Raw genomic sequence first — 113425 nt, forward strand, 5'->3', positions numbered from 1 at the left:
GTCGCCCGGTTAAATGGAGACTTCGCATAATCCTTGCCGCCAACCATCGCCACAACTTCGCCCGAGTGGCGCATCGCCACCAAGGCAACCTGCGCCTCGCCAAGCCTCGCCCGGCCAACCACCCGGCTCGCGAGCGCTTGAAGGCGCGCATCCAGGGTCGTCGTGAGCGCCTGCTTGGCATAGCTCGCCTCTGCATTCTTGCGCGCAATCGGCAGCGCCCAATCGGCAAAATATGTGCCCGTTGGCAGGTTATTACGAGCCCGCACATCCAGCTTTGGTGAAGGAAGGCTCGCGGCATCCTCCGCCGTCAAATAGCCCTCTTCCACCATGGAGGAGATCACCAAGCCCATGCGCTCTTTCGCAAGGTCATAGTTCTTTGTCGGTGCGAGCCTGCTCGGGGCCTTCAACAAACCCGCGAGCATGGCTGCCTGCTCAGGCTTCAGGTTTTCGGGATGGCGATAGAAGTAATGCAGGCTGGCCGCGCGAAGCCCGTACTGATTGTCACCGAAATAGGCGTTGGACAAATACCGCTCCAAGATTTCGTCCTTGGTCAGCCACGTCTCCAGCCACAGAGCGATCAACGCCTCGCGAGCCTTGCGTGTCATGCTCTGCTCAGGCGTTAGGAACGTGAATTTCGCCAGCTGCTGAGTGATAGTGCTGCCGCCCTGCCGGGGGCCGCCGGACAGGTTTGACCACGCCGCCCGCGCAATGCCGCGCGGATCGATCCCCCAGTGCGAATAAAACCGCCGATCCTCGATCGATAGGAACGCACCGACCACATGTTCGGGCAGCTCCTCGATCTCCACCGGCGCATCCACCACTGCTCCGCTGCGGGCTATCGGCGTGCCATCGCTAGCAAGCAGAGTGATCTGAGGCGGCGCAATTGGCTCAAGCGATTTTGACAGTGGCGCGGTGAACGCAAGCCAGCCAACGATCAGAATGAAACCGAGCAGGCAAAGTGCAATGCCACGCACAAACCATTTGCGGCGTTTCTGCCACTTGGTCGCTGGTATAGCCGCACGGGGGTAATTGCCGGGTTCAATATCGGGCGCAACACCGCCGCCGCCATCACGCTTTGACCTGCGTCTCCAGCTTGGCAGGCTGGGCCATTTCAGCCATCTGCGCTTCGGCTTCTGCCCGTGTTGCCCCCAGTCAAACTTATTATCGAATTCATCCAGCGCGCTGCCATAGGGATCTTGCAGCGAGTAGTAGCCCGCCTCTCGGCGGTTTCCCGGCCTATGGCTTATGCCATCGTCATCGTCTGGTCGTTGCCGCCGAAACATACCCGCTGTGTTACACCATTAATACAGCGCTTGCGAGCATTTTTTGTGAACCAGGCAAGCCCGAAGCTATCGAGCCAACCAACTACAAATGTCTCTAACCGGTCTTCGCGATACCCTCTGGCAGATCTTCGTTGAACACCCGCTGGTAATATTCGCTCACCAGCACCCGCTCTGCCTCGTCACATTTGTTGAGGAATGAGAGGCGGAACGCAAAGCCGAGATTCTTAAAAATCTCGGCATTTTGCGCCCAAGTTATGACCGTGCGCGGGCTCATGACGGTCGAGATATCGCCGTTCATAAAACCTTGGCGGGTCAGATCTGCAACCTTCACCATATCCGCGATCACCGCGTCATCGGTTTCTGGCGTTTTCGATTTGACGATCTTCTGCTCAGTTTCAGCGGGCAGGTAATTGAGCGCAACCACGATGTTCCACCGGTCCATCTGCGCTTGGTTGATCGCCTGCGTCCCATGATACAGCCCGCTGGTATCACCGAGGCCAACCGTGTTGGTTGTCGCGAATAGACGGAAATAGGGGTTCGGCGTGATCACCCGGTTTTGATCAAGCAGGGTCAGGCGGCCATCAAATTCCAGAATACGCTGGATTACGAACATCACGTCCGGGCGGCCCGCATCATATTCATCAAATGTCAGCGCAACCGGGTGTTGCAGCGCCCAAGGCAGGATGCCTTCTTTGAATTCTGTAACTTGCAGGCCGTCTTTAAGCACGATGGCATCGCGCCCAATCAAATCGATCCGGCTGATATGCGCGTCCAAGTTCACACGGATGCTGGGCCAATTGAGCCGCGCGGCCACTTGCTCAATGTGCGTCGACTTGCCCGTGCCGTGATAGCCCTGAACCATCACGCGGCGGTTGTGCTCAAATCCGGCAAGAATCGCTATCGTCGTATCAGGATCGAAAACATAGCTTTCGTCGATCTCTGGCACATGCGCCTCTGCCACGCTGAAGGCGGGAACTTGCCAATCGACATCAATGCCGAATGCGTCGCGCACGTCGACCGTCGTGTCGGGCTGAGGGGGAAGCGCGCTGCTGCAGCGCTGTCGAAGCTGGTGTCTGCAGGAGAATTCATCGTGCCGAACGGTTAGAGCGCGATTGGCGCGGCTGCAAGAAGCTGCACACTGCTAATTTCACTAGGTCACAGGAATTTGCGCAGATTATTGGCTCGGAATGGTGATTTTGCTCAAATGCCCGCACTTCATCCAGAACCGTGCGCCCTCTGCGCCTGCTGTGAATTCGGCGGTTTTACCTGCTGGCAGCCTGATCCAATCATGACGCTGATAGCTTTCGCCCGCATGGATCAGTTTACCTTCCAAGATCAGAATCTCCGCGCCCCCGGCATCGGACAATTCAGCCGCAATGCCCGGCTCCCAAGCCTCTAAGAATACCGCCTCTTGCGGTCGATCGACGATCTGCGCGCGGCTGACGCCTTGAATATTGTCATCTGATGACAGCTCCAAGGCATTTAAATTCAGCGAGAATTGATCCGCATCGTCCTTTGCGAATTGCCACAGCTTCACAAAGATAGTGCAGCCCGGATCGGAGCGCGGGATGTGGTGCGTACCGATTGGATTGCGCACATAGGTGCCCGCAGGATAATCGCCATGCTCATCCTGAAACACGCCGTCCAAGACGATGAATTCCTCACCTCCGGAATGGGTGTGCTCAGAGAAATGACTGCTCGCAGCATAGCGTACAATGCTGGTTGCGCGCGCAACCTCATCGCCAATCCGGTCCAGCATTCTGCGATCGACCCCGGCCATGGGCGACGGCACCCATTCCATGTCGCCGGTATGGATCATCACGACTTCATCAAATTCTGCGTTAATTCTCATGGCGCTAAAATGGGCATTGGCGGCGATATTTGAAGTGCAACTTGAACTCGCAATCGGGCAACACACTGACTACATTGCCCATAATGGCTGATCCGATCGAAAAACTACGACTGAAACTGGTTCAGCAGGTTCGCGATGTCTTTAACAATGCCAGCGCCGGGCAGAAGCCAGAGCCGCCATCAGACGAGGCCTTGTTTGAGCGTGATACCCCAATCCGTATGGTCCATGCCGATCTGGTTGGAATGATGACCGGCGGTATTCGCAGCCTTCTGCTGCAAATGCTCCATCCGCACGCGCTCCAAGGCGTGCTCGATCATTCGAACTTTCGCGAGGATATGCATGGCCGCCTGCGCCGCACGGCTAAGTTCATTGCGGTGACCACCTTCGGCCACCGTGACCGCGCGATGGCGGCGATTGAGCGGGTTAATGGCATCCATGCGCAGGTGACCGGAACTCTGCCGGATGGATCATCTTACATCGCGAACGATCCGCGCACGCTCGCTTGGGTGCATGTGGCCGAGGCGCAAAGCTTCCTGGCGGGATATATGCGCCATGTGCAGCCGAATATGCCGCGCAGCGAGCAGGATGAGTATTACCGCCAGTTTGCTGTGATTGCCCGCGCTCTGGGTGCGGATCCAGTCCCGGAAACCCGGGCAGAGGCCGATGCGATTTTCCGCGAGCTGCGCGTTGATTTGCGGCCTTCGCCAGAGGCTCGCGAGATCGCAAACCTGGTGCTCAACCAGAAGCCTGAAGGCACGCCACCGGGCGTCCAAGCCATGCTGGGCGGAGATGCGGTGGCCATGTTGCCGCCATGGGGCAGAAGCATGCTGGGGCTAAACGCGCCCGGCCTCAGCGCGATCCCTGCGCGGGCCGCAACCTGGGGCATGGGCCGGACCTTGCGTTGGGCATTTCGGCAGACCTGACCCGAAATCGCCAAATTGCTGTCATATGAGATCCGACAGATTTGAGGGAGGATTGAAATGTACGTAGCAGTAGCAGCGCTCTCAGTGCCTGAGGAAAACCGTGAAAAGTACCTCGAAGCTGCCGAGTTCATGGCCAATTGGTCGATGGAACACGGCGCATTGGAAGTCATGGAAGCCTGGGAACTTGATGTTCCCGACGGCAAAACCACCGACTTTCGCAAGGCTGTGAAGGCACCTAACGGAGAAAAAATCGTCACCGGTTGGGTAATCTGGCCGGACAAGGCCACCTTCGAGAAAGCCAACCAAGCAATGATGGCAGGCGAAGGTTTTGAAGGCCACTCCGGCGAGATGCCATTTGATGGTTCGAGGATCATTTATGGCGGATTCGAGCCGATCCTAACCAGGGGTCGCTAACACAGCTCAGGCGCACGCTCTTTCGCAGCAATTGATAGGTCTCCACCACCTTGCCGAGAGGCGCAAAGCCATCACAACATGCTATTTATCAATCTCGCTTCCGAGCCGAGGATGATAGTATGCGAACAGCAATGGCCACACCAAATTGATAGACCCAAAGAAGCGCTGGAAGAGGCCCGAATACCCTTCAGGCTCAAAGCCTGTGAGCAACAACCAAAGGTATGTCACTCCGGCCAAGCTGACGAACACAGTTACGGCGTATAGTTTCGATCGCAATTCGGCCGATCGCAAATCAAGCAAAGACAGCGCAGGCGCCAAGATGTTGAAAATTCCGATCACGTAAAAGCCGTGCATTGGGGTACCCATGGGCCAAATGCCATTGCTGATCATTGCGACCCCAAAAATCATCCAGCACGCGGCACCGGCGGAGAAGACCCTACCCGAAATCGCCCACACGGCCGCTCCAAAGACGAGCAAACTAAGCCCAACAGCCAAGGCGGCGATATTCGCCAAGGTGTGCGACAAATTGTCTTCCAAGGTCATCACACTGACGTGCGAAGCAATTGGATCGTAGCCAACTGCAAGAAAGCCAGCCAATGTTGACAGTCCCAACCAGGCTGGCAGAGGGATAAAACCCGCTTTTGCCAGCAAAGCACTCGTCTTCTCACTCATCATTTCGAACAGCCCCCGGTTTGATCCCGCAAGATTGCACTCGAAATGCAATGGTTGGCAACGGCTAAGTAAGGGCGCGCGCTTTCCGCAACAATTGATAGGCCTCCACCACCTTGCCGAGGCGTGCTTCGTATTTGCGGTCCCCGCCATTGCGGTCTGGATGATAACGACGCACCAGCTCCGAATACCGCTGGCGCAGGCGCGGTCGGTCGGTATCTCGTCCCAGGCCCATAGTCTCAAGCGCGCCGATCTCTTCCGCAGAGAAACGTGATCCGCCAAAGCCGGTGGGAGCAGCCTCTGCATCCCGCCTGGCGCGCCCTTTTATCCCCGCGGCCCGCGCGGAGATCGCGTCCAAGGGATCATCGAAATCGGCCCAGCGCGGCATGCCATCGATGCCGCAGCGGTTGGCTCAAAACTCGGGCTTTCGGTCTTCCAACCGGATGCTGGCGATTGAGCGGCGAGAATTTCCTCTGCATTCATGCCTTCGAACCAATCGTAGCCCGAATTGAACTGACGCACATGTTCCAGACACATCCAGCGCCATTCCCCTGGTCCGTCAAAGCCATTGGGGCGACCGCCAGGCGCGCGAAACTCGCCAGCCTCCTCGCAGCCCGGAGCTTCGCAATCGCGTGCAGCGTCTTCGTGACGTCCATGAAACTTGGCAGAGCGCATGAAAATAGAGCATGGGGTCTGCGAACCCTAAATCCAAGAGAGAGAACGCGATGAACGGCTCAATTGCCCAAGAAATGTCACAGCTGCTGACCGAGGCTTTTTCGCCAAGCAAGCTCGATATCATCAATGACAGCGCACAGCACTCTGGGCACGCTGGCGATGATGGCAGCGGCGAATCGCACTTCACCATTGTGATTGAGGCAGCACAGTTTGCCGATATGAACCGGCTGGCCCGGCAGCGCGCTGTTATCGCTGCATTGGGTGACATTGTCGGAGAACGGGTGCATGCTGTTGCAATAAAGGCAAGCGCGCCGGAGAGTTAGAGCGAGCCAATCGCCGCGATTGCACAGGGAAGCTGGGGAGCAAAGACGATGCGAGCTTATGGTCAGGCCGACTGATGTTGCTGTCTCGCACCTATCACCCTTCGGCCGCAGTCGCGCCCTATATACGGCGGTTTTACGTGTTTCAGGCACAATTGCCCGAAGCCATGGTGATTGAGGATTTTCTGCTGGCAGAAACTGCATTTGTTCGCTGTCTTGTCGAAGGCGATTGGTCTGGCGAGGTTGCACCCGGCGAATGGTCGCGGCCAAGCGACACATTGCTGTTCGGGGCCAATTCAGGACCGTTTAAGGTCCGGGTAAAGGGCAGCTTCAACGTTGTCGGCTTTGCCATTCGGCCCAGCGCATGGCGCGCTTTATTCGCCAAGCCCCACCCTGAATATTTTGATCGGCTGCTGCCTTTGACTGAGGAGTGGGGTGATTTGGCCAATCAATTACAGCGCAGCATCAGTGCTGCGAGCGATGATGAGGCGAAGGTTGCCGCGATGGAGGCCATTGTCTTGCAGCGGGTCAAGAAGCACGGGCACCCAGAAGTCGACACGCAGCTCGCCAAGTTTGAGGTGTTTGCCCGAAGAGACAGCACGATCAGGATCGATCTGGCCGCTGAAGAAATTGGCATATCCATCCGCCAGCTTGAGCGCCGCTGCAAGGATGCATTTGGGCTGACGCCGAAGGGCGTTTTAAGGCGCAGTAAGTTCCTGGACATGGCGGCCGCAATGCGCGGATTTGGCAATGCCAGCGAGAAAGACCTGGCGGAATTGCGCTATTTCGATCAGTCGCACCTCAACCGCGAATTTCGTAAATTCACACGGATGACACCGGGGCAATTCAAAAATGCCGTCACGCCTTTGCAGACCGCAGGTCTGAAACTGCGCGAAGAAAGTCGGAACGAGGACTAGGTCGCATGCGTAATCCAGGCCAAAAGCGCATCCGGCGCGCGGCGAGGGTTATTGTTCTCAATCCGCAGGGTCGCGCCCTGATGTTTCGGTTCGACGTCGCAAAGCGACCGCCATTCTGGGTGACTGCAGGCGGCGAATGCGACGCTGGCGAGAGCTTTGAAGAGGCGGCAAAGCGCGAATTGCTGGAGGAGACCGGAATAATCGCCAACCCTGGCCCGCAAATCGCCCAGATCGAACCGGAATTCATCACCGTTGAGGGCGAACCCGTTCGGGCGGATGAGCGCTATTTCATTGTGCACAGCGAAAGCGAACTAATCGACACATCTCGCCATACGGATCTTGAGCGCAAAGTGATGACGCAGCACCGCTGGTTCACCACGGACGAGCTTGAGGGCTGGCACGAAGCGATCTACCCAGAGAATATTGCCGAGGTAATCCAGATCGGGCTCGGCAACTTCGACTAAAGCAGCTCGAACTCAACCAAGTGTAAAAAACATCGTGTAGATCAACCGGCCATTCTCGATCGAGGTGCCAAAGCCTTTGCCGGAAGTGTGGAATAACCAAGGACGCAGTAACAATAACCGATTGTAACGCATCGGTATTTCCATAGTCTTTTCCCAAGCATCATGGTTCAACGCATCGGCGTCAATCGTTTGCTTTATCGCATCTGCCTGCGAGGCAAAGCCTGCAGCATGCGCCGCAGCATCATTGAATGGCGTGCTCTCAAGTCCCGTTTTCTTGTGCCGGAAGAACTCAGTTCCTCCTTGGCAGTGTTCTGGCTTGGTTAAGTACAATATGCCCGACCATTGCGAGAGATCATTGTGAATCGCTGGCACATCATCATGCTCTGCCAGAGTGACGCGAAACTTGCCGTGGGATTGGGGCGGATCGACTGGCTTAAGCCTCTCACCGACGAGCTGCGAGACATACTGATCCAAACCCGGCAAGTCTGCGCGCTCTTTAGAGTTACGACCTACGTACGGCCCCTCCAACTCAGGATACTCGAGCCCTAGCGCTTGCTTACGCATTCCATCCGGGTTCTCCAGGAAATCATCAACCACAAGAAACGAAATGGCCATTAAACAACTTTCCGTAAAAGCGGCGCAAACCGCCATGCCTAGGGATTGCAGGTCGCTGTAAGCTGTAGGAAAATTTTTTCAATTCCGCACTTGGCGCGCGCAACTCAGCATTCGTATGGCAATCATCTGTGAGGGCTTGCCAGCCTGCTGATACTCAATCATCTTTCCCGTGAGGGAGCTTAGAATGGACTACACCGTCAAAACCGTTTGGATCACTGGCGCGTCATCGGGGATTGGCGCCGCACTGTCGCGCGAGTTGGCGCGGCGCGGTGCAAACTTGATCCTATCGGGCCGCGATGAAACGCGGTTGGCTGAGGTCGCGAGGGATTGCGGCGAGACATTACTTCTGCCCTTTGACGTGCGCGACGACGCTGCGCTTGCTGATGCCACAACCAAAGCAATCGCCTGGAAAGGCGGGGTCGACCTGGCATTTGCCAATGCTGGCGTGTCTCAGCGTAGCCGCGCGCTCAACACCGATATGCAGGTCTACCGCGATATCATAGATATAGACCTCACCGCGCAGATCGCATTCTCACAAGGGCTGATCGGCCACATGGTCGAGCGAGGCTCCGGCGGCATCGCCTTTATCTCATCCATCGCGGGCAAAGTCGGTGTGCCGATGCGCACAGCCTACAGCGCGGTGAAATTTGGCCTCGCCGACTATGGCGATGCATTGCGCGGCGAACTGTCGCAATCCGGCGTCAACGTGCACATGATCTATCCCGGCTCCGTCGCCACCAATGTCGCGCGCAACGCCCTGACGGCTGATGGCGCGAAACGCGGCCGCTCCGATGATGTGATCGACAATGGCATTTCAGCTGAAGATGCAGCGAACACCATGCTTGACGGAATTGCCGCTCGGCGAACGCGAGATCATCGTTGCGCAAGGGGCAGAGCTGGCGATGGGTGAGATGCGCCGCACGCCCGATGCTCTGTTCGACCAGATCGCTGGTATGGTCGCCAGCGGCTATATGGAAAAAATGGAAGCAGAGGATTGAGCGCGATTCCGCGCCCATCGCACAATCAAGTAGGCAATCGCCTGCTCTATCCATGCAAGCGGCAGGGCAACGGCGATCATCGTGTATGGGGCCAGCCCCATGTTGGCGACGCCGAGCCATAGTAACCCGAATACAGTTAGCGTGAACGCTGTGGCCGCCAGCAAAACCTGGCGGACAGAGTCGCCAAACCGTTCAAGCCACAGCCAGTAAAATCCAGTCGCCGCGGCAATCAGCACAAGATCCCATACACCCCAGATCACAAAGATGCCCCAATCCATAGGCGCCACCTGCGACTCGCCAGGGAAAGCTTTGTGCAGCATCGGTCTCACCACCAAGAAATAGCGCGCGATTTCCGACACATTGATCCAAACAAAGTTCAGCCCAAAGGCGATCCAGAATCTGTCTCTATCAGATCGATCACTCGTCATCTTGCAAGTCCTTTTCAAGCAGCTTCAAGATAGTCGCCGCCTGCATTCGTAGTTCATCGGCAGAAGAGGTAACGCGTGACATGGCCCAAAGGCCCTGAGCGGCGAGGACTAGAAATCGCGCCAGTTCGATGCTTCTTTCCGATGCCAGATGCTCGGAAAGCGCAGCTGCAAAGGCCTTTTCCAGCTCAGCATTGTGTCGCCAAACCCGCTCAACAACTGCTGAATCGCTGGAGGCTATTTCGGTCATTGCGTTGCCAACGAGACAGCCTGGACCTGGAAGTCCAACCTCTTCGGCAAGAGAAATTTGAATTTCGAAATAGCGCGCAATCGCCTCGACTCCATCTTTCGCCTCGGCAAACGGGGCAAGTGCTGGCGAAACGACCAGGTCTCGATAGGTATCAAAACACGCCAAATAGAGCCCGTGCTTGCTACCAAAATCACCATAGATCGATTGCCGGGTCGATCCGGTCGCGGCGACCAGTTCGGCCATTGAAGTCGCCGAATAGCCATTCGCCCAAAAGACGCGCATCGCATCGTCGAGCACTTGTTTTGGTGGGGAGGAACGCGGCCTTGGCATTTTTTCGTTTTATCAGAACGATCATTCTAATACAAGTCACGTGTAGGACTGGCATATCTGGCCGGTTCACGGCAAAAGCGGGCTATGGAACAAAAACCTGTCACGCTCGCCAATGGCATTCATCTGGATGTGGTCGATGAAGGCCCAGTCGATGCCCCAGTCCTAATTTTCCTGCATGGATTTCCAGAAAGCCACCGAACCTGGCGCAATCAGATCGCGCATTTCAAAGATCGCTTCCGCTGCATTGCACCCGATCAACGCGGCTATCGCGGCTCATCCAAACCGCAAGAGGTCGATGCCTACACGCCGGATAAACTGATCGGCGACATCTTCTTACTCGCCGATGCGCTGAGCATTCCGAAATTCACGATCGTTGGCCATGATTGGGGCGGCGCGATTGCATGGGGCGTCGCATTGGGCGGCCAACATATGCGGGTAGAGCGCGCAGTGATCGCCAATGCCCCGCACCCCTCGATCTTCCAGAAATTGCTCTACACCCATCCAGGTCAGCGCGAGGCAAGCCAGTACATTCGCGGATTTAAGGACAGCGCGAATGACGCGCTGATCAAGGATCAAGGCCTGACCGGCCTGATGCTGCAAGAGGTAAAATGGGACCGGCCAGCCGCGATGGAGCCAGAAGAACGCGAGGCTTTGCTGCGCGATTGGCAAAACCGCGATGCCGCCTTTGGGATGATCAATTATTACCGTGCCAGCCCAATAACTGTACCGACTATGGACGAACCCTTTGAGGTGCCATCGGACTACACCGGACCGGTCCTGCCGCAATTGACAATCCCGACGCTGGTGATTTGGGCAATGGACGACTTGGCTTTGCCTGCGGAAAACCTCGAAGGGCTGGACGAACTCATTGACGATCTAACCATCGAGCAAGTGCATAATTGCGGACATTTCGTGCCTTGGGAGGCGCCCAATGCCGTCAATGCGGCAATGGAAAAATTCCTGGCCAGTTAGTCCGCTCTAGCCCCCGCTCCATTCTACCCAAGCGCCATGGGGATGCGCGTGGGCGAGACACACTTCGTTCTCGCCGTCCGGCCAATACCGAACCCGAAGTTCGTGGCGAAATGTCGCGGGGTCAGTTTCGAGCGCGATCCATGCCAGCGGCTTTTCGGTGGTGGCGCACGCGCCAGCCTGCTCCATCGCTTTCGTGATCACCGACTGCGTTTCAGCAGGCATATATTGCCACATGATTGAATGGAACATCACACGGGTCGTCCCCGGTTCTTGCGGCTTAGTCAATTGCTCACGCACGAATTTGCCCGCGTCAATCTGCGTTAGATCGGGCGCGCGTTCCCCGGCGAGCTGGATAGCGGCATCAATCCGCTGCATCCGTTCCTGCGCGTCCGGCCAGACATAGCTTTTGAGCCGAAGCGCCGCGTCCGCATCGCTGAGATCAATCGGCCCGATGTCGCAGCCGCAAATCGCGGCAATCTCGATGTCTGCGGCAGGCGGCGATGCCCCGCGCCATTCAGGTATGATCTGCATTGGAGAACTTGGCGGCCCACTTTCCGTCGCGCCTAAACGGTAAAAGTAGCGATCCATCATAGTGTTGACCCCGGCACTGGCGCCGAGTTCAAACATATCGAACCTCGCCGGTACGCGCTGAGCCAGCCACAACAGGCCAGCGATAAAGCTAGCGGAACGCCCGGCCTCGTTGGTTTGCGGCGGCCCATCAAACCAAGGCACCAGAGCGGCATCATGCGCCTCCACCACCTCGCAAACCAGCGCATCAACCTCCGCCTGATCGGTGATCTCGCCATGATAAACAGGGGCCAGACGATCATCCGCCCCGCTTAGCAGTAAGTAATGCAAGCCACCTGCAATTCGGAGTGGCATCGCATCCTTCAGCGTAAGCCCCGGCCAGTTCATCATCCGCTGGGCAGTGACGGTGTCACCCGTTGCGGCAGCGGCCAAAGCGCGGACAATCCGCGCGGTGCATGGCGCTCCGTTCTGCTCGGCATGGGTCGCCTGCCAGTCCAACGCCGCGTCAAAGTCTGAGGTGTCCATAATTGCCCCGTCCCCCATTTAACGTGTCTCCTCGCTATGTTGATCACGCGATCAAAGGCAGGTTTACCTGATCGTCCGTGTTGCCCTTTGGCAGTGCAATGCCTAAGTGCGGCTCCGCAATGACTACGGACAGTTCAGGCCAGCTCACCTTTGCCATTCCCAAGGGGCGGATCCTCGATGAGGCTCTACCTGTAATGGCGCGCGCCGGTGTTGAGCCAGAGGCCGCGTTTCACGACAAGAGCAACCGCGCGCTCAGCTTTGGCACAAACCGAGCAGATATGCGACTCATCCGGGTCCGCGCATTTGATGTGGCAACCTTCGTGGCGCATGGTGCCGCTCAAGTCGGGATTGTTGGCTCTGACGTGATTGAAGAATTTGATTACGCTGATCTTTATGCACCAGTGGACCTCGATATCGGCCATTGCCGCCTGTCGGTTGCGCAGCGCGTTGATGACACGGCAGAGCAATCCAGCGCGAGCCACCTGCGGGTCGCGACCAAATATCCCAACCTGACCCGACGCCATTTCGAAGCGCAAGGCATTCAGGCCGAATGCGTGAAGCTCAATGGCGCGATGGAACTCGCCCCCTCACTTGGCCTCGCGCGCCAGATTGTTGATCTCGTGTCGACTGGACGGACGCTGAAGGACAATGGCTTGGTAGAGACATCGAAGATCATCGATATCTCTGCCCGACTGATCGTGAACCGTGCGGCGCTGAAAACCGATCCGCGCGTGGCAGAGCTTGTCGCCGCATTCCGCGCCGATATGGAAGCGCAAGCCGCCGAAAAGCAGGTTGCATAATGCAAAAGCTGTCGACCAAAGATGCCGATTTTGAGCAGCGCTTTGCCAAGATCGTCAATTCCCGGCGCGAAAGCGGGGAGAATGTCTCTGGCAAAGTCAGCGATATTCTCGCGCGCGTTAAAGCAAAGGGCGATGCGGCGCTGGTCGAATACAGCCAGCGCTTTGATGGGCACAGCCTGAGCACCGACGAAGACTGGTCGATCTCGCCCGAAAGCTGTGAGGCAGCGTATAACGCTCTTGAGCCAGAATTGCGCGATGCCTTGAACCTCGCCGCTGCCCGGATCGAGGCCTATCACCGCGATCAGATCCCGGCGAACAGGGACTTCACCGATGAAGCTGGCGTGCGCCAAGGCGCGGTATGGCGCAGCGTCGATGCCGCCGGGCTCTATGTGCCGGGCGGGCGCGCGGCCTATCCCTCTTCGTTGCTGATGAATGCGATTCCGGCCAAGGTCGCAGGCGTTGAACGGATTGTTGTGGTCACGCCGACGCCCAAGGGCAATTCCAACCCGCTGGTTCTCGCCGCCGCACATGTTGCGGGCGTTAGTGAGATTTGGCGCGTTGGCGGAGCGCAAGCAGTCGGCGCGCTGGCCTATGGCACCGAGCGGATCAGGCCGGTCGATGTGATCACCGGCCCCGGCAATGCCTATGTCGCGGAGGCCAAACGCCAGCTTTATGGCGTGGTTGGCATCGACATGGTCGCAGGGCCAAGCGAAATTCTGGTGATCGCCGACTGCGATAATGATCCAGATTGGATCGCCGCCGACCTGTTAAGCCAGGCAGAACATGACCCGACCTCTCAGTCCATTCTGATCACCAATGAGCGGACCTGCGCCGCTCAGGTTGAAGACCGCGTGACCGTCCAACTGTCGCAGCTCACCACCGGCAAAACCGCCAAGCAAAGCTGGGACGATCACGGTGTGATCATTCTGGTCGAAGATTTGGACGAAGCGCCAGCGCTCGCAGACCGACTGGCCGCTGAACACGTCGAACTCGCTGTGGCTGATCCAGAGGCGCTGTTTTCTAAGATCAATCACGCGGGCAGCGTGTTCCTCGGGCGAATGACACCAGAGGCCGTGGGCGATTACGTCGCCGGGCCCAATCACGTATTGCCAACCGGCTTGGCGCGCACGCTTTTCCAGCGGGCTGTCCGTGCTCGACTTCATGAAACGCACCAGCTTTATCGCGCTGGATGACGACGCCTTTGCCGCGATCGGTCCGGCGGCGGCCACCCTCGCCCATGCAGAGGGTTTGCCCGCGCATGCCAAATCAGTGGAACTTCGCCTCAAATGAACACGCCCGCTCGCTCTCAAGCCCGCTCAACCGCGCGGCTCGCCGCTGTCCAGGCGCTCTATCAACTGCAGATGGAGGGCACTGCGCTCGCCAAACTGCTTGATGAGTTTCATCAGCATCGCTTGGGCAAAACGATCGATGAAGACGAATTCGCCGATGCCGAAGTTGAGTTCTTCGATGATGTCGTGCGCGGGGTTGAAGCGCGCGGTGAAGAGATCGATGCTTTGCTGACCTCGAAACTGGCCGATGGCTGGACGCTGAAACGCCTCGACAAGACCATGCTGCAAATCCTGCGCGCTGGCACCTATGAGCTGCTCGCGCGCAATGATGTGCCAGCCGCAGCGGCAATCAACGAATATGTCGATGTGGCGAAAGCGTTCTTCGATGACCGCGAAGCCAAGTTTGTGAACGGCGTCCTTGATGCCGCATCAAAGGATGCACGAACTTAAAAGTTCGATCATGCTGAGCATGTCGATGCGAGAGCGCTGCCAGATCCGTTGCCCTTCGACAGGCTCAGGACGAACGGATAAGGTTGCTCAATGAACGAAGCCGATTTCGTCGCTGCATTGCGCACGCTGCCGCTCCACTCTGGTGCGCGCGGGTTGAACGATGACTGCGCTGTCTTGGAAATTGGCGACGAAACTCTGATCCTGACCCATGATATGATGGCTGAGGGTACGCATTTCCGCCCCGACGCCGAGATGGCCGATGTCGCTTGGAAACTGGTCGCCTCCAACCTGTCTGACCTAGCTGCAAAAGGCGCTGAGCCAATTGGAGTGCTGCTGGGCCATTCGCTAGGGCAAGATGACGAGCGTTTTCTTGCAGGTCTCAGCGAAGCGCTCGGCCGCTACAACGTGCCAATTCTAGGCGGGGACACCGTTTCCGCCACAGGACCGCGCACCTTTGGACTAACCGCCATTGGTCGTGCATCGCATATGCCCGTACCTTCGCGCAGCGGTGCTTCACTCGGCGATGCATTGTATGTCACGGGCATGCTCGGTGCCGCTATGCTCGGCTTTGAAGGCACGCCTGAGCACCTCGAGGCATTCAACCGCCCTCGCCCGCTGTTGCAGCAAGGTCAATCGCTAGCACCGCATGTAAGCGCAATGATGGATGTATCAGATGGTCTGCTGCTCGACGTCTTTCGATTGGCGGAGGCGAGCGAAGTCACCCTCGCACTCGAGACCAACAACGTTCCAGTCGCTGATACCGAGCGCCGCGAGGACTGCATGCGCTGGGGCGATGACTACGAGCTGCTGTTCACCGCGCCAGAGGGGCTGACCCTGCCCGTTTCAGCAACGCAGATTGGCACAGTTCAACCGCTTGGCTTCGCCCCGCTTACGCTCGACGGCGACCCAATCGTCAATGCACAAGGCCTCGGCCATCAGCACGACTGATTGTACACAGATCAAGAACAAACCGATAATTGGCACATCAGCCCACCGACAATCGGTGGAGAGCGGGCTTGTCACTTCCCCACAATCGCGATAGCCAATGGGCCAAGCGCTCCCACCACAAACGAGGAGCGCATTTCCACACGTTCAAGAGGGGATTTTTTGGTGGATCTGATTCTGATTTCAATCGGGCTGGGACTGCTCGCCGTGATTTACGGCTTTGTCACCAGTCGGCAAGTTCTCGGCGCGAGTGCCGGGAACGCCAAAATGCAAGAAATTGCTGGCGCCGTTCAAGAGGGCGCACAAGCCTATCTCAAACGGCAATACACCGCGATCGGCATAGTCGGTGTGGTTGTTGCCATTCTCGTTTTCATCTTTCTTGGAGAGGTTTCTGCGATCGGCTTCGTGATCGGTGCGCTGCTTTCCGGTGTTGCTGGCTTTATCGGGATGAATATCTCCGTACGTGCCAATGTGCGCACAGCGGCGGCGGCTGAAACGGGCCTGCAAGAAGGCCTGACCGTGGCGTTCCGTGCTGGTGCCGTCACAGGCATGTTGGTTGCAGGGCTCGCGCTACTGGCCATTGCCGGGTTCTTCTATGTGCTGGTTGGTACGATGGGCATGGACCTCACCGTTCTCGCTGAGAAGCGCGAAGTCATCGACGCGCTCGTGGGCCTCGCCTTTGGCGCTTCGCTGATTTCGATCTTTGCGCGTTTGGGCGGCGGTATCTTTACCAAAGCTGCTGACGTTGGTGCCGATTTGGTCGGTAAGGTCGAAGCTGGCATTCCAGAGGATGACCCCCGCAACCCGGCGACCATCGCCGATAACGTGGGCGACAATGTTGGCGATTGTGCTGGCATGGCCGCGGATTTGTTCGAGACCTATGTTGTCACCGTTGGCGCGACCATGGTTCTCACCGCCCTGCTGTTCACCGGCCTTGCCGCTGCTGATCTGCTCGCTCTGATGAGCCTGCCGCTGATCATTGGCGGTGTGTGCATCGTAACCTCGATCATCGGAACGTACTTTGTTCGTCTCGGTTCATCGAACAACATCATGGGTGCGCTGTATAAGGGCTTTATCGTCACCACGGTTCTGTCCGCTGTCGCGATCTATTTCGCGACTGATTATGCGGTGGGCATGGGCACGGAATACACACTGGGCGACAACACGTTTACCGGCATGTCACTGTTCCTGGCGATGATGGTCGGTTTGGTCATCACCGGCCTGATCATCTGGATCACCGAATATTACACGGGCACAGAATACCGCCCGGTCCGCTCGATTGCGAAATCGTCGGAGACCGGACACGGCACCAATGTCATTCAAGGCCTGGCAATCAGCCTTGAATCGACCGCATTGCCAACCATTGTGATCGTGATCGGTATCATCGTGACATACCAACTCGCAGGTCTGATGGGCATCGCCTTTGCGGCGACTTCGATGCTGGCTCTGGCCGGTATGGTTGTTGCTCTGGATGCGTATGGTCCCGTCACCGATAACGCAGGCGGCATCGCTGAGATGGCCGAGATGGAAGAAAGCGTTCGGGAGAAAACCGATGCGCTGGACGCTGTTGGCAACACCACGAAAGCTGTGACCAAGGGTTATGCAATCGGTTCCGCCGGTCTTGCTGCTTTGGTGCTGTTCTCGGCTTACACAGCTGACCTCAAGGAGTTCTTCCCGGATCTCGCGGTCAGCTTCAGCCTTGAAAACCCGTATGTCATCGTTGGCCTGCTGCTCGGCGCGCTGCTCCCGTACCTGTTTGGTGCGATGGGCATGACCGCCGTTGGCCGCGCGGCTGGCGATGTAGTGGTTGATGTGCGCGCGCAGTTTGCCGCTGATCCAGGCATTATGGATGGCACCAGCCGTCCAAACTATGCCCGTACGGTGGACCTGGTGACGAAGGCTGCGATCAAGGAAATGATCGTTCCCTCCATGTTGCCAGTGCTCGCACCCATCGTCGTGTACTTCGCGGTGACTGCGGCGACAGGCAGCCAGGCAGAGGGCTTTGCGGCTCTCGGTGCTTTGCTGCTCGGCGTGATCATCTCCGGCATCTTTGTGGCGCTTTCCATGACCGCTGGCGGCGGCGCATGGGACAATGCCAAGAAGTACATCGAAGATGGAAATCATGGCGGCAAAGGCTCAGAGGCTCACAAGGCTGCTGTGACCGGCGATACAGTTGGCGATCCTTACAAGGATACCGCTGGTCCAGCCGTGAACCCGATGATCAAAATCACCAATATTGTCGCGCTGCTTCTGCTCGCGGCGTTGGCTGGTGGACATTGATCCAAGGCTAATCTGCGGCTGAGTAGTCGGCCGCACAGATTTTGAAACCTCGCCAGGCTCAGGTCTGGCGGGGTTTTTTGTGATCTGGACACACCCAAGCACGCGCACTCAAAACGCGCTGCACAAACGCTTCCTTAACGTCATTCAGGCTAAACCAAGCTCCACGCGCGATTCTGCGCGCATTGAAAAGGTTAACGGATGGACATGGCAAGCGCGCCTGTACTGCCCAGCGCACCTCCTCATTCTGGCCCACTCGCGGGCTGGAGCGATGGGATGCACGCCCTGACGCCTGCTCAAATCAGCCGCTCAGCCTTCCTCGCCGCATGGGATGAGCTAACCAATCGCGCCGCTGAACCAAATCCTTTTTTTGAAGAATGGTTTCTCTCAGCCTCGCTCGCCAATTTGCCCGAAAGCGCGAAGGTCGAAGTGTTCGCCTATATCGTGGGCGGCGAATTGCTCGGCCTCATCCCGCTTGAGCAATCTCGGCAATATTACGGTTATCCCGTGCCGCATTGCGGCGCGGCGCTGCACACGAACAGCTTTTGCGGAGCACCCTTGATCGCCAAAGGGCATGAGATCGATTTCTGGCGGACCTTGTTCACTGCACTCGACCACAAGCCGCGCCGGGCGCTGTTCTTTCATCTGCCGCAATTGCACGCCGATGGCCCGGTGGCAGAGGGGCTACGCGAAGCATTGAGCGAGCATAAGCGAGCAAGCGCCATCGTGCACCGGGAAGAGCGCGCCATGCTGGATGCCGAGATTTCTCCTGAGGAATATCTTGAAGCATCCCTGACCAAGAAAAGGCGTAAAGAGCTGCGCCGTCTGCGCAAACGCCTCGCTGAAGAAGGCGCTTTGAGCGTGGAACGGATCGAAGGCGAAGACGGCATTGCCGAATGGACCCGCGAATTTCTTTCCGTTGAACGCGCGGGTTGGAAAGGAGCAGAAGGCTCTGCCCTCGCCAGCGCAGCGCATACCGAACAATTCTTCATCGACGCCATGACCGGCGCAGCGCGCTCAGGCCGACTTGAACGGCTCGCATTGAGGGTCGACGGGCGAGCCATCGCCATGCTCGCAAACTTCATCACACCGCCCGGCGCCTACAGCTTCAAGACCGCGTTTGATGAACGCTATGCCAAATACTCACCCGGCCTCTTGCTCCAGCTCGACAATCTGGAGCTGCTGGGCAACGAATTTATTGAATGGGTCGACAGCTGTGCAGCCGAAGGACACTCGATGATCGAGCGCTTGTGGCGCGAGAAGCGCAGCATGCAAAGCATCAACGTTGCGATCGGAGGGAAACTGCGCCGCACGCTATTTGAGCGATTGATGCGCCGCGAGCTGCGCAAAAGGAACCTGCAATGAATGCGCCCATCACAGATGCGACCGACTGGCAAAGCGCACGCGCTTCTGCGCCGTCGATCTTTGATACGAATGCGCGAGATCAGTTCGCAGTTCACTATCCTGAAACACCGCACACATTGCGCCATGCCCTCGATCAGCATCCACTGCTGGAGATTGAAGCACTGGCCAGCATGGCGGAGCGCCTTCCAGAAAGCTCGGTCGAATACAATCGCGGCGACTTGCCGATTGGCGTCGATGGCAAACCGGATAGCAACGGCCTGACCATCGCGGAGACAATCCGCAAAGTGCACGAAGCGAACAGTTGGGCCGTGCTCAAGAATGTTGAGCAAGTGCCATCCTATCAGGCTTTGTTGCATGATCTGCTGGGCGAATTGCAGGCGGAGATTGAGGTCAAGACCGGCGAGATGTTGACCCCGCAAGGGTTCATCTTCATCTCCAGTCCGAATGCCGTCACCCCGTATCATTTCGACCCGGAGCACAATATTCTACTGCAAGTGACGGGCAGTAAAGTGATGACCCAATTCCCCGCTGGCGATACGCGCTTTGCCAAGGATAGCGAGCATGAGGCCTATCATGCAGGCGGCGCTCGCGAGCTTAAATGGAACGATGAGTTTGCCGGACAGGGCAGCGAGTTTCCGCTTGGACCAGGTGATGCCGTTTACGTGCCAGTGATGGCCCCGCATTTTGTCCGCAACGGACCGCACAGCTCGATTTCGCTGTCGATCACCTGGCGCTCCAACTGGAGCTATGATGAGAGCGATGCGCGCTGCGCCAATGTGCTCATGCGCCGGATTGGCCTAGTGCCGAATGCACCAAGGCGCTGGCCCACCAGCAATCGCGCAAAGGCGCTGAGCTTTCGCGTGTGGCGCCGCCTATTTGGTCGTGCCGGATTGCCACCACTATCATGAATGCCCCCTTCCCTATCGACACGCAGCCCCAATCGGAGTTGGACCGGCTTGCCGAGGCCGACGATCCTCGCCGTTCCTTCCTAAGGGCGCAGTGGTTTGCATCGGGCCGCGATCCGGCAACAGCAGAGCTTGTGGCGCGCGGCAATGATGGCAAAGCGATTGCAGCCTTCCCTATTTGCAAAAAAAGCTCGGCCCCATTGCGATCAAGCAGGTCGCGGGCGCCTATTGGCCGTTTCGTGGTGCACCATTGGACAGCAAATGCACGGCGGCAGAGCTCGCAGCTGCTCTCAAGGACAAAAAACTCGCAAAGCAGCTCGGCAATGTCTGGCGCATGGGTCCGGTGGTCGACGACGACCCATCGCTCGATGTACTCAAAGCCGCCGCTCTCGACGCAGGCTGCCGCGTGCTTTCGCGCCCGATTGGCCAACTGTTCGTGCTCGATCTTGTCACGCTGACAGCTTCGGGCAATTGGCCTTCGACCAAAGGCCAGCAGAAAGACCGCTGGCGGGTTCGCCAACTAGAGAAAACCGGCCCCGTCACCATTTCGCACTTCACCGGCGAGGATTGGACCGATGAAACCCGCGACGCCATCGCCGCGATTGAGAGCAATTCCTGGGTCGGCCAGTTGGAACAGGGCGGCGACACTAAGTTCCATGATCCGGCGCTGCGCTCATTCTGGGAAGGCATAGGTCACGATCCTGTAATCGCTGCGATGATCCGGGGCAGCCTGCTGCATGTTGGCGACATCCCAGCCGCCTTCACCTTTGGCCTCGACTGCGGCGATACGCGCTACGCAATCGCCAATAATTTCGATCAACAATTCCAGAAGTTCTCGCCAGGCCGAGTGCTGCTGTATGACGATTTCACCAGCGCCGCAAAGCGCGGCCTTGCCCGCATTGACTGGGGCCTAGGCGACGGCGGATACAAGCGGCAAATGGGTGCGGAAGAGGCCTCCGGCGTCTCTGACCTGCTGTTTGTGCGCGGCGCATTGCCAGCCGCTCTGCTGCGCCGGGTGTGGGAACGCTAAGCCCGCTTGACCTTACCGCCATCGCGCCGCATTGCGAGCGGCGAAATGAGCGACACTCCAGACAATATTCCGACCAATGAGCAGCTCGTCGATGGGCTGATCAAACTGCTTACAGTCGAGCAGAATTCAGAAGAGAACTTCACGGGCCGTCCGCAAAAAGGCGGCATGGGCCGGGTGTTTGGCGGCCAGGTGCTGGCGCAGGCTATTCAGGCCGCACAAGCAACCGTGGATCATCCCAAGCAGGCGCACTCACTGCACGCCTATTTTCTGCGCGGCGGCAAAGAAGGACCGCCGATTGACTACCGGATCGCGCGCGATTTCGATGGTCGCAGCTTCTCCAACCGCCGGGTCGTCGCCAGCCAGACCATCGAAGCAGGCGAAAGCAAACCGATCCTCAATCTCACCGCGAGCTTCCAAACGCCCGAAACCGGACTGGAGCACAGCGATGCTGAGATGCCCGATGTCGAAGGACCGGATAAACTGCGCAGCGATATGGATGTGCGCCGCGAGATGGCATCAAAGCTGGGCGACAAGCTGAGCGAAGATCAGCGCCGCATCATGCTACGCCCGCGCGCCATTGAAATGCGCACCATCGACCGGCTGCATTGGATGAACTCTGAGCCGCGCGAACCGAAAGCGCACACCTGGTTTCGCACCGGCGCGCCGCTGCCCGCGATTGAGGACAACCCAGGCCTGCACCGCGCCGTGATCACCTATGCCAGCGACTTCACATTGCTTGGTACCAGCGCGCTGCCCCACGGGCTCAGCTGGATGCGCGGCGAACTGGTCGGTGCAAGCCTGGACCACACGATCTGGTTCCACCGTGAAGCGCGCGCGGATGAATGGCTGCTCTATGCCACCGACAGCCCATGGTCCGGCCATGGGCGCGGGTTCAACCGAGGCCGTGTGTTCAATCAATCAGGCGAACTGGTCGCCAGCATCGCGCAAGAAGGCATGATCCGGCGCCGCAAAGCGAAGTAGAGCAGCTTCCTTTCATTGGCGAGCCACCTGCACCCTCCAACTCAATGCGCTAGCAAGATTGGTAGATCCGGATTGGTAAGCGCGCGGCGCGTGACCCCGCCCAGTAGCATCTCCGACAAGCGTGAATGGCCATAGGCCCCCATCACGATCAGACCACATTCCCGCAATCGCGCAGCCGATGTAAGTAAGTCGGCAATCTTGCTGCCATCGGCCGGGATCTCGAAAAGTTCGCATTCAATCCCGTGACGGCTAAGATATTGCGCGCCCTTGAATGCAGGGACATCAAAGCGGTCTTTATCCAGCTTCTCCTCTACGCTGGCGAGAAAGACGTTGCTGGCCTTGGCGAGCAAAGGCACGGCGCTGCGCAATGCAACACTGGCCTCAGAAGAGCCATTCCACGCGACCAAGATCGGCGCAGAACTGTCAAAGCTCGTGGCCGTCTCTGGCACGACCATCACCGGGCATGGAGCCTTCAATGCAAGCTCCCCTGCCATGCGCGAAGGCCCTTTGCGCTCGCCAACGTCATGCGGACCAACGATGATGAGATCATGCAGGGTCGATTGCTCCAGCAGCCGCGTTTCCGGCATTCCGTGCAGGAACAGCCAATCCCAAGTGACATCCTCATTGGCCAGATCCTCCTCCAGCTTCGCGCGCTGCTCTTCCGCTGCCTCTTTGATTTTGGGCAGTGCGGCGGCCATGGCTGAGCCATAGAAGTCGCCGGGCGCAAAGACCTCAAAGCTCACCGCCTGAAGGCATGTGATGTGGGCGCCGTGTGCGCGGGCCAGATCAAGCGCGATCTGCAGGCGCGCCTCCATTCCTGGATCGGTGCTGATGTGCAGTAATATCGATTTCATCGGTATTCTCCTTCCTAAATGCGGGATGGAGGGCACCGTCGGCAGCGTCATTGATCAGGATCAAATTGACCGCAGTTTGCAGGGCAATGCGCTTGATATCACTGCCCTCGCCGCTAGGCTGAACCGTCAGGAGATTACCACGATGCAAATCACTCGCCAACCACCGGTCAAGACGACGCTTGAACCCAGCAATCACCCGTATCTCTCCGGGCCATGGACGCCGGTTCATGAAGAAGTGGATGTGGATGAGTTGGAAGTGATTGAGGGCGAAATTCCAGCCGATATCGATGGTATTTACCTTCGCAATACAGAGAACCCCGCGCACCAGCCGCTGGGCTAGCATCACCCATTTGATGGCGATGCAATGGTTCATCAGGTGAACATTTCCGGCGGCAAGGTCAGCTATCGCAACCGCTTTGTGCGCACCCAGTGCTTTGAGGCAGAACAGATCGCTGTAGCCAGGCGCTGTGGGGCGGGTTGATGGACCCTCCCGGTACTTCGCTGCGCCCAGGTTTTGGCGCGCATGGCGGGCTTAAGGACACCGCCTCGACCGACATTCTGGTCCACGCCGGGGCTGCGCTGGCGACGCTCTATCAATGCGGTGAGGCATGGCAGATGGACCCTGTTAGTTTGGAGAACCTGGGCAAAGCGCCTTGGGGGCCGATTGATGGGGTCTCTGCGCATCCCAAGGTGGATGAGAGCACCGGCGAGCTGATGTTTTTCAACTATTCCGTCCACGCGCCTTACATGCACTACGGCGTGGTCGATCGCGCGGGTAAGCTTGTCCATTACACGCCGGTCCCACTCGATGGCCCGCGTCTGCCGCATGACATGGCGATCACGCCGAACTGGTCGATCCTCAACGACATGCCTCTGTTCTGGGATGCAAAGCTGCTGGAGAGAGGCATTCACGCCGCTCGCCTGCATGAAGGCGTGCCGACCCGCTTTGCTCTCATCCCGCGCCACGGCAGTGCACAGGACATCCGCTGGTTTGAGGCCTCGCCAACCTATGTGCTGCACTGGACGAACGCTTGGGAAGAGAGCGGGCCAGACGGCGATGAGGTCGTGATGGAAGGCTATTATCAGGACGAACCCATGCCCGAACCGCTGGAGGAGCAAGGCGAGCACGGGCGGATGATGGCCTATGTTGACGAACACAGCTTCAAGAGCCGCCTGCATCGCTGGCGCTTCAACCTGACCACCGGAGAGTGCCATGAAGAGCGCCTGTCGGACCGGATCGTCGAGTTTGGCATGATCAACCCGGCCTTTGCGATGCGCAAATCGCGCTACATCTGGTCGACGACGACCCGGCCCGGTTGGTTCCTGTTCAACGGCTATGTCCGGCAAGACACCGAGACCGGCGAAGAGCAGATCTTCACCCTGCCAGACGGCGTCTATGCCAGCGAGAGCCCGATGATCCCGCGCAAAGCCGCGGACGGCGGGAAACTGGCGGAGGACGACGGCTATCTCATCACCTTCCTGATCGACGAGAACAGCGGCACATCTGAGCTCGCCATTCTGGACGCCAGCGACGTGGCGAAAGGTCCGATTTGCCGCCTCGCCTTGCCGCACAAGATCAGCAGCGGAGTGCACTCTACCTGGGTCGAGCACTCGCAGCTCGCAAGCGACCGCGCCTTCAAGCTTCGCCAGTTGCAAGAGGCCGCAGCCTGATCGCGCGTGCGTGCCACCTCCTCGCCCCCGCCCATTGAACCTGCAATTCCAATTGCGATGCAACCTTTACCCATGCCGTGCATTGTCCCTATAGCGATCCAGATTCCATAAGAGAGGGACCAAAGTGGCTTTCAAACTCATCGATTTACCTTACGCAGACACCGCACTCGCACCCGCCGTTTCGGCCGAGACACTGTCGTTTCACCATGGCAAGCACCATCAGACCTACATCGACAAGATGAACGCCGCGATTGACGGCACTGATCACGCCAATGCCTCGCTTGAGGCGATTGTTGGGGCCGCCCGCGGCAGCAACCAAGGCCTGTTCAACAACGCCGCGCAAACCTGGAACCACGGGTTCTACTGGCACTCCATGGCGGCATCCGAAACCGCTCCATCGGATGACCTCAAGGCCAAGATCGACGCCGCATTCGGCTCTGTCGATGAGCTCAAGGAACAACTGAAAGCCCGCGGCGCTGGCCACTTTGCCAGCGGCTGGGTCTGGCTGGCTGAGAAGGACGGTGCGCTCACCATCGAGGAAACCCACGATGGCGACACACTGGCTGACCAAACCGGCGTGAACCCGCTGCTGGTCGTCGACGTGTGGGAGCATGCCTATTACCTCGACCACCAGAACAAGCGTCCGGCCTATCTCGATGCAGTTGTCGGCTCGAAGCTCAACTGGGCCTTCGCCAGCGAGAACCTCGCACGCGGCACAGCCTGGGTTTACCCGGCCTAAGCCGATCACGATCACAGCAATGTGAGCGAAACAGCCCCTGCTCCGCCCCGCGCGGAGCGGGGGCTTTTCTGGAACGCAGATACGCTTTTCAAAAGTGTGACTTTTCATCATGACGCTGCCTGCTCGCGGTATTCAGCTAGCGAGACGGGACAGCGCGCAAGATGCGCCAGAACCGCAGAATTGTCCGGCTTGTGGCGGACACCTGCATATTTGCCGCCGCGCAAAATCACCCGCCAAATCCCGCTTTCAATGCGCCATTCCAGTTCGCGAAGTGTGACTTTTGGCCGCGCGCCCAAAACTCCGTGGGGAAGCACACTTGGCGCGGTGCCAATATCGCGCGGCTGCCAGTCCTTCGCGAGCGCCGCATCCCATGCCGCGCAGAAACTCTCCGACCACAATTGCGCGCGCAGCCGATAGGTACTTTCGCGCGCCATAGAGACCCTGCGCGCTGCCTCTGTTACAGAGCGTGTCTGCGCAAGCCAGCCGATAAACTCCGCCTGCCTCAGCGGCGTCCAACCATCCACACGCTGTTTGACCGGTACGGCATAGAAAGGCGGAATGCGCCTGGGCGGCTTGCGAGGCTGAGAAACGCGCGGCGGATAGAACTTCATGCGTGCCGGGATAGGCGCGTAGGTGATGTGTAGGAAAGGCGCTCAGTTAAGGAAGCTTGCAGAAAACAATTCCTGATGTATGCCCAAAGTAATACATGGAGGGAATACATGCATAACTTACCTTTTTTCGATGCTTTCGGCGAAAAATCGCGCCTATTTCCAGTTTTGTCCGAAAAATCGAAAGAGGGGAGAACTCTGTCAGCCTTCTTGTCAGTTTTCACACAGGTAAAGGAGCTCTCAAATGAAATTCTTGGAGCGGTTGGAAACCCTGTCGGCACAAGAGCAACAGTTTCGACCTTTACTGAAGTTTCGTTCCCAAAGTCTAAGCAGCCGAAAATTCGCCCAGATGGGCTAATCGTTTTACAAACAGGTAAACGAACTTGGAGCGCCCTTGTCGAAGCCAAAATTGGCAATGATGATCTTAAAGCAGATCAAATCGAGTCATATCTAAGTCTCGCGCGAGAGGTTGGAATTGACGCCGTAATTACACTCTCAAACCAGTTCACTACCACGCGCGACCAGAGCCCTGTTACAGTCAACGGCCATTTACTGAGGACTGTTAGTTTATACCACTATTCTTGGTTCTCAATCCTGACATATCTGAGCGTTCTTAGCGGGAATGATCGAGTTGAAGACCCCGATCATAACTTCTTGCTTGAAGAGTTAGAGCGATTCTTGATCCACCAAAGCGCTGGACTCAAGCGCTTCACCCAAATGACGCCGTCATGGACATCAGTGGTCGACAACGTTCGAAGTGGATTATCACTAAGTAAGTCTGGGGCTGACGAAAGAGCTGTAGTTGAAAGCTGGCAAGCAGAGATAAGAGACCTAGCCCTGTACCTCACACGGAAAACGGGTGAAACGGTTGCGGAGAAAGTCTCCAAAAAGGTAATGAATGATCCGACGGCGATCTTCGATAAACATCTCAAATCGCTGGTAGAGGAACGGCGACTGACTGTTGATTTTGCTATTCCGAATGCAGCAGCCCCATTGTCAATAGAGGTAGATCTGACGACCCGGACCATCCACTTCAGCGCTCAGCTTGCGGCTCCGAAGGATAAAAAACGACAAGCGTCGAGGCTAAACTGGCTTTTAGTGCAATTGCCTGACGACAAAGAACAGACCTCCAAAGTCAGGACATTGTGGCCGGGCCGAGCCTCGCCAATCGAGACAACAGTATTTGAGGCGAGAAGTGACGACATGCTTCATAGCCATCCCGACAGATCTCTCTTGCCTCACAAATTTGTCTTGATCGACCAAATGACTGACGGAAGGAAATTTGGTGGTCGGTCCACCTTCATCAATGAGTTAGAGTCGGGTGCTATTGGCTTTTATGAAAATGTATTGAGCCACCTCAAAGCATGGACACCGCCTGCCCCAAAGATACGTAAGGCGATCGAAGAAGAACGTGATAACGAATTGCCTGAAGAGAATAACGATCAGAGCACTCATCACGAAGACACATTATCGAACCACTAACCCTCACATTTGGTCAATCGCCGTCCATGCCGTATCCTAATACAATAGGAGCTCAGCATGATCGAATGGTTTCGTCAAGCGCTATCTGGATCTTTTGGGATCGATCTACATCTATAACGAGCATCGCGGGTACACCGCACTCGACCGCGTGCTGGAGGCTGTCCGGGCGCGCTGTGGGCCGGACGACCCACTGATCGCCAAGATTGAGAAACACCGCGCGGATGAGCGCAAGCATTACCTCATGTTCAAGCGCTGGTTCGAACTCCAAGGCAAGCATCCGATCCACCTCGACCGGACCTTTGGCCATATTGATCGTTTTATCGAGATCATGTTCGGCACCTCGATTGATAAGCTCGACACTCAGGCCGTGATTGAGCGTGATGAGCTGTTTGAGCGGCTGTGTCGGGTTATCTCGCTGACGGAGAAGCGCGGATACAAACAAATCGAAATCCTGCTGACGAACCGCTTTGTGCAATCTGACCCAGCTCTAGTGAAGATTTTTAAGGTGATCGAACGGGACGAGCCAAGCCATTGGGCACCGTATGATGGGTGGTTGCGCGACAATGCCAAGCGCGAGCCGAAATGGTGGGAGCGCACCGTTGACGGCTTCATTCATTCAGAGCTGCTGTTTCTGAAATTGCCAATCCTGTTTCTCAATCCGTTTGTGACGCGCAAAGATGTGTGGGCGGATCATGCCGAGCAAGACCCGGATCGCTATTCCGACCGGCTGTGCTCTGCGACCTAGCGGATTGCACTCATCATGAGCGCATCAGCAAAGCCCACAAGCGATATGGCTGAGGACCGAACACGTGGTAGCCTGATCACGCGCCTGCTTAAGGTCCGGGTCGGTTGGATGCTGGCGCGCAACACAGTGGTCAGCATCGGAGCGTTCCTGATCGGATTGGGTGTGCTGTGGCTGCTCGTTGAGCGCGCCGGGATGGGAGAGGTGATCGCCTCTGGCATCGGCTTCGCCGTCGCCAACACTTTGCATTATATCTTGGGCCGGAGCTGGATTTTCCGCGGGACGGACCGCGCAATGGCCAGCGGATACGCCCTGTTTCTGATCAACGGTGCGATCGGCCTGGCCGCCACCATGGCGTTGATGGCCGTTATGCTGGCGCTGACACCCATCGACTATATCGTCGCGCGCATTCTGGTATCCGTCATCGCAGGGTTATTGGTGTTCGTGCTCAACGCCGTGTGGAACTTCCGCCGGGTCTAGCATTGGCTGAAGCAGACGCGTTCAAGAGCGATTCTCTCTCAGCGTGCACGCTTGCGAGGTTAACCTTACTAAAGCCATTCCAATCGCTGATCCCACAACGGTTCGTCGCAACGGTTCGTCGCAGCAAGCGGTCAAACGACCCGTACAACTAACGAAACTGACCGATCTGTTCATCTGACAGAAAGGTTTGACTGACACTCAGACCCCACATGCCGCCCAAACACGGCATCCGAACGCACATGTTGTGCAAGAATTTTCGAGGGGGCTTCAGCGGCCAGACACGCCATCACAGGGGGCGGTCTAGCAAATGCCGAGACGACGAACGGTTGGCTGTTGTAGTTTTGAGGAGTAATTTAATGAGTGCCATTTCAAAGAAGCATACCGCTCTTTTCCTGTCGGCTGTGATCGCCCTGCCCATGGCAAGCGGCGCAATCGGCCAGGAGCCTATGCCTGTTCCTGCCCAGCAGGGCGAAGTGCTGACCACGGTTACTGGCTCACCGCCTGCGGACCTGTCCGGCATGGCTGAAGGTCCAGAAATTGATGGCTTTATTTCGGCCCGCCGCGATGGCGAGTTTCAAGTCACGGCGGTTGATGGTTCACGCACAGCGATCAAGCTGAGCGATGGCACCGAGATCCGCGCCAAAGGCGGCTTCCTCGGCCTAAACCGTGACAAGCTGGGTTCTGAGCAATTGCTAAACGGCCTGCCAGTATCGGTTAAGACGGTTGAATGGGCTGGCGGACTTGTCGCCACCCGGGTTAACCTGAAGAATAAGGACCTGCGCACCGCATCGATGATCCGCAACGGCACCGAACAGCAGTTCGGAGAGCAAGGCGCGGCGATTACGAAGAACGCCGCCGCAACTGAGGCGCTGCGCGGCCGGTTTGGTGACATCGATCAATACAACATCAAAGGCACCACCAATGTCTATTTCGACACTGGCCGGTACAACCTTTCCAGCCAGGCCCGTGCCGAGCTGTGCAGCGCGGCTGAGCAAGCCAATGCAACCGAAAACGCTCTGCTTCTGGTTGTCGGCTACACCGACTCAACCGGCAGCTATGAGATCAACCAAGAGCTGAGCGAGAAGCGCGCCAGCCGCGTTGTAAACTATCTGCAACAACAATGCGGTTGGAAGCCCTATCGCATGCTGACCCCAACCGGAATGGCAGAAGCCGATCCTGCAGCTGACAACTCAACCCCTCAGGGTAAGGCGCAAAACCGCCGTGTTGCGGTGAACGTCTTGGTCAGCAAGAGCGTCGAAGGCCTCTAACCCAGGCCACACTCTCTCCGATTGAAAATGCGGGGCGGGCTTTGGGGCCTGCCCCGTTTTTTTATGGGGTGTAGAAGGTGGGCGAACCCGGCCCCACTGGCAGTCCGAACACGAAGGTCCAGAGGTAGAAAAACACCGACCAGAACGCGATGAAGAAGATCGAATAGGGCAGCATCATCGCGATCATCGTACCCACACCCAGATCACTTTTATACCGCGTTGCCCAGGCCAGGATCAGCCCGAAATAGCTCATCATCGGAGTGATGATATTGGTGGTGCTGTCACCGATCCGATAGGCCGCCTGGATCGCCTCGGGCGAATAGCCGATTAGCATCAGCATCGGCACAAAAATCGGCGCGGTTACGGCCCATTGCGCCGAGGCAGAGCCGAGCGACAGATTGATCAGCGCGCACAGCAGGATGAACATGAAGAAGATGCTCGGCCCGGTCATCCCGGTCTCAACCAGGAAGTTCGCGCCGGTCACGGCTGTGATCGCGCCCAGATTCGTCCAACCAAAGAAGGCGACAAACTGCGCCGCAAAGAACACCAGCACGATGTACAGGCCGAGTGAGGCAAGCGCCGCGGCCATCGCGTCGATAATATCACGGTCGGTCTTCACCGTCCCAACCGCGCGGCCATAAGCATAGCCGAGAGCGACGAAGAAGATCAGGATCCACACAACGAAGCCATCGAAAAATGGGCTGTCGATCCGGTCACCATTGTCGGGATTGCGCAGCACGCCCCAATCCGGCAGCAGCGTCAACGCCATCAGCCCAAGCACACCGAGCAGCGCCAGGCCAGCCCAGCGCAGGCCCTTGCGCTCATCATCGCTCACCTGTTCCATCATCCGATCATCCAGGATCGTCGGATCGGCTGCTGAGGAATCATATTTGCCGAGCTTTGGCTCCACGATGTAGATCGTGACCAGCGAACCGATCAGCGTGATGAGGAAGGTTGAGGCCATCATGAAGTACCAATTGGCCGTGGCCACCACGGTGTAATCAGGGGCAATCAGGCGGGCGGCCTCTTGCGTGATGCCAGCCAACAGCGGATCGATCGTACCGATCAGCAGGTTCGCGCTATAGCCGCCAGACACCCCGGCAAAGGCAGCGGCCATACCGGCCAGCGGATGGCGACCCAGCGCGTAGAATATCGCGCCCGCGAGCGGGATCAGGACAACATAACCGACCTCGGATGCGGTGTTGGAAATAATGCCTGCAAACACAATGGCGACCGTCACCAGCTTCGGCGGCGCGTTCAACACCATGCTGCGCACGGCGGCGGACAGCAGGCCCGATTTCTCCGCCACCCCGACGCCCAGCATCGCGACCAACACCACACCCAGCGGGGCAAAGCCGGTGAAATTGTCGACCAGGCCGGTAAAGATGCGGCGGATACCATCGCCGTCCATCAGGCTGACCGCGCGGATCATCCCGTCCTCCGCAACACCCTTTGCGCCCGGCGGACGCGGGTCCTCCACGGCAACACCCATCCAGCCGAGCAGGCCGGAAAGCAGCACAATCCCGATCGCCAGAACCGCAAACAAAGTGACCGGATGCGGCAGCAGATTGCCGAGCCATTCGACCCCATCAAGAAAACGGGTGAAGGCGTTGCGCTTGCCTTGGGTGTATTCGTCGGTGGTCGCGGGAAGCTCGCTCATGGATTGCTCCGGTCATTTGGGATTACCCGTGATAATCAGGCGAAGATGAACGCAAGATCGATAGGGGCTTGGGTGCACATGGCAAGGGCAATGTGGGAAAGAAGCACTCCATTCGTCATTCGTGCGAAGGCGGGAATCCATAAACCACCCAGTGACGTCACCCTCACCCCCAGCGTGGTAGAAATCATAGATCGTCTGCGCCACGGCATCGCTGACGCCGGGTGCGCGTTGGAGGTCTTGCAGCGATGCCGCCCGGACCTTGCTGGCCGTGCCGAAATGCAGCAGCAGCGCGCGCTTTCTCGCGGGGCCAATGCCGGGAATTTCGTCCAAAGGGCTCGCCGTGATCGCCTTGGATCGCTTCGCCCGGTGCGCGCCGATGGCATAGCGATGAACCTCGTCGCGCAGGTTTTGCAAATGATACAGCACCGGCGAATTGGTCGGCAGCATCTTCTCGCGCCCGTCGGGGAAGTGGAACACCTCGCGCCCTTCGCGGCCGTGATGAGGGCCCTTGGCAATCGCGATCACGGCCAAGTCTTCAATGCCAAGCTCACCCAGCACCTCCTGCACGCTCGACATCTGTCCCTTACCGCCATCCAGCAGGACGAGGTCAGGCCACACGCCTTCGCGCTCACGATCCGGATCGTCCTTCATCGCGCGGGTGAAGCGTCGCTCCATCACCTCGCGCATCATCGCATAGTCATCATTGGTCTGCGCGGACTTGATGTTAAACTTGCGATATTGCGACTTTTCAAAGCCTTCTGGTCCAGCGACAACCATCGCGCCGACCGCCTTCGCGCCTTGAATATGACTGTTGTCGTAAATCTCCACCCGCTTTGGCGGGGCGTCCAGTTCAAGGAACTCGGCCATTTCGCGATTGGTCTTGGCGCGCGTGCCGGTCTCGGCCAGCCGCCGTTCCAGCGCCTCCACAGCATTGCGGCTCGCTTGCTCCATCAGCTTGCGCCGGTCGCCGCGTTGCGGGACCGAGAGTGCGACCTTCTTGTCCGCTACTTCAGACAGCGCAGCTTCGATCAGCTCGCTTTCCGGCAGTTCCCGGTCGACCAGGATCATCGGCGGCGGCGGCACTTCCTCATAGAATTGCAGGATAACGTTGGAGAGGATCTGACCCTCCTCAACGCCCTTCGTATGGGTCGGGAAGAACGCACGGTGTCCCCAATTCTGTCCGCCGCGAATGAAGAAGGCCTGGATGCCGACCTGCCCGCCCTTGGCATGCAGCGCGAAGACATCCGCATCGCCCACGCCGCTGGCGTTGATTGCCTGTGACCCTTGAATGAAGGTCGCCGCGCGCAATCGGTCGCGCAGGATCGCGGCAGTCTCAAAATCGAGCTCTTCGGCGGCCTTCGCCATTTGCCTTTCCAGGTCTTGCTGAACCTGCCCAGATTTGCCCGCAAGGAAATTCTTCGCCTGATCGACGAGCTTGTCATAATCGGGCTCGCTGATCCGGCCGACGCACGGCGCAGAGCAGCGCTTGATCTGATACAGCAGGCATGGCCGGTCGCGGTTCTTGAAGAAGCTGTCGGTGCAAGACCGCAGCAGGAACAGCTTTTGCAGCGCGTTGAGCGTGGTGTTCACACTGCCCGCGCTGGCGAACGGCCCGTAATAATTGCCCTTCGCCTTGCGCGCGCCGCGATGCTTGTGAATGCGCGGAAACTCATGATCGCTGCGCAGCAGGATAAAGGGAAAGCTCTTATCATCGCGCAGCAGCACGTTGAACGGCGGGCGAAACCGTTTGATTAGCTGCGCCTCGAGCAGCAGCGCCTCAGCCTCGGAATTGGTGGTGATAATCTCCATCGCGCGGCATTGGCTGACCATGCGTTGCAGGCGGCCGGAGAGGCCATTGACCTGCGTGTAGTTCGCGACCCGCGCCTTTAGGCTGCGCGCCTTGCCAACATACAGCACGTCACCACGCGTATCGAGCATACGGTATACGCCGGGCACCGGCTTGAGCGTCTTCACCGTCTCGCGGATCGCCGTGACGCCAGCCTCCAGATTCGGCTGCGCACTCGCAACCGTATAGGCCGCCCGTTCCTCGTTAAAGCGGTCCGCCCCATGGGGATTGTCAGAGGTGCCAGCAGGTGTCCGGGCCATGCCCATCAGATAGGGACCGTGCGCCGTGCTTGGCAATGTGTGATTGGCATTGCGTGCACACCCGCCTATCGATGCGGCCATGCAAGAATATGATGTGATCGTTCTGGGCGCGGGCGCTGCCGGGCTGATGTGCGCAGCAGAGGCTGGCAAGCGCGGCAAGCGTGTGGCCGTTCTGGAGAAGGCGAATGCGCCGGGCAAGAAGATCCTGATTAGCGGCGGCGGACGCTGCAATTTCACCAATTCACGCACGACAGCGGCGAATTACCTCTCGGCCAATCCGCATTTCGCGAAATCCGCGCTCAGCCGCTACTCGCCGCAGGACTTCATCGATCTAGTGAATAGCTATGGCATTGCCTGGCACGAGAAGACTTTGGGGCAATTGTTCTGCGATGGATCAGCCAAGCAGATCGTGGAAATGCTGCTCGATGAATGCGGCAAAGCGGCGAAGCACGGCGGACAGGTTGATGTGCTGTGCGACGCCCATGTCAGTGATGTGGTGAGAGTGTCTTTTGAAGATGCCGGAGCCGCCCGCGCCCTCCACCCTTCCACCCGGAGCATACCGGACACTAATCCGGGTGGAAGGGTGGAGGGCGCGGGCGGCCAGCCAAACGAAGAGAGTTACGAATTCGCAGTCAAGGTGAACGGTCAGGCGATGCGCGCAAAGTCGCTGGTTGTCGCGACCGGCGGGCCATCGATCCCGAAAATGGGGGCGACGGATTACGCATATGATCTGGCGCGGCAATTTGGCTTAAAAGTGGTGGAGCCGCGCCCTGCCCTCGTCCCGCTGACACTCGGCGGCGAAGACGTGTTGTTCCGCGAATTGTCGGGTGTTTCAGCGCCAGTGACCGCGCGCACTGGCGTCAAGAAGTCGAAGGTTGAATTCGAAGAAGCCGCACTGTTCACCCACCGCGGCCTGTCCGGCCCGGCGATCCTGCAAATCTCATCCTATTGGAAGCATGGCGAAGAAATCGGAATCGAATTCCTGCCAGAGACAGCGGAGAATTGGCTGATCGATCTGAAGGCCAAGAACCCGCGCGCCACCATCCGTAGCGCCCTACGCGAGCACTTACCCGCCCGCCTTGCCGATGCTTTGGCTGAACGGCTTAAGATTGAGCGTGAATTTGGCAATGTACCCGACAAGGCACTGCAAGAGGCTCAGCGCAAACTCGCCGATTGGCGCTTTACCCCCAATGGCACCGAAGGCTTTGCCAAGGCGGAGGTAACGATTGGCGGCGTGGCAACGGGTGAACTGTCCTCCAAGACGCTGGAGGCGAAAAACGTGCCCGGATTGTATTTCATCGGCGAGGCGGTGGACGTCACCGGCTGGCTCGGCGGGTATAATTTCCAATGGGCCTGGGCCAGCGGCGTGGCGGCTGCCGAAGCAATCGCAGAGTTATAATATTACAAAACCACCTTACCTAGGGGCAAGACCTACCGCGCGCGTTAGCTTGTCTCGCATCGGAAATGTCTATAGCGCTTGTTCCCAGAGCCTAAAAATGGGTCGAAGCCGCCCGGTTTTGGGTTGGCTGTCCTCAAGCAGCGAAGCGATAGGACAAGTAAAAGCGGGAGAACACCTTGCGCCAATTGCAAGGCATGGATTCATCGTTCGTAGCGCTGGAATCGCCGAACTCGCCGATGCACATCGGCAGCGTGTTGATCTACAATCCGGCAACCGCGCCGGGCGGGTTCGTCCGCTTTAAAGACATCCTCGGCTTCATCGAAGGCCGGATGCAGCTCTCCAAAACCATGCGCCAGCGGCTCGTGCGCGTGCCGTTTGACCTCGATTATCCGTATTGGATCGAGGATCCCGATTTCGATCTGGAATATCATGTGCGCCACGTCGCCTTACCCAAGCCCGGCGATTGGCGCCAACTGTGCATTCAGGCGGCGCGGATTCATGCTCGTCCGCTCGACCTCAATCGCCCACCATGGGAATTCACCGTGGTCGAGGGGCTCGACAATGTTCGCGGCTATCCGCCCGGCTGCTTCGCCTTTGTGACGAAGGTCCATCACGCCGCGATTGACGGGATGAGCGGGATTGATCTGATGGAGGCGCTCCATACGATGACGCCCGATGTCGGCCCGCCGAAAAAGCCCGACACGTGGAAACCGGAAAAGGTGCCAGGCCCGGCTGAGCTACTCGGCAAATCCTATATCAATGCGCTGCTCAACCCGCTGAAACAGGCGCAGGTCGCCGCGCAGTCCCTTCCCGGTGTAGCCAGCGCGATCAAGGGACTGATCGCGCGCGATTTCAAACTCAGCACCGACATGGTGCCCCCGCGAACGCGCTTTAACCGCTCAATATCGCCGCACCGCGTCGTTGAAGGTTGCGCATTCCCGCTCGACAAATTTAAGGCGATCCGCGCGCTCGTGCCCGATGCCAAGGTTAATGATGTGGCGATCGCGGTGATCGGCGGCGCGCTCCACAAATATCTCACATCCAAAGGCGACCTGCCCAAATCGACAATGACGGCGATGGCGCCGATCTCTGTCCGCTCCAAAGATGAAAAGGGCGACATGGGCAATCAGGTAGCAGCCATGGTTGCCCCGCTGGGTACGCACATCGCCGACCCGAAGGAACGGCTGGAATATGTCTATGGCCAGACCAGCAATTCCAAGGCCATGACGAACGCGCTGGGCGCGCGCACCATGACCGAGGTGAGCAAGGTCAATCCGGCGCTTTACATGGCGCTGGGCGCGCAATTGTTCAGCCGGGTCAGCATCGCGCATAAGCTCGCCATGCCGTTCAACACGGTGGTGACCAATGTGCCCGGGCCGCCGGTGCATATCTACTCATCAGGCGCGCGGATGGAGAGCATGGCCCTCTCTCTCATTTGCCTGACAGACGGATTGGGCCTGGCCCATGTCGTGCAAAGCTATGTCGATGAAGCCTATATCAGCTTCACCGCATGCCGCGATATCATGCCGGACCCAGAGTTTTACTCACAGTGCCTGCAAGACAGCTATGACGAACTGCTGGCGGCGGCATCTGCGGCCAGCAAACCGGCACCAAAGAAGAAAGCGACGAAACGAGCGCTTAGCCAAGAAAACGGCAACAAAAACAAAACGCAAAACACCACAAAAACGGGTTGGGAAGAAAACATAATGGCGAGCATCGCACCAAATTCAGCCATGGAAGCTGATCGATTTCTTGAGGAAACGAAGGCGAAGCCCCCACACCGCTTCTGGACGCTGACCGAAGGCCGCGCCTTCTTTGAACTTGGCGCGTTTTACGCCTCGCGTCCGATGCTGTCACAGTTACCCAAAGGCGATGGTCATGCTGTCATGGTCCTGCCGGGATTCATGGCGACCAACAGCTCAACCGTGCCGATGCGCCGCCTGCTGAGGGATTTGGGTTATGATGCGCATGGCTGGGATGCGGGCCGCAATGTCCGCGTCAATGAAGAGCTGCTGCAAGTAATCGAGGCGCAGTTGAATGAGCTGTACGAAAACACCGGTCGCAAGGTTTCCCTGATCGGCTGGAGCCTTGGCGGTGTGCTCGCGCGCGAGCTTGCGAAGCTGCATCCGGAAAAGGTGCGACTAGTGATCAGCCTGGGCAGCCCGATCTCTGATGATCGAGGCCACACCAGCGCGGCGCGCCTGTTCAAGTTCTTCAACGGAGATGAGCCCGAGCAATTACGGGACGGCCAGTTCCAGGGGTTGGACGTTGCCCCGCCTGTGCCGACGACTTCAATCCTGACCAAGACCGACGGTGTGGTCCACTGGCGCGGCTCTGTGCAGCAGAAGGGCGAATACCCGAGCGAAAATATCGAGGTCTACGCCAGCCATCTAGGGCTGGGCGTGAACCCATCGGTGATAATAGCCATAGCTGACCGGCTGGCTCAGAAAGAGGGCACTTGGAAGCCCTTCAAACCGAGCGCGATGCGTCGCTGGATGTTTCCCAAGCTCGACGTTTAGAACACTTTCCTAAGGTCGATCCCCAGGAACCTGCCTGTGGGGTCGATTAGCTGCGGCTGGAAATTAATCGGTGTATTGCCGTTGCCGTCGGTGACCCTGCGGCGCGCGTCAAAGATATTGTCTGCGCGCAGGGCGATGCGGAAGCCTTTAAGAAAGCCCTTATCCTTGCCAAGCATCCGGCCAAGATCGCCGAACACCCGCAAATCGACGGTCGCAAGATCATCGAAGAACAGGTCTGGTGATCCGAGCAGAGCCGAGCCATCAATCCGCGCGCTGCTAGGCGTAGCGGCCTGAAATGCGCATCCCCATACCATTGCGAAAAATACCCGCCTCCAGCCGGGTCGCATTGCGCGCCTGGCCAAAGGAGCCGGTGGCATCGCCATCTAGCAGATCGAGCGGCTCCAACCCCGGCGCGATCAAGATCTCGTTCGCCAGCTCAAGCGTGTGGGTGAGGTTCACAAAATAGCGCCCGCGCCCATCACGACCAAAGCCGCTGGCGAGCGGATTGCCGGGAGGTCGGCCCGCGCCTGATGGACGGCCGCCCTGCCCCGCGCCTGCTTGTTCGCCGCCGCCACCGCGCCCACGCATCATCGCCGGGTCCATGCTGCAAAAGCGCGTGCGGAACTGAGCAATCCGCTCTGGCGTAATCTCACCATTTTCATCGCGAGCGCGGGACAGCATCCGGCCAAAACGCTCTGGATTGAAGCTGGGTAAAATGCCCGAAGTATCCTCGCCAGCCTCCACCGCCGCGACCAGGCGGGTCAGCACATCCAAGCCGTCATCGGCGCAGATCCGAGTTCGGAACGCCATGAATTGCTCGCGCTGTTCAGCAGTCGGTGGGCCGCCTGCGCGCGCGCCTCTGCGTCCTGCACCATCGGGCCTTCCGCCACCTGGAGGCACACCCGCTCCTGGAGGTCCGCCGCGACCGCCTCGACCAGCGCCCGGACGGGCACCGCCCCAACTGCCTCGAGTCGATAACGAGAATTGCAGCCGCTCTGCACGGGTCTCAGCAAAGGTTACCGCGCGGCGATCCAGCGCCACCAGAGTGCCGCCTGCATCTCGCGTGACGCGGTCAGCAAATGCGTTCTCAATCTCCTCGGTCAGCACTGGAAAATTGCTTGTCACATCATCGGAGCGATTGCGGATGTATTCCACGCCCAGCCGTGTGCCGCGCCAGAATGGTAGCGACCAATTGGCCGCAAAGCGCCAGTCGCGCTGCGTCTCAGCCAGCAGATCGGGATTGCCACCCGTGGTAACACTCGCCAGCACGGTCTCACCGTTCACAAAGTCGAATACGGGCGTGTTGAGCGTGATTATCTCAGGATTGCCCAGATTGCCCAACGACGGGGCAACCTCGCGCTCAATATAGGTGGCTGTGAGGTCGAGCCTGCTGGTCGGTGCCCACGTGATGCCCGCGGTCCAATCGGTCAAAGTGCCGAAGTCTGACAGGTAATCCGCACCAATTTGAGCATTGAGGGTAAAGCTTCCGAGATTATCAGCGAAGCCTGTTCGGGTGCTGGTAAGTGGGATGACGAGATTGAGTCCGCCCTCCAGATCGCCGCGCGTCAGGCGGCTATCCACTGGCGAACGAGTGTCGCTGCTTTCAATGCGGTTCCAGCTGTATCCGGCGTCGAAGGTCGCGAGCACTTCGCCGCCGGGCAAATCCGCCAGCGGGCCGCGAGCGGTCACTTTCGATGTCGCGGCCCAATTGCGCGATCTCGCCGTTTCAAAGCCTGCCTCCGCAGAGGTGGGCAAAGCGCCATCGAGCGCCAGCGTGCCTGCCAAAGCAGCGTCCTGAAGCGCCTGTGTGTCAAAGCGCTGGTCGATCTCCGTCTCGCTATCAATGCGGCTGCCATCGAATGTCGCGGTCAGGCGGAATGCGCCAAGCGGGCGGGTCAAAGAGCCAGAGGCCGAATAGGTATCAGTCGAGTTTCGCTGTTCCAGCGGATCATCTTCACCAAGGGTTCGCAGCAAAGTGCCCCCGGCCCCATCATCCAGATCTACGATATTGAGACCAGACAGGCTGCGGTTCTGATTGCGGGTGTAGTTGATATTGGCGCTGAGCGACGTGCCACTACCCACGATGGCCTTGGCCCAGCTGAGGCTGCCCTCCAGTTGCAGGCTGTCCGCAATCAGGGAACGAAATTCGGCCTGATCAGGATCGCTCGCCAGCTCTGAGATAGAGCCCGGCGTTTGGATAATATCGCGCTCACTTTCTGTAAGTAGCGACAGATCGCGCGCTTCAAAATTGGCATTGAACCGGCCGCCATCGGCTATCTTCAGATAGCCAAACTCTTGCTCCAGAGCGATATATCCGCCGCTAGAGGGCCCTTCAAATTCCAGCTCAATCTCGCGGCTAGAGTAGTTCTCTTTCAGGATCAGATTGATGACCCGGCGATCTGGCGAAAAGCCAAATCGCTGCGCCACTTCCTCTGGGAATACCTCGACCTTTTCCAGCGCCTCTGGCGGATAGGATCGCAGCTCGCGGAAGCTGCCGATACGGATCCCATTCACCAGGATGATCGGACGCCCGCCCCCGCCGCGCCCGCGCGCAGAACCAGTCTGATTGCTAACCTGCGTTACGAGATCGGCGATTGAGGTCACGCCTTCGCCAGCGATGTCCTCCGTGTTCAGTTCCAACAGCGGGGCTTGTTCGACATCCAATTGACCGCGCAGCCGCCGCCCTTGGACCAGGATTTCACTACCAGCGGGCGTGCCACTGGTCGTGCCAAGCTCAATATCGGACTGTTCGCGCTCAGGAACATCGCGCTGCTGCTGAGCCAATGCGGGAGAGGCCGCCAAACTGGCCAGTCCGGCAAGACTAGCCCCGGACGAAAGGAATTGGGAGAATTTCACAAGGACCTCTTCAGGCATAAGGTGCTATTGAACAAGCACCTGAATTGTATCGATTTGCATCACAATGTGTCGCGTAAAAGACGCACACAGCGCGCATCCTCTTGCCGCCCCTAACGCACGAGACTTCCATTTTGTTCTCGGCGGGGTTAAAGCGCGCGCCTGAACGAGTGATTTTACTCAGAAAAGCTGTTTGCATAAGGATATACATGGCCAAAGAAGAACTCCTCGAAATGCGCGGGAAGGTCGTCGAACTGCTTCCCAATGCGATGTTCCGGGTCGAGCTTGAAAACGGTCACGAAGTGTTGGGCCACACAGCTGGCAAAATGCGTAAGAACCGTATCCGCGTGCTGGTGGGCGATGAAGTGTTGTGCGAGCTGACGCCGTATGACCTCACCAAGGCCCGCATCACCTATCGCTTTATGCCAGGACGCGGCGGCCCCGGCCAAGGCCCCGGCCCAGCATAACGCCTAGCGGGTCCCTCGCATGAGCGCGCCCAAACTCATTTTAGCTTCGGCCAGTCCGCGCAGGCGCGATCTGCTCGCGCGTCTCGGTATTGCGCCCGATGATGTGGCCCCGGCTGACATCGATGAAACACCGCATAAAGGCGAGCTTCCGCGCGAGTATGCTGCACGCATGGCCCTTGAAAAGGCACAGGCGGTCAGCGCCCATGATGATGCCCACATTCTCGCTGGCGACACCGTGGTGGCCGTTGGTCGCCGCATCCTGCCCAAGACCGAAACTGAAGACGAAGCGCGCACTTGCCTCAAGCTGATGAGCGGGCGGCGGCATGTCGTCCTTTCCGCGATTGCCCTGCGCTCGCCCGATGGCAACATCCGCACGCGGTTAAGCGAGAATGTTGTGCGTTTCAAAGTCCTGTCTGAAGAGGAAATCGCAAGCTATCTGGCCGAGCGGCGAATGGCGCGGCAAAGCAGGCGGATACGCGATCCAAGGCGCAGCCGAAGGGCTGATCCAATGGATCAAGGGCAGCCATTCCAGCGTGATGGGCCTGCCGCTTTATGATGCACGGGCGCTGCTGAAATCGGCAGGGTTTGCCATTGGCTGAGTGGCTTGTCGAAGAAGGTATTGGCGAGACCCGCGCGCTCTTGGTCGAGAACGATCAAATTCTAGCGGCTAAGCTGTTTTGGCTGAGCAAAGATTGCGCGCGAACGATTTTGTTGGCCAAAATTGTCTCTCGCAAGGCCGGATCATCGCGCGCCTTGTGCGTCAGCCCGCGCGGGGTTGAAATCAACGCAGACGGCCTTCCGCGCGATGTAAGCGAGGGCAGCGAGGTCCGCTTGATCATAACCCGCGAGGCGATGGCGGAACGGGGCCGTCTGAAACGGGCTCAGGCGCGATATTTCGCCGATGACAATCCGCATATCCCGCCACCTTCCGTGTTTGCGACGGGCAAGCATGTGCGCTGTTTCCCCTCAGGCCTTTGGGACGAGATCTGGGATACGGCCAGTTCTGGCCAAATCGATTTCGCCGGCGGCTCGCTGATCATAAGTGTTACGCCTGCTATGACCCTGATCGATATTGACGGTGAAGGCAGCCCTCTGGAGCTGTCATTGGCCGCTGTTCCTGCCATCGCGCAGGCGCTGCGCTGGTTCGATCTGGCAGGGAATATCGGGATCGATTTCCCGACCATTCAGGACAAAGCGGGCCGTAAGGCAGTGGATGCGGCCTTGGAAGAAGCACTCGACGATTGGCCGCATGAGCGCACGGCGATGAATGGCTTTGGCTTTGTGCAGATCGTTGCGCGGCTCGAAGGGCCATCGCTGCTCCACCGATTCTCGACCTCGCGGGTCGGGGCATGTGCTCGGATGGCCTTGCGCGGGGCGGAAAACGCTGAGGGATCGGGCGTTATATTGCTGCTTACCGTCCACCCGGCGCTCAAATCAAAGCTCAAGGAAGAATGGTTGGTGGAACTCGCAAGGCGCACAGGCAAAGAAGTGCGGATTGAGACCGATCCCAAGCTTGCACTTGAAGCCCCGCACGCCCAAATCATAAGCGCTTAACACTGGCATCAATCGGCCACCGTGTGGCCGCAAGCCCGACCGGGCGTCCGCAGCAGTGCGGGCTTGCCCGCAAACTGCGAGGATATCGCACACCGGATGGTGTGCGGAAAACTAAATGACCAAAACCAAAGCTTGCCCCATTTGTAAGAATACCCGCGCTGAAGACTTCACTCCGTTTTGCTCTCAGCGCTGCAAAGATCTCGACCTCGCTAAGTGGTTTGGCGATGGCTACGCCCTGCCCAGCCGTCCAGCGTCCCCAGAAGAGATTGCGCGCGAAGATTGGGAACAACACAGCTAAGCCCAAAAGAACCTGTGCCTGACGCTATTTCCCTCTTGCCAAACATCGCCGCCCGCGCCATAGGCCCGCTCTCATTTGCTCGCCGGTCAAAGCGTATTGAACGCAAACCCGTCGCCGCAGCGAATGCCCGGGTAGCTCAGGGGTAGAGCAGCGGATTGAAAATCCGCGTGTCGGTGGTTCAAATCCGCCCCCGGGCACCATTCGCTTAAGCAGCGGTTTATCCCCGCGAGCCAGGAGGCCCAGCATGACCCGTCGCCGCCAAATCTATGAAGGCAAGGCCAAGATCCTTTATGAGGGTCCAGAACCGGGCACAATTATCCAATATTTCAAGGATGATGCGACCGCATTCAATGCGGAGAAAAAGGGCAGCATCAACGGCAAAGGCGTGATCAACAATCGCATCAGCGAGCATGTTTTCACCCGGCTTGCCCATATCGGCATTCCAACGCATTTCATCCGCCGCCTGAACATGCGCGAGCAATTGGTGCGTCAGGTCGAAATCATCCCAATCGAAGTTGTGGTGCGCAATGTCGCCGCCGGTTCGATTTGTAAGCGTTTGGGCCTGGAAGAAGGCGAACCACTGCCGCACACCTTGATCGAGTATTATTACAAGGATGATGCGCTGGGCGATCCGCTGATCTCAGAGGAACACATTGCGTGCTTCAACTGGGCCAGCATCGAAGAGATGCACGACATGTCGTCCATGGCGATCCGTGTGAATGATTTCCTATGCGGGATGTTCGCTGGGATCGACATTCGCCTGGTCGATTTCAAACTGGAATTTGGCCGCCTGTTCGATGGTGATTTCAGCCGCGTCATTCTGGCCGATGAAGTCAGCCCGGATGGCTGCCGCCTGTGGGACATGAAGACAGGTGAGAAGCTGGATAAGGACCGCTTCCGCCGCGATCTGGGCGGCGAAGAGGACGCTTACCGCGAGGTTGCCCGGCGTCTGGGTCTGTTGCAGGACGAAGACAATGGCCCTGGCGAAGTTCTGGACCTGTCGAGCCATCGCAACCGGCTGCGCGGCAAAACCTCACCAAAAAAGTAAGCGTTTGGCTTTCCGCGCGCCCATCCGGGCATGCGATTTCCTCGCGGTTTACGGGCAAGCCCGAACCGCTGCGGGCGCGCACGAGGCGCCTGCGGCGCCGATTAAAATGCCACGTTCAGTTTCAATGCGCTAAGAAGCCATCATTAAATGATTACAGGGCACACCTTCAGCATATGAATCTCACCTCACGCGCGCTCATCGCAGGAGCGCTGCTTGCGCTTCCCAACCTTGTTCTGGTTCAGGCGCTTGCTGCGCAAGACACTGCATCGCAAGCAGAAATAACAGCTGACACAGCTGAGGCCCAAGACACTCATTGGGCGTTCGAAACCAGCGACGTTCCCGTCGATCCTGGATTTGTATTCGGCGTGCTGGACAACGGCATGCGCTATATCATCCGAGAAAACTCCACGCCCGAAGGCACCGCTTTGGTGCGGATGCAGATCGGCTCTGGCTCACTCGATGAGACCGACAGCGAGCGCGGCCTTGCGCACTTCATTGAGCATATGGCCTTCAACGGATCGACCAATATTCCCGAAGGCGAGATGATCAAATTGCTGGAGCGCAAGGGCCTAGCCTTTGGCGCGGACACCAATGCCTCGACCGGGTTTGAGACCACCACCTATATGCTCAATCTGCCCAAGAACGAGGAAGACCTGCTCGACACAGCATTGATGCTGATGCGCGAAACCGCGAGCGAGTTGACCATTGCGCAGGATGCCGTGGACCGCGAGCGCGGCGTTATCTTGGCGGAGCGGCGCGACCGGCGCGGCTTCCAGCAAAAGGCAACAGAAGATCAGTTGGCGTTCTTTGCCCCCGGCGCGCGATTTGTGGACCGCTTACCGATTGGGACGCTCGATGTGCTTGAAAATGCCAGCGCGGATGATCTGCGCGGCTTTTATGAACGCACTTATGTACCCGCCAACACCGTCGTCGTGATCGTAGGCGATTTTCCCGCGGCAATGATGGAGGCCAAGGTGCGCGAGGTGTTCGCCAATTGGCAAGGCGGGCCAGCCCCGACCGAACCCGTCACCGGTCCGGTCGCAATTGAACGACCATCAGAGGTGGACATCTACACCGACCCCGCTCTGTCAGAGAGCGTGACCCTGACCAATTTTTCTGAGTGGGAAGATCGGCCTGATACCACTGAAAATCGCGATATCGCTCTGCTACGGAGCATCGGCTACCAGATTATCGGGCGTCGATTGTCCCGCCTCGCACGCGGTGAAAATGCGCCGTTTCGCGGTGCGGGGTTCAACAGCAGCGATCTGTTTGAAGACGCGCGCTCTACCAGCCTTTCCATCAGCAGCGCCGATGGGGAATGGCGCAAAGGCATGATTGCGGCCTTGCGCGAAGTGCGTCAGGCCATTGAATTTGGCTTCACCCAGGCCGAGATTAATGAACAGATCGCAAATATACGCACGGCGCTGGAAAACGGCGTGGCATCCTCTGATACGCGCGGCAATGGTGCCTTCGCCAGCGCTGCCTTGCGACTGGTAGGCTCTGAACGCATTCCCACCGATCCCCAATACCGGCTGGAGCGGTTTGAAGCGCTTTTGCCGCATATAACGCAAGAGCGAGTGGGCGTTGCACTGTTCCTAGACACGCTCGGCTTTAAGGATCTGCTGATCCGGTTCCAAGGGCGCAGCGCACCTGAGGGCGGCGAAGAGGCCCTTCGCGCAGCCCTTGCCGAAGGTATGGCAGCACCAATCGCTGCGCCCGAAGACGCTGGCGAGCTGAGCTTTGCCTACAGTGATTTTGGCGCCCCAGGAGAGATCGTCTCCGACACAGTCGATGATCGGTTCGATTTCCGCCTGATCCAGTTTGCCAATGGCGTGCGGCTGAACCTGAAAACAACCGATATTCGCAAGGACCGCGTGAGTTACCGCGTCAGCCTGGATGGCGGCACCTTGCTCGACACAGCAGACGATCCGCTGCGCACTGCAATGGTCAGCGTGCTGGCAACCGGCGGCCTTGGCCAGCACAGCCAAGACGAATTGCAAAGCGTGCTCGCCGGACGCAGCGTCGGCTTCAATATCGGATCAAGCGCGGACGCATTCCGCATGTCGGGCAGCACCACGCCGCGCGATCTGCAACTACAGATGCAATTGCTCGCCGCTGCGCTAACCGATCCGGGTTACCGACGCGAAGGCGAAGAGCGCTATGCCAAGAATATCGAGAATTACTTTGCCAATCTGGATGCGACACCCGGCCGTTCGCTGAGCAATCGGTTGGGCGGAATTTTGTCTGATGGCGATCCGCGTTTCAGCCTGCAGCCGCAAGAGGCGTTTCTCTCACGCAGTTTCGCCCAGTTGAAAGCGGATATTGGCGACCGCCTGGAAAGCGGCGCGATTGAAATTGCGCTGGTGGGCGATTTTGATCCGGACGCAGCAATCGCAGCGGTGGCCAGCACCCTGGGCGCTTTGCCGCCGCGTGAGGCTGAATTCCAGTCACGCGCTGAAGCTCGCAAGCGCAGCTTCACGCAAATACGCGGCCTGCATACGCTCACCCATACTGGTGAAACCGACCAAGCGCTGGTCCGCATGGTCTGGCCGACAACCGATGACAGCGACCTGTCCGAGGCGCTGCGGCTGTCCCTTCTGAGCCGCGTGGTGCGCATCCAATTGCAGGAGCGGCTGCGCGAAGAATTGGGCAAGGCCTATTCCCCGTCTGCTGGCAGTTCAACCAGTCGCATTTACGAAGGTTATGGCACTTTCAGTGTGACGGCGTCGGTCGATTTTGCTGAGCTGGAGCCAACCCGCGCGGCGATCCGCACCATGCTAAGCGAACTCGCCGCAGCACCGCTGGAGCTGGATTTCATCGACCGTGCGCGTCAGCCGATGCTGGAAGGCTATGACAATGCACTGAAATCGCTCGGCGGTTGGATGGGGCTGGCGGACAACGCGCAAAGTCAGTCTGGCCGCTTGCAGCGTTTCCTCGATGCGCCCGATGCTCTGAAAGCCATCACACCGGCTGATATTCAGGCGGCGGCTGCAAAGTACCTCGGGGCTGATGAGGCGGTCGAAGTGCTGGTCGTACATGAGGACGCCGAACCACCCGGTAGAATCGCGCCGTAACGGCGCCTTCAACCTGCCAACAAAGGCACTCACGATAGTGGGCAAGCCGCCCTGCAATGATTGCACCTACATGCGGCTGCGCTATAGGCTGCGGTCACATCGCCCATCCACGCGCGTAATCAGGTGAGCCGCCCATGAAAGTCCGTATTCTCGTCCGCCTTAAACCCGGAGTGCTCGACCCACAGGGCCGCGCCGTGCACCATTCGCTAGATGGCATGGGCTTTGAAGGGGTCGAAGATGTCCGCATTGGCCGGATGATCGAAATGGACGTGGCCGACGGCACCAGCGACGAAGCGCTCAATTCGATGTGTGAAAAACTGCTCGCGAATATGGTGATCGAGAACTTCACGATTGAGAAGCTGGAAACAGCAGGAGCGGCCTGATGGGTTTCCGCGCCGCTGTGATCACTTTCCCCGGCTCCAATTGCGACCGGGATATGGCCTGCGCTTTGGAACTCGTATCGGGCGCCGCACCGATCCGCGTGTGGCACGGTGATGCAGAGCTGCCTGACAATCTCGACTTTATCGCCTTGCCCGGCGGGTTTTCCTATGGCGACTATCTGCGCTCTGGCGCGATGGCCGCAAACAGCCCGATCATGCGCAGTGTGATTGCCGCGGCGACGCGCGGCGTGCCCGTACTGGGCGTGTGCAACGGCTTTCAGGTGCTGACCGAGAGCGGCCTCTTGCCCGGCGCACTGATGCGCAACGCCAGCCAGAATTTCATCTGTCGCACCGTGCCGCTGATCGCGGAGAACACGCAGTCGACCTTTACCCGCGCCTATGCTGGCAAAGGCACCGTCCACATTCCCGTGGCGCATCACGATGGCAATTACTTCGCTGATGAAGAAACGCTCGACCGGATCGAAGGCGATGGCCGGGTTGCGTTTCGCTATACAGAACCCTGCAATGGCTCACGCCGCGATATCGCTGGTGTCCTCAGCGCAGGCGGCAATGTGTTGGGCATGATGCCGCACCCAGAGCGCGCGGTTGAAGACACCCAAGGCGGCACCGATGGTCGTTTTCTTTTTGAAAGCGCTATCGCCGCGCTCGTTTAGAGTCAGGCACCTAAAACCGCTTAGGCGATCTGGCGTTCGCCGCTGCCACCGCTTGCATCGAACAGGCGCAGCGCCTCGTGCTTCGGCATTGGGCGGCCAAAGTAGAACCCCTGGATCTTGTCACAGCCCATCTCGCGAATGAGCTTCGCTTCCTCAATGGTCTCAACGCCTTCCGCCGTCGTCGTCATATCGAGGCTTTTCGCCATCGCCACCACGGCATTGATGATCGCCAAGCTTTCGGAGCTGTTTTGCGCCGCACCTTGCACAAAGGTGCGGTCGACTTTGATGGTGGAGAAGCTGAGCTTGCGGATGTATCCCAGCGATGAGTAGCCCGTGCCAAAGTCATCGAGCGCAACGCTGCAGCCCAACGCCATGATTTGCTCCAGAGCCTTGCGAGCAATCGAGGCATCACGCAGGAAGATGCTCTCGGTCACCTCGACCTCGAGCCGGTCTGCGTGCAGCCCCGTCTCGGCAAGAACCGCGACAACATCCTCATAGAAGTCCGGCTCCAGCAATTGCTCAGGCGATACGTTCACATTGACCCGCACATGCTTGGGCCAATTGCACGCCTCACGGCATGCCTCGCGCAGGACCCACTTGCCTATCGGCACGATCAGGCGTGTTTCCTCAGCCAGCGGGATGAACTTACCCGGGCTGACAAACCCATGATCGGCGCTGTCCCAGCGAACCAGAGCCTCAAAACTGACGATGTTCTCGCTGTTGGCATCGACGACCGGCTGATAGTGCAGCACCATCTCATCACGGTCGAGCGCTTTGCGCAGGCTTACCTCAAGCTGGCGGCGTTCTTCGGCAGAGGCATGGAGCACAGGCTCAAAGTCAAAGTGCTCGCCGCCGCCGGCGTCTTTCGCGCGATAGAGCGCAAGGTCAGCATTGCGCATCAGTTCTTCGACCGACTTGCCGTCGCGCGGGCCCACCGCTGACCCGACGCTGGCGCCGACATAGAGCGTGTGCTGATCGACCTGATACGGTTCTGTCAGCGCCTCAATCACGCGGTTGGCTGTTGTGCGAATAATTTCACGATCGCTGACATCGCGCAGCACAATCGCAAATTCATCGCCGCCCAAACGGCCGCACATCTGATCCTGACCCATTAGGGCCTGCAGACGCGCGGACACCTGCGCCAGCAACTTGTCACCAACCATATGGCCGAGCGAATCGTTCACCGACTTAAACCGGTCGAGATCCACCATCAGCAGCGCGCAGCGTGTGCGCCATTGTTCAGCAAAGACCAGCGCATCGCCCAGCGCCTCGGTCAACTGTAAGCGGTTGGGCAAAGAGGTGAGCGTGTCATAGCGCGCCAAGTAAGCGATTTTCTCTGACGAAGCGCGCGCCTCAGTCACATCGGAGCCAACCCCGCGAAAACCAACGAAGCGGTTCTGATCGTCGCGCATTGGCGTGCCAGACAGCTCCCACCAGCGCTTCTCACCCCGGATCGTCACATGAACCAGAAGGTTGGAGAAATTCTCGCAATGCTTCAGCCGCTCTGCCAAATCATGCAGGCTGGTGGGAAACTTGCCGCTTTCCCAACTGTCACCAGCGATCAATTCGAGCAATGGGCGGCGCTCCGCCTCCGACTGCGGACAGCCAAGTGCATAGGCGAAACGCGGGCTAACACCGCGCAGACGCCGCGCGGTATCGACCTCCCACAACCAATCGGCCTCGTTTTCCTCAAACTCGCGCAGCAACAAGGAGACGACCTGCTCTTTTTCAGCAACGCTGCTTTCCGCGATCCGTGCAGTCAGATAGGTGCGCGCCACCTCGATCGTGCCAAACAGGCAGCTAATGCCGTAAAACGCGCCTGCCAGCGCAACCGTCCACAGCTCTTGCAGCGCCAGATGCGTGACCGCTGCCACGCCGACCGTCAGCGTAAAGACGAAGATCCCGAGCGGAGCGGCAGCGTAAAAATAGATTGAGGCCGCCGCCAATGTCGCCAGCACCACGAGCAGCGTCATCAGGTCTGGCAGCGAACCATATGGCGCAAACACCAGGACCGGAACCGCCCACAGCACCCCAGAGAGCAGCGGCGTCAGAGCCTGTCCGTAAAATTCCTTGCGCGACAGCTTGCGGTGTTCAGCATCGGCCAGCGTGCGGTCAAAGCGCACACCGCGGATCTGGAGCAGCACCAAGGCGACCAGCCAAAACGCCAGCCACACAAGGCTGATGCTGCTCGAGTAAATATGGACCGTGAACAGGCCCATAATCGCATGAATGTAAGTTCTGAAGAAGGTTAGCGCCGACAATCCCGAATATTGCAGACCGCGAAGCCGCGCCCAATCATTATCGCCTGCACCGGTTAATCCCAGCACAGCGAGCATAGACAACCGGCGATTGGCAGGCTGCGGAGGGACATCATCTTCAATCACACCCCCGCGGCTATCCAGCAAAGGTTAGTATGACGTAAATTACTCGCCAGCTCAGGGAGAATTGCGGCCTGACGAGCCGGATGCGCTATGAACTGCAAACGCTTGTTACAGCTTGCTTCGGTCCCAATTTCGGCCATCAAAATGACGAATTTCGGGTGCTAATTCGCTGCTGTCGTCAAGGCAGGCAAGATGCACGCTCCACGCCTCGGGATGAGAGCGAGGTTGATAGAAGCTCTTCGTACCGCAAATCTTGCAAAACAAATGCTCTGCTTCGCCGGAGCCAAAGCGGTATGAGGTGAGCGCCTCTTCGCCTGATAGAAGGGTGAACCGGCCATGCGGGATGAACAGGTGGAGATAGCCGGACACCGCGCAGATCGAGCAATTGCAGCGCAGCATTTTAGGCGCGCGCTCGGATTGCACTCGGAAGCGGACGGCGCGGCAATGACAGCCGCCCTCGATGGTTACGAGGTCTTGGCTATCACCAGCGCCCGCCGCCATCACTCAACCGTCACGGATTTGGCCAAATTGCGAGGTTGATCAACGTCAGTCCCCTTCACCACGGCGACGTGATAGGCCAGCAATTGCACCGGAATGGCGTACACCAACGGCGCGATCAGCGGGTGAACAACCGGCATTTCGATCGTGGCGATGCAGCCCTCGCCCGCCTGCGCCAGGCCCTCCGCATCAGAGATCAGCACCACTTGCCCGCCGCGTGCGCGCACTTCCTCCATGTTGGAGACCGTCTTTTCAAACAGCGGGCCGGATGGGGCAATCACCACCACCGGAACGTCTTTGTCGATGAGCGCGATTGGGCCGTGCTTCATCTCACCCGAGGCATAGCCTTCAGCATGAATATAACTGATTTCTTTGAGTTTTAGCGCACCCTCTAAGGCAAGCGGATAATCCTGCCCGCGCCCCAGATAAAGCACATCGCGTGCTGGCGCGATCAAATGCGCCATGCTGGCAATGTCTTGGTCATGATCCAGCGCCTCATTGAGCGCAGCGGGAGCTTCCAGCAGGTGGGTTACCACCTCGGCCTCTTCCTCGCGGCTCATCAGGCCCTTCTTCACCGCCATATGCGCGGCCAGCGCGGCCAATACAGCGAGCTGACAGGTGAAGGCCTTGGTCGAGGCAACCCCGATTTCCGGCCCGGCATGGCTCGGCAGCAACAGGTCCGCCTCACGCGCCATTGAGCTGGTCGGTACGTTGACGACGACGCCGATAGTCTGTCCCTCGGCCTTGCAATGGCGCAGAGCCGCGAGCGTATCGGCGGTTTCCCCGCTTTGCGAGATAAACAGCGCCAGGCCGCCTTCCTCCAGCACCGGATTGCGATAGCGAAATTCGCTGGCCACATCGATATCAACCGGTACGCGGGCAAATTGCTCAAACCAATATTTCGCTACCATACCGGCGTAAAAAGAGGTGCCGCAGGCAACGATGGTCAGGCGCTTAATCTTCGAAATGTCGAAATCAAGCTGAGGCAGAGCCACGGTGTTGTCCGCCTGGCGCAGGTAAGAGCTGAGCGTTTGCGCCACCACGGTTGGCTGCTCAAAAATCTCTTTCTGCATGAAGTGGTGGAAATTGCCCTTTTCAACCGCCGCCGCCGTCGCGCCGGATGCTTGGATATCGCGGGTAACGGGCTTATTCTCTACGTTATAGACCTGCGCACTGTCGCGCTTAATCACCACCCAGTCGCCCTCTTCGAGATAGGCGATCCGCTGCGTCAGCGGGGCCAGCGCAAGCGCATCTGACCCCAGATACATTTCTGCATCATCATCCTCTGGCCCGTAACCGACCACCAGCGGAGAACCGAGGCGTGCGCCGATCAACATGTCTGGGTGCTGGCGGAATGTCATCGCCAGTGCGAAGGCTCCGCGCAGACGCGGTAAGGCATCTTTGACCGCGTCCTCTGGCGAAAGGCCCGCTTCAATCCGCGAGGACACTAGATGCGCGACGACTTCACTGTCGGTTTCGCTTTCGAACACACGGCCTTCATCTGCAAGTTCAGCGCGCAATTCCTTGAAATTCTCGATGATGCCATTGTGCACGATTGCAACCTCAGCGGTGGCATGGGGGTGTGCATTGCTGGCGGTTGGGGCGCCATGTGTGGCCCAGCGAGTGTGCGCAATGCCGACATTGCCGGGTGCAGGATCGCCGCTCAACACTCCAACGAGATTGGCCAGCTTGCCTTCGGCACGGCGGCGCACCAACTGACCATCATCGATGGTGCAGACACCGGAACTGTCGTAGCCGCGATATTCCATGCGTTTGAGGCCATCGACCAACCGGTCAGCGACCGGCTCATTCCCAACAATTCCGATGATTCCGCACATAATTTTGTCTCTTACCCCTGCTGGCGCGCCCGGCCCATATCGCGCGCTCTACCGGGCGCAGGAACTAGGCGGCAGTGGATGAATATCGTCTTGCCAAAAGCATTGATGCATCTGGCCGGTATCTGCTGCTTGCCTCGCTCCTGTAACGGGTCATGGCTCAGCTTCAAGAGCCTGTCTGCTCAGTGCGGCCGTTTGGCTGTTTGCGCGGGCGCGCTTTGGCTGTCCCGCCACAGGAACAATCCAGCCGCGATTATCATCCCTGCACCGCCCAATGTTAAGAGATCAGGCACATCGCCGAACCACCACCAGCCCAGCGCAATGGCGACCAGCATCTGGACATAAATCGCCGGGGCCACTTGCGACGCGCCTGCTTTCGATGTGCCAATATAGGCGAGCCAATGGGCGGCGCTGGCGGTTATGGCCACAATAGTGCAGCGCAAGGCAACATCCCAGCTGGGCCAGCCGAAATCGAGTTCTGGAATGCCAGAGAATTTTGCTCCGATCGCCGCCAGGATCAGGATCGGGGATGCAAGGCCAGCCACGAACACTTGCATGGACAAGGCGCTGCCTTGGCTGGCTGCTGGCGCGATTGGCGACCATCATCAGGGCAAAGAATGTCGCCGATACCAGAGGCAGCAAAGCGCCAAGCCCAAGCTCGGCCAGATTGGGCCGCAAGATCATCACCACACCGGCAAAAGCGATCACCGAGACGGCCCATGCAGCAGGACGAATTTTCTCTCCTAGAATCAGACCGCCCAGAACCTGAGTGAGCACCGGCGCGAGAAAACCGATCGCCATCGCCTCGGCCAAGGGCATGATGTAAATCGCTGAAAAGAAACACAGGCTCGCCAAGGCCAGACACAGTCCGCGCGCCGCCTGAAGCCAGGGCTTTTGCGGCACGAATGCACTCGCCCCCTCGCTGCGCCACAGCAGAACCGACAGGCCCAATGCCCCGATGGAAAAGCGCAAGGCCGCGACCGCAACAGCGGGCCATTCATCCGCCATGCTTTTGATCACAGCATCGCCAATCGACAAAATGACAAAGCCCGTCGCCGCGTAGGCCAGCCCAGCTCTTTGATCGTGCTGCATTGCCCTGAGGCCTCACTCATCCAACAAAGCCGCCGCGCTAGGCCCTTATGGCCAGAATGGAAAGGCGATTGTCGTTTGGTAAGGGGCCGCAAAATACAGCCGCACTTGGCGCGCACCATCCTTGCGACAAATACTCAGCTCTTGATCAATCATTAACCATTATTCGCCATGCCCAATCCAAGGAATTATCGGGGGCACCAATGGACCTTACACAGTCCAAATATTCAGCATTTGTCGAAGGCCGCGAGCTTGATCCAGACGTGACGATTGTCATGCCGTGTTTGAACGAGACCGAAAGCCTGGAACATTGCATTGCAAATGCGCTGGATGCGCTGGCCCGGATGCAGTCCGAACTGGGCCTGTCTGGCGAGATCGTAATTGCCGACAATGGCTCCACCGACGGCAGCCAGAAAATGGCCACAGAATTGGGCGCGCGCGTCGTTGATGTTGAAGACCGCGGTTATGGCGCGGCGCTGATCGGTGGATGCCGGGCGGCGTTTGGTCGCTATATCGTCATGGGCGACTGCGATGGCAGCTATAACTTTACCGAAGGCGTGGCGATGGTTGCCAAGCTCGAGGAAGGCTATGACCTGTGCATGGGCAACCGCTTCAAGGGCGGGATCGAACCCGGCGCGATGCCTTGGAAAAACAAACATATCGGCAATCCCGGCCTCACCGGCGTGCTCAACATCCTGTTCCGTTCAGGGATCGGAGATGCGCATTGTGGGCTGAGGGCCATCCGCAAGGAAACCTTTGAGCAGCTCAAGCTGAGCGGTTCTGGCATGGAATTCGCCAGCGAAATGGTGATCAAGGCGGCGCTGCTAAAAGTGCGCATGATCGAAATCCCCGCAACGCTTTCTGCCGATCTGCGCGACCGTGCGCCGCACCTGCGCCCGCTGCGCGATGGCTGGCGGCATTTGCGCTATCTCTTCATGCTCAGCCCGACTTGGGTGTTTGGCCTGCCAGCGCTCGCCGCATTGATGCTCGCCAGCATCATCTTCGGCTCGGGCCTTGCGCATTACACTGGCCTGATTTCCGGCCCGTCTTTCTTCGGCGTCAGCTGGAGCATCGTTGGCGGTTTCCTCGCCACAACCGGTCACTTTGCTTTGATCATGGCGCTCGCGGCACACTTTCACGGGGTCAGCAAGGGGTATCGCCTGCTGCGTCCTGTGCTTAAGAAAAACGCCAGTTGGCTAACGCTGGAAACCATGCTGATTACCGGCATCGCGCTGGTTCTGCTCGGCATTGGCGGCCTAACGGCGGTTGGTATTGATTGGAGCCAAGGCGGATTTGCCGCGCTCGACAATCCGCTACCATTGATCCTGTCTGCAACGATTGGCGCGCTAGGCTTGCAAAACATCTTTGGCGGGTTCCTGCTATCAGTGATTGCTGGCAACGACAGCCAGCTCGCGCCTAAGGAAGGGTGATCCCCCGTGGCTAAGCCGTGGCTGACAGTCGTGATGCCTGTGCATCGCGGCGGCGACTGGCTGGACGCGGCCTTGGCCAGCATCCCGGCGGCTGACGAAGCAGGCTCCATTGCCGTTATTATTCGCGACTCGACCCCAGAGGGGCCATGCGAGGCGCCGATCGCCCGCCACCGTGATCGCTTGGACATAGATTACGAATATTGGCCTGATATGCCGAGCTGGCCCGGCAAGACCAATGCCGGGGTCGAAGCCGCACAAAGCGAGCACGTGTGCACCTTGCATCAGGATGATATCTGGCTGCCTGGACGAGCTGAGCTCATTAGAAGCATGATCGCCGAGCATCCGGACGCCGCGCTTTACCTGACCGGCGCACAGATCGTTGATAGCCGCGGTGAGACGCTCGGCCAATGGCAGCCGCCCTTCCCGCGCGGTGAGCAAGACCGGAGCACCTACCTCGACCGTCTGCTGGTCCAGAACTCCATCGCCATGCCCAGCCCGGTGTGGCGCCGCGATGCCTATCTGGCCGCTGGCGGGATGGACGATAGCTTGTGGTACGCAACCGACTGGGACCTGTGGCTGAAGCTCGCCGAGCAGGGGCCAGTCGTCTTTGAACCGCAAGCAAGCGCCGCATTCCGCATTCACGCCAATTCGCTGACCATGACCGGAGACAAGGTCGAGATGGAACGCGAACTGGAGCAAATTCTCACGCGCTATGCCTCGGCAGACCGCGAGCTAGAGCCGCTCAGCCGAGCCTCGGTTAGCATCAACACTGCGCTGGCTCAGGCCTCTGCCGGTGGAGGCAGCGCGTTGTGGCCCGCGGCAAAGGCACTGGCCAAGCTAGGCCCACTGGGCGCTGCGCGTTACCTGCACTATTCAAGGCTAATTGAGCGCCTCTTGCCGCGCCTCCGGCTGCGCCTGAAAGGAGCGATGTGAGCGTTCAATTGCCCTTTCTGCGCACCATTTCGCGCTACACAATCGTCGGATTGGTATGCGTTGCGCTAAACAATGTGATTCTGATCGGCGGTGAGGCCTTGGGCATTCACTATGCAATCGCGACCGTCATCTGCTTCTTTCTTGTGGGCGGCCTCGCCTATGCAGCGCATGCCGATTACACCTTCGAGGCTGGTCGCTCATGGCTTGGCTATGGCCGGTTCCTCGGCACGCAAACCTTGGGCCTGGTGCTGACGCTGGCGATCCTGTTCGTGCTGAGCGATGGATTGGGACTATCGATCTGGATCGCAGCGCCTACCGTTACGATCATCATGTTCGTCTATCAGTTTCTGGCGACACGCTGGGCCCTTGGCGCGCGCCAAGGGCAATAAGCACCCGGTCAAGGGTTCTGCTCAATTAGGCTTTCGCGCGATGATCCGAAGCGCCGATGGCTCCCCGGTCAGCACCTCACCAATCCATTGCAGCGGCTGAAGCGCGGCCGACAATCCGACAAAGATCAGGCTGTTGGGCTGGCCCAATAACCGAGCGACCGAACGCCCCATCACTGGCACGTGATTGGCATGCTCTGATTGCACCGTCATCCCGGCCTGCTCTAACAGTGCGCGCAAAGAGCCGCGCGTGAAATGCAGGCGGTGATAGGGCAAATACCAATTGTCCCAAAAGCGGCCAAACACCTTGCGCCAGCCGCAATTGGCATTTGGCACTTCGATCACCAAAGTGCCTCCAGGTTTCAGCATTTCGAGCAACCTTGCCAGGAATGCCTGCGGATTATCATCATGCTCCACGGCGTGAAAGCACGTCACCAAATCGGCCGATCCGGCCAGACGCTCTTTTTGCTCAAATGGCACGTAGGTCACATTCTCAAGCAGCTCTGGCGGGTCTTCAAAGAAATCGAGCGCATGCACCTGCGATCCTACTGGTGCGGCGGCAGCAATAGCATTTGTATAAAGGCCGCTGCCGCACCCAAAATCGGCGATCACACCGCCGCAAAAGCGAGTTTGGGCCATCAATTTCTTGGTCTGGCGTAGGAATGCCGTCTTCTTAATGAATGTCGCAACTGCGCCGTCTTTGCCCTGATAATCCTGGCTCTCGCGTCCCTCATACAAGACGCCGACATTCGGCATTGCGGGCCGCGATACGCCATGCCCACATCGCCCGCAGCGGAAAACGCTGCAATCATTGTAAGGGCCGGGCACATCGGGCTCGGTCACTTCTGGAAAGGCTGAGAAGCGGCATTCCCCCGGCGTGCCGGATGGACACTGCGCATAGGGGCTAAGCCCCGTGTCGTGCGGCGTCATCTCATCCATGGAACAATCAGAACTCAGCGAAGCGCTCATTTGTCGAGCGGCTTTTCCCAGCACGCAACGAAGGTAGAAAACGGCATCTTGCCTGGCAGCATATGGTAGAGCCGCTCCATCACCATCAGCGCCGGGGCGATAAATTTCTTGGCGCAGTTTGGCACCCGCAAAACCCAATTTTGCAGCAACAAAAAGTAAGCCGGACCGCCAACATATCTGAGGCTGGTCGGAACCAGTGAACCAGCATGCTCTTTCGCCAATTTTGGATGCGACAAAGCATGCTCATTTTCGGCATCGAAATGGTCAGTGTCGAGCTTGTACCAAAGCTTGCGGATTGGCTCGAGAATGAAGTCCGAATTTGGCTCTGTCATAATCAGCTTACCGCCCGGATTGAGCATGCGCGAAATATTGGCAAAGGCCGTTGGCAAATCCGCAACCAGATGGTGGATCCCGCCCATAACCAATACTGCATCATAGGTCTCTTCCGGCTCAATTGGCTTGGTCAGATCCCAAACATAGCACGGGCGGTCATGGCGCGCGGTGAAATCGCGGGTCGCCGATTCTGAAATATCACAGCCGGAAATTTCCAAACCTGGGTGGTGATCCCTCATCCAACCGGATGCTGAACCCACTCCGCTGGCCAGCTCCATCAGCGAACTTGCGCTTTCCAGCTCTGCCAGAATCGGGTTGTAGATGAATTCTTCTTTGTACGCCTCTGCGTATTTATCCGTGGTGGCCTCTGAATAACGATCATGGATCGCCTCGAAGAGTTCCTTTTGACGGGCGACCTCGGCCTCGTTCAAATTTGTCGCATTCATTTCGAGGCACCTTCCCTGAGATCCATAAAACAGCCGCTTAAGAAGGAAATCTCAAGATCGAAGCCGAGTAACGCGCGCTCAATTGAGGTTCTTGGTTGAACCCATTGGCGCGCCCGCCTGCAAAATGACCCTCTGTAGCCCACCCGATGTGACGATTTATGGCTAAGAAAGCGTTAATTTGCCCCGCTGCACGGATCTTTTGGTAACAGCCCATCAGTTCGCACTGGCCCGCGCAAATTCACGCTCTGTGTTTCCTCAGGCCCTACAACAGACACCGTGCCCCGCTCGCATAGTAATGCGATTTGATTGTCGCTGAGCTTGCTGCGGGCAAACACCAATGGCGTGTTGGACAGATCAGCGCGGTTGCGCGCCTCATCAACCGCCAAGGGCACGCTGACATTATCGACGATAACGAAATCGGTTGCCTGGTCCGTGATGATCGCGTGCAGCTCCGCATGCGGCTTTACGAAATTGTATGCCGACCACAGCGAGGCCGGAAGCATTATGAAAGCCGTGATCGCGCCAAGAACTACAACCGCGCCATCGGCCTCTTTGCGATCCTGTTTCGCAATCTCTCGGTAGCCATAACCTGCCAGTAAAGCCGCACTGCCCAACAGCCCGTGTAGATAGCGATAGCCCCATCCGTGCCCCTGATATGGCAGCAGCACCGCCATCGCGAGGATGGTGAGGATGATGCCACCAAATAGCGCCAGCACGATGGGCGTCTCAGCGGGGTCTCTGCGCCGCACCAATACCCACGCACAGCCCATCAGCGGCAGCACAAAAACAGCGTTCCAGGTCAGCGTGCGAAGCAGGTTAAACACCATCAACGCGAAGCCATGCGGGTGGCCATTCACTATCAATGGCAGAATTCGCTCCGACACGAAATCAGCCAACCCGCCAGATCCAGCTAGCCCCGCGCCTGGGTCAATCCCAGCCCAACTCATGACAATCGCGCCCCAGCTGATCCACAGCAGTGTGCCCGCCGCATAGACTGCGCCGTAGCCGAGGAACATGAGCCATTGCCTGCGCCATGCGAGCAACAGAATAAATGGCCCCGCAAACAGAGGATGAAACACAAATTGGTGAAGGCCCATGGCCGCAACGCCTACCAGCATAGCCAACCCATGGCTCCACCAGCGATCCTTCAGGAACAGCGCCAACCAGACGAGATTGAGCGCCAGATGAGCGGTCATTGCATAGGCTGTCATAGCAGTGACAAACACTTGCGCCGAAAGCAGGTAAGCGGCCAGCACCACCCAGATGGCACTTGGCATCTCTGGCAGCAAATGACGCGCGCAGAAATAGAGTGCGCAGCAGCCAATCGCCGCCAAGATCGGACCCGTGAGCGCTGGATCAACAATTAGGCTCACCCCGCCCCTGATCGCGGCATTTACAGGCAGATAGCTCGACACCATCAGCGATTGATCAGGGGTTTCGAGCAGAAATGAAGCAGCAAAACTGTCCGCAAATCCCGCCCAATGCTCAGGCAAAGGCTCAGCCAGCAATCCCTTGGCAAAAATCCCGCTGTCAAACACGGCCATGTGCTCGTCGCGGGACACGGGATAGTTGAACATCACCGCATAGGTACCTGCCCACAGCAGCGCCGAAACAAACCCCGCGATAATGCATACCTTCAGCAGTGAGGGCTGATTATCAGGCAGCGTGAAACGCGGCTTCACAACCAGCACAGCGCCCCAACCGATCAGAATGGCCAGCGCCGCAAAAACATCGTGGTTCACAAAGTAATAGCGCGACAGGCTGTAGAAACTTTGGATGGACGCAAAGCCGACCATCACCACCAGGACAATCGCCGATACCAGTAAGGGTTTTCTGAAACTGCCTGAGCCGCTTAGTGTCATGCCTCATGCTTTAGACACTCAGTCAGGCAAACCAAACCCCCATTGCCTCGTCTATACCGCCAAAGTGATGGCGTCATGACTAGTCACGCACACTCACATCTTCGAAGCGTATTGGGCCTGGAAAATGATACGAGAAAACCGCTCAAACCTGGGTTTCTTTGGCATCCAAAATCACTCTGAGCAATCGGTAGGGTTGAAGGAAAATTAACCATTATTGGCCATGAACTGTACGCTTCGCGAAGAAGGGCTGATAATGGATCTAAATGAGGGAAAAGGCGGCGCAGCTGCGCCCGCTGCTGCGCAGTCAGAACCGCGCGGGACTGAGCCTGCATTATCACCTCAATTAGCCGCGAAGCTAGCCTGCTTCGCGCTGCTACTCGCTGCGCCTGTGTTCGCATTGACGACCTGGCAGGTCGATTACAGCTTTCTGGCAATACGGCATTTTTCGGTTCCGATCATAGTCGCTGAGCTAATTGTCATTTTCTTAGGGCTTACGTCTGGCGCGGATTTACGCAAGTTTGTTGGCGCATTTGGCTTGGCAGGCAAACTGTCACTCGCCACCTTTGTCTTCGTTGTCCTTGCGTCAACCGTGTTTGCTGATGCAGCTCCGGGCATGGCACGTCCATTCGCATTATCGACCTTTATCCATATGCTGTTCCTGGGCGTTCTGTGCGAACGGTTCTCGAATGCATGGCGCGGTATGCAGAGGAACTTGCTGGCCTCTATTGCCGCAGGTGGAGCTATCTATTTTGTGCTCGCCTTCAGCTTGGCCCTTAGCGTCATTGATAAGCCAGACTTTAACTGGAAACAATTTAGTGCAGGGGTCTCCAACGTTCGCCAGATCGGATATTATGGTTTGGCAACCGCCGGTATCGCAATTGGCCTTCTCGCAAATGCACAAAAACGCTCTGAAACCGTCTTTGCTCACCTGCTTTTGATCTTGGGTGCGTGGTGCATCTTTTGGAGTGGCGGTCGAGCTGCTTTCTTGGGGCTTTTGGCCTCGGTGTTTCTTGTCGCTTTGTACCAGCGTCACCGCGGCCTCGCGAGCTATTGTTTGAAAACGACCACCAGCTTTGTTGCCGCAGCGTTGCTTTCTCTGACATTCACACCCAGCTCCCAATGGGGCTTGCAATCGATAATCGGCCGCCTAGCCACTTTAGAATCTGGTACTGAATACAGCTCAGGACGAATTAACATTTGGCTGGAAACAGCAAATTGGATCTTTGAAAGACCTGTAATAGGCTATGGCCAAGGTCAATTTCGCTTTACCGTAGAGACCGCAAGAGGGATATTTAATCATCCACACAACTCCATACTTCAAATATTGTTTGATTGGGGTTTTTTGGGGTCATTGTGCTTGGTCGTTTTCGCCTGGGTCATCTGGAAAAAAATCTGGATTCACTCACCGTCAAACCCTAATCTTGCACTGCCTTGCATAGGGGTGTTGGCTGGCTTGCTAACGATGTCCATGCTCGATGGCGCACTCTATTACGCATATCCGATCACCGTAATTTTATGCGCCTGCGCGGTTCTGCTTACCATTGACGCCAAGCAGACCAAAAATGTCTAATTCGCTCGCTTCAAACCCTCCTATTCTGGGCAAGTTCAATGCGGTCTTCATAGATAAGGTGGGCCGAACCGAGATAACAGTGCTTGGGTTGGCGCTGATAATTTGCTTGTTTGCGAATATCACCTTGAACAGCGTCGGTGTAACGGTCGATTGGCTCAGCGCAATCATCCTCAACAGCCGCTTTCTGGCGCTTGTATTGATTGTGTTCCTCGCCGCAGAATTCTCGATGCTGCTGATGCGTCATCGCCCAAGTAGCCCGGTCGGGTTTTTCTTAAAGGACGCCCGCGCCCATCCGGCCTATGCGCGTCTATTGCCGGCGCTGTGTATCATCATCGCGCTTGGCACGCTGATGCCTGCGTTTAGCCGTATCAAGAGCGCTATTCCTTTGCTCAATGACTACACCTGGGACCAGACCTTTATCGCCTGGGACATCGCCATTCATGGCACCGACCCATGGCGCCTATTGCAACCTGTGCTTGGCTATCCTGAGGTCTCGGCCGCGCTGGGTTATCTTTATCATTTCTGGTTTGCGCTGATCTATATTGGTCCGCTGTGCTTTGCACTCTACGTCACCGATAAGCAGCTGCGTTTGCGCTTCTTCCTTGGCTATTTCCTGACCTGGACAATTGTCGGCATGATTGGAGCGATTTCGCTTGCCTCGGTCGGTCCGGTATTCCTGGAACCCTTGCTGGGCGGGGATCACTTCGCTGAGCAAATGGCCTATCTGCATGCCGCCAATGCCGTGCAGACAATCCCAGTTATTGAGGTCCAGCAATTGCTGCTCGATTGGTATAAGAGCGGTGATTACGGCCTTGGCCGCGGGATCACCGCCATGCCATCCATGCACGTTGCACTAACGTCTCTGTACGTATTCGCCACCTGGAAGATCGATAAGCGCCTGTGGGCTGCCTTCGGCATTTTCTGGCTTTTGATTATGCTCGGCTCTGTCCATCTTGCCTATCACTATGCGGTCGATGGCTATGTTGCCTTGGTCATGGTCGCCGTAATTTGGGCCGCGACAAAGCCGGTGGCCAACTTCATTTTGAATATCGGGAAATCCCCTGAGCCAGGCGCTGCAACATAGATCATTTTTTGCATCGTCAACCTTAGGGAAAAAATAAGGTTTCCAGACTATTCACCATTTTGAGAGAGGCAGTCTTCGTTATCTTACGTTGATCTGCAGTGTATGTTTTTGAGCCTAGGGGGCTTGCAATGAGCGCATTCGGTAAAAAAGGTGGCGCAGGCGGAGGGGGAGCCGGTGGGCGTCCCGCGTTTGGAGTTGCCCGGCCGATGAAAACGGGCGGAAGCGCGGATCAGGGTGGTGAGCAATTCCCGCCTCTGCCCGACGAAGAGCCTGAGAAAAAGGAAGAGCCAAAGGCTGCTCCTGTAAGTTCTGGCAATGCCACCGAAGATGCAATGAACCGGCTCGCAGAGCGGGCCGCAAGCATCAACGATGGTCCAGGCGAAGCTGGCGGTTTTGAAGCCAGCGTTCACAAAATCAAAGAACAAGTGCTTCCGCGCCTGCTGGAACGTGTCGACCCAGAAGCGGCCGCGACGCTTTCCAAAGAAGAGCTGTCGGAAGAATTCCGCCCTATTATCATGGAAGTGTTGGCCGAACTTAAGGTCACACTGAACCGCCGCGAGCAATTCGCGCTGGAAAAAGTTCTGATCGACGAGCTGCTCGGCTTCGGCCCGCTCGAAGAGCTGCTGAACGATCCAGACGTGTCTGATATCATGGTCAACGGCCCTGATCAGACCTATATTGAAAAAGGCGGTAAGCTGACCATTGCACCGATCCGGTTCCGCGATGAACAGCACCTATTCCAGATTGCTCAGCGCATCGTGAACCAGGTTGGCCGCCGCGTCGACCAAACCACGCCGCTGGCCGATGCTCGCTTGAAAGATGGCTCACGTGTTAACGTGATCGTGCCGCCTTTGAGCCTCAAAGGCACCGCAATCTCCATTCGTAAGTTCTCCGAGAAGCCAATCACCTTGGACATGCTCAAGGACTTCGGTTCGATGGATGAGAAGATGTGTACGGCGTTGAAAATCGCTGGTGCATGCCGGATGAACATCGTGATCTCTGGCGGTACGGGTTCGGGTAAAACCACCATGCTCAACGCCCTGTCGAAAATGATCGACCCGGGTGAGCGCGTGCTGACCATTGAGGATGCTGCCGAGCTTCGCTTGCAACAGCCACACTGGCTGCCGCTGGAAACTCGCCCGCCTAACCTTGAAGGTCAAGGCGCGATTACCATCGGCGACCTTGTTAAGAACGCCCTGCGTATGCGCCCAGATCGCATCATCCTGGGTGAGATTCGTGGCGCTGAATGTTTCGACCTTCTCGCCGCCATGAACACCGGCCACGATGGCTCTATGTGTACGCTTCACGCCAACTCACCACGTGAGTGCCTGGGCCGTATGGAAAACATGATTTTGATGGGCGACATCAAGATCCCGAAACAAGCGATCTCCACTCAGATCGCCGAATCGGTCGACCTGATCGTTCAGGTAAAACGTCTGCGTGATGGTTCACGTCGCACCACCGACATCACCGAGGTTATCGGGATGGAAGGCGATGTGATCGTGACCCAGAACCTGTTCAAGTTCGAGTATCTCGACGAGAGCGAAGACGGCAAGATCCTGGGCGAATTCCGCGCCTCTGGCCTGCGTCCTTACACGCTTGAAAAAGCGCGTCAGTACGGCTTTGACCAGGCGTATTTGGAAGCTTGTTTGTAGTCGGGTAATCGCGGCTCTTCGGGGCCGCGAAACTCTCTAGCTATTCAGCAAGACGGGCAGCGACAGCGTCAGCAGCCCCATGCCCATAATCGCGGACAGCACGAATACGGTCGTCCACGGCACCCAGCCCACTCTTTCGAGCTGATCGATTGGGCGCTCCTTGCTGCGCCGCCGGTCCATCCACGATGCAAACCCGGCAAACACCATCAATGCACCGCCCGTAAGCGCGAGGATCAGCGCATCGCTGGCGAACAGCAGATCGTGTACAAACTCCATCATAGCGGGCGCGGCTATAGCCGCGGTGCGCTTCATGGCAATGCTACGCTTGTGAAACGCGGCGATCCGCTTACACGCAGGCCCTATGGATGGTTCGATTGCCCGCCCTCGCCCGATGCTTGCTCTTGGAGTGCGCTTGCTAGCAGCAGCAGCACTGGCAACCATGGCGATGCTGGTGAAGCTGGCCAGTGAAAAAGGCGTGCATCTGGCCGAGCTTATATTTTGGCGTCAGGCGCTGACCTTTATCGCGGTGGCCGCCATTCTATGGGCGACTGGGCGGCTTACACAGACCAAGACCAAACGAATGGGCGCCCATATCCGCCGCGCTATTGCCGGGCTTACTGGCATGTTCTGCGTTTATGGCGCGGTGACATTATTGCCGCTGGCAGAAGCAACCGCGATCAGCTTCACCACACCGTTTTTCGCGGTGATGATGTCCGTGATCCTGTTTGGTGAGACAGTGGGCAAATATCGCTGGGGCGCGGTGATCCTTGGCTTTGCCGGAGTGCTGGTGATCGTTCAGCCGGGTGCATCGGGCATGATCGACCCCATTGGCGCAGCAGTTGGCCTAGTCGCGGCCTTGCTCGTCGCCTTGATTTCGTTCCAGATTCAAGACCTCAACAAGAGCGAAAATCCCTGGACGATTGTGTTCTGGTTCACCGCCATCACAGCCCCATTCATGGCGCTGTTTATGCCATTTGTCATCGCACCGCATGACGGTGAAACCTGGGCCATCATCTTTGCCATGGCGGCGGCGGGAGCGCTCGGACAGATCCTGCTCACCACATCGCTGCGCTTCGGCTCTGCGGCGGTGATCATAGTGATGGACTACACCTCGCTGCTGTGGGCGACGCTATATGGCACGCTGATCTTTGCGAGTGCGCCCTCAGCCAATTTGTGGCTCGGCGCTCCACTTATCATTACTGCGGGGCTGCTCATCGCATATCGCGAACGAAAGCTGGCAAGTGGCAAGACAGGTTCATCTGCCGCGAGCTAATGAGACGGTGAAACCAAACGAAAGGCAGACATAATGGTCCGCAAAACTTTGATTGCCGCTGCGATGGCCGCGCTCACACTCACCTCCGCCGCCTGCAACACGGTGAAAGGCTTGGGTGAGGACATCCAATCCGTCGGTCAGGCAGGCGAAGACGCCATCGATTGATTGGGCGATTGATGGTTCGAAGCTGAGCCTCAGCCTCTTCGATAAATCAACATCAGATTGTTCGCGGGCAGTTCATAACGGCCTGACCGCGCAAATCCGTTATCGCTGGCGGCCTTATCAACATTAGGGGCTTCGCAGAATCCCCCACTCCGGATTGCGTTCGCGAAGGCTCGCATCAAACGCAAGATTTGACGGGGATGGCTCCGTATTCGCTTCGAAATACGGTCCGTAGAGGATCAGTGGTGCGCCCTCCTCCAGAATGTGCATGGCACCTGCAAACAGCCCAAGTGTGGCCGCCCAAGGGCTGATGTGGACCATATTGATGCACAGTATCGCATCTGCGCTCTCAACCGGCCAATCAGCAGGCGCGCTGGCATCGAGATGCATCGGCATGCGCAGGTTTTCGCCCTCATATTCTGAGCCATAGGCGGCGATCGATTCCAAAGCCTCTGGCGAAGGATCGCTGGGTTGCCAGATCAACTGCGGAAACGCCTCGGCGAAATGGACCGCATGTTCGCCGCTGCCACTGGCCACCTCCACCACCGTTCCGGCCGAGGGCAGTTCGCGAGCAAGCACGTCGGCAATCGCCTCTCGATTGCGCAAGGCCGCGGGCGCATGCTTCTTCACCGGTCAGTTGACCTGCCGGTCTTGCCCCTCCCAATAAGGCGCGCGCAAATGACGGCGCAGGATCTTGCCAGTTGGATTGCGCGGCATCACCTCGATCACATCAATGCTCTTGGGCACTTTGAAACCGGCCAACTGCTCGCGCGCATAGGCGATCACATCATCGGGATCGACTGTCTGCCCCGGCTTGGGAACGATGCAGGCCTTCACCGCCTCACCCCATTTGTCATCCGGCACGCCGATCACTGCGACCTCGCCAACGGCAGGGTGGCCGTAAATCGCGCTTTCAACCTGCGCAGGATAGACATTTTCCCCGCCAGAGATGATCATGTCTTTGATGCGGTCCTGAATGTAGATGTAGCCATCATCATCCATAATCGCGGCATCGCCGGTGTAGAGCCAGCCATCGCGGATCGTCTTTTCAGTCGCATCTGGCAGGTTCCAATAACCGAGCATGTTTGACGGCGATTTGACGACGATCTCGCCAATTGTGCCACGCGGCACTTCATTGCTGTTCTCGTCAAAAATGCGAATTTCCGTGCCAGGCATGGCGCACCCGACAGAGCGCATACGGTCGTTGCCTTCAATCGAGTGATCCTCTGGCCTCAGCATGGTCACCGTGCCGGATGTTTCCGTCATGCCGAACACTTGCAGGAAACCCGCCTGCGGCATGGTTCGCACCGCCTCTTTTAGCAGCTCGAGCGGCATCGGCGCGGCACCATACATAATGTATTTGATGCCGCTGAAATCGGTGTCTTTCGCATGCGGATGCTGGATCACCATTTGCAGGGCGGCAGGCACAATAAAAGCCTGCGTGGCACCCGCCGAAATCCCTTTCAAGAACTCGCCGGGGTCAAATTCCTCTTGGATGATCGCCCGGATACCATTGGCGATTGACGCGATCACGATACCTGTGCCGCCGATATGGGCGCATGGCATTGCAACCAGCATGCAATCACTCGGACCAGGGCTGTTCCATGGGTCGCCCGCTTCTTTGGAGGCGTTGCGCAAGGCAACCAGCGCGGCATTGCTCAGCTCGGCTCCCTTGGGATTGCCGGTCGTGCCACTGGTGTACAGCTGAAGCACCGCATCATCGGGCCCAGAGGGTGTGAAATTGGCAGGAGCGGCCGCCTCAATCGCGGCGTACATCTCAGGCTCTTCGATAATTTTCACTGTCGCGGCGATTTCTGGCGCGAGCTTGGCAACAACATCGGAAAAGCCAGTGCCTGTGATCATCAGCTTCGCGCCGGTGTCTTTCAGAATATAGGCAACCTCTGGCGGGGCAAGCCGCCAGCCAATCGGCGCCATCACTGCGCCCATGCGCGCCGCAGCCAGAAACATCGCGTAATAGATCGTACGGTTTTTACCCAGCCACGCGATCCGATCTCCCTTCGTGATGCCGTTGGCTTCAAAGACGGTTATCATCTGGCGGGTCAGGTCATCCAACTCTGCAAATGTTACCGTTTCGCCGTCCTGTTCAAAGGCAATTCTGTCTGGGCGTTCGCTGGCCCAATGGGATAAGAATGCATCAAAGGTGCAATGCGCCTGTGCGGTCACCAATCTCTCTCCGATTTATCTGTTTTGTTTATCGCGCAGTTTAGGCACGGCAGCACAGATTTGCCAAGCAGATTGCGAATGGGTGGAGATCAGCTCCAACGGCCATTGGCGCGCGCTGCTGGCTCTCGCACGATCAGCCAGATCAGCAGACCCAGCGGCCCCGCCATCAAAGTCGCGAATAGGATCGGCACTTGGACAATGCGGGAAATGCTCTTTGCATCGGCATCGCGGGCAATCCACAGGCCGACAAACAGGTCAAAGGCGAGATAATGCGTCCAGCCAATCGTCACGCCCGCATCGCTCGCAAAGATCGCGCGCACGCCCTCAATGGTGTTGAAATTCGCACCCGCACCGCTTTCATTCGGCACCAATCCGGTCAGCACCCCGATCAGCGACGCGCCGTAGACGAGGCACAATATGCCAACCCCGACATACATCACAGCAGCCAGGATTGCTGGGCTACGCGGCAGGAAAGCGAGCGCGATCCAAGCCACAATGGCCAGCAGGTTCACCGCACCAAAAACTGCATTCCAATCCATCGCCAATGCTCCCTTAAGCCCGCGCGGGCCAGATCAGTCTTGCTCGGCCTGCTGCTCCAGCCGCTCCAGACGCTGGCGCCATTCGCGCGCAGCCCGTTTCATCGCGTCATTATCATGAATGAACCGCCCGGCGGCCTTGCGCATCGCCAGACCAAGGGCCGCCTCTGACACCACTCGCGCATCAATGGAACGATAGGACGCCCATTTCCCGCCCAGCATCGGATCGAGCACGGGGCTGGCGATCATCGCCAGCTTCTCCCCGACCCTCAGATCATTGGTGCGCGGTCCGCGCAGCAGACCGGGACGCAGAATATCGAGCCGCTTAAACCCAACTTTGGATAGCGCCGTCTCGGTCTCGCCTTTGACTTTGAGATAGAAGGTTTTGGAGCGCCAGTCGGCCCCTGCTGAGCTGACCATCACCATATTGGGAATGCCGGCCTCAACCGCCGCCTCTGCGGTGGCGAGCACCAAGTCATGATCGACCTTGCGAAACGCTTCTTCATCGCGGCCTGACTTCTTCCAGGTGGTACCCAAGGAACAGATCAGAGTTCGCGGCTTGATCGTTTCAAACACCTCGCCCCATTTGTCCGGCGTGGCGACATACATTTCCATGCGGGCGCCATCGGGCAATGGAGCCTCGCGCCGCGAGACGCCAATGATGCGAACGTCATCGACATCATTGCTGGTCTCGATCACGCGCCGACCAATCAGGCCGGTCGCACCGACAAGGGCAATGCGGCACAGGTCAGACATTGGCCACCTCAAACATTAGAAAGCCCCTGCGGCGCTTCGCCATAGATTTTGGTGCAGGCCTCCATCGCAAAGCGGTCGCTCATCCCGGCGATGAAATCTGCTATGGAGCGGGCGCGCTGCGGATCGTCTTTGGGCAGCCGCGCCTGCCATTCTGCTGGCATCAGGCGGTGATCCTGAGAATAGGCGGCGAACAAGCGCGCCACCACATCGCGCGCGCGGCCTGCGGCGGCAACTTGTTCCGGGTGGTAATAGAGCTTGTCGTACATGAAGGTCTTTAGCGATCGTTCCTGAACAGCGAAACCGGGAGAGAACCCGGCCAGCTGAGTTCCCGCCGCACGCACCTCGTCCACCGAGGCAATACCGGCGATATTGGCGCGCGTGTGCTCTAACACATCATTGACCATCAGGCCGATCTGATCGCGCACCAGTTCGCGCAATTGCCGCTCTCGCGGAGCATTGGGAAAGCGTTTTTCGACCGCACGCCACTGATGTTCGAGGAAATCCAATTCCAGTAGGTCATCAAGGCCCAAAAACCCGGCGCGCAAACCGTCATCAATATCGTGATTGTCATAGGCGATGTCGTCGGCGACGGCCGCGATCTGCGCCTCCAATGATGGCCACGCGCCCAGATCAAATGGGAATGCCGCGTCGAGCTCTGCCAAGGCCCAATTGGGCGCCTCGACCGGGCCGTTGTGCTTGGCCAGCCCCTCCAGCAGATCCCATGTCAGATTGAGCCCATCATAATCGGGATAGGGCGATTCCAGGCGCATCAGCGTGCGCATCGATTGCGCATTGTGGCAAAACCCGCCGTGCCGCTGCATCGCCTCTGACAGCGCCGCCTCACCGGCATGGCCAAAGGGCGGATGACCCATGTCATGCGCCAGACACAGCGCCTCGGTCAGATCTTCGTCCAAGCCCAGAGCGCGGGCCAAAACGCGGCCAATCTGCGCCACTTCAAGGCTGTGGGTGAGCCGCGTGCGGTAATGATCGCCCTCTGGCGCGATAAAGACCTGGGTTTTCGATTTGAGCCTGCGAAAACTCATCGAGTGGATGATTCGGTCGCGGTCGCGTTGAAACTCGCTGCGCGGCCCCTCACCTCAGCGCGCGCAGAGCCAGAGCGATTGTCAAATTCGCGGCCGCGCGGTGCGGCGGGGTCAGCGGCGTAAGGGGCGCGTGTCATATCGATCCCCGTGCGCTTAAGTCAGCACACCGTTCACCACAACCTGAACAGAGAGCGAACGCATTCATAAAGATAGATATTCGCCAGACATGTTAGGGTCAGGACCCACTAAGCTCGTGGGGCCGCTCGTTGTTTCAACTGAGCAGCCCCTCAGCCTGTCGGTTAGCGACCCGATGGCTCGGACGGCAGCGCGTCATCGACAGTGGTAAGAACTTACATCGATGTGAATAGTGCGCGACTTGTAAGAACGCGACAAATCGTGGGTGAGGCGGGGTCGGCTGCCGCTTATCCCGGTAAATCCGCGCTAAGCAGCCAGTTCGCCGCCGCTTCGCAGTGAATTCGCGTCGAGATCGAACACTGGCAAGATGTTAGCGTCGGCATCCACGACCAGATTCATCTCAGTGCAGGCCAAAACAATCGCTTTAGCGCCCTCTTGCTCTTTATTCGTGATGATGGTGCGGATGGAACGCTCGGCATCGCGGGTCGCCTTGCCGACCATCAATTGTTCATAAATGATCCGGTCGAGCAGCTCTACATTGTCCATATTCGGCGGAAGCAGATCGACCCCATGCGCGACCAGCCGTTTGCGATAAAAGCTCTCGGTCATCACATTGCGGGTGCCAATCAGCGCCGCATTCTTGCAACCAGCCGCTTGCATTGCCGCACCAACCGTCTCTGCAATATGCAGGATCGGAATGCCCACCGCGCTCGCAACATCCTCATAAAGCTTATGCATGGAATTCGCGCAGATGATCAGCGCCCCGGCACCCGCGCCCTCCAATCGCTTTGCACTTTCAGACAGCACGCCTGCTGCGCGTTTCCAATCAGCCTCTTCGCGCAGGCCATATAGCTCGCAAAAGTCAAGGCTTTCGATCAGCAGCGGCGCGCTCGCCATAGGGCGGCCATGCTTTTGCCCGTCCTTTTGGATGATGCGATTGATGCGGTCGTAATACATGGCGGTCGAAACCCAGCTCATGCCGCCAATCAGGCCCAATTTACGCAATCAATATCTCCGAATCCGAATAGAGCCCTGTTGCCGCCGTTCTTAGCGAGCGGCATCGCGGGGCGTCTACAGACTTTACAACAATTGATGGTTTAAGGTTGGGGCCGGATAGATGGCAGGTTGAGCAGCCAGCTTTTGAGATCGGACAGCGTTGGCTGCGCGGCTTCTTCATGCGGCAAATGGCCGATCTCTTCATATTCGACCAGCGTGGAATTGGGCAGCTGCTCATCATACCAGCGCCCTGCCTCCGGCGGAATCAGCGCATCTTCGGTGCCCCAGATAATCAGAGCTGGCACGTCGATGGCGCTTACGCTTTGCGCATCGAAACCGGCCCAACCTCGCGAGAAACGCGCGATGGTTGCTCTGCGATTTCCGGGGTAACGCAGCATCTCCCAATAGCGATCAACCGCGTCTTCAGTCACGATGGATTGGTTGAAAACGCTTTGCTCAAACGACTGTTTGACCAAAGATCGCGGGGTGATGTGCTCCATGAGCAAGTTAAGCACGGGCGTGCGCGCAATCGAGAATCCGATATTGCCGCCGCCTTCTTTCTTGATGTCCGCCCCGCCCGCATCGACCAGGATAATCCCATCGAGCCGTGCGGCATGTTTCATCGCATAGGCAACCGTGTGCGATCCGCCCATTGAATTGCCGCCGAGAATGAACCGATCAAGGCCCAAAGCATCGGCGACCTCATCAATGTCGGCCACAAACGCATCGGTGGAATAGTCGCCATCGGGTGCCGCCCCGGTCAGCCCATGTCCGACCTGGTCAAAGCGGATGACCCGGTAGGTCTCTTTAAGGCCATCCACCCATGGCCCCCAAGTGTGCAGATCGGCATTGGAGCCATGCAGCAGGATGATCGCAGGCGCGTCCCGCGGTCCCTCATCGCGCAAATGCACATTTACCCCATCGCCAATCTCGACAAACTGCGAGGGTTCAGCGGCATATTTAGCGCGCATCTCCGTCGGATCGGTATCCGGCGTACGAAACACCACAAATGCCAGCATCAGCAGCGCGATCAGCACGGCCAGAACTTTAAACAGGCGCTTCATTGTCGAATTCCTATGTTGTGAGCGGCTTATTGCGCGGACGGCGGCGCGGGCATCTCTTCGATCCATTGGCGGATCACGGCAAGACCTTCGGCATCAATGGTCGATTTGCCCAGCTCCGGCATGGCAACGCCGGGATCGACCGAGTTCATCCGGTGGACGAGGATCGATTTATCCGGTGCGCCCGGCTCAATCGAAACCAGTAGCCCCCCTGCCCCGCGTCCCGCCGCGACCGGCGGCTTACGGATACCCAGAGCGTGGCTGTCGTCTTGTTCCCAGCGCAGATCGAGCCCGGAATTTGACGCCATGCCGCCAGGCTGATGGCAATGCGCGCAGTTCACATCGAGATAGGCGCGGGCACGCGCATCGACACTCGAATGTTCGATGTCATTCCAGTCGGGCATACGTCAAGCCGTACGGCAACAGCCGGACCGAACGGTAAATCTGCTGTATCAAGGCCAAGATCACCGGTGCGTATGGCAATAGCTAGCCAACTTAGCGGAAGGTTTCGCACCTTCGGACCGATCGGCGTGACCTCGCCATCTTTCACATGACATTGCTTGCATTGGTTCTTGTTGGGCACACGGTATGAGATATTCTCGTCAGTGGGCGTCGTCACCGGGATTCGCGCGCCCGCCACCGCCAACCGCGCATCGGTCTGTTCCTCGTTCCAAACATAAGGCAGAGCGACCCAGCCCTCTGCCCGGTGCAGCAACACGCGCGTTTCAATAAGACGGCGGTCCCCGCCCTCACCAAAGGCAAAGGTTTTAATCAGCGCGCTGCCCACGGGAAATTCGAGCAGCCCATCGCCGTTCGCCTGAATCGTTTCGCCGTGGGGGACATAGGCAAAGCGCAGCTTATCCGCGCTGTCAGAATAGAGCGGAGTGTTGAGTTCATAAGCGACTGCACTCAGCGATTCCTGCGACCGTGGCCGGTAGAAAAAGCCAAACTCGGAGAGCTTCTTTGGCATCCCTTCCATGATCGCCAGATTATTGACTGACACCGGCGTGCGTGCCTCCGAATGAGAGACCGCGCCCGCCAGCGCAAGTGAGGCCAGACCTAAAAGGATGCCCCCGCGGATCACTTAAGCCGGGCCTCCATGCCTTCAGGCAGAGCAACCGGATCATTCGTCCATGTGGAGGTGATTGGAACGGGAGGTAGCAAACTCGGTTGAGCTTCACTGAAGGGTTGACCAACTTTGGTAAGGCCCAAGGTCAGGATCGGCACATTATCGCCTCGTCCCAGGCCCTGATGCAGGCCATCAGTGAGTATCGGAGGTAACGTGCCTCCCATGGCGGCAGCTATCAAATCACCCCCGGCGAAATCTGGTGCATTGCCGCCCGATCCATAGATATTGCCTCGCACCTCCACCTGCACAGGGCGCGGTTGGTAACGGTCGTCATCAAATTCTTGCGTATAAGCGACCAGCATCACATGGCTGGTCGAATTGTTGACGAGTGCATTGTCGAGCACTTGCACCTTGGTATTTGCCATCACCATCACTCCCGTGCCCGCAGGGACGTTCGCGACGATATTGCCTTCGGGCGCAAAATTGTCGGTGTTGTTGTCGATCACCGCATTGCGGGCGACCAGCACATTGCCGCCGCCGACCTTAGGTAGGCCAGGCAGATCAAACACCAGAATGCCGCCGGTGTTCCTGGTCGCGAGGTTCTCAGTCACCTCAGCGAAATTGCTGTTCTCGATCTCGATCCCGGCGACATTTTCCACCACGCGGTTGCGGCGCACGATGATGTTTTCAGATTGCCCAACATAAATGCCCGCATCCGATGCCCCGCGAATATAGCTGTCTTGCACCAGTACATTGCTCGCCTCGACCGGGTAAATGCCATAGGCGCCATTGCTGGCGTCCGGGCCATTCGTCCATTCCACCCGGATCGCGTGGTAGATGATCTGATCCGCGCCCTTGGATTTGATCCCGTCTCCCTTGGCGTTCTCGATCCCGAAATCGCGCAAGGTGACATCGTCAGACGTCACCAGCAGGCCTTCACCCGCGCCCTCTTGCGTCGTGAAATCGAGCACGCTCGCGTCCATCCCTGCGCCGCGCAAAGTTACCCCATCGACATCCAGACTGAGGCCATCGGTCAGCGCATAGCGGCCTGCGGCAAGCACAATCTCATCGCCCGGTTCAGCTAGGATCAGCGCCTCTTGCAAGCGCTCTTGAGCGCCCTCGCCCGGCTCAATAGTGTGCGTCTCTGCCCAAGCTGGCGCAGCTGATGCAAGCAGCAATGCCGCAGCGGTCAATCTGATCATATGTGGTCTCCCTATATCGCGCAGTGTGGCGCAAGAGGGGGCGTTATTGCAAGCGGGAGAATTGTGCGGAGCTAAAGGCCCAGCTCTGCACCAATCGCATCACGCAGGGAGCCGAGACCGCATGTCGTGCCGGTTCCAACCAGCACCCGCACAGCTTCATCATCGTCAACCCGGCGCAGCCGCGCCAACGTCTCAGCCGGACTGGTGGGCAAACTCCCCTCACCCTCTTCAGGTGCCAGACGTTCCAGCTTTCTCAGCTGACTTATACTCAGCCGGTCTGTCATTTTCGGAGCCATGCATGAGGCAAGGCTTGCAGGAACGCGATTATCGAGCAGCGCTTGCTCCACCCGCTCCTCGGTCACCTGTTCTAGCAAGCCGTCTTCGCGCAGCACGAAATAGATGCCAACGCCACTAGCGAGCACAAGCAAGAGAACAATGATCCGTTTCATCGCGGCCTAGTCCAGCGCCTTCACGATCTCTTCGACCATCTTCTTCGCGTCCGACAGCAGCATCATCGTTTGATCCATGTAGAACACATCATTATCGACCCCGGCATAGCCGACCCCGCCCATGCTGCGCTTGATGAAGAACACCTGCTTCGCCTTGTCGACGTCAAACACAGGCATGCCATAGATCGGGGAGCTCTTGTCGGTTTTCGCCGCCGGATTCACCACGTCGTTTGCGCCGATGATGAAGGCGACATCGGCCTGGGCAAATTCGCTGTTGATGTCTTCCAGTTCGAACACTTCATCATAGGGGACGTTCGCCTCGGCCAGCAGCACATTCATGTGCCCCGGCATCCGCCCGGCAACCGGGTGGATCGCATATTTCACCTCGACGCCCTTTTCCTTCAGCGTATCGGCCATCTCGCGCAGCACGTGCTGTGCCTGAGCCACCGCCATGCCGTAACCGGGAATGATGATGACCTTTTCCGCCTGCTCCAGCATGAAGGCCGCGTCATCTGCGCTGCCTTGCTTGTAAGGGCGCTGCTCGCGCGCCTCACCATCGCCGCCGCCAGAGCTGTCCGCGCCAAAGCCGCCCGCGATCACGCTGATGAAGCTGCGGTTCATGGCCTTGCACATGATGTAGCTGAGAATTGCGCCCGAGGAGCCAACCAAAGCGCCGGTGATGATCATCGCCGTGTTGCCCAATGTGAAGCCCATCGCCGCTGCCGCCCAGCCGGAATAGCTGTTCAGCATGGAAACGACGACCGGCATATCCGCGCCGCCAATTGGGATGATCAGCAGGAAGCCAATGATGAAGGCGAGGATAGTGATAGCGATGATCATCTGCCCTTGGCCAGCGCCTGCCTCAGTCGACATGGCGTAGTAGGCAATCAGGCCAAGGATCGCGGCCAAAGTGCCGAGATTGATCACGTGCCGCCCAGGCAGCATGATTGGCGATCCGCTCATCCGGCCGGAGAGTTTAAGGAAGGCAATGACCGAGCCTGAGAAGGTGATCGCACCAATCGCGATGCCCAGGCCCAGCTCAATCCGGCTGACGACCAGGATTTGCCCGGCGCCGTCCGTGATCCCGAAACTGGCCGGGTCTAGCCATGCGGCAAGGCCCACGACAACGGCGGCCAAACCGACCAGCGAGTGAAAGCCCGCGACCAGTTCTGGCATGGCCGTCATGGCGATTTTGCGCGCGACGGTGACGCCGATAATCCCGCCGAGGAACATCGCAATGCCGATCTCTGGCAAAGAGGCAATGCTATGCGTCACCAAGGTGGTGACGACTGCAATCAGCATGCCGAGCATGCCATAACGGTTGCCCGCGCGGCTCGTCGCTGGGCTGGACAGCCCGCGCAATGCTAGGATGAAGAACACGCCGGAAATGAGATAGGCGAGCATCGCCCAGGCTGGGGTTCCGGTGTCGCCTGTGGCCGCGTGCGCCGGGGTCGCAGAAAAGAACATCGTCATCGCGAGGAGCGAAGTGACGAAGCGATCCATCGACCGACCGAAAAGCCGTAAGAGCAGGTGATGGATTGCCGCAGCGACTGCGTCGCCTCGCAATGACGAAAAAGGAGTTGAAGTGTACATCCTCACTTCTCCTTCTTTTTATACATGGCGAGCATTCGCTCCGTCACGGCAAAGCCGCCGAAGATGTTGATGCTGGCCAGAACCACGCCGAACAGGCCGAGATATTTCGCCGTAGGACTGCCCGCCTCAGCCGCCGCGATCAGCGCGCCGACGATAATCACTGAAGAGATCGCATTGGTTACCGCCATCAACGGGGTGTGCAGCGCCGGGGTAACCGACCAGACAACGTAATAGCCCACAAAACAGGCCAAAACGAAGATCGATAGGATTGAGATAAAGTCCATCAATTTGCCTCTCTCGGCCAGTTCGCGGAAGTGGTCCTCCATCCGGCCCATAAACTTATTTACGACGCGCGCGTTCATGTCGTCCATGCGTTGCTGCTCTTCTTCTGCCAACTCATGACACACGATATGGACATCAGATCGCAGATCAACGCCAGCGCGAACATCGCCGAGAGTTTGGGGATGACTCTCCGCCTCGGATGACATTGCTGCGAGGGACAGCAACAGTGGTAAGAAAAAGCCCATTGCATCAATTCGAATGAATGACTGTCATGGGAACCCATCGCCCACCGCTAGTATCAATACTTAGTGAAGCGGTTTTGTCATCGCGGATCAAAATTATGTACCGATAAGGTCCAAAAAATAGATATTGCACTATCGTATCGTGAGAATACCTCTTCGACATAAAACAATCGAGCTCAAAACCATCATCTAACTCGATATCGATGCAGAACTCAGATGAGTGCTTTCTAATATAATATGGCCGTAGGTTCAGACTACCTACCGCTTCCAGTCGGTCGTACTTAATAGGTTCGGTTAGTGTTTTTCTTTTCCGCTTATCTGTGAAAAGACCGTGTGGGCTCTTGGAGAAGTACTCAAAAAAACCATCTTCGTCCAAATCAGCGAGGCAATTGTAAATTTCTCCACTCCTCATTTGACAATATGAGGACGGAACACTTGCGGCCAAGTCAGTGAAAAATCCGATAAGTTTCGTATCCTTGCGTAAAACACGTCGGCCTTTGCGCGTGAACACATCCGAAGCAACTTTCACTATGTTGGCACTTTTGACACCCATGAGCTGAAGTGTTGTTTTTTTATCTAAGTATTTATCCGTCCTTTTCTCAATCCTTTGCTGCACTTCCCACCGTGAAAAAAATTCATTGGCTGGGGAAGCGGACGACAAACTACTAATTGGCAAAAAAAGAGCGCAGGCTGCCAAAGGATAAAGTGCCTTTTTCACCCCTGAAGCCTCTCGTTCACGACCTTGCCGCTCTGCGTCAGGCGGATCGCATCACCGATTTCGTCGTCGAGCTCGGGCTTGCCCGCTTCCTTGTCCCAGAAGGCGCTGAGGAAGTTAAAGTGGTTGCGCGCAAACAGGGCCGAGGCATCGGCGGGCAATTGCGCAGGCGTGTTGGCATAGCCGATGATTTTGACGCCGTGCTTCTCGACGGTCTCATCAGGCTTGGAGCCCTCAACATTGCCGCCTTGCGCCACTGCGAGGTCGAAGATTACGCTGCCCGGCTTCATTGTCGCGATTTGCGCGTCCGTTATCAGCACCGGCGCTGCGCGTCCGGGGATCAGCGCGGTGGTGATCACAATGTCCTGTTTCGCGATGTGCTCTGAGACGAGTTTGGCCTGAGCCGCCTTGTACTCATCGCTCATTTCCGTGGCGTATCCGCCCGAGCCTTCGCCCTCAATTCCGGCCACATCTTCGACAAAAATCGCTTTTGCACCAAGGCTTTCAATCTGTTCCTTAGTAGCGGATCTGACGTCGGTTGCCGACACTTGCGCGCCCAGCCGCCGCGCGGTTGCAATCGCTTGGAGACCAGCAACGCCGACGCCCATTACGAACGCCTTCGCCGCCTGAACCGTGCCCGCCGCCGTCATCATCATCGGAAAGGCGCGGCCATAGGTGTCCGCCGCCGCCAGCACCGCTTTATAACCCGACAGGTTCGATTGGCTGGAGAGCACATCCATGCTCTGCGCGCGGGTGATGCGCGGCATGAACTCCATGGCTAACGCCTCCAGCCCGGCAGCGGCATAGGCCTCTACCCGAGCTGTATCGCTGAACGGGTCAAACAGCGCCGCGACCCACGCGCCTGATTTCGCGCCTTTCAGCGCTTTTGCATCAGGCGCTTGAATACCCAAAACGATGTCCGCATCTTTGACCGTGGCGGACGCTTTGCCGACGCTGGCGCCAGCTTCTGCAAACGCCTCGTCCGTAATGGAGGCATGCAGTCCCGCCCCGCTTTCGATCGCCACTTCGTTGCCTAAGCCAATGAACTTTTTGACTGTTTCCGGTGTCGCGGCAACACGCGTTTCACCGGCGGCTTGCTCCTTAAGAACAGCGATCTTCATGCAAGCGTCCTATTCAGCGATCATCAAGATGACGAACAGAGTAATCACGCAAATCAGGGGAACGGTCCATTTCAGCGAAGCAATGAAGCTGTCATAGGTTGATTTAGCATGGTCCATATCGTTGGTTGCCATCGCGCATATTCCTTCAAATCTTTGTCTAATCTCACAAAAACCCACTGCGTGAGACATTCTGAATATGCCCTATCGAAGCGCGGGGACAAGCTCAAGTCCGCGCAATTGCGGGGGGCGGGAAAAGCACGATTGAACGCTATGGTTAGGGAATTTGCGAAAGGAACATCGAACAGCCTTAATCGGGTCTTTACCCCTGCTCGCTATGGCGGTTGCTCAATTGACCTTGGGGGAAGGCCCTCAAGGCGTTTTGGGATGGTAAACGTCGATGTCCGAACTGGAAACGCGCCTGGTAATGCTGATTGATGACGAGCTAGGCGCAAAGCCGCTTGATCTCAGCTATTGCGGCGCGTGAAGGCTGGCGGATTATCGTTGCGAGCGACGCGGAAGAAGCGATCGCCATTCTGGGCACGCGTGAGGGCATGCAATTGTCCGCAATTCTGCTGGATCAGTGGGTACCCGGCGATGATGCCTGCGCTCTTATCCAAGAGTTGAAGTCGCGCCGCCCCGCCCTGCCGATCCTGATGTTAACGACCAGCGCCTCGCCGCTGCTGGCCGTGGAGGCCATGCGCGCAGGCGCAAGCGATTACCTGGTCAAACCGGTTTCACCCGACCGCCTGATGGAGGCGCTGCGCAGCGTCACCACCCGCGAAACTCCGAAAAAAGAGCTCGCCCCGCTTACCGAGAAAATGTCGGCAACGCTCGATTTCGATGCGATGATCGGCACAGCGCCAAAATTCCGCACCGCTTTGGCTCAGGCTGCCAAGGCCGCGCGCGGCCATGGCCATGTCCTGATCGAAGGCGAAAGCGGCACCGGCAAGGAAATGCTGATGCGCGCGATGCACGCCGCCAGCCCGCGCAGCAAAGCGCCACTGCGCGTGATCAACATCGGCAGTGTGCCGCCCAATTCGGTCGAATCTTTACTGTTCGGGCATGAGCCAGACGCCTTTCCCGGCGCGTTTGATCGCCAGATTGGCGCGATGCAGCATTGCGACGGGGGTACGCTGCTGCTCGATGAGGTCGACCGCCTGCCCAATGAAATGCAGGCCCGCTTAGCTGAAACGCTGGAGAGTGGGATCGTCCGCCCGGTTGGCGCAGCCCACGGTTTCCACGTCGATGTCCGCCTGCTGTCAGCAAGCAATTACTCGCTTGAGCGGTTGACCAAGACCAAGCATTTTGACCAGAAACTGGCCAATAAGTTGGGCGGGACCAAGATCGAACTGCCGCCGCTGCGCGAGCGGACAGGTGATATTTCAGCCCTGACCCGGCATTTCCTCACCCGCATTGGCGAACAGCCCGGCCTCAACCACCTCTCGATTAGTGACAGCGCGCTAACTTTGCTCGCAGCGTTCGATTGGCCTGGTAACGTCCGGCAATTGCAATCCGTCCTATTCCGCGCGGCGGTCTATTGCGAAGATCAAACACTCACCGCTGACAGCTTCCCTCAGCTCTCCGAAATGCTGGGCGAGCTGGAACAACTCACCTCGCCTCAGCATGAAGGCGTAGGCGTGATGCTCTACACCGAGGACGGCAATCTGCGGCCACTCGAAGAGATTGAGGCTGACGTTATTCGCCTCGCCATCGGCCATTATCGCGGCCGCATGACCGAGGTTGCGCGCCGAGCTTGGGATTGGCCGCTCTACATTGTATCGCAAGCTGTCCGATCTTGGGATCGACAACGCCGCTTAATCGGCCTACACGTCGGTCACCAATTGGGAGTAAGATACATGGGCAAGCGCAACCGCTAACTAGCGGCAAATATGCGACACGAGACAGGCGGCCAGTGGCTGAGCCTGTGCCCATATATTATCCACCCTGAGGTAACTCATGCAAAAATTGAAGAATATGCGCTGCGTCGTAACTGGCGGAGCTCAAGGTATCGGCTATGCTGTTTGCGCTGCATTCAAAGCGGAAGGTGCAGCGGTGCTGCTAACCGATATTGACGAAGCAAAAGGCAGGGCCGCAGCAACCAAGATTGGTTGTGACTTTGCTGTTCTGGATGTGCGCGAAGAGGGCGATTGGGCGGCGCTCGAACAAAGCTGGCCGCAGATCGATGTGCTGGTCAACAATGCCGGGATCACTGGCTTTGAAGAAAGCGCAAACCCACACGATCCCGAAAACGCCTCACTTGCAGACTGGCGTGCGGTACATGCCGTCAACACTGACGGCACATTCCTTGGCTGCCGCTACGCCTTGCGGGCAATGAAGGCTGCGGCGCGTGGCTCAATCATCAATATGTCATCGCGATCGGGCCTGGTCGGCATTCCCGGCGCATCGGCCTATGCTGCGTCGAAGGCTGCGATCCGTAACCACAGCAAATCAGTGGCGCTCTATGCGGCGCAAAATGACTGGCAGATCCGCTGCAATTCCATCCATCCTGCTGCGATCCTCACTCCGATTTGGGAGCCAATGCTGGGCGATGGACCAGATCGCGATGCGAAGATGGCGGCATTGGTCGCTGACACCCCGCTCAAACGCTTCGGCACGCCTGAGGAAGTCGCGGCCATATGCGTCTTTCTAGCCAGCGATGACAGCGCCTATATGACTGGCGCAGAGCTTATGCTTGACGGCGGATTGCTCGCTGGATCCGCCGCCTCTCCGGGTTGAACAAGAGGTCCCATAGTCGTGATGCAGGCAGTACGCTGACTACCAGCTGACCGTCTGCGTCACGCGGGTCTCACCCTCGCTGCCGCGCATGCTCATGGTGAAGCTCTTCGCGTCCCAGTCGATCTCGACCAGGCCGAAGTTCTCTTCAGAGATGAAGTCCGTGATACGCTTCGCATCGGGTTCACGCGCAGTGTTGCGCTCCGTGCTGGAGAACGAATAGTTCATCGAGGAGCTGGTCAGCTCCCACAATTGCTCGCCCGCTTCCGCCGGAGTGTCGCGGTAAATACCGCCTGCATGCCGATCACCAGACAGCATCACAACGCCGCTTTCTTCGCGGTTCGCCAGCATGGAATAGAGCTTGGCTCGCTCCAGCGGTAGCGCCTCCCAGCTTTCGTAATTGTGCGCATCGGTGATCACTTGGATCGAAGATACCACCAGCCGCAGGTCGGCTGGCTTGGCCAGCTCTGCGGCGAGCCATTGCCACTGCGCATCGCCAAGCATGGTCTTGCTGGCATCATTACTCGGCACATAGGGGCCAAGTGGCGGGCGCTCTGGCGAATAGGCCATCGCGTCAAAGTCTGACCGGAAAAAGCGCGTATCGAGCATGATGATCTGCACGCGCTTGCCATCTGCGCCAAACATGCGGCTTTCATAGATCCCTGGGCGCGATTTCACTTCATCGGAGGATCCCCAAAAGGTTTCGAAAATCGTCTCTGACCAACCGCGGAACGCAAAGTTTGCGCCGCCATCGTTGAAGCCAAAATCATGATCATCCCAGGTGATCATCATCGGCACCTTGGTGCGAAATTCAGTCAGCTCCGGTGTCTCTGCCTGTAATTGATAGGCAGCGCGCAGAGTGCTGAGCGAAGCGTCACCTTTCCAAAATTGATCGCCGTAATTGTTGTCGCCAATAAACAGAAACAGATCGGGGTTCGCCGCCGCAATTTGCGCCCACATATGTTGACTGCGCGATTGGTGATTGCAGCTACCAAAGGCGATCCGCGTAATCACGCTGTCCGGCAAGAGCGACACATTCGCGGGCGCCACGGGCAGATCGATCTTCGACTGGAGTTTCGCGTAATATGGCGCAAGCAGCTCATCCGCGCTCAGAGCGACCTCGGTCTCTCCGTCAGCGTGGCCATTTCCGTCAGCCAGCGCGGGCGAGGCCACTGAAACAAGCAATCCGGCGATGAAGGGCGAGAATACGCGCATAGGTAAGCTCCACAATGGCAATCTGAATCGTCAAATGGGCGCTTGCCATGACCTTTCTATGACACGCAAACAAAATCCCCCTCCGGCCAGGGCCAGAGAGGGATTTTGTGGTGTTTGATTCGCCAACAAATGGCGATGGGGTCAACGCTCAGAAACGGTAGCGGATACCAGCGAGCAGGCTGACCGTTTCAAAACGGCCACTCACATCAGAGTTAAAATCGTTCGCGCCGCCAGCAACAAAGGTCCGCTCAAAATCGAGGCCGGATACGCGCTGATAACGCAGGCGTGTCTGAAGTTCGATATTGTCAGTGAGGACAAACTGAACGCCCAAATTGCTTTGCAATGAGAGGCCTGTGTCTGACCCTGTCACCGCGAATGTTGGCGCGGTCGCAACGCCATTGTTCGGGAAATAGGTGGCATTGGAGTCCACTTCGGCAACGCCGATGCCGCCGCCCCAGAACGGGATAACCTTCTGGTTATCTGACCACCGAACATCTGACTGGTAATTGATCGAGAAGGTGTTGACCTCGGTCTCGCCTCCGAAAGTCTGGCTGCCTCCGTTGAAGCTGCCGTCGCTCACATCGGCTTCGGCATAGGAATATTCAACTTCAACGCTTGGTTGGAAAAGGCCGAAAATACGCCTTGGAATGCGGTAGCCAACAGCAACCGTGCCGACAAAGCCTTCGTCAGATTCCACCTCTACACTGGCGGGCGCGCCAGCGACACCCGGCGAGGCGCCTTGCGGGTCCTGGATACCGGTAAACGTTTCATCACTCGGCGAGGTCACGCCAGCTTGAAGTGACACATATGGACCCCCTTCTGGATCGAAATCATTCGCCTGAGCAGCAGCGGGTGCAGCAAGCACAAAAACGGGAAGAGCCAGCGCGATGGCAAGCGTGCGGGGGGCGGTTAAGAGCGTCATTTTCGGGGGCATCCATTTATCAAAGGGGGTACCGGCCCTTTCGCGCCCCTTCCTTAAGTGGTTACACAAACCCAGGAATATTATTCTGTAGCTGGCAAATTTTCATGCCTGCAACGGGCCGTTACAACGGCGGTAAATGCGCAAAATCCGTCAGCGCCGCATCGCGCATCCCGCGCCAGGCATTGCGCGCTTGAACCGTCTCAGCAACATCATGAACGCGTAGGATATGCACACCCGCATTCATGCCCAGCGTCGCCAGCGCAATCGATCCACCAAGCCGTTCATGAGCGGCTGCCTCATTAGACAGTGCGCCGATCATCCGCTTGCGGCTGACTCCCAGCAAGATTGGCGAACCCAGCGCATGGAACAGTGGTAACGCATTCAGCAAAGCGAGATTTTCAGCCAGGCTTTTGCCAAACCCGATGCCGGGATCGAGGATGATCTTATCCTCTGCAATACCAGCTGCAATGGCGTTTGAGCGCACTTCGTTCAGGAAATCGAACACATCAAAAACGACATCCGTGTAAGTGCCGCCTTCGTGCAAGTCCTCGCCGCTGCCGGGTGCATGCATCAAGATCACTGGACAGCGAGCGCCCGCCACCAATTCGGCGGTGCGCGGGTCATAGCGCATGGCCGAGACGTCGTTCGCGGCATGTGCGCCAGCGGCCAGCGCCGCCTCCAGCACGCCCGCTCTGCGTGTATCAACGGTGATCGCCGCACCCATACTGGCGCAATATTCCACCGCGGGCAGGACGCGGTCTTTCTCGTCCCCCTCCCACGTCGCGGCGGCGCCTGGGCGGGTGCTTTCCCCGCCAATATCGATGATGCTCGCACCCGCTTCGAGCATAGCGGAGGCATGGGCGCGGCCCACATCCGGCTTTTCCAGAAACTCGCCGCCGTCTGAAAAACTGTCAGGCGTAACATTGAGAATGCCCAAAACCTGCGGCTGATCGAGACGGATTGTACGCTCGCCCAGCTCCAAGGGCGCATGAACCTTTTGCAGGTTTGCCCATTGCCCGCGCGCCGCAACCTCCAGCTCACCGCCGAGCTGCGTAAAGGCTTCCTCCGCCTCTCGCATACCGAACAGATGCCGTGCCGTGACCTTGCCGTCCTTGCGAACCACACAGGCAAAGCGGCTGGCATAGACCATCGAACCGGCAAGCTGGATCGCGGCCCCATCGTTGTGCTGAGGACCCGGCGCAAAGCCGATCGGGCAGATATAAACGCTCTCACTCATAACCAGCAGGACTAGGCGGCAAATCGCTTAGCGGGAAGCCTTTGCGCGTCCCCAGCACACAAAAAAGGGGCCATGCCTGCTGGCACGGCCCCTCTCCCGAGAATGATTGGCGATTATTCGCCGCCGAACTTAAACCTCACGCTCGGCCGAGACAATGGATTGCTCTGACTCGATACCCAGGGTTGCTGGAACCAGGTTCAGCTCCACATCGCTGTCCTCTGTGGTGGCGCGGTAGGTGTATTGGCCGAACATCTCGGCACGCGGTGAGAGCGCAAAGCTCGCGCCAGCCATTAGCTGATAAGCAAAGCCGCCATCGTCATCATTGGCAACATCTACGCCCGAGGGTGAGAATTCTGCATCGACCCATTGGTAGCCAAGGCCTGCGCCAATATAGGGCTTGAACGACCCGCCGGTGCTGATGTCGTAAAAGACATTACCGAACACACCGAAATTGCTGACATCGCCCTGGCCATCGGCGATCACTGCGCCAACGGTTGGGTTTGCCGGATCGGCGGCGGCGCGGGTCAGAACAGCAACGTCAACGCCGTCAATGTCTGTGCCGTCCACCGTCAGGCCAGAATGGCCCGATACGTCATATTCGGAATAGGCCCCTTCGAGCTCTACGCGGAAGCCATTTTCAAAGGCGTATCCAACCTGCCCGCTCAGCGCGAGGCCATTGTCGAACTGCGTGTTCCATTCCAGCGGCGTTTCAGCAGCAATCGCGTCAAAATCAGCGGTGGCCGCGACATCGGCATCAAATTCTCCGGAGTTTTGGCTGTCACTGGGCAGGCTGATCCCGCCGCTGACGCCAACATAAGGCCCCTCGGCCAAAGCCGTAGAGGGAACCGCAAGTACGCCAAGTGCCGCACCGGTAAAAGTGATGTATTTAAAGGACTTTGTCATGATTTCCTCGAATTAGGTTACGCCCCCGAACACGCAAAATCGCGCTGGAAACATGAACCTAAGCTGCGGAAATCTGGTGCCTTGCGGCGAGTTGCCTTTAGTCTTCGTTAGCCAGCAAGAAGCGTTGCCTGGCTGCGTCGATTGGATTCACATCCGCGCCATCGTCAAAGTACCAGAAGGTCCAGCCATTGCAGCTGGGGGCCTCTTGCAGTTCCTTGCCAAGCCCGTGGATCGAACCGATCTGTTTGCCCTTTGCACCGTCCAGCTCCAGCGAGCCATCGGCGCGCACGGTCGCGATCCAGCGACGTTTCTTGTCGAACACCTTCGTGCCCGGTTTGATGTAGCCATTTTCCACCAAAGCCCCGAAGGCGACGCGCGGCGCGGCCTTCTTGCTTTGCATGGTCTCAATCACGCTTTCGTCCAGCGGCAGTTCTTTTTCGATCCGTTTCATCGCGACGCCGCGATAGAAATCCTCGCGCTCGCACCCGATCCACTGGCGGCCAAGGCGTTTTGCCACCGCGCCGGTGGTGCCTGTGCCAAAGAACGGGTCGAGCACAACATCGCCCTTTTCCGTAGTCGCCAGCAGCACGCGGTAAAGCAGCGCCTCGGGCTTTTGCGTTGGGTGCGCTTTCTTGCCGTTTTCCTTCAGCCGTTCCTGCCCGGCACAGATCGGCATCACCCAATCGCTGCGCATTTGCAGCTCGTCATTGAGCGTTTTCATCGCGCGGTAATTGAACTGATAGCGGGCCTTTTCGCCCATGCTAGCCCAGATCAAAGTCTCGTGCGCATTGGTGAAACGCGTGCCCTTGAAATTCGGCATCGGATTGGTCTTGCGCCACACGATATCGTTGAGGATCCAAAAACCGAGATCCTGCAGGATTGAGCCGACGCGGAAGATATTGTGATAGCTGCCGATGACCCACAGGGCGCCGTCCGGCTTCAGCACGCGGCGCGCCTCGGTCAGCCAGTCGCGGGTGAATTTGTCATACAATTGGAAGCTGTCGAATTGGTCCCAGTGATCGGTGACGGCATCGACCTGACTGCCATCGGGGCGGTTGAGATCACCGCCCAATTGCAAATTGTAAGGCGGGTCGGCGAACACGCAATCGACGCTGTTATCGGGCAGCGAGCGCATGGCCTCTACACAATCGCCAGACAGTATCTGGCCAACCGGCACGTCAGCAGCGAGCGCGGCTTTCGATTTGCCCACCTGCCTCGGCGTTTTCGCAATTACTGTCCCTGCCCGCAATTTTGCGGTTTCCATCACACCCATCATTGTTCCCCGAACCGCGTCATAGCGCGCAAAGTTATCCACAGGGTGAGTCCAAGCGGACTCCACGTCAAGACAAACTTGATCGGCTTTTATGGTTAACAAGTAGTTAGCAGGGCAAGTTCACACGCGGAACGAAACAAGGCCCCACAAGATATGGAGTCTCGCGCGGCGACGAGGGGCCGAAATAGAGGGGGTGTGGCGCGAAAGACTCAAAACCTGTCTTTGCGCCAAACTAACTCACGTAAACACAAACACGACATTGCCGAAGAACGCGGCGAGCAGGATCAGGCCCATGGCCCGCCCGATCGACTTTGCGAACCACAATAGGCCGAGCAATGCGACCGCGCTGGCGATCAGCAGGCCCATTTGAACGCCCAGCAAATTTTCTGGCAGCGCAAATGGGGCGATACTCATCGTGACGCCGCCGATCAGCAGAATGTTGTAGATGTTTGAGCCGACGACATTGCCAATCGCGAGGCCTGGCTTGCCGCGCAAAGCCGCCGCAACGGATGCCGCAAGTTCGGGTAGAGAGGTGCCAAAGGCCACCACGGTGAGGCCAATCGCGGTCTCGCTGACGCCGAACAGCGTCGCCAGATCAATCGCGCCGGTCACCAAGATCTGGCCGCTGAACACCAAGACCGCGAGACCCACAACAAACAGGGCGGCGGCGACATAGCTGTTCTCTGGCGCGTCATCGTCATCATCGTCTTCCTGCGCCGCGCCGGGATAGCGATAACGCCAGACGATATAGCTGACGATGCCAACCAGCAGCGCAGCCCCGATCCAGCGTGCGCCGAGCTGAGAGTAGGCCAAGGCTGCAAGGCCAATCGTGGCGATCAAGGCGACCACGGCATCGCGCCGCCCGCCCCCGGTCAGCGCAATCGGCATCACCAGCGCGGTCGCGCCCAGAATCAGCAGAGTGTTTGCAAGGTTGGAGCCAACGATATTGCCCCAGGCAATGCCCGGCGATCCTTCAAGCGCGGCCTGAACGCTGGCGACCATTTCCGGCATGCTGGTGGCAAAACCAACGATCACTAAACCGGTGACCAGAGTGGAGATGCCGAGCTTTTGCGCAATGCCCACTGCACCGCGCACCAAGAGTTCACCGCCAATTGCCAGACCAACCAGGCCCGCAAGGCTCAAAAGAATCGCGTTCAACATCCGCGGCGCTTAAGCGAACCGCAGGAAACTTAAAAGCGAATAGAAATTTTGGAGAGAGCGGGTGGGTATATCTCAACAGCTACCTAGCTACCCGCTCCCTCCACCCTTCCACCCGGATTATCACGCCGGGTTACGATCCGGATGGAAGGGTGGAGGGAGCGGGTGGCTACAGCGCGCGTAACAGCGCGCTCAAAGCAAAGAAGCCTGAGCAACAGGTGCAAAACTGTAGCGGTGCAGCGGCGTCGGCCCGTGTTTGCGCAGCGCCTCCATATGCGCAGCCGAGCCGTAACCCTTGTTCTGCTCCCAGCCATATTCCGGGTATTCTTCCGCAGCCTCAATCATGATCCGGTCGCGCCATTCCTTCGCCACGATGGACGCAGCCGAAATCGCGGGCTCAATCCCGTCGCCGCCTACGATGGAGCGCGCGGGCCAGCGCCAGCCATCGCGCCTGCCCGCTGGCGTCATATTGCCATCGATAACCACCTCAGTGATGGTCTCAATCCCGCGCTCAGTCAGCGCCGAGCACAGCCGCGCGGTTGCATCCGTCATCGCCTGAAAGGTCGCTTGCAGGATATTGATCTCGTCAATCTGGGGCGGCTCAATCACGCCCACGGCCCAGGCGCAGCTCTCGCGAATTTCCAGATCAAGCCGAGCGCGTTTTTTCGGCGAAAGTACCTTGGAATCCGCCAAACCTTCAGGTGGTGACTTGCACAACACGACGGCTCCCGCCACTACCGGCCCAGCCAGCGGGCCCCGCCCCGCCTCATCAACACCAATTATGACCCCTGATTCCAAAAAATCCGGGGCACCAAATTCTGTTTTGGGAGTTCCAGAGACCATGATGAAATTTTCCAAGCTCGCTTTCGCCCTATCCCTCCCCGCATTCACGCTCGCAAGTTGCGGCAATGCAAATTCCGTGGACGAGACCGCCGCTGATGGCGCGGCCGATCCCACGAACGTCAGCTACACCGTCGAGCCGATGGGTGAATTCAGCGAACCCTGGGCAGTCGCCTTTGCCCCGGGCACAGACACCATCTTTCTGACCGAGAAGCCCGGCACCATGCGCGCGGTAGACACGGCCAGCGGCAAAGTGATGGAAGTTACCGGGATGCCAGAGGTTGCCTATGCTGGCCAAGGCGGCCTTGGCGACATTGCGTTCCTGCCATCGGAAACAGGCCTGGACAACCGCACAATCTATCTGAGCTGGGCCGAAGCAGGCAATGGTGGAAACACTGGCGCGGCAGTGGGACGCGGCACATTGTCTTGCGAGGCGGAGGCCTGCGCAGTTTCAGACCTTGAAGTGATCTGGCGACAGTCCCTTAAAACAGGCAAACGTGGTCACTATTCGCACCGCATTGCTGTTTCACCTGACGAGCAATTCCTGTTTATTTCCAGCGGCGACCGCCAAGAGCTGGAGCCTGCGCAGGACAAAACCAACAATTTGGGCACAGTCGTGCGCCTCAATCTCGATGGCACGTCAGCAGAGGGCAATCCTTTTGCCGATGAGGGCGAAGTGCAATCACAGATTTGGTCCTATGGCCATCGCAACGTCTTGGGCCTGGCGTTCGATCCTGATGGCCAATTGTGGGATCTAGAACACGGGCCAGCAGGCGGCGATGAGTTTAACAAGGTCACGCGCGGCACCAATTACGGCTGGCCAACGGTTTCCGACGGCGAGCATTACAATGGCAACCCGATCCCGAACCACTCGACCCGTCCCGAATTTCAGACCGCAGCGATTGGTTGGACCCCGGTGATCGCACCGGGTGACTTCCTATTTTATACTGGTGACGCCTTCCCAGCGTGGAAGGGTGATCCGCTGATGGTCGGCCTCGCCGCGCAAGGCATCGTGCATGTTGAAATTGATGGTGAAACCGCGAATGAAGTTGCGCGCCACAATTTCGACGCACGCATTCGCGGGATTGAGCAAGGCCCGGACGGTGCGATCTGGCTGATCGAAGACGGCGAAGGCGGCAAGCTGCTTAAGGTTTCGCCTAATTGAGTGGGCTTAGATCAGGACATACGTCCTCATCTTGCTTAACCAGCACGCGCCCTTGCGGTCGGCTATCACCCGCCGTGCTCCGCCACTTTGTCTGCTTGCTTGGCTTTGACAACCAAAACCCCTAAGCGCCCGGCGAGATGGCAACACTGATCCCCCTTGCCGCGGTAGAGGCCGCGATGATCGAGCAATTGCTCGACCGCGCATTTGGCCCGGATCGCCATGCGCGTACCGCCTATCGTATTCGCGAAGGCGTTGATTGGCTGGACGGTCTAAGCTTCGCCGCACTTGACGAAAGTGAGCTGCTGGTCGGCACGATCCAGGTCTGGCCAGTGGCGCTAACGGATCCCGACGGGCGCAACTATCCGCTACTGATGATCGGTCCGGTTGCCGTACTGCCAGAGCATCAGCGCGAGGGGTATGGCAAGGCGCTGATGCTCGCCAGCCTGGAGGCGATTGCCAATATGGGCGAGAATGCTCCGGCGCTGCCGCAAGTGATGATCGGCGATCCGGAATATTATGGCCGCTTCTTTGGCTTCAGCGCTGAGCCAACGGCTCTATGGCGCGCGCCCGGCCCCAATGATCCGGCGCGGTTGTTGGTGCGCTGTGACAATCCGGCAGTGTTACCGACCAAGGGCAATCTTGGCCCATGGGGTTCTTTTAAGACGGCAAGTAACAGCTCAGACTTGGCGAAGTGATCGACATCTGGCATCGCTGACGCTGTTAATGCCTTACGAACCACCTCCTTATCTCGCCGACCTGACGCTGGCCCAGATTGCTGAGCAGGTTGCGGCGCGCAAATTGCCCCCGGTTGAAGGTTGGGCGCCCACCAAAATGGGCGACAGTCGGATGCGCATCGCGGCGGATGGCACATGGTTTCACGATGACGATCCGATCCGGCGAGAGGCGATGGTGAGGGCTTTCTCCGGCCTGCTAACCCGCGATGCATCGGGCGAACACTTCCTGGTCAGCCCGTTCGAAAAACTCAGCATCGAGGTCGAGGACGCAGCCTTTATCGCGACCGATTGCGCTCAGCGTGAGGGCGGTCTCGCCTTTCTCCTGAACACCGATGAGCTGGTGATTGCTGGGTCAGACCATCGCCTGCGCGCCACGGGCAGCGAGGAAACCCCGGCGATTTATCTGCACGTGCGGCGCGGCTGTGAGGCGCGGCTCAATCGCTCCACCTACGCGCAACTCGCTGAAATCGCGATTGCAAACAGCGATGATTGGACCGTTTCGAGCGGGGGCGAGACCTTCTCGCTGCTACCTTGAGGCGCCGGTCAAGATGAGCTCGCTCTTCGTTCACCTCAGCCGCCTTTACGAAGACGGGCACAGGCACGAAATCACCGATCTGTTGAGCGATAAGAGCTTTTTGGAAGGTGGGCGCACAGCAGAGGCCGCGGTGCTAATTGCGGTCACGGACCGAGCGGAACCGGGCGTGATCCTGACCCAGCGCCCGCAGGATATGCGCGATCACCCGGGGCAAGTCGCCTTTCCCGGCGGCAAGTTGGACCCTGGCGAAGACGCGATCACGGCCGCCCTGCGAGAGGCGCAGGAAGAACTCGCGATCGACCCAGCCGATGTGCAAGTGATCGGGGAAACCGATTGCTATCAAACTGGCACCGGCTTCAATGTGACCCCAGTCCTGGCCGTGGTGCCGCCGGACCTTGATCTGACCCCCAGTCCGGCAGAGGTTGAGGCATGGTTTGAAGTGCCGCTGGCAATTTTGCTGGAACAGGACAATTGGAAAAGCCATGAGGTTTTCTGGCGCGGGCAAATGCGGCACTATCTTGAAATGCACTATGAGGGCTTTCGCATCTGGGGCGTGACGGCGGCGATTATCGCCAATCTGTCGCGGCGTATTACGCCAGAAAGGCTGGCGAGCGGTGTCTGATCTCGCCGCAGCAGACTGGCCCAAGCGCACCGATTTGCGCGCGCTGACAGAGGCCCTGGGCGCGGACAATATTCGCTGGGTTGGCGGGGCGGTGCGCGACACGTTGCTCAGCATGCCGGTTCACGATGTCGATTGCGCGACTAAGTTGACGCCCGACGTGGTGATCGATCGCTGCCGCGAGGCCGGTATTCGCACGGTCCCCACCGGGCTAGACCATGGCACGATCACCGCCGTGCTGGAGGGCGGCCCGGTTGAGGTCACGACCCTGCGCCGCGATGTCGCAACCGACGGCAGGCGCGCGACCATCGCCTTTGCGCAGGATTGGCACGAGGATGCGGCGAGGCGCGATTTTACGATTAACGCGCTCTTCGCTCACCCGGAAACGCTCGAAATCTCCGACTATTTCGGCGGGCTGGATGATCTCGCCGCGCGCCGCGTGCGTTTTATCGGCGATGCCCGCACCCGCATTCGCGAGGATCACTTGCGGATCCTGCGTTATTACCGTTTTCAGGCACGCTTTGGCGCGGACTTGAATGCGGAGGCAGAGGAAGCCTGTGAAGAGCTGGCCGGGACGCTCAAAGGCCTCAGTCGGGAGCGGGTTTCGGGCGAATTGCTCAGCATTCTTGCGCTACCCGATCCGCATCCCACCGCCGCGCGCATGCATGCAAAGGGCGTGCTGGGTGTGATCCTGCCAGAGGCGTGCAAAGCCCATCTTGCTGCGCTTCAAAACCTGATCGCAGCAGAGATCGCGCAAGGCTTTGCACCCGATCCGCTGAGGCGTTTGGCCGCTCTACTGCCGCCCATTCGCGAGGTTTCGGAGGCTGTGGCGGCGCGGCTGCGATTGTCGCGGGCCCAGCGCGCGCGCCTGATCTGCGCGGCAGAGCGGACCGAAGGTGATGGCGCGAACCCGCTGGCGCTTGCCTATTATGAGGGAACACAAGGCGCAGCTGACCGCCTGCTGCTGCTGAGCCAGGATGCCAGCGCGGTGAAAGATTGGGAGCGGCCGCAATTCCCGCTCAAAGGCGGTCGCCTGGTAGAGAGTTTCGGAATCTCTGGAAACAGAGTTGGCGAACTGATGCAGTTTTTAGAAATGAATTGGATACAATCCGATTTTTCGGACCGCTTTGATGATTGGAATTTTATCTACAAATTTCTTGCACTCTCAGGAAAGCTAACAACACAAGAAATCGAATACGCAAAGCTATGGCGAAAAAACTAAAGTCGGCCCCCTAACCTCCGAAACTATTATCCTTAGGGAAGCCTTGCGGTGGCATCCGCCCGGCCCCGCCGCGCGCGACCTTCCACAGATGGATCTCCGTCTCGGTCCGGGTCCGCTCGCCCGATCCGCCCATCTGCCAGCTTAGCCCTTCGCCCAGCACAAAGGTGATCGCGTCCGACAGCCCGCCATCGCGGTACCGCTGAAGCATCACGCCCTGCCCGCGTGCCATCACCGGCATTTCTTCCAGGTTGAAGACGACCAGCTTGCGATTGTCACCGACACAGGCAACGTGATCGTGCTCTGGCGAAATCTCCCGCATCACTTGCAGCTGCGCATTGCCCTTCAAGTTCACGACCTGCTTGCCCTTCTTGGTCTCGGCCAGCAGCTCAGAGGTCTCCGCGACAAAGCCCTTACCAATGCTGGAGGCGAGCAGCAGACGGCCGCCTTCCTTATGCACCAGCATTTTTGCGATATTGGTGTCGGCCTCCAGGTCGATCATGGTCCGCACCGGCTCGCCAAAACCGCGCGCGCCCGGCAATTTGTCACAGCCCAGAGTGTAAAACCGCCCGTTTTCCGCCGCGATCAGCAATTTGTCGGTCGTCTGCGCGTGCAAGATATAGGCGAGCGCATCGCCCTCTTTATATTTGAACTCTTGCGCCAGATCGACATGGCCCTTCGCCGCGCGGATCCAGCCCTTTTGCGACAGGATGATCGTCACCGGCTCTTTCTCGATCATCGCATCCATCGAAAACTCGACTCGCTGGCGCCGCTTCTTCGATCCGGGTGCGACGTTTGCCGAGCGGCGTGTCCTCGCCATATTCCTTGCGCAGCGCGCGCAGGTCTTTCTTCAGCAGGGTCCGCTGCCGCGCTGGCGAGGCGAGCAATTTCTCAAGTCCGTCTTGTTCTTCGAGCAGCGCGGTCTTCTCATCGCGCAGCTGCATTTCTTCCAGCTTGCGCAGGCTCCGCAGACGCATGTTGAGGATCGCCTCGGCCTGACGATCAGTGAGCTTGAACTCGGCGATCATCACCGGCTTGGGCTCGTCCTCTGTACGGATGATCTCAATCACACGGTCGAGATTGAGGAAGGCAGTGATATAGCCTTCGACCAGTTCCAACCGGGCGGCGATCTTATCCAGCCGGTGTTGAGCGCGGCGTTGCAAGATATCGATCTGCGCCCGCGTCCAATTTTCCAGCAGCTCTTTAAGGCCCATCACCATCGGGGTGCGGGTGCTATCCAACACGTTCAGATTTAGGCCAAACCGGGTCTCAAGGTCGGTCAGCTTAAACAGCGATTCCTTGAGCAATTCCGGGTCCACATTGCGGCTGCGCGGGACCAGAACGATGCGGATCTGCTCATCGCTTTCGTCGCGCACATCCTCAAGGATCGGCAGCTTCTTATCGGCAATCGCCTGAGCGATCTGTTCGATCAGCTTGCCCTTGGCGACCTGATACGGAATTTCGGAAATAACCAGTTGCCATTGCCCGCCGCCCAGCCGCTCGATCCCGGCATTGCGGTCTTCGGCCTTCTCAGCCTCCTCGGCATAGAACCGGCCGCGCAGGCGGAAGCTGCCGCGTCCAGTGGCATAGGCCTCGCTGATCGCCTCACGGCTGTCGACCACCTGCCCGCCGGTGGCAAAATCGGGGCCATGGAACAGCTCCATGAGCCGCTCGTGCTCGACATGTGGATTGTCGATCAGCTCCAGCGTAGCATCGATCACTTCGGCGACATTGTGCGATGGGATGTTGGTCGCCATGCCCACTGCAATCCCGCTCGCCCCATTGGCCAGCAGATTGGGGAACAGGCCGGGCATCAGCTCGGGTTCTTCTTCCTCGCCATTATAGGTCGGGATGAAATCAACCGTGCCCTCGTCCAGACCCTGCATCAATTGCATCGCGGTCTTGGTTAGGCGCGCCTCAGTGTAACGATAGGCAGCGGCATTATCGCCGTCGACATTGCCGAAATTGCCCTGCCCCTCGACCAGCGGATAGCGCAGCGAGAAATCCTGAGCGAGCCGGACCATCGCATCGTAAGCGGCGGTGTCGCCATGCGGGTGATATTTACCGATCACCTCGCCCACAACGCGGGCCGATTTCTTGAATGTATTGCTTGGGTCCAGCTTCAGCTGACGCATGGTCCACAGCAGGCGGCGATGAACCGGTTTCAAGCCATCGCGCAGATCCGGCAAAGACCGCGCCGTAATCGTCGACAGTGCATATACGAGATAACGTTCTTCGAGCGCGCTATCGAACGGCGCATCGACGATTGCATCAAACGGATCGGGTTCGTCGGTTAGAGTCGTGTCTTTGGTGTCAGCCATACAAGAACCGTCTAGCAAGCATGGCGCGCCCTAGGGAGCGTCTATCCACAAGAACTAGCGCCAAATAAGCGCTTTATCCGCCATTTTGATAACTTTTGACCGCTATGGCCGGAGCATATTCGAAGGAGCGGCAAGCCAGCCCATGAGTGATGGACCCATATTTGACGTGCGCGTATCGGCCAGACGCCGTGCTGCGGTGCGGATGGCCATTGCATGCACGTTCTCGATTGGCCTCATCCTACTCGGGCGTTACCTGCTTCCCGAGCACCCCGATTGGAGCTTTACGCCGGGCACTCTCAAAATGTGGGATGGGTGGGCGTTTGTGGGCCTCATCATGGTGGGGGCTGGTATCTTTGGACTGCTCAAAGAGGCGGTGTTTGGCGTCAGGAGCCTCGGGCAAACTGGCCATTGGCATTTCAAGCTGGCGAACGGCCATCTCACTTGGGACGTGCCAAACCACGCCCATGGCGAAGAAATCGGATTTCGCGCCGAGCTCAGCGAGATAAGCTCAATCGAATTTCGCACAGTTGAACGCTACGAACAGACGGATCTGCGAGAATATTGGGTACATTTTCACGACCGTTATCCGCTACAGCTTCGACCCTATTCTGGGGTTTCGCTGTCATGGCTTGCGTCGACGATACAAGAAGCAGGCGTGGAGTACCGCGAAACAATCGTGGAGGACTAATCCACTCGCGGTGGGATTGGTCGCTCAGCTCCAGCAGATCGCTGAGCGCTCAGTGCCGCCATGTCCTCTCGCAAAGCGCGCAATTGGATCAGGATTTCTTCACGTTCGCTATGCGCGTCATCTTCCGTCGCCTCTGACATCGCGTTGACGATCACACCGATGAACAGGTTGAGGACGATAAAGCTCGTCATCAAAATGAACGGCACGAAGAACGCCCAGGCGTAGGGGTATTCCTCCATCACCGGGCGCACGATCCCCATCGACCAGCTTTCCAGCGTCATGATCTGGAACAGCGAATAGAGCGAGGCGCCAAGCGTTCCGAACCATTCCGGGAAGCTCTCGCCGAACAGCTTCGTCGCCATCACCGCGCTGATGTAAAACAGCAGCAGCAGCATGACGATCACCGTGCCGATGCTGGGGATTGCCTTAAACAGGCCGACGATGACGCGCCGCATGCTGGGCACGACCGAAATCAGGCGCAGCGCGCGCAGGATGCGCAGCGCCCGCAGGACCGAGAATTGCTGGCTCGCGGGGACGAGCGCGACGCTGACGATCACCAGATCAAACACGTTCCAGCCGTTTTTGAAAAAGGCAAAGCGGTAGGCGAAGAATTTGATCAGCAGTTCGACCACGAAAATCGTCAGCGCGATCGTGTCGAGCATGTGCACGGCCCCGCCCACTTTCGACATGACCCAAGGCGATGTCTCCATCCCCAAACCGATCGCATTGATCACGATGACGGCAATGATGACGCGCTCAAAAGAGCCGGATTCGACCAAGTTCTGGGCGCGCTCTCGCAAGCTCATTAGCGTTACTCCAACGGTAGTTAAGGCAATGAAATTGTGACTTTGAGCGCGGCCTTAACACCGCATTTCCCGCCTCGCCAGAAGGCAGCGCGGGCCATGCTCAGAAAAGAAGGGGCTTGCAACGAAATTAAAATGTGGCACAATTATGGCAAAACTTAGGCGCAAATGAGGCACTCCGCCACAATTCGCCTCTTTTTCAGGAGAGTGATCATGAAAGTGACAATGCGATTCGATAAAAGACTTGGAGTGATTTTGAGCCTTGGCGCAGCCAGTATGGCGCTGACCGCATGCAGCGAAACATATGATGGTGAGGCGGCAAGCGTGGATTATGCCGAGGCAGAAGCCTCCGCAGATGCCATCGCACCAACCAACATCATAGCTGCTGAGGAAGTGGCCGCAGATCAAGCGGCGAGCGACACCGCCACTGGCGATGACGCGGTCCCAGTCCCGGCATTGGAGACCCCCGGCCTACTCCCCAAGATCGCCTACACTTACAACTATGGTTTCAGCCTGCCCGGTGAGAAAATCGTGCCTCTGCAACAGCGCCACGCCGATATGTGCGAGGCGAAAGGCGCGGGCACCTGCCGCATTTTATCCATGCAAGGCGCAAATGTGGCCGACGGCATTGGCAGCGGCCGCCTGGAACTCGCGATCCGGTCTGACATCGCGCGTGGCTTTGGCTCTGAGCTGAGCGGCGCCGCGACCGAAAGCGATGCCGAGGCAACCAAGGTCGCCATCAATGGCGAAGATCTGTCGAAACAGATGGTCGACACCGAGGCGCGCCTCAAAGCACGCACTGTCCTGCGTGACCGTTTGCTAGAGACCTTGCGCACCCGGCGCGGCACCGTTGCGGAACTGGTCGAGGCAGAGCGCAGTGTTGCGCAGGTCAACGAAGAGATCGATCAGGCGCGCAGCTGGCTGACTGAAATGCGCGGACGCGTCGCCTTCAGCCGGATGACGTTGGATTACGAGTCCTCCACCCCTGTGGGCGGCAATTTTTCCAAGCCGATTGGCGATGCGTTCGGCAATGTTGGCGGGATCATGGGCACTGTTATTGCCTGGCTGATGATGCTGGGGGCCGTGGTGCTGCCCATCGGTATGCTCGTATGGCTCGCCATGCGGATCAACAGCTGGGCAATCGGCCGCCGCGAAGCAGCTCCCGCCGCGAGCGAGACCTAAGCCGACATATCATGCGCTTCGGACGGGATGGTTACGGCCAGCCCGTCCAGCGCTTCGGTCAGCTCGATCTGGCAGGACAGGCGACTGGTACGGCGCACACCGGCGGCAAAGTCGAGCATATCCTCTTCTTCTTCGCTCGCCTGGTCGAGCCGGTCAAACCATTCCGCGGCGACAATCACATGGCAGGTTGAGCACGCCATCTGCCCCTCGCACGTTCCCTCCAGCGGCAGGCCATGCGCTTGTCCGACCTTCAGCAGGCTGTCACCCGCCGCGCCCTCGGCCTCAACAGATCCGCCTTTGGCATCGGTAAAGTGGATTTTCACACCCATCAAAGCTGCTCCTTGGCGGCCGCATTGATGGCCTCTGCCGCCGCTTCTATCTGTTCCATCGTTGTATAGCGCCCGAAGCCGAGCCGGATCGAGGATTTCGCCTGTCTATCGCTCAGGCCAATGGCTTTCAGCACATGGCTGGGCCGTCCCGACCCGCTGGCGCAGGCGGACCCCGCGCTGAACATGATCGTGCGGCAATCGGACATCAGCCGGGCGACATCCAAGCCTTCTCTCCGGATATTAAGATTGCCGTGCCAGCGGGCCTCTTCGCTGCCGTTCACCGTCCAATCGGAAAACAGCTCCAGCGCCTTATTCCACAGCGTTTCGATATGCTGCGCGTCCTCTGCCACCCGCTCCGCTGCGAGTTGTGCAGCGGCGCCCATGCCTGCGATCAAGGCCGGCGCCAAAGTGCCGGAGCGGATGCCATGCTCCTGCCCGCCGCCGGTCTGCACTTCGTTTAGGTCAATGCCGTCACGCACCCACAAGGCGCCCACACCCTTCGGCCCGTGAAACTTATGCGCGCTGATCGCGATCATATCCGCACTGGTTACATGGGTCTTTCCGTAAGCCTGCACGGCATCAACCAGAAACAGCGCGTTCGCTTCCTTCGCGCGGGCGTACCATTCCAATGCCGGCTGCACCGTGCCGATCTCATTGTTGACCTGCATCACCGCGACCATGCGCGTGTCCTGGGGCAGATCTTGCGTGGGATCGCACAGTCCCTGATCATCCACGCTGAGCAAGTGATGCGCACCCGCCGCCTTGGCCGTGTCGCCAACCGCGGAATGCTCAATCGCGGAGAACGCCACCACGCCCTCACCCGCCGTGCCCCGGATCGCGAGATTGAGCGCCTCGGTCGCCCCGCTGGTGAAGATCACTTTGCCACCAGTGGGAAACAAGGTCGCCACTCGGTCGCGCGCCAGCTCTATCGCGGCCGCCGCCTGACGGCCCATCCGATGCGGTGAATGCGGATTGCCAAAGCCGGTGCCATCCGGCCCATCGAGCCAGCGCAGCATGGCATCGCGCGCTTCGGGCGCTAGCGGGGTTGTGGCTTGATAATCGAGGTAGATCATTGGTTGGTCTTATGGCGCACTCTACTTGGCTCGTCATCCTGAACTTGTTTCAGGATAACCCTCTCAACTTGCTCCAGTTGTTATCCCGAAATGAATTCGGGATGACGGTGGTGATTAGGCGAGGTTGCTCCAAGCCTTGGCAAACGCATCAAGCTCCTCCGGTGTCGTGCTCCACCCCAGGCTAACCCGAATAGTGCGCGCGGCGACTTCATCGGAAACACCAAATGCATCGAGCACGCGGCTTTTCTTCAGCGTGCCAGAGGAACACGCACTTCCCGCCGAAACAGCAAATCCCATAGCATCCAAGCGGATCAGCAAAGCCTGCGCGCTCATGCCCGGATGGGTCACGGCAAAGATGTAATCCGCCTGGTCGCCAATCGTCAGAACCCCCTCGCCCAGCCGCTCTGCAAAGCTCCGCCGCTGCGCCGTAGTGGTTTGCCAATCGCCTGCTTCCAACGCCGCGGCCATGCCCAGCGCGCCAGGTACGTTTTCCGTGCCTTGGCGATAGCCGCGCTCATGCCCGCCGATGGGATTGAGCAGATTGAAATCGCGCAGCAGCAGCGCGCCAATCCCAATGGGGCCGCCAAATTTATGCGCAGAGACCACCAGCATATCCGCATCGGGCAGCGCCATTTTGCCCGCGCTTTGGGAGCAGTCCGACAGCACCACTGTGCCGCCAGATTTCACTGTCTCGACCATCTGAGCAACCGGATTGATTACCCCGGTCTCTGAGTTCACATGTTGGACGGCCAATATCGCATTATCGCCAAAGGCGGTTTCGTCAGAGACCACTTCCGCATCCGGCGCCGCGCGAAACACCGCATCATGCTCGACCGCGCTGACGATCCGGCGCGATGCCTTACACTGCTGCAATCCGATGGCCAGCGCCTCGCTCGCGCCGCTGGTAAAGATCAGCTCGCCTTCCCAGCCGAGCGCCCGCTTAATCCGTGCCCGCGCATCCTCCAGTGCAGCCTTGGCCTTGCGGCCTTCGCCATGCGGAGAGGACGGATTCGCCCAGATCGCAAACCCCTCTTCCATCGCTGCGCGCGCCTCTGGCCTCAACGGCGTCGTGGCCGCATGGTCGAGATAAATGCGTGTCTTAATGAGAACCCCTCACAAAAAATTGCGATTTTTGCATCTTTTCCTATATAGGCCTCGTCTTCGCATGCACCAGCCGGTGATACGCGCACATATTATTTCACAAGGTTTCCGATGCCATCAGTCATCTTTCCCGGTCCAGAAGGCCGTCTCGAAGGTCGTTTTTCCCCGCCACCGCGTCCGCGCGCTCCGGTCGCGATGATCCTGCATCCGCACCCAGAGGGCGGCGGCACCATGAACGACCGGATTGTGCAGCGGATGTACAAGACCTTCGTGGATCGCGGCTTTGCGGTTTTGCGGTTCAACTTTCGCGGCGTTGGCCGCAGCCAGGGCAGCTTTGACAGCGGCATTGGTGAATTGTCCGATGCAGCGAGCGCGCTGGATTGGGTGCAATCGATCCACCCAGAGGCGCAGACGACCTGGGTTGCTGGCTATTCCTTTGGCGCGTTGATCGGCATGCAATTGCTGATGCGCCGCCCAGAGGTTCGCGGGTTCATCTCTGTCGCGCCGCCAGCGAATATGTATGACTTTTCATTCCTGGCCCCGTGCCCGGCGAGCGGTATCTTTGTGCAAGGCGCCTCTGATACGGTGGTTCAGCCAAGCGCGGTGCAAAAGCTGGTTGATAAGCTGCGCACGCAAAAGCACATCACGATCCATCACGAAGAGATCCCGCGAGCGAACCACTTCTTCGAGAACGAGACCGATGATCTGATGGCCTCAGTCGACAATTATCTCGATTTCCGCCTGTCGCCGGATTGTCCGATTAAGTAATCCTTCGGATCACTTGATCGTTTGCTGGTTTCCCGCAGCACATCCGTGCTGCGATATCCTCGGCCCATGCGGGCCTGCGGGCGGCCAGTCGGCCTTGCGGTCGCTGGCGCGACCGTGCTCCGCGACCAAGCCAGCAGCAGAGGGTTAAACGCCAAATCGCTCGATCGTTGGCTTGGAATGGTTCGAGGCTGTAGGCCTCGCAAGGGCGACCGCCCGTCGCGCCTTATGGCGCGGAAGCCAAGCGAACAGATGTGAGCGCCCGGCGTTTGAGGGCGTAACAAAAAACGATCAAGCGGCGGATACCGCCGCCGGCGCTTGAGGCCCCAAACATAAAGTCCTGAAACGCAACTCGAAAGTTCTTGTCACATAAATGTAATGTTGTAACATGACTCCAGAGCGGCGCCTATGTGCGAGCAAGCGCTCAAGGTTGCCGCTCCTTGAAGAGAGGAGCCTTGCAATGAGTTACGTCACACAAAAACAAACGGGCCAACCGGTCGCAATAATCGGAGCAATCGGCATTCCCGCCGCCTTCGCTGGCCTGCTAATTATCGGATTGGCAGTGAAAGACCATGTACCAGAAGTCTGGACTGGGCCACTGCCAAACAGGGATTATCCAGCCCCGCCGCCTGAGCCAACCGCCGAACCGGATACCTCACCGAAAACGAGTCCAACTCTGCCGGAGGTCTATATCCCGCCAACACCCACCAACTTTCCGACCGAACCCACGTTCACAAACACCACGGATAAGCTGCCGCCGGTCGGCGGTGACATCTACCTAGGACCGATCCCGGGGACGGAGATTGGCAATGGCGTAGGTGAGGTCACGCCTAGTATGCCGACCTTCGATCCAATTGCGGCGAAACCTGCCAATGATGCCTCCCGCTGGGTCCGGGACAGTGACTATCGCTCGGCTTGGATCCGCCGCGGCTATTCCGGCAAAGCGAGCTTCAGTCTGGAGGTCAGCGCCTCTGGCCGGGTCACCAATTGCTCGATCACGCGCTCCACCGGGCACAGCGCGCTCGACACGGCGACCTGTTCGCTGATCACCGAACGCGCGCGGTTTGATCCTGCGATGGATTCAAGCGGCGCACCGACAGCAGGGATCTACACCAGCGCAATCAATTGGCAATTGCCGAATTGAGGCCTGCTTACCAAGGCTAGGCCATCTCGCGTCTCCGCCTTTCCACTCGGATTGCATCCGACAATACTCCGGGTGGAAGGGTGGAGGGCGCGGGGTGGCAAAGGCCGTTCAGTTACCAGCACCCTCTGCTCCGGCAGCCTCCACCTGATCCAGCGGTGAATTGCCGCTCGCATCCGGCAATGTCCAGATCATCACATTGCCAATCGCAATTACCGCCAGCAGCACCATCAGCGCTGGCTGCTTGATCGCGCCTGTGCGCCGCCACAGGAACACCGCCCCGATGATCAGAGCAAAGGCGGCCAGCATTACGATTGAAAGCACAAGGTTCATGTTCGAATTGCCTCTGGTTGGGGATCGCGCCATAATGCAATTGTCGCAGAGTTGGAATATTCCACGTCCAACCCCGCATAAACATAATAGGAGGACAAGATGGGTATTTTCAGTTCAATCAAAGGCGCGATCTTCGGCAAAGACGAAGATGAAAAGAAATCACCAGGCGCCGCCGCAGGAGCCGCCGCCGGTGCAGCGGCAGCGGTCGCCGCAGCAGCCGCAGCGAAGCCCGCCGCGATCAGCGATGTTGATGTCGCCGCCCGACTCGACGCAATGGACGGCGCAGACACGCTCAACTGGCGCACATCGATTGTCGATCTGATGAAGCTGATCGGGGTTGATCCCAGCTTTGGCAACCGCAAGGAATTGGCCGGGGAGCTAGGCGATACCGATTATTCCGGCACGGCTGAGGAAAACATCTGGCTGCATAAGAAAACCATGCAGGAACTCGCCAAAAACGGCGGAACCGTGCCAGCCGAGTTTCTCGACTGATTGACCCATTGTTCAGATTGACAGCGGCCTGCCGCGCGGTAACACCGCCTGCATGACCCATTCAAACATGAACATCACGCGCCGTCAGGCCCTTAGCGGGCTTGGCGGCGTTTCTGCATTGGCACTGCTGCTAGCCTGTAAACAGCTGGGCATTGGTGGGGCAAGCGGCGGCGAATTTGCCGCGCTGGAGCCTGACGCGGCGCTGGAGAAGATCGGCTATGAAATGCTTAGCCATGAGCCTGGCCGCGCAACCGGACTGGGTGTGGACACCGGCGATTATGCCGCATGGCGCGGCACCTTTGGCACACCGGGCCTGCAAGGCCGCGCCGATTATGCCGCCACTTTGGAGCGCCTGCGCGAGGGCGCGAGGGACTATCCCAAGGACGGGCTGACACCCGATCAGCTCACCAGTTTTGAAGTTGTCGAAAGCGCATTTGCCAAGGCGCTCGAAGGATTCGCCCTCCCCTACGGCGATGTCGCAGTCGGAAGTTGGCGCAACGCGCCTTACGTGGTGATCCAGAACGTCGGCGCCTATATCGATATGCCGCGCGCGATGGGCTCCAGCCAGCCGCTGAGCAATGAGCAGGACGTCGAATATTACCTCAGCCGCTTGAGCGAGATCCCGGCGGTGCTGGATGGCGAGATTGAGCGCATGCAAGAAGCCCGCGCCATGGGCGTCGTGCCGCCAGACTTCCTGCTCGACAAAGCCATCGGACAGATGGAATCGAGCCTCGCGGCGGCTGCCGATGGCACCGCATACACCGGCGATCTGGCCGCCAATCTTGAGAAAGCGGGCCTGCCTGCCGATGCGGTGGACCGCGCCAAAGCGATTGTCACCGGCGACATCGCCGCCGCGCTGGAACGTCAGCTAGAAGAACTCAAAACCCAGCGCGCCGAGGCGGATAGCGATCCCGGCATGTGGAGCCAGCCGCAGGGCGAGGAATATTACGCCTGGGCCACCAGCGCCTCAACCACGACCTCACTCTCACCCGATGAGATCCACGAACAGGGGCTGGAAGAACTCGCCGAATTGCACGGCCAGATGGACCCGATCCTGAAAGAAATCGGCTTTACCCAGGGCACAGTAGGCGAGCGCATGCAGGCACTCAGCCAGGATCCACGCTACAAATTTGCCGAAGGCGATCCGGGCCGCGAGGAAATCTTCGCCTTCATCGATGAACGGATCGAATGGATCAAAGCGCAAATGCCGCGCGCCTTTAACGAGCTGGTCGATCCCAATATGGAGGTCCGCCGGATCCCCATTAATGAAGAGCCTGGCGCCCCCGGTGCCTATGGCGGCGCGGGCAGCAAGGATGGCAGCATCCCAGGCCGGTTCTGGATCAATTTGCGCACCACCGATCTGCACCGCAAGTATGATCTCGCGGACCTCACATTCCACGAGGCGGTCCCAGGCCACGTTTGGGAAGGTGAATATTCCAATCGTCTGCCGCTGATCCGCTCCATCCTGGCCTTTGGCGCATTCAGCGAAGGTTGGGCGCTCTACGGCGAACAGCTCGCCGATGAACTTGGCGCCTATGACGACTTTAAGGTCGGGCGGCTGGGCTATTTGCAAAGCCTCGCCTTCCGCGCCTGCCGTCTGGTGGTCGACACCGGCCTGCACTCCAAACGCTGGAGCCGCGATCAGGCCCGCCAGTTCTTTGTGGAACGCAATGGCAGCAAGTTTGAAGAGGTCGTTGGCGAAGTGGACCGCTATTGTAGCTGGCCGGGCCAGGCCTGCAGCTACAAGATCGGGCACAGCGAAATCGTGCGCCAACGCGCGCGGGCAGAGGCTGAGCTGGGCGAGGCCTATGACTTTAAAGCGTTCAACACCGCTGTGATCCTGGGCGGCAATTCACCGCTCGATGTGGTGGCCAAGAATGTCGATCGTTATATCGCGGGAACGAAGGCCTAAGGGGATACCGAGTGGGGATTTCCTGGAAGGTTCTGCTGGCGATTGTCGGGTTTTCGACGCTCACTTTGCGGGCCCTGTTGGATAGCGATTTCGGCGGGTCGACGCTGGTCTATATTCTGATCCCGTTCGTCATCTCGGTTGCGCTCGCATTCCTAACCAAGTCGAGCGAGAGCACCCGATATCGCTACCGCTATCTCAACCACATGCGGATTATGACGATCGTCTTTCTGGCGACCTCAGCGTTGCTGTTTGAGGGCTTCATCTGCGTACTGATGTTCATGCCGATCTACTATGGCTTTGCAACAATTGGCTTTTTCTTCTCATGGCTGGCGAGAGACAAAAGCCTGGATGACAAAGGCAGCAGCGACCTAACCAATACGTTCAAGGTCGCCGCTATTCCTGTTTTTGTGCTGATGCTGGTGAGCGAAGGTCTGTTTTCGGCAACAACGGTGCCGCGTTCAGCGACCGCCACTTTGGTCGCGAACACCCCGCTCAGCGTGGCGGAACTGCAAGCCAATATGGCTCAACCAATCAGTTTTGAAAGCGACCGGCACTGGTTTCTGGAACTGTTCCCCATGCCCGACAGCATTCAAGCGGGCAGCCTGGCGTCAGGCGATATGCACACTCTGCATTTCACCTACAAACGCTGGCTGTTCACCAACACCCATCAGGGCGAGATGCATGTTCGTATCGACAAAGTCAGCGCCGATCACATCCGCACGAAGATCACGCGTAACGACAGCTATCTTGGCAATTACATGGATATCGACGGCACCGATATTCGTTTCACGCCCAAGGCGAATGGCGGCACGCGTGTGGCGCTGACCATTCGCTATGACCGGCTGCTCGATCCGGCGTGGTATTTCGGCCCGATGCAGCAACTCGCAGCTAAGGAAAGCGCGCGGCTGTTCTTATCAGACATCATCATGAGGCACCCGGTGGAGGAAGTCGCCAATGGGCAGTGATCTACAAAGCGGCAGCGCCGCGTTCAAAGTCAATTCATTGACCAATTTGGAGCAGGCCGATCCGGGCAAAGGCCATGTGGTCTGGGACCCGGCCCGATCCATCTGGAACACCGGCTTTATCCTAGGCGCATTGGTGCTCGGCCCGCTGTTTTTCTCATGGAGCGGCTTTGCCGTCTTCCTGGTGCTGTCGGCGGTGACACTATGCGCAGGCCACTCGGTCGGCTTTCATCGTCGGCTGATCCACCGCAGCTTTGAATGCCCCAAATGGCTGGAGCGCGTGATGGTCTATTTCGGCACGCTGGTGGGCATGGGCGGGCCGGTTTGGACCATTGGCCTGCACGATATGCGCGATTGGGCTCAGCGTGAGGAGGATTGCCACTGGTTTCTGCGGCACGGCAAACCAATGGCGATAGAGGGGTTCTACTACCTCAACTTCAAGCTGATCCTGGATCACCCGCCGGGCTTTGATCCCGGGCCGGAGATTGCCGGTGACCGGTTTTACGCATTCCTTCAGCGCACATGGATGCTGCATCAAATCCCGCTCGCCATCGCGCTCTATGCCATGGGCGGATGGTCTTGGGTGGTGTGGGGCGTGGTCGTCAGAGTGGCAGCCTGCGTTTCCATGCATTGGTACATTTCCTATTTGGCCCACACGCGCGGGCCGCAAGATTGGCATTTGGACGATGCCGCGTTGCAAGCGCACAATGTGCCGATCCTGGCGATTCCAACCATGGGTGAAAGCTGGCATTGCAATCACCATGCCTTTCCCAGGTCGGCGGCGCATGGGCTTTATCCGGGGCAGATTGATCTTGGTTTCCAGTTTATCCGGCTGCTCAAAAATTTGGGCCTGGCATGGGACATAAAGCTGCCCGCGAACCTTCCGCCTCGGCCCGGTATTTCGCCGGTATCAGAGCGCGCGCTGTCGATTGCTTCGCCGGGGCAGGCGGAATTGGCGAGCGAAGCCAAGCAGGCGCAAGTCGATGGTTGATCATCGCTCTAGTGAAATCGCTGATTTTCGCCGCAGCAATGGATTTGCCGCGCATGACGAAAATGCGCTCGTCTGGATGGCAACGCTTGGGCCATTTGAACTTCCACTTCCCAATTTCCGCTGGCGCCGCGAGATATTGGCACAGCACGATGCACATCATTTGCACACCGGCTACGACACCAGCGCTCGCGGTGAATTGCTCGTCGCCGCATGGGAAGTCGGCGCTCGCTGCTATTCAGACTGGCGCGCACGCTCACTATGTCGTGGACTGATGTTGCTCGGCCTCTTCCGATACCCGGCGCAAACATACCGAGCCTATCGGCGCGGCAAGATGGCATGCGAGGGCTGCTGACCTGATTTTCCTACCCGGCAGGATTGCGGTATCTCCGCAGAATGCTCCAGTCCGGTCTTTCAGCATTGCGCCCAACCAATTGCTTAGCGCGCGTAACGCTGGCCAAATCGCGTCCGGAATATGATCGAAAAAAGCGATCAATCAACAGCTCTGTGATCGATTGGTTTTTCGCCCCAGAACACTGTTCCAGCTGTTCCAAGCGTGTATGGCGCGCGGCGAACCGACAGGGCGCGACGAGGCTTCGCAGGATTGCAGCAACACCCCGGCGACCCCATGTTGTAGCATTACCGGTTCAGGAGAGGCACGCATGGAACAGCTAGGACAAGACCTTGAGACCCTGCGGCGTGTGCCGCTGGCCGATGCGCATGTCGAAGAGCTATGCAAAATCGGGGCCGAGCGCACCTATCCCAAGGGGCACATCTTCGCCGAGGTTGGCCAGCCGATGGACACCTTCACCTACGTGCTTGATGGCGAGATTGAGGTAATCGATCCCTACTCGCGTGAGCGGATGTTCGAGCACAGCCTCGGTCCGACGCAGTTCATGGGCGAGATTGCCTTCATGAATGGTGGGAACTGGTTCCTGCCGATGCGGGCAGCGAAAGACACTCGGGTGATTGAGGCCCCGCGCGAGGCGATGCTGGAACTGATGAGCCGGGTGCCGGAGCTGTCCGACCATATCATCACCGTGTTCGCAGCGCGCAGACAGCGACAGTTTGAGCTGAAGAACAGCTCTGTCAAAGTGATCGGCGCAGACCGCGATCCGGCGGTGCAAAAGGTAGAGGGCTTCCTCTCCCGCAATCGGATCCCCTTCCAAAGCTTCGACATGGATGCCTCTGACGAGGAAACCGCGCAGGTCTGCGACCTCAGCGGGCATCAGCCATCCGTGATCGTTGGCAGAGCCGAAAAGATGGATAATCCAACCCCGCGCAAGGTCGCCCAGCACCTCGGATTGGACCTCAGCATCTGTTCAAAGCGCACCTTCGACTTGCTGATCGTCGGAGGCGGACCAGCCGGCGTCGCCGCAGCGGTCTATGCCGGGGCAGAGGGGATTGAGGCTCTTCTGATCGAGGACATGGCGATTGGCGGGCAGGCGGGCACATCGAGCCGGATTGAGAATTACATGGGCTTTCCCACCGGCATCAGCGGGACGGACCTGACCTATCGCGGGCAGATCCAGGCGCTGAAGTTCGGCACGCGGTTCGCGATGCCCCGCCGGGTGGACAAGCTGATGCGGCGCAGCGACGGCTCGTTCTGCGCGATACTGGATGACGGCGACGAGATATGCGCGCGTGCTGTGCTCGTCAGCACTGGCGTGCAATACAACCGCTTGCCGTTGGACCGGCTTCAGGAGCTTGAGGGCGCAGGCGTGTTCTACGCAGCAACCGAGATGGAAGCACGCTTTTGCAGGAAAACCGAAGCGGTTGTGATCGGTGGCGGCAATTCCGCTGGGCAAGCGGCCATGTACCTCTCGCGCAGCGCAGCGCACGTACATCTGGTCGTGCGCTCTGGCAGCCTCGCTGCAAGCATGTCGAGCTATCTCTCTAGCCGGTTGGAAGCCGATCCGCGCGTCACGATCCACTACAACACCAGCGTCACAGAGCTTCACGGAGAGGACCGTCTGGAGGCGGTGACTTTCAACACACCTGGGGGCGACACCCGTCAGGACACGCGCGCGCTCTTCATCATGATCGGTGCTGCGCCGAACACCAAATGGCTCTCTGGCCATGTCGACACGGACGAGCGCGGGTTTGTGCTAACCGGCGCAGAGGTGGGCCGACCCTCCCCTTTGAAACGGGTACGGACGGTGTCTTTGCGGTGGGTGATGTGCGCTCTGGATCGGTGAAACGCGTGGCCAGCGCAGTGGGCGAAGGGTCAGTCGTCGTCTCGCAAATCTGGAGCTACCTTGACGGCCTTGAAAGCTAAACAAAGCACTAGAAACCCAAATAAACGGCGTTATGCTTGCAATAGGAGCACTTCTAAAGTGCTCGGTCGCACTAACGGGGCAATCACAATGGTATTCGCGCGTCTATTCGCATCTCTTTTACTGACATTCGCATTTCTAGGCGCTGTGCTTAGCAAGGGCTGATTGGTACGAGGCATCGAGCGATCATTTCGTGATTTACGCTGACGACAGCGAGAAAGACATTCGCCGCTATGCGCAAAACCTTGAGCGGTTCCACGCAGCGATGGAATTGCTCACAAAGCGGAAAGTCGAAAAACCCAGTCCTTCAAACCGAGTGGTGATCTTTGCCGTTGGCAGTCAAAGAGACATTCGCAAGCTTTCGGCCAGTAAGAGCCGCTATGTCGCGGGCTTCTATCTTCCAAGAGCAGGTGCAAGCCGGGCATTTGTGCAGGATATTCGTCATAAGAGCGGCTATCCGGATTTCTCGACTATCGTCCTGCTTCACGAATACGCACACCATTACCTGATCTCTGGATCACGCTTCGGCATGCCGCGTTGGCTCAATGAAGGTGCGGCTGAATTTTTCGCGTCAGCATCGTTCCCAAGCAACGGCGGCATTCAAATTGGGCTCCCGGCGCAACACCGTGCCAATGAGTTGTTCAATTCCGCTGATGTCAGCATTTATGAGCTGCTTGATCATGAATTGTATGAACGCAATCGCGGCAAACGCCATGATGCGTTTTATGGGCGCAGCTGGCTGCTCTACCACTACCTGATCTTCAATCAGGACCGGATGGGACAGCTCGACAAATACCAAGCAGAGATGTTCTCTGGCCTATCCTCACTTGAGGCAGGCAAGAAGGCGTTTGGTGATCTGGATCAACTGGAAAAAGAGCTAAGATCCTATCTGCGGAAACGCATGTCTGGATTCAGTCTGACGCCTGAAATGCTCCCAATTGGCGAAGTGACCCTGCGCAAGCTGCCCAAGGGCGAGGCAGAGATGATGCCGGTCCGCATCCGCTCACAACGCGGAGTTGACGAAGAGACAGCTGCCGAGTTACTCGCGGACGCACGAAAAATTGCTGTAAAGTACCCCGGTGATGCCGGAGTACTTTCAGCTCTTTCAGAAGCGGAATATGACGCAGGCAATGATGCGGAAGCAATCGCCGCTGCCGATGCAGCCATTGCGATCGAGCCAGCTCGAACCAACCCCTATGTGCAAAAGGGCTATGCCCTGTTCCGCATGGCGCGCGATGCGGAGGACAAGAAGGCTGCAATCGATCTGGCGATGAAGCCATTTTCGCAACTCAACCAAATCGAGAACAATCATCCACTGCCACTGATTTACTACTATCGCAGCTTCGTTCAGCGCGGCATCAAGCCGCCCGAAAACGCCAAGCATGCGCTGGAACGCGCCGCACAGCTCGCGCCATTCGATAAAGGTCTGTGGATGCGAGCTGCGATGATGCAGCTACAGGAAGGCAAGATTGCCATCGCAAGAGACTCGTTACAGCCTATCGCCAATGATCCGCATGGCGGAAAACGAGCAGAGCGGGTGAAGAACATCATCGCGCTGCTCGACAAAACCGAAGAAGGCACGGTGATAACCAGCCGCGATTTGGCGGCAACCGCGCCGGTTGCTCAGGTCAGCGTTCCAGCGGCACCCGGTGAGGATGACTATGAGGGTGGGGCGGAGGAGTAGACCTCCTCCGCCCATTCATGCGCCTTAAGTCAGCGGCTCATCATCCCGGTCACGATCGAGCCCAGGATGCCTCCCAGCGCTCCGCCACCTGTTGATCCACTAGGTGAGGTAGTGCCGCCGCCAGTAGCCTGTTTCGCCATATAACCGGCAGCGGCCATCGCGAGGATCGGCAGCATCTTTTTCAAAATGCCTTCGTCAATCCCGGTCATAGAGGCAACTTCCCCGGCGACCGAGCGACTCACATCCTTGCTGCCAAAGATGTTGCCAAGGATATCATTACCTTGATTGATAGGCGTCGCCTGAGTGCCCAGCACCACATCGAGCAAGCCTCCGCCCAGACCGCCACCGCCTGAACCGCCGCCCAGGATAGCGCCAGCAAGTCCGCCCAGCCCGCCCATTGGATCAGGGGTCGACGTGCCGCCGGTTGCGCTGCGCCCCATCCCGGCGACAATCGCCGGGAGCAAAGCGCCAGCGGCCGTCTTGGCCGTGCTCTCATCGATACCAAGCTCGCGCGCCATCGATGAAATCGCGCCGGTTTGCTGTAAAATTTGGCCTAAGCTCATGGCTATTCCCTTCGATCAAATATCGCGATCACTTCTTCCCGAAGAGGCCCTTGGCCATGCCCATCACGTCGTTAATCGGGTTTCCGTCGCCATCACGGTCAAGCATCGAGGCTAGACCTGCGAGGCCGCCTTCGCCGCCCTGCAATTTGGAGGAAAGGTCGCCCAATGCGCCTTCTCCGCCCATTTGTTCCATGATTGAGCCAAGCATGCCGGTGTCGATGCCCGTTTTCTCTGCAGCGAGTTCTACTGTGTCGCCATCTTCTGCGTGCGATTGACCCAGTGCGGCAACAGCTTTTTCGGCCATTGCAGGATCAATTCCAACCTTTTCTGCAAGGTTCGCAACCGTGTCTGGTGAGCCTGAAACTTGCTGCATGATGCTGTCGAGAATGCTCATATTGGTGATCCTTCTTTGGTGATTCTTGATTGCGGCAGTCTGCGCGCAAAGGCCGCAAATGAAAAGGCCCCGCTCGGCTGTCTCGCCGGGCGGGGCCCTCCTCTCCAACTGTAAAATTGTGTTATGCGGCGACCGGTGCATCCGGTGCGGCCTGCCTCACGCCTTCGTCAACATGGGCTTCGAATTCTGAGAAATTGTCGATGAACAGCTGCACGAGTTTGTGAGCAGTCGCATCATATTCGCGTTTGTCAGCCCATGTCTCGCGCGGGTTGAGGATCGTTTGATCGATCCCAGCTTCGGCCAACACTGGCACGTGGACGGGCACATCAAAGCCAAAATTGTCGTCACGGCGATATTCAACATTATCGAGATCACCGTTCAGCGCCGCGTTAAGCAATGCACGCGTCGCCTTGATCGGCATGCGGTTGCCAATGCCATATTTGCCGCCGGTCCAACCTGTGTTGAGAAGCCAGCATTGCACGCCCCCTTTGGCAATG

106 protein-coding genes, 1 tRNA gene and 9 pseudogenes (2 of these 116 cut by a window edge) are annotated in these 113425 nt (G+C 58.3%); 60 read left to right on the forward strand and 56 right to left on the reverse strand.

Translation table 11 applies throughout. The features are described 5' to 3' along the window. From AC0V6Z_RS15440 to AC0V6Z_RS15450, 3 genes are all read right to left on the reverse strand, one after another. Positions 1-1283, reverse strand: the 5' portion of a protein-coding gene (locus tag AC0V6Z_RS15440) for a transglycosylase domain-containing protein (protein WP_472639283.1). 925 nt of this gene lie to the left of the window's left edge; the window shows 1283 of its 2208 coding nt (coding positions 1-1283); it begins with the start codon at positions 1281-1283; its stop codon lies off the left edge, out of view. A 94-nt stretch (positions 1284-1377) separates the two neighbouring features. Beyond that, complete coding sequence (locus AC0V6Z_RS15445; RefSeq protein ID WP_472639284.1) at positions 1378-2295, reverse strand: AAA family ATPase; 918 nt, start codon at positions 2293-2295, stop codon at positions 1378-1380. A 162-nt stretch (positions 2296-2457) separates the two neighbouring features. Then, positions 2458-3135, reverse strand: coding sequence for a cupin domain-containing protein (locus tag AC0V6Z_RS15450; protein ID WP_472639285.1), 678 nt, complete (start codon positions 3133-3135; stop codon positions 2458-2460). 83 nt (positions 3136-3218) lie between these two features. Here AC0V6Z_RS15450 and AC0V6Z_RS15455 point away from each other — a divergent pair, with 83 nt between their 5' ends. Together AC0V6Z_RS15455 and AC0V6Z_RS15460 are read left to right on the forward strand one after the other, a co-directional pair. Further along, on the forward strand, positions 3219-4058 hold the full coding sequence (locus AC0V6Z_RS15455) for an oxygenase MpaB family protein (protein ID WP_472639286.1): 840 nt from the start codon (positions 3219-3221) through the stop codon (positions 4056-4058). 57 nt (positions 4059-4115) lie between these two features. Beyond that, the gene (locus tag AC0V6Z_RS15460; protein ID WP_472639287.1) at positions 4116-4472 is read left to right on the forward strand and encodes a DUF1428 domain-containing protein; all 357 of its coding nucleotides are present in this window, start codon (positions 4116-4118) and stop codon (positions 4470-4472) included. Between the two features lie 81 nt (positions 4473-4553). Here AC0V6Z_RS15460 and AC0V6Z_RS15465 read toward each other — a convergent pair whose 3' ends face one another. Then, a complete protein-coding gene (locus AC0V6Z_RS15465; protein ID WP_472639288.1) occupies positions 4554-5147 on the reverse strand; it encodes a DUF998 domain-containing protein in 594 nt (197 codons plus the stop codon). Between the two features lie 61 nt (positions 5148-5208). After that, positions 5209-5816 (reverse strand): annotated as a pseudogene (locus tag AC0V6Z_RS15470) (J domain-containing protein). A gap of 50 nt (positions 5817-5866) precedes the next feature. On the opposite strand from AC0V6Z_RS15470, the gene AC0V6Z_RS15475 reads away from it, so the two are divergent. The 3 genes from AC0V6Z_RS15475 to AC0V6Z_RS15485 all read left to right on the forward strand — a co-directional run bounded on the left by AC0V6Z_RS15475 (position 5867) and on the right by AC0V6Z_RS15485 (position 7517). Continuing rightward, the gene (locus tag AC0V6Z_RS15475) at positions 5867-6139 is read left to right on the forward strand and encodes a BolA family protein (protein WP_472639289.1); all 273 of its coding nucleotides are present in this window, start codon (positions 5867-5869) and stop codon (positions 6137-6139) included. Between the two features lie 74 nt (positions 6140-6213). Further along, on the forward strand, positions 6214-7053 hold the full coding sequence (locus AC0V6Z_RS15480; RefSeq protein WP_472639290.1) for a helix-turn-helix domain-containing protein: 840 nt from the start codon (positions 6214-6216) through the stop codon (positions 7051-7053). A gap of 5 nt (positions 7054-7058) precedes the next feature. After that, entirely contained in the window at positions 7059-7517 is a 459-nt protein-coding gene (locus tag AC0V6Z_RS15485; protein ID WP_472639291.1) for an NUDIX hydrolase, read from the forward strand. Between the two features lie 12 nt (positions 7518-7529). On the opposite strand, the gene AC0V6Z_RS15490 is transcribed toward AC0V6Z_RS15485, so the two are convergent. After that, positions 7530-8132, reverse strand: coding sequence for a DUF6445 family protein (locus AC0V6Z_RS15490; RefSeq protein WP_472639292.1), 603 nt, complete (start codon positions 8130-8132; stop codon positions 7530-7532). Between the two features lie 184 nt (positions 8133-8316). On the opposite strand from AC0V6Z_RS15490, the gene AC0V6Z_RS15495 reads away from it, so the two are divergent. After that, the gene (locus AC0V6Z_RS15495; RefSeq protein ID WP_472639293.1) at positions 8317-9042 is read left to right on the forward strand and encodes an SDR family NAD(P)-dependent oxidoreductase; all 726 of its coding nucleotides are present in this window, start codon (positions 8317-8319) and stop codon (positions 9040-9042) included. Positions 9043-9099: 57 nt separating this feature from the next. Here AC0V6Z_RS15495 and AC0V6Z_RS15500 read toward each other — a convergent pair whose 3' ends face one another. Continuing rightward, complete coding sequence (locus tag AC0V6Z_RS15500) at positions 9100-9489, reverse strand: hypothetical protein (RefSeq protein WP_472639294.1); 390 nt, start codon at positions 9487-9489, stop codon at positions 9100-9102. 58 nt (positions 9490-9547) lie between these two features. Then, positions 9548-10135 (reverse strand): TetR/AcrR family transcriptional regulator, encoded by a 588-nt coding sequence (locus tag AC0V6Z_RS15505; RefSeq protein WP_472639295.1) that lies wholly within the window; start codon positions 10133-10135, stop codon positions 9548-9550. 84 nt (positions 10136-10219) lie between these two features. On the opposite strand from AC0V6Z_RS15505, the gene AC0V6Z_RS15510 reads away from it, so the two are divergent. Continuing rightward, positions 10220-11107 carry an alpha/beta fold hydrolase gene (locus tag AC0V6Z_RS15510; RefSeq protein WP_472639296.1) on the forward strand — a complete coding sequence of 296 codons (888 nt, stop codon included), beginning with the start codon at positions 10220-10222 and terminating at the stop codon, positions 11105-11107. A gap of 6 nt (positions 11108-11113) precedes the next feature. On the opposite strand, the gene AC0V6Z_RS15515 is transcribed toward AC0V6Z_RS15510, so the two are convergent. Further along, entirely contained in the window at positions 11114-12178 is a 1065-nt protein-coding gene (locus AC0V6Z_RS15515; protein ID WP_472639297.1) for a DUF2332 domain-containing protein, read from the reverse strand. A 101-nt stretch (positions 12179-12279) separates the two neighbouring features. Here AC0V6Z_RS15515 and hisG point away from each other — a divergent pair, with 101 nt between their 5' ends. The 9 genes and pseudogenes from hisG (at position 12280) to AC0V6Z_RS15560 (ending at position 22202) form a co-directional block, all read left to right on the forward strand. Beyond that, positions 12280-12960 (forward strand): ATP phosphoribosyltransferase, encoded by a 681-nt coding sequence (hisG, locus tag AC0V6Z_RS15520; RefSeq protein ID WP_472639298.1) that lies wholly within the window; start codon positions 12280-12282, stop codon positions 12958-12960. Continuing rightward, positions 12960-14250: pseudogene (gene hisD, locus AC0V6Z_RS15525) on the forward strand (histidinol dehydrogenase). Before hisG ends, hisD begins: the two are co-directional and overlap by 1 nt. Next, positions 14247-14699, forward strand: a complete 453-nt coding sequence (gene nusB / locus AC0V6Z_RS15530) for a transcription antitermination factor NusB (protein WP_472639299.1) — start codon at positions 14247-14249, stop codon at positions 14697-14699. The pseudogene hisD and the gene nusB overlap by 4 nt, the downstream one beginning before the upstream one ends. Positions 14700-14789: 90 nt before the next feature. Continuing rightward, on the forward strand, positions 14790-15647 hold the full coding sequence (thiL, locus tag AC0V6Z_RS15535) for a thiamine-phosphate kinase (RefSeq protein WP_472639300.1): 858 nt from the start codon (positions 14790-14792) through the stop codon (positions 15645-15647). Positions 15648-15809: 162 nt separating this feature from the next. Continuing rightward, the gene (locus AC0V6Z_RS15540; RefSeq protein ID WP_472639301.1) at positions 15810-17924 is read left to right on the forward strand and encodes a sodium-translocating pyrophosphatase; all 2115 of its coding nucleotides are present in this window, start codon (positions 15810-15812) and stop codon (positions 17922-17924) included. A gap of 198 nt (positions 17925-18122) precedes the next feature. Then, the gene (locus AC0V6Z_RS15545; protein WP_472639302.1) at positions 18123-19286 is read left to right on the forward strand and encodes a GNAT family N-acetyltransferase; all 1164 of its coding nucleotides are present in this window, start codon (positions 18123-18125) and stop codon (positions 19284-19286) included. Further along, positions 19283-20194 carry a cupin-like domain-containing protein gene (locus AC0V6Z_RS15550; RefSeq protein WP_472639303.1) on the forward strand — a complete coding sequence of 304 codons (912 nt, stop codon included), beginning with the start codon at positions 19283-19285 and terminating at the stop codon, positions 20192-20194. The genes AC0V6Z_RS15545 and AC0V6Z_RS15550 overlap by 4 nt, the downstream gene beginning before the upstream one ends. A 175-nt stretch (positions 20195-20369) precedes the next feature. Beyond that, positions 20370-21221: a GNAT family N-acetyltransferase gene (locus tag AC0V6Z_RS15555; protein ID WP_472639304.1), complete on the forward strand. Its 852-nt coding sequence runs from the start codon at positions 20370-20372 to the stop codon at positions 21219-21221. Positions 21222-21266: 45 nt separating this feature from the next. After that, positions 21267-22202 carry an acyl-CoA thioesterase gene (locus AC0V6Z_RS15560; protein ID WP_472639305.1) on the forward strand — a complete coding sequence of 312 codons (936 nt, stop codon included), beginning with the start codon at positions 21267-21269 and terminating at the stop codon, positions 22200-22202. 41 nt (positions 22203-22243) lie between these two features. Here AC0V6Z_RS15560 and AC0V6Z_RS15565 read toward each other — a convergent pair whose 3' ends face one another. Then, the gene (locus tag AC0V6Z_RS15565) at positions 22244-23056 is read right to left on the reverse strand and encodes a universal stress protein (protein WP_472639306.1); all 813 of its coding nucleotides are present in this window, start codon (positions 23054-23056) and stop codon (positions 22244-22246) included. 25 nt (positions 23057-23081) lie between these two features. Here AC0V6Z_RS15565 and AC0V6Z_RS15570 point away from each other — a divergent pair. The 3 genes and pseudogenes from AC0V6Z_RS15570 to AC0V6Z_RS15580 all read left to right on the forward strand — a co-directional run bounded on the left by AC0V6Z_RS15570 (position 23082) and on the right by AC0V6Z_RS15580 (position 25466). Continuing rightward, a pseudogene (locus tag AC0V6Z_RS15570) lies at positions 23082-23537 on the forward strand (carotenoid oxygenase family protein). Next, positions 23537-24727 carry a carotenoid oxygenase family protein gene (locus AC0V6Z_RS15575; protein WP_472639307.1) on the forward strand — a complete coding sequence of 397 codons (1191 nt, stop codon included), beginning with the start codon at positions 23537-23539 and terminating at the stop codon, positions 24725-24727. Before AC0V6Z_RS15570 ends, AC0V6Z_RS15575 begins: the two are co-directional and overlap by 1 nt. A 124-nt stretch (positions 24728-24851) precedes the next feature. Then, positions 24852-25466: a superoxide dismutase gene (locus AC0V6Z_RS15580; protein ID WP_472639308.1), complete on the forward strand. Its 615-nt coding sequence runs from the start codon at positions 24852-24854 to the stop codon at positions 25464-25466. A gap of 107 nt (positions 25467-25573) precedes the next feature. On the opposite strand, the gene AC0V6Z_RS15585 is transcribed toward AC0V6Z_RS15580, so the two are convergent. Continuing rightward, positions 25574-26077 carry a hypothetical protein gene (locus AC0V6Z_RS15585; RefSeq protein WP_472639309.1) on the reverse strand — a complete coding sequence of 168 codons (504 nt, stop codon included), beginning with the start codon at positions 26075-26077 and terminating at the stop codon, positions 25574-25576. Positions 26078-26185: 108 nt separating this feature from the next. Here AC0V6Z_RS15585 and AC0V6Z_RS15590 point away from each other — a divergent pair, with 108 nt between their 5' ends. The 4 genes from AC0V6Z_RS15590 (at position 26186) to AC0V6Z_RS15605 (ending at position 30046) form a co-directional block, all read left to right on the forward strand. Further along, the gene (locus tag AC0V6Z_RS15590) at positions 26186-27556 is read left to right on the forward strand and encodes a hypothetical protein (RefSeq protein ID WP_472639310.1); all 1371 of its coding nucleotides are present in this window, start codon (positions 26186-26188) and stop codon (positions 27554-27556) included. 94 nt (positions 27557-27650) lie between these two features. Then, complete coding sequence (locus AC0V6Z_RS15595) at positions 27651-28301, forward strand: ferritin-like domain-containing protein (protein ID WP_472639311.1); 651 nt, start codon at positions 27651-27653, stop codon at positions 28299-28301. A gap of 15 nt (positions 28302-28316) precedes the next feature. Continuing rightward, on the forward strand, positions 28317-28778 hold the full coding sequence (locus AC0V6Z_RS15600; protein WP_472639312.1) for a GtrA family protein: 462 nt from the start codon (positions 28317-28319) through the stop codon (positions 28776-28778). Positions 28779-29134: 356 nt separating this feature from the next. Beyond that, positions 29135-30046, forward strand: a complete 912-nt coding sequence (locus AC0V6Z_RS15605; RefSeq protein WP_472639313.1) for an OmpA family protein — start codon at positions 29135-29137, stop codon at positions 30044-30046. A gap of 61 nt (positions 30047-30107) precedes the next feature. On the opposite strand, the gene AC0V6Z_RS15610 is transcribed toward AC0V6Z_RS15605, so the two are convergent. Together AC0V6Z_RS15610 and uvrC are read right to left on the reverse strand one after the other, a co-directional pair. After that, the gene (locus AC0V6Z_RS15610) at positions 30108-31706 is read right to left on the reverse strand and encodes an AbgT family transporter (RefSeq protein ID WP_472639314.1); all 1599 of its coding nucleotides are present in this window, start codon (positions 31704-31706) and stop codon (positions 30108-30110) included. Positions 31707-31718: 12 nt separating this feature from the next. Then, the gene (uvrC, locus tag AC0V6Z_RS15615) at positions 31719-33812 is read right to left on the reverse strand and encodes an excinuclease ABC subunit UvrC (protein WP_472640937.1); all 2094 of its coding nucleotides are present in this window, start codon (positions 33810-33812) and stop codon (positions 31719-31721) included. A 79-nt stretch (positions 33813-33891) separates the two neighbouring features. On the opposite strand from uvrC, the gene AC0V6Z_RS15620 reads away from it, so the two are divergent. Beyond that, positions 33892-35211: a BaiN/RdsA family NAD(P)/FAD-dependent oxidoreductase gene (locus AC0V6Z_RS15620; RefSeq protein WP_472639315.1), complete on the forward strand. Its 1320-nt coding sequence runs from the start codon at positions 33892-33894 to the stop codon at positions 35209-35211. Between the two features lie 194 nt (positions 35212-35405). Continuing rightward, positions 35406-37730, forward strand: coding sequence for a wax ester/triacylglycerol synthase family O-acyltransferase (locus AC0V6Z_RS15625; RefSeq protein WP_486176507.1), 2325 nt, complete (start codon positions 35406-35408; stop codon positions 37728-37730). On the opposite strand, the gene AC0V6Z_RS15630 is transcribed toward AC0V6Z_RS15625, so the two are convergent. Next, entirely contained in the window at positions 37727-38044 is a 318-nt protein-coding gene (locus AC0V6Z_RS15630) for a hypothetical protein (RefSeq protein ID WP_472639317.1), read from the reverse strand. The two genes, AC0V6Z_RS15625 and AC0V6Z_RS15630, sit on opposite strands and share 4 nt — an antisense overlap. Then, entirely contained in the window at positions 38007-40586 is a 2580-nt protein-coding gene (locus AC0V6Z_RS15635) for a TonB-dependent receptor (protein ID WP_472639318.1), read from the reverse strand. The genes AC0V6Z_RS15630 and AC0V6Z_RS15635 overlap by 38 nt, the downstream gene beginning before the upstream one ends. A 206-nt stretch (positions 40587-40792) precedes the next feature. Between AC0V6Z_RS15635 and infA the strand changes: the two genes are divergently transcribed. The 9 genes and pseudogenes from infA to purQ all read left to right on the forward strand — a co-directional run bounded on the left by infA (position 40793) and on the right by purQ (position 48078). Beyond that, positions 40793-41050, forward strand: a complete 258-nt coding sequence (infA, locus tag AC0V6Z_RS15640) for a translation initiation factor IF-1 (RefSeq protein WP_067600927.1) — start codon at positions 40793-40795, stop codon at positions 41048-41050. 19 nt (positions 41051-41069) lie between these two features. Further along, positions 41070-41649 (forward strand): annotated as a pseudogene (locus tag AC0V6Z_RS15645) (Maf family protein). Then, positions 41642-42604, forward strand: coding sequence for a ribonuclease E/G (locus AC0V6Z_RS15650; protein WP_472639319.1), 963 nt, complete (start codon positions 41642-41644; stop codon positions 42602-42604). The pseudogene AC0V6Z_RS15645 and the gene AC0V6Z_RS15650 overlap by 8 nt, the downstream one beginning before the upstream one ends. A gap of 115 nt (positions 42605-42719) precedes the next feature. Beyond that, positions 42720-42902, forward strand: coding sequence for a DNA gyrase inhibitor YacG (locus tag AC0V6Z_RS15655; RefSeq protein WP_472639320.1), 183 nt, complete (start codon positions 42720-42722; stop codon positions 42900-42902). Positions 42903-43027: 125 nt separating this feature from the next. After that, positions 43028-43102: transfer RNA gene (locus tag AC0V6Z_RS15660), tRNA-Phe, on the forward strand. A 44-nt stretch (positions 43103-43146) separates the two neighbouring features. After that, positions 43147-43950, forward strand: coding sequence for a phosphoribosylaminoimidazolesuccinocarboxamide synthase (gene purC / locus AC0V6Z_RS15665; RefSeq protein ID WP_472639321.1), 804 nt, complete (start codon positions 43147-43149; stop codon positions 43948-43950). Between the two features lie 173 nt (positions 43951-44123). Next, a complete protein-coding gene (locus AC0V6Z_RS15670) occupies positions 44124-47024 on the forward strand; it encodes a M16 family metallopeptidase (RefSeq protein ID WP_472639322.1) in 2901 nt (966 codons plus the stop codon). A 134-nt stretch (positions 47025-47158) separates the two neighbouring features. Further along, the gene (purS, locus tag AC0V6Z_RS15675) at positions 47159-47407 is read left to right on the forward strand and encodes a phosphoribosylformylglycinamidine synthase subunit PurS (RefSeq protein WP_472639323.1); all 249 of its coding nucleotides are present in this window, start codon (positions 47159-47161) and stop codon (positions 47405-47407) included. Continuing rightward, positions 47407-48078 carry a phosphoribosylformylglycinamidine synthase subunit PurQ gene (gene purQ, locus AC0V6Z_RS15680; RefSeq protein ID WP_472639324.1) on the forward strand — a complete coding sequence of 224 codons (672 nt, stop codon included), beginning with the start codon at positions 47407-47409 and terminating at the stop codon, positions 48076-48078. Before purS ends, purQ begins: the two co-directional genes overlap by 1 nt. Before the next feature lie 20 nt (positions 48079-48098). Here purQ and AC0V6Z_RS15685 read toward each other — a convergent pair whose 3' ends face one another. From AC0V6Z_RS15685 to AC0V6Z_RS15705, 5 genes and pseudogenes are all read right to left on the reverse strand, one after another. Beyond that, positions 48099-50462: a putative bifunctional diguanylate cyclase/phosphodiesterase gene (locus AC0V6Z_RS15685; protein ID WP_472639325.1), complete on the reverse strand. Its 2364-nt coding sequence runs from the start codon at positions 50460-50462 to the stop codon at positions 48099-48101. Positions 50463-50567: 105 nt separating this feature from the next. After that, positions 50568-50960 (reverse strand): GFA family protein, encoded by a 393-nt coding sequence (locus tag AC0V6Z_RS15690; protein ID WP_472639326.1) that lies wholly within the window; start codon positions 50958-50960, stop codon positions 50568-50570. Beyond that, complete coding sequence (glmS, locus tag AC0V6Z_RS15695; protein ID WP_472639327.1) at positions 50960-52795, reverse strand: glutamine--fructose-6-phosphate transaminase (isomerizing); 1836 nt, start codon at positions 52793-52795, stop codon at positions 50960-50962. The genes AC0V6Z_RS15690 and glmS overlap by 1 nt, the downstream gene beginning before the upstream one ends. 179 nt (positions 52796-52974) lie before the next feature. After that, positions 52975-53349: an EamA family transporter gene (locus AC0V6Z_RS15700; protein ID WP_472639328.1), complete on the reverse strand. Its 375-nt coding sequence runs from the start codon at positions 53347-53349 to the stop codon at positions 52975-52977. Between the two features lie 178 nt (positions 53350-53527). Continuing rightward, positions 53528-53884: pseudogene (locus AC0V6Z_RS15705) on the reverse strand (EamA family transporter); the annotation flags it as partial. Between the two features lie 200 nt (positions 53885-54084). Here AC0V6Z_RS15705 and AC0V6Z_RS15710 point away from each other — a divergent pair. The 3 genes from AC0V6Z_RS15710 to AC0V6Z_RS15720 are packed head-to-tail and all read left to right on the forward strand — an operon-like array spanning position 54085 to position 56633. Next, positions 54085-55311, forward strand: coding sequence for a glycosyltransferase family 2 protein (locus AC0V6Z_RS15710; protein WP_472639329.1), 1227 nt, complete (start codon positions 54085-54087; stop codon positions 55309-55311). Between the two features lie 6 nt (positions 55312-55317). After that, positions 55318-56244, forward strand: coding sequence for a glycosyltransferase family 2 protein (locus tag AC0V6Z_RS15715; RefSeq protein ID WP_472639330.1), 927 nt, complete (start codon positions 55318-55320; stop codon positions 56242-56244). Next, positions 56241-56633, forward strand: a complete 393-nt coding sequence (locus AC0V6Z_RS15720; protein ID WP_472639331.1) for a GtrA family protein — start codon at positions 56241-56243, stop codon at positions 56631-56633. Before AC0V6Z_RS15715 ends, AC0V6Z_RS15720 begins: the two co-directional genes overlap by 4 nt. A 21-nt stretch (positions 56634-56654) precedes the next feature. Here AC0V6Z_RS15720 and AC0V6Z_RS15725 read toward each other — a convergent pair whose 3' ends face one another. The 3 genes from AC0V6Z_RS15725 to AC0V6Z_RS15735 all read right to left on the reverse strand — a co-directional run bounded on the left by AC0V6Z_RS15725 (position 56655) and on the right by AC0V6Z_RS15735 (position 60240). After that, positions 56655-57599 carry a class I SAM-dependent methyltransferase gene (locus tag AC0V6Z_RS15725; protein WP_472639332.1) on the reverse strand — a complete coding sequence of 315 codons (945 nt, stop codon included), beginning with the start codon at positions 57597-57599 and terminating at the stop codon, positions 56655-56657. Further along, entirely contained in the window at positions 57596-58378 is a 783-nt protein-coding gene (locus AC0V6Z_RS15730) for a class I SAM-dependent methyltransferase (RefSeq protein ID WP_472639333.1), read from the reverse strand. Before AC0V6Z_RS15730 ends, AC0V6Z_RS15725 begins: the two co-directional genes overlap by 4 nt. A 173-nt stretch (positions 58379-58551) precedes the next feature. After that, positions 58552-60240: a hypothetical protein gene (locus tag AC0V6Z_RS15735; protein ID WP_472639334.1), complete on the reverse strand. Its 1689-nt coding sequence runs from the start codon at positions 60238-60240 to the stop codon at positions 58552-58554. Positions 60241-60493: 253 nt separating this feature from the next. On the opposite strand from AC0V6Z_RS15735, the gene AC0V6Z_RS15740 reads away from it, so the two are divergent. The 3 genes from AC0V6Z_RS15740 to AC0V6Z_RS15750 all read left to right on the forward strand — a co-directional run bounded on the left by AC0V6Z_RS15740 (position 60494) and on the right by AC0V6Z_RS15750 (position 64549). Beyond that, positions 60494-61810, forward strand: a complete 1317-nt coding sequence (locus AC0V6Z_RS15740; protein ID WP_472639335.1) for an O-antigen ligase family protein — start codon at positions 60494-60496, stop codon at positions 61808-61810. After that, positions 61803-62894 (forward strand): phosphatase PAP2 family protein, encoded by a 1092-nt coding sequence (locus AC0V6Z_RS15745; RefSeq protein ID WP_472639336.1) that lies wholly within the window; start codon positions 61803-61805, stop codon positions 62892-62894. Before AC0V6Z_RS15740 ends, AC0V6Z_RS15745 begins: the two co-directional genes overlap by 8 nt. A gap of 128 nt (positions 62895-63022) precedes the next feature. Next, positions 63023-64549, forward strand: coding sequence for a TadA family conjugal transfer-associated ATPase (locus AC0V6Z_RS15750; protein ID WP_472639337.1), 1527 nt, complete (start codon positions 63023-63025; stop codon positions 64547-64549). A 36-nt stretch (positions 64550-64585) separates the two neighbouring features. Here AC0V6Z_RS15750 and AC0V6Z_RS15755 read toward each other — a convergent pair whose 3' ends face one another. Next, complete coding sequence (locus AC0V6Z_RS15755) at positions 64586-64861, reverse strand: hypothetical protein (RefSeq protein ID WP_472639338.1); 276 nt, start codon at positions 64859-64861, stop codon at positions 64586-64588. Positions 64862-64910: 49 nt separating this feature from the next. Here AC0V6Z_RS15755 and AC0V6Z_RS15760 point away from each other — a divergent pair, with 49 nt between their 5' ends. Both AC0V6Z_RS15760 and AC0V6Z_RS15765 read left to right on the forward strand, forming a co-directional pair. After that, positions 64911-65822, forward strand: coding sequence for a DMT family transporter (locus AC0V6Z_RS15760; RefSeq protein WP_486176508.1), 912 nt, complete (start codon positions 64911-64913; stop codon positions 65820-65822). A 33-nt stretch (positions 65823-65855) separates the two neighbouring features. Continuing rightward, complete coding sequence (locus AC0V6Z_RS15765) at positions 65856-65987, forward strand: entericidin A/B family lipoprotein (protein ID WP_472639339.1); 132 nt, start codon at positions 65856-65858, stop codon at positions 65985-65987. Positions 65988-66016: 29 nt separating this feature from the next. Here AC0V6Z_RS15765 and AC0V6Z_RS15770 read toward each other — a convergent pair. The 16 genes and pseudogenes from AC0V6Z_RS15770 to AC0V6Z_RS15845 all read right to left on the reverse strand — a co-directional run bounded on the left by AC0V6Z_RS15770 (position 66017) and on the right by AC0V6Z_RS15845 (position 79500). Next, positions 66017-66614: pseudogene (locus AC0V6Z_RS15770) on the reverse strand (DUF938 domain-containing protein). Positions 66615-66617: 3 nt separating this feature from the next. Further along, the gene (locus AC0V6Z_RS15775; protein ID WP_472639340.1) at positions 66618-68168 is read right to left on the reverse strand and encodes a long-chain-fatty-acid--CoA ligase; all 1551 of its coding nucleotides are present in this window, start codon (positions 68166-68168) and stop codon (positions 66618-66620) included. A gap of 89 nt (positions 68169-68257) precedes the next feature. Continuing rightward, positions 68258-68707, reverse strand: coding sequence for an ABA4-like family protein (locus tag AC0V6Z_RS15780; RefSeq protein ID WP_472639341.1), 450 nt, complete (start codon positions 68705-68707; stop codon positions 68258-68260). 33 nt (positions 68708-68740) lie between these two features. Next, a complete protein-coding gene (locus AC0V6Z_RS15785) occupies positions 68741-69460 on the reverse strand; it encodes an NAD(P)H-binding protein (RefSeq protein WP_472639342.1) in 720 nt (239 codons plus the stop codon). Positions 69461-69468: 8 nt separating this feature from the next. Next, positions 69469-70640: pseudogene (locus tag AC0V6Z_RS15790) on the reverse strand (deoxyguanosinetriphosphate triphosphohydrolase). A 304-nt stretch (positions 70641-70944) separates the two neighbouring features. Next, positions 70945-71643 carry an aspartate/glutamate racemase family protein gene (locus AC0V6Z_RS15795; protein ID WP_472639343.1) on the reverse strand — a complete coding sequence of 233 codons (699 nt, stop codon included), beginning with the start codon at positions 71641-71643 and terminating at the stop codon, positions 70945-70947. A gap of 92 nt (positions 71644-71735) precedes the next feature. Next, positions 71736-72698, reverse strand: a complete 963-nt coding sequence (locus AC0V6Z_RS15800) for an alpha/beta fold hydrolase (RefSeq protein ID WP_472639344.1) — start codon at positions 72696-72698, stop codon at positions 71736-71738. Positions 72699-72724: 26 nt separating this feature from the next. Beyond that, positions 72725-73099 (reverse strand): hypothetical protein, encoded by a 375-nt coding sequence (locus tag AC0V6Z_RS15805; RefSeq protein ID WP_472639345.1) that lies wholly within the window; start codon positions 73097-73099, stop codon positions 72725-72727. Then, positions 73033-73779 carry a hypothetical protein gene (locus AC0V6Z_RS15810; protein WP_472639346.1) on the reverse strand — a complete coding sequence of 249 codons (747 nt, stop codon included), beginning with the start codon at positions 73777-73779 and terminating at the stop codon, positions 73033-73035. The genes AC0V6Z_RS15805 and AC0V6Z_RS15810 overlap by 67 nt, the downstream gene beginning before the upstream one ends. Continuing rightward, a complete protein-coding gene (locus tag AC0V6Z_RS15815; RefSeq protein WP_472639347.1) occupies positions 73776-74966 on the reverse strand; it encodes a parallel beta-helix domain-containing protein in 1191 nt (396 codons plus the stop codon). The genes AC0V6Z_RS15810 and AC0V6Z_RS15815 overlap by 4 nt, the downstream gene beginning before the upstream one ends. 71 nt (positions 74967-75037) lie before the next feature. Then, positions 75038-75415 (reverse strand): hypothetical protein, encoded by a 378-nt coding sequence (locus AC0V6Z_RS15820; protein ID WP_472639348.1) that lies wholly within the window; start codon positions 75413-75415, stop codon positions 75038-75040. A gap of 6 nt (positions 75416-75421) precedes the next feature. Continuing rightward, positions 75422-76882, reverse strand: coding sequence for an NAD(P)(+) transhydrogenase (Re/Si-specific) subunit beta (locus AC0V6Z_RS15825; RefSeq protein ID WP_472640939.1), 1461 nt, complete (start codon positions 76880-76882; stop codon positions 75422-75424). A 128-nt stretch (positions 76883-77010) separates the two neighbouring features. Beyond that, positions 77011-77292, reverse strand: a complete 282-nt coding sequence (locus AC0V6Z_RS15830) for an NAD(P) transhydrogenase subunit alpha part 2 (protein ID WP_472640940.1) — start codon at positions 77290-77292, stop codon at positions 77011-77013. Positions 77293-77539: 247 nt separating this feature from the next. Then, entirely contained in the window at positions 77540-78250 is a 711-nt protein-coding gene (locus tag AC0V6Z_RS15835; RefSeq protein ID WP_472639349.1) for a hypothetical protein, read from the reverse strand. Continuing rightward, positions 78247-79368, reverse strand: a complete 1122-nt coding sequence (locus tag AC0V6Z_RS15840) for an NAD(P) transhydrogenase subunit alpha (RefSeq protein ID WP_472639350.1) — start codon at positions 79366-79368, stop codon at positions 78247-78249. Before AC0V6Z_RS15840 ends, AC0V6Z_RS15835 begins: the two co-directional genes overlap by 4 nt. Positions 79369-79377: 9 nt before the next feature. Further along, positions 79378-79500, reverse strand: coding sequence for an aa3-type cytochrome c oxidase subunit IV (locus tag AC0V6Z_RS15845; protein WP_472639351.1), 123 nt, complete (start codon positions 79498-79500; stop codon positions 79378-79380). 265 nt (positions 79501-79765) lie between these two features. Between AC0V6Z_RS15845 and AC0V6Z_RS15850 the strand changes: the two are divergent. Both AC0V6Z_RS15850 and AC0V6Z_RS15855 read left to right on the forward strand, forming a co-directional pair. Then, positions 79766-81186, forward strand: a pseudogene (locus tag AC0V6Z_RS15850) (sigma-54-dependent transcriptional regulator). A gap of 138 nt (positions 81187-81324) precedes the next feature. After that, positions 81325-82104 carry an SDR family NAD(P)-dependent oxidoreductase gene (locus AC0V6Z_RS15855; protein ID WP_472639352.1) on the forward strand — a complete coding sequence of 260 codons (780 nt, stop codon included), beginning with the start codon at positions 81325-81327 and terminating at the stop codon, positions 82102-82104. Between the two features lie 39 nt (positions 82105-82143). Here the strand turns inward: AC0V6Z_RS15855 and AC0V6Z_RS15860 are convergent, their stop codons facing one another. The 7 genes from AC0V6Z_RS15860 to AC0V6Z_RS15890 form a co-directional block, all read right to left on the reverse strand. Continuing rightward, positions 82144-83316, reverse strand: a complete 1173-nt coding sequence (locus AC0V6Z_RS15860; protein ID WP_472639353.1) for an alkaline phosphatase D family protein — start codon at positions 83314-83316, stop codon at positions 82144-82146. Positions 83317-83464: 148 nt separating this feature from the next. Further along, positions 83465-84238 carry an outer membrane protein gene (locus AC0V6Z_RS15865; protein WP_472639354.1) on the reverse strand — a complete coding sequence of 258 codons (774 nt, stop codon included), beginning with the start codon at positions 84236-84238 and terminating at the stop codon, positions 83465-83467. Between the two features lie 121 nt (positions 84239-84359). Then, entirely contained in the window at positions 84360-85475 is a 1116-nt protein-coding gene (gene folP, locus AC0V6Z_RS15870; protein ID WP_472639355.1) for a dihydropteroate synthase, read from the reverse strand. Between the two features lie 129 nt (positions 85476-85604). Further along, positions 85605-86378, reverse strand: a complete 774-nt coding sequence (locus AC0V6Z_RS15875; RefSeq protein ID WP_472639356.1) for an outer membrane protein — start codon at positions 86376-86378, stop codon at positions 85605-85607. A 97-nt stretch (positions 86379-86475) separates the two neighbouring features. After that, complete coding sequence (locus AC0V6Z_RS15880; protein ID WP_472640941.1) at positions 86476-87651, reverse strand: site-specific DNA-methyltransferase; 1176 nt, start codon at positions 87649-87651, stop codon at positions 86476-86478. A 237-nt stretch (positions 87652-87888) separates the two neighbouring features. After that, positions 87889-88812, reverse strand: a complete 924-nt coding sequence (locus tag AC0V6Z_RS15885) for a calcium/sodium antiporter (protein ID WP_472639357.1) — start codon at positions 88810-88812, stop codon at positions 87889-87891. Between the two features lie 189 nt (positions 88813-89001). Further along, positions 89002-89652, reverse strand: a complete 651-nt coding sequence (locus tag AC0V6Z_RS15890; RefSeq protein ID WP_472640942.1) for a ribonuclease HII — start codon at positions 89650-89652, stop codon at positions 89002-89004. Between AC0V6Z_RS15890 and AC0V6Z_RS15895 the strand changes: the two genes are divergently transcribed. The 5 genes from AC0V6Z_RS15895 to AC0V6Z_RS15915 all read left to right on the forward strand — a co-directional run bounded on the left by AC0V6Z_RS15895 (position 89651) and on the right by AC0V6Z_RS15915 (position 93924). After that, positions 89651-90814, forward strand: coding sequence for a PQQ-dependent sugar dehydrogenase (locus AC0V6Z_RS15895; RefSeq protein ID WP_472639358.1), 1164 nt, complete (start codon positions 89651-89653; stop codon positions 90812-90814). The two genes, AC0V6Z_RS15890 and AC0V6Z_RS15895, sit on opposite strands and share 2 nt — an antisense overlap. A 137-nt stretch (positions 90815-90951) precedes the next feature. Then, positions 90952-91509, forward strand: coding sequence for a GNAT family N-acetyltransferase (locus AC0V6Z_RS15900; protein ID WP_472639359.1), 558 nt, complete (start codon positions 90952-90954; stop codon positions 91507-91509). A 28-nt stretch (positions 91510-91537) separates the two neighbouring features. Further along, positions 91538-92083: a DUF1285 domain-containing protein gene (locus AC0V6Z_RS15905; protein ID WP_472639360.1), complete on the forward strand. Its 546-nt coding sequence runs from the start codon at positions 91538-91540 to the stop codon at positions 92081-92083. A gap of 13 nt (positions 92084-92096) precedes the next feature. Then, positions 92097-92705 (forward strand): CoA pyrophosphatase, encoded by a 609-nt coding sequence (locus AC0V6Z_RS15910; RefSeq protein ID WP_472639361.1) that lies wholly within the window; start codon positions 92097-92099, stop codon positions 92703-92705. Then, positions 92698-93924 carry a CCA tRNA nucleotidyltransferase gene (locus tag AC0V6Z_RS15915; protein WP_472639362.1) on the forward strand — a complete coding sequence of 409 codons (1227 nt, stop codon included), beginning with the start codon at positions 92698-92700 and terminating at the stop codon, positions 93922-93924. Before AC0V6Z_RS15910 ends, AC0V6Z_RS15915 begins: the two co-directional genes overlap by 8 nt. A gap of 10 nt (positions 93925-93934) precedes the next feature. On the opposite strand, the pseudogene parC reads toward AC0V6Z_RS15915, so the two are convergent. After that, positions 93935-96242 (reverse strand): annotated as a pseudogene (gene parC / locus AC0V6Z_RS15920) (DNA topoisomerase IV subunit A). Positions 96243-96384: 142 nt separating this feature from the next. Between parC and AC0V6Z_RS15925 the strand changes: the two are divergent. Next, entirely contained in the window at positions 96385-96930 is a 546-nt protein-coding gene (locus AC0V6Z_RS15925) for a hypothetical protein (protein ID WP_472639363.1), read from the forward strand. Here AC0V6Z_RS15925 and AC0V6Z_RS15930 read toward each other — a convergent pair. Then, a complete protein-coding gene (locus AC0V6Z_RS15930) occupies positions 96927-97736 on the reverse strand; it encodes an ion transporter (RefSeq protein WP_472639364.1) in 810 nt (269 codons plus the stop codon). The genes AC0V6Z_RS15925 and AC0V6Z_RS15930 overlap by 4 nt on opposite strands. A 252-nt stretch (positions 97737-97988) precedes the next feature. On the opposite strand from AC0V6Z_RS15930, the gene AC0V6Z_RS15935 reads away from it, so the two are divergent. Then, entirely contained in the window at positions 97989-98915 is a 927-nt protein-coding gene (locus AC0V6Z_RS15935; RefSeq protein WP_472639365.1) for a DUF4349 domain-containing protein, read from the forward strand. On the opposite strand, the gene AC0V6Z_RS15940 is transcribed toward AC0V6Z_RS15935, so the two are convergent. The 3 genes from AC0V6Z_RS15940 to AC0V6Z_RS15950 all read right to left on the reverse strand — a co-directional run bounded on the left by AC0V6Z_RS15940 (position 98912) and on the right by AC0V6Z_RS15950 (position 101409). Continuing rightward, positions 98912-99244 carry a 2Fe-2S iron-sulfur cluster-binding protein gene (locus AC0V6Z_RS15940; RefSeq protein WP_472639366.1) on the reverse strand — a complete coding sequence of 111 codons (333 nt, stop codon included), beginning with the start codon at positions 99242-99244 and terminating at the stop codon, positions 98912-98914. The genes AC0V6Z_RS15935 and AC0V6Z_RS15940 overlap by 4 nt on opposite strands. Continuing rightward, on the reverse strand, positions 99244-100317 hold the full coding sequence (locus AC0V6Z_RS15945; RefSeq protein ID WP_472639367.1) for a cysteine desulfurase family protein: 1074 nt from the start codon (positions 100315-100317) through the stop codon (positions 99244-99246). Before AC0V6Z_RS15945 ends, AC0V6Z_RS15940 begins: the two co-directional genes overlap by 1 nt. Positions 100318-100431: 114 nt before the next feature. Then, a complete protein-coding gene (locus tag AC0V6Z_RS15950; RefSeq protein WP_472640943.1) occupies positions 100432-101409 on the reverse strand; it encodes a cysteine desulfurase family protein in 978 nt (325 codons plus the stop codon). Between the two features lie 120 nt (positions 101410-101529). On the opposite strand from AC0V6Z_RS15950, the gene AC0V6Z_RS15955 reads away from it, so the two are divergent. Together AC0V6Z_RS15955 and AC0V6Z_RS15960 are read left to right on the forward strand one after the other, a co-directional pair. Next, positions 101530-102186, forward strand: coding sequence for an alpha/beta hydrolase (locus tag AC0V6Z_RS15955; protein ID WP_472639368.1), 657 nt, complete (start codon positions 101530-101532; stop codon positions 102184-102186). A gap of 457 nt (positions 102187-102643) precedes the next feature. Then, entirely contained in the window at positions 102644-103327 is a 684-nt protein-coding gene (locus AC0V6Z_RS15960) for a TonB family protein (protein WP_472639369.1), read from the forward strand. 108 nt (positions 103328-103435) lie between these two features. On the opposite strand, the gene AC0V6Z_RS15965 is transcribed toward AC0V6Z_RS15960, so the two are convergent. Then, positions 103436-103657, reverse strand: a complete 222-nt coding sequence (locus AC0V6Z_RS15965) for a hypothetical protein (RefSeq protein WP_472639370.1) — start codon at positions 103655-103657, stop codon at positions 103436-103438. 99 nt (positions 103658-103756) lie between these two features. Here AC0V6Z_RS15965 and AC0V6Z_RS15970 point away from each other — a divergent pair, with 99 nt between their 5' ends. The 7 genes from AC0V6Z_RS15970 to AC0V6Z_RS16000 all read left to right on the forward strand — a co-directional run bounded on the left by AC0V6Z_RS15970 (position 103757) and on the right by AC0V6Z_RS16000 (position 111971). Further along, positions 103757-104149 (forward strand): DUF3597 domain-containing protein, encoded by a 393-nt coding sequence (locus AC0V6Z_RS15970; protein WP_472639371.1) that lies wholly within the window; start codon positions 103757-103759, stop codon positions 104147-104149. A gap of 52 nt (positions 104150-104201) precedes the next feature. Next, on the forward strand, positions 104202-106061 hold the full coding sequence (locus tag AC0V6Z_RS15975; protein ID WP_472639372.1) for a DUF885 domain-containing protein: 1860 nt from the start codon (positions 104202-104204) through the stop codon (positions 106059-106061). A gap of 11 nt (positions 106062-106072) precedes the next feature. Further along, entirely contained in the window at positions 106073-107026 is a 954-nt protein-coding gene (locus AC0V6Z_RS15980; RefSeq protein WP_472639373.1) for a hypothetical protein, read from the forward strand. Next, complete coding sequence (locus tag AC0V6Z_RS15985) at positions 107016-108014, forward strand: acyl-CoA desaturase (RefSeq protein ID WP_472639374.1); 999 nt, start codon at positions 107016-107018, stop codon at positions 108012-108014. The genes AC0V6Z_RS15980 and AC0V6Z_RS15985 overlap by 11 nt, the downstream gene beginning before the upstream one ends. After that, positions 108007-108366 carry a hypothetical protein gene (locus tag AC0V6Z_RS15990; protein WP_472639375.1) on the forward strand — a complete coding sequence of 120 codons (360 nt, stop codon included), beginning with the start codon at positions 108007-108009 and terminating at the stop codon, positions 108364-108366. Before AC0V6Z_RS15985 ends, AC0V6Z_RS15990 begins: the two co-directional genes overlap by 8 nt. A gap of 307 nt (positions 108367-108673) precedes the next feature. Beyond that, positions 108674-110209, forward strand: coding sequence for an FAD-dependent oxidoreductase (locus AC0V6Z_RS15995; protein WP_472639376.1), 1536 nt, complete (start codon positions 108674-108676; stop codon positions 110207-110209). Between the two features lie 271 nt (positions 110210-110480). Next, positions 110481-111971 carry a DUF1570 domain-containing protein gene (locus AC0V6Z_RS16000; RefSeq protein WP_472639377.1) on the forward strand — a complete coding sequence of 497 codons (1491 nt, stop codon included), beginning with the start codon at positions 110481-110483 and terminating at the stop codon, positions 111969-111971. Positions 111972-112000: 29 nt separating this feature from the next. Here the strand turns inward: AC0V6Z_RS16000 and AC0V6Z_RS16005 are convergent, their stop codons facing one another. From AC0V6Z_RS16005 to AC0V6Z_RS16015, 3 genes are all read right to left on the reverse strand, one after another. Beyond that, entirely contained in the window at positions 112001-112534 is a 534-nt protein-coding gene (locus AC0V6Z_RS16005; protein WP_472639378.1) for a DUF937 domain-containing protein, read from the reverse strand. Positions 112535-112562: 28 nt separating this feature from the next. Continuing rightward, entirely contained in the window at positions 112563-112928 is a 366-nt protein-coding gene (locus tag AC0V6Z_RS16010; RefSeq protein WP_472639379.1) for a hypothetical protein, read from the reverse strand. Between the two features lie 121 nt (positions 112929-113049). Further along, positions 113050-113425, reverse strand: the final stretch of a protein-coding gene (locus AC0V6Z_RS16015; RefSeq protein ID WP_472639380.1) for a phosphoenolpyruvate carboxykinase. The gene runs 1241 nt beyond the window's last position; only the last 376 of its 1617 coding nucleotides appear in the window; the start codon falls outside the window, past its right edge; the stop codon is at positions 113050-113052.

The organism is Erythrobacter sp. SN6-5 (genome assembly GCF_057364945.1).

What these genes read in the sequence shown, in the direction of transcription:
- AC0V6Z_RS15450 (WP_472639285.1), bottom strand. Translation starts at nt 3,135, where the DNA reads ATGAGAATTAACGCAGAATTTGATGAAGTCGTGATGATCCATACCGGC.
- AC0V6Z_RS15455 (WP_472639286.1), top strand. Translation starts at nt 3,219, where the DNA reads ATGGCTGATCCGATCGAAAAACTACGACTGAAACTGGTTCAGCAGGTT.
- AC0V6Z_RS15460 (WP_472639287.1), top strand. Translation starts at nt 4,116, where the DNA reads ATGTACGTAGCAGTAGCAGCGCTCTCAGTGCCTGAGGAAAACCGTGAA.
- AC0V6Z_RS15465 (WP_472639288.1), bottom strand. Translation starts at nt 5,147, where the DNA reads ATGATGAGTGAGAAGACGAGTGCTTTGCTGGCAAAAGCGGGTTTTATC.
- AC0V6Z_RS15475 (WP_472639289.1), top strand. Translation starts at nt 5,867, where the DNA reads ATGAACGGCTCAATTGCCCAAGAAATGTCACAGCTGCTGACCGAGGCT.
- AC0V6Z_RS15480 (WP_472639290.1), top strand. Translation starts at nt 6,214, where the DNA reads ATGTTGCTGTCTCGCACCTATCACCCTTCGGCCGCAGTCGCGCCCTAT.
- AC0V6Z_RS15485 (WP_472639291.1), top strand. Translation starts at nt 7,059, where the DNA reads ATGCGTAATCCAGGCCAAAAGCGCATCCGGCGCGCGGCGAGGGTTATT.
- AC0V6Z_RS15490 (WP_472639292.1), bottom strand. Translation starts at nt 8,132, where the DNA reads ATGGCCATTTCGTTTCTTGTGGTTGATGATTTCCTGGAGAACCCGGAT.
- AC0V6Z_RS15495 (WP_472639293.1), top strand. Translation starts at nt 8,317, where the DNA reads ATGGACTACACCGTCAAAACCGTTTGGATCACTGGCGCGTCATCGGGG.
- AC0V6Z_RS15505 (WP_472639295.1), bottom strand. Translation starts at nt 10,135, where the DNA reads ATGCCAAGGCCGCGTTCCTCCCCACCAAAACAAGTGCTCGACGATGCG.
- AC0V6Z_RS15510 (WP_472639296.1), top strand. Translation starts at nt 10,220, where the DNA reads ATGGAACAAAAACCTGTCACGCTCGCCAATGGCATTCATCTGGATGTG.
- AC0V6Z_RS15515 (WP_472639297.1), bottom strand. Translation starts at nt 12,178, where the DNA reads ATGGGGGACGGGGCAATTATGGACACCTCAGACTTTGACGCGGCGTTG.
- hisG (WP_472639298.1), top strand. Translation starts at nt 12,280, where the DNA reads ATGACTACGGACAGTTCAGGCCAGCTCACCTTTGCCATTCCCAAGGGG.
- nusB (WP_472639299.1), top strand. Translation starts at nt 14,247, where the DNA reads ATGAACACGCCCGCTCGCTCTCAAGCCCGCTCAACCGCGCGGCTCGCC.
- thiL (WP_472639300.1), top strand. Translation starts at nt 14,790, where the DNA reads ATGAACGAAGCCGATTTCGTCGCTGCATTGCGCACGCTGCCGCTCCAC.
- AC0V6Z_RS15545 (WP_472639302.1), top strand. Translation starts at nt 18,123, where the DNA reads ATGGACATGGCAAGCGCGCCTGTACTGCCCAGCGCACCTCCTCATTCT.
- AC0V6Z_RS15550 (WP_472639303.1), top strand. Translation starts at nt 19,283, where the DNA reads ATGAATGCGCCCATCACAGATGCGACCGACTGGCAAAGCGCACGCGCT.
- AC0V6Z_RS15560 (WP_472639305.1), top strand. Translation starts at nt 21,267, where the DNA reads ATGAGCGACACTCCAGACAATATTCCGACCAATGAGCAGCTCGTCGAT.
- AC0V6Z_RS15565 (WP_472639306.1), bottom strand. Translation starts at nt 23,056, where the DNA reads ATGAAATCGATATTACTGCACATCAGCACCGATCCAGGAATGGAGGCG.
- AC0V6Z_RS15575 (WP_472639307.1), top strand. Translation starts at nt 23,537, where the DNA reads ATGGACCCTCCCGGTACTTCGCTGCGCCCAGGTTTTGGCGCGCATGGC.
- AC0V6Z_RS15585 (WP_472639309.1), bottom strand. Translation starts at nt 26,077, where the DNA reads ATGAAGTTCTATCCGCCGCGCGTTTCTCAGCCTCGCAAGCCGCCCAGG.
- AC0V6Z_RS15590 (WP_472639310.1), top strand. Translation starts at nt 26,186, where the DNA reads ATGCATAACTTACCTTTTTTCGATGCTTTCGGCGAAAAATCGCGCCTA.
- AC0V6Z_RS15600 (WP_472639312.1), top strand. Translation starts at nt 28,317, where the DNA reads ATGAGCGCATCAGCAAAGCCCACAAGCGATATGGCTGAGGACCGAACA.
- AC0V6Z_RS15605 (WP_472639313.1), top strand. Translation starts at nt 29,135, where the DNA reads ATGAGTGCCATTTCAAAGAAGCATACCGCTCTTTTCCTGTCGGCTGTG.
- AC0V6Z_RS15610 (WP_472639314.1), bottom strand. Translation starts at nt 31,706, where the DNA reads ATGAGCGAGCTTCCCGCGACCACCGACGAATACACCCAAGGCAAGCGC.
- uvrC (WP_472640937.1), bottom strand. Translation starts at nt 33,812, where the DNA reads ATGGCCCGGACACCTGCTGGCACCTCTGACAATCCCCATGGGGCGGAC.
- AC0V6Z_RS15620 (WP_472639315.1), top strand. Translation starts at nt 33,892, where the DNA reads ATGCAAGAATATGATGTGATCGTTCTGGGCGCGGGCGCTGCCGGGCTG.
- AC0V6Z_RS15625 (WP_486176507.1), top strand. Translation starts at nt 35,406, where the DNA reads ATGGATTCATCGTTCGTAGCGCTGGAATCGCCGAACTCGCCGATGCAC.
- AC0V6Z_RS15630 (WP_472639317.1), bottom strand. Translation starts at nt 38,044, where the DNA reads ATGGTATGGGGATGCGCATTTCAGGCCGCTACGCCTAGCAGCGCGCGG.
- infA (WP_067600927.1), top strand. Translation starts at nt 40,793, where the DNA reads ATGGCCAAAGAAGAACTCCTCGAAATGCGCGGGAAGGTCGTCGAACTG.
- AC0V6Z_RS15655 (WP_472639320.1), top strand. Translation starts at nt 42,720, where the DNA reads ATGACCAAAACCAAAGCTTGCCCCATTTGTAAGAATACCCGCGCTGAA.
- purC (WP_472639321.1), top strand. Translation starts at nt 43,147, where the DNA reads ATGACCCGTCGCCGCCAAATCTATGAAGGCAAGGCCAAGATCCTTTAT.
- AC0V6Z_RS15670 (WP_472639322.1), top strand. Translation starts at nt 44,124, where the DNA reads ATGAATCTCACCTCACGCGCGCTCATCGCAGGAGCGCTGCTTGCGCTT.
- purS (WP_472639323.1), top strand. Translation starts at nt 47,159, where the DNA reads ATGAAAGTCCGTATTCTCGTCCGCCTTAAACCCGGAGTGCTCGACCCA.
- purQ (WP_472639324.1), top strand. Translation starts at nt 47,407, where the DNA reads ATGGGTTTCCGCGCCGCTGTGATCACTTTCCCCGGCTCCAATTGCGAC.
- AC0V6Z_RS15690 (WP_472639326.1), bottom strand. Translation starts at nt 50,960, where the DNA reads ATGGCGGCGGGCGCTGGTGATAGCCAAGACCTCGTAACCATCGAGGGC.
- glmS (WP_472639327.1), bottom strand. Translation starts at nt 52,795, where the DNA reads ATGTGCGGAATCATCGGAATTGTTGGGAATGAGCCGGTCGCTGACCGG.
- AC0V6Z_RS15700 (WP_472639328.1), bottom strand. Translation starts at nt 53,349, where the DNA reads ATGCAAGTGTTCGTGGCTGGCCTTGCATCCCCGATCCTGATCCTGGCG.
- AC0V6Z_RS15710 (WP_472639329.1), top strand. Translation starts at nt 54,085, where the DNA reads ATGGACCTTACACAGTCCAAATATTCAGCATTTGTCGAAGGCCGCGAG.
- AC0V6Z_RS15725 (WP_472639332.1), bottom strand. Translation starts at nt 57,599, where the DNA reads ATGAGCGCTTCGCTGAGTTCTGATTGTTCCATGGATGAGATGACGCCG.
- AC0V6Z_RS15730 (WP_472639333.1), bottom strand. Translation starts at nt 58,378, where the DNA reads ATGAATGCGACAAATTTGAACGAGGCCGAGGTCGCCCGTCAAAAGGAA.
- AC0V6Z_RS15735 (WP_472639334.1), bottom strand. Translation starts at nt 60,240, where the DNA reads ATGACACTAAGCGGCTCAGGCAGTTTCAGAAAACCCTTACTGGTATCG.
- AC0V6Z_RS15740 (WP_472639335.1), top strand. Translation starts at nt 60,494, where the DNA reads ATGGATCTAAATGAGGGAAAAGGCGGCGCAGCTGCGCCCGCTGCTGCG.
- AC0V6Z_RS15745 (WP_472639336.1), top strand. Translation starts at nt 61,803, where the DNA reads ATGTCTAATTCGCTCGCTTCAAACCCTCCTATTCTGGGCAAGTTCAAT.
- AC0V6Z_RS15750 (WP_472639337.1), top strand. Translation starts at nt 63,023, where the DNA reads ATGAGCGCATTCGGTAAAAAAGGTGGCGCAGGCGGAGGGGGAGCCGGT.
- AC0V6Z_RS15755 (WP_472639338.1), bottom strand. Translation starts at nt 64,861, where the DNA reads ATGAAGCGCACCGCGGCTATAGCCGCGCCCGCTATGATGGAGTTTGTA.
- AC0V6Z_RS15760 (WP_486176508.1), top strand. Translation starts at nt 64,911, where the DNA reads ATGGATGGTTCGATTGCCCGCCCTCGCCCGATGCTTGCTCTTGGAGTG.
- AC0V6Z_RS15765 (WP_472639339.1), top strand. Translation starts at nt 65,856, where the DNA reads ATGGTCCGCAAAACTTTGATTGCCGCTGCGATGGCCGCGCTCACACTC.
- AC0V6Z_RS15780 (WP_472639341.1), bottom strand. Translation starts at nt 68,707, where the DNA reads ATGGATTGGAATGCAGTTTTTGGTGCGGTGAACCTGCTGGCCATTGTG.
- AC0V6Z_RS15785 (WP_472639342.1), bottom strand. Translation starts at nt 69,460, where the DNA reads ATGTCTGACCTGTGCCGCATTGCCCTTGTCGGTGCGACCGGCCTGATT.
- AC0V6Z_RS15800 (WP_472639344.1), bottom strand. Translation starts at nt 72,698, where the DNA reads ATGAAGCGCCTGTTTAAAGTTCTGGCCGTGCTGATCGCGCTGCTGATG.
- AC0V6Z_RS15805 (WP_472639345.1), bottom strand. Translation starts at nt 73,099, where the DNA reads ATGCCCGACTGGAATGACATCGAACATTCGAGTGTCGATGCGCGTGCC.
- AC0V6Z_RS15815 (WP_472639347.1), bottom strand. Translation starts at nt 74,966, where the DNA reads ATGATCAGATTGACCGCTGCGGCATTGCTGCTTGCATCAGCTGCGCCA.
- AC0V6Z_RS15820 (WP_472639348.1), bottom strand. Translation starts at nt 75,415, where the DNA reads ATGAAACGGATCATTGTTCTCTTGCTTGTGCTCGCTAGTGGCGTTGGC.
- AC0V6Z_RS15825 (WP_472640939.1), bottom strand. Translation starts at nt 76,882, where the DNA reads ATGTTCTTTTCTGCGACCCCGGCGCACGCGGCCACAGGCGACACCGGA.
- AC0V6Z_RS15830 (WP_472640940.1), bottom strand. Translation starts at nt 77,292, where the DNA reads ATGGACTTTATCTCAATCCTATCGATCTTCGTTTTGGCCTGTTTTGTG.
- AC0V6Z_RS15840 (WP_472639350.1), bottom strand. Translation starts at nt 79,368, where the DNA reads ATGAAGATCGCTGTTCTTAAGGAGCAAGCCGCCGGTGAAACGCGTGTT.
- AC0V6Z_RS15845 (WP_472639351.1), bottom strand. Translation starts at nt 79,500, where the DNA reads ATGGCAACCAACGATATGGACCATGCTAAATCAACCTATGACAGCTTC.
- AC0V6Z_RS15855 (WP_472639352.1), top strand. Translation starts at nt 81,325, where the DNA reads ATGCAAAAATTGAAGAATATGCGCTGCGTCGTAACTGGCGGAGCTCAA.
- AC0V6Z_RS15860 (WP_472639353.1), bottom strand. Translation starts at nt 83,316, where the DNA reads ATGCGCGTATTCTCGCCCTTCATCGCCGGATTGCTTGTTTCAGTGGCC.
- AC0V6Z_RS15865 (WP_472639354.1), bottom strand. Translation starts at nt 84,238, where the DNA reads ATGACGCTCTTAACCGCCCCCCGCACGCTTGCCATCGCGCTGGCTCTT.
- folP (WP_472639355.1), bottom strand. Translation starts at nt 85,475, where the DNA reads ATGAGTGAGAGCGTTTATATCTGCCCGATCGGCTTTGCGCCGGGTCCT.
- AC0V6Z_RS15875 (WP_472639356.1), bottom strand. Translation starts at nt 86,378, where the DNA reads ATGACAAAGTCCTTTAAATACATCACTTTTACCGGTGCGGCACTTGGC.
- AC0V6Z_RS15880 (WP_472640941.1), bottom strand. Translation starts at nt 87,651, where the DNA reads ATGGGTGTGATGGAAACCGCAAAATTGCGGGCAGGGACAGTAATTGCG.
- AC0V6Z_RS15885 (WP_472639357.1), bottom strand. Translation starts at nt 88,812, where the DNA reads ATGTTGAACGCGATTCTTTTGAGCCTTGCGGGCCTGGTTGGTCTGGCA.
- AC0V6Z_RS15895 (WP_472639358.1), top strand. Translation starts at nt 89,651, where the DNA reads ATGATGAAATTTTCCAAGCTCGCTTTCGCCCTATCCCTCCCCGCATTC.
- AC0V6Z_RS15890 (WP_472640942.1), bottom strand. Translation starts at nt 89,652, where the DNA reads ATGGTCTCTGGAACTCCCAAAACAGAATTTGGTGCCCCGGATTTTTTG.
- AC0V6Z_RS15900 (WP_472639359.1), top strand. Translation starts at nt 90,952, where the DNA reads ATGGCAACACTGATCCCCCTTGCCGCGGTAGAGGCCGCGATGATCGAG.
- AC0V6Z_RS15905 (WP_472639360.1), top strand. Translation starts at nt 91,538, where the DNA reads ATGCCTTACGAACCACCTCCTTATCTCGCCGACCTGACGCTGGCCCAG.
- AC0V6Z_RS15910 (WP_472639361.1), top strand. Translation starts at nt 92,097, where the DNA reads ATGAGCTCGCTCTTCGTTCACCTCAGCCGCCTTTACGAAGACGGGCAC.
- AC0V6Z_RS15925 (WP_472639363.1), top strand. Translation starts at nt 96,385, where the DNA reads ATGAGTGATGGACCCATATTTGACGTGCGCGTATCGGCCAGACGCCGT.
- AC0V6Z_RS15930 (WP_472639364.1), bottom strand. Translation starts at nt 97,736, where the DNA reads ATGAGCTTGCGAGAGCGCGCCCAGAACTTGGTCGAATCCGGCTCTTTT.
- AC0V6Z_RS15940 (WP_472639366.1), bottom strand. Translation starts at nt 99,244, where the DNA reads ATGGGTGTGAAAATCCACTTTACCGATGCCAAAGGCGGATCTGTTGAG.
- AC0V6Z_RS15945 (WP_472639367.1), bottom strand. Translation starts at nt 100,317, where the DNA reads ATGATCTACCTCGATTATCAAGCCACAACCCCGCTAGCGCCCGAAGCG.
- AC0V6Z_RS15955 (WP_472639368.1), top strand. Translation starts at nt 101,530, where the DNA reads ATGCCATCAGTCATCTTTCCCGGTCCAGAAGGCCGTCTCGAAGGTCGT.
- AC0V6Z_RS15960 (WP_472639369.1), top strand. Translation starts at nt 102,644, where the DNA reads ATGAGTTACGTCACACAAAAACAAACGGGCCAACCGGTCGCAATAATC.
- AC0V6Z_RS15965 (WP_472639370.1), bottom strand. Translation starts at nt 103,657, where the DNA reads ATGAACCTTGTGCTTTCAATCGTAATGCTGGCCGCCTTTGCTCTGATC.
- AC0V6Z_RS15970 (WP_472639371.1), top strand. Translation starts at nt 103,757, where the DNA reads ATGGGTATTTTCAGTTCAATCAAAGGCGCGATCTTCGGCAAAGACGAA.
- AC0V6Z_RS15975 (WP_472639372.1), top strand. Translation starts at nt 104,202, where the DNA reads ATGACCCATTCAAACATGAACATCACGCGCCGTCAGGCCCTTAGCGGG.
- AC0V6Z_RS15985 (WP_472639374.1), top strand. Translation starts at nt 107,016, where the DNA reads ATGGGCAGTGATCTACAAAGCGGCAGCGCCGCGTTCAAAGTCAATTCA.
- AC0V6Z_RS15990 (WP_472639375.1), top strand. Translation starts at nt 108,007, where the DNA reads ATGGTTGATCATCGCTCTAGTGAAATCGCTGATTTTCGCCGCAGCAAT.
- AC0V6Z_RS15995 (WP_472639376.1), top strand. Translation starts at nt 108,674, where the DNA reads ATGGAACAGCTAGGACAAGACCTTGAGACCCTGCGGCGTGTGCCGCTG.
- AC0V6Z_RS16005 (WP_472639378.1), bottom strand. Translation starts at nt 112,534, where the DNA reads ATGAGCTTAGGCCAAATTTTACAGCAAACCGGCGCGATTTCATCGATG.
- AC0V6Z_RS16010 (WP_472639379.1), bottom strand. Translation starts at nt 112,928, where the DNA reads ATGAGCATTCTCGACAGCATCATGCAGCAAGTTTCAGGCTCACCAGAC.